This window comes from Mycobacterium sp. NGS56 (assembly GCF_059812425.1).
On record NZ_JCALCQ010000010.1, the window covers coordinates 1 to 112,158 of the forward strand.

The 112,158-nt window shown below is 67.2% G+C and carries 114 protein-coding genes and 2 pseudogenes (1 of these 116 only partly in view); 67 read left to right on the forward strand and 49 right to left on the reverse strand.

Annotated elements, in window-relative coordinates; genetic code table 11:
- Positions 1–60 precede the first annotated feature (60 nt).
- Positions 61–1,878 (reverse strand): hypothetical protein, encoded by a 1,818-nt coding sequence (locus AC5Y4F_RS20250; RefSeq protein WP_499998097.1) that lies wholly within the window; start codon positions 1,876–1,878, stop codon positions 61–63.
- Between AC5Y4F_RS20250 and AC5Y4F_RS20255 the strand changes: the two genes are divergently transcribed.
- Positions 1,844–2,788, forward strand: a complete 945-nt coding sequence (locus tag AC5Y4F_RS20255) for an NAD-dependent epimerase/dehydratase family protein (protein WP_197520601.1) — start codon at positions 1,844–1,846, stop codon at positions 2,786–2,788. The genes AC5Y4F_RS20250 and AC5Y4F_RS20255 overlap by 35 nt on opposite strands.
- Before the next feature lie 6 nt (positions 2,789–2,794).
- Here AC5Y4F_RS20255 and AC5Y4F_RS20260 read toward each other — a convergent pair whose 3' ends face one another.
- From AC5Y4F_RS20260 to AC5Y4F_RS20270, 3 genes are read right to left on the reverse strand one after another with little or no spacing between them, the layout of a single operon-like run.
- Entirely contained in the window at positions 2,795–3,136 is a 342-nt protein-coding gene (locus AC5Y4F_RS20260; protein ID WP_067936382.1) for a DUF2304 domain-containing protein, read from the reverse strand.
- Positions 3,137–3,149: 13 nt separating this feature from the next.
- Positions 3,150–3,845, reverse strand: a complete 696-nt coding sequence (gene ppgS, locus AC5Y4F_RS20265; RefSeq protein ID WP_067936379.1) for a polyprenyl-phospho-N-acetylgalactosaminyl synthase PpgS — start codon at positions 3,843–3,845, stop codon at positions 3,150–3,152.
- 35 nt (positions 3,846–3,880) lie between these two features.
- The gene (locus tag AC5Y4F_RS20270) at positions 3,881–5,161 is read right to left on the reverse strand and encodes a hypothetical protein (protein ID WP_499998102.1); all 1,281 of its coding nucleotides are present in this window, start codon (positions 5,159–5,161) and stop codon (positions 3,881–3,883) included.
- Between the two features lie 129 nt (positions 5,162–5,290).
- On the opposite strand from AC5Y4F_RS20270, the gene AC5Y4F_RS20275 reads away from it, so the two are divergent.
- Positions 5,291–6,364 (forward strand): DUF475 domain-containing protein, encoded by a 1,074-nt coding sequence (locus AC5Y4F_RS20275; protein WP_499998106.1) that lies wholly within the window; start codon positions 5,291–5,293, stop codon positions 6,362–6,364.
- A gap of 16 nt (positions 6,365–6,380) precedes the next feature.
- On the opposite strand, the gene AC5Y4F_RS20280 is transcribed toward AC5Y4F_RS20275, so the two are convergent.
- On the reverse strand, positions 6,381–6,869 hold the full coding sequence (locus tag AC5Y4F_RS20280) for an inorganic diphosphatase (protein WP_067936371.1): 489 nt from the start codon (positions 6,867–6,869) through the stop codon (positions 6,381–6,383).
- 106 nt (positions 6,870–6,975) lie between these two features.
- Here AC5Y4F_RS20280 and dacB point away from each other — a divergent pair, with 106 nt between their 5' ends.
- From dacB to hpt, 4 genes are read left to right on the forward strand one after another with little or no spacing between them, the layout of a single operon-like run.
- Positions 6,976–8,361 carry a D-alanyl-D-alanine carboxypeptidase/D-alanyl-D-alanine endopeptidase gene (dacB, locus tag AC5Y4F_RS20285; RefSeq protein ID WP_499998112.1) on the forward strand — a complete coding sequence of 462 codons (1,386 nt, stop codon included), beginning with the start codon at positions 6,976–6,978 and terminating at the stop codon, positions 8,359–8,361.
- A complete protein-coding gene (locus AC5Y4F_RS20290) occupies positions 8,358–9,419 on the forward strand; it encodes a zinc-dependent metalloprotease (RefSeq protein WP_499998114.1) in 1,062 nt (353 codons plus the stop codon). The genes dacB and AC5Y4F_RS20290 overlap by 4 nt, the downstream gene beginning before the upstream one ends.
- Positions 9,398–10,372: a tRNA lysidine(34) synthetase TilS gene (tilS, locus tag AC5Y4F_RS20295; protein WP_499998118.1), complete on the forward strand. Its 975-nt coding sequence runs from the start codon at positions 9,398–9,400 to the stop codon at positions 10,370–10,372. Before AC5Y4F_RS20290 ends, tilS begins: the two co-directional genes overlap by 22 nt.
- Before the next feature lie 50 nt (positions 10,373–10,422).
- Complete coding sequence (gene hpt / locus AC5Y4F_RS20300) at positions 10,423–11,034, forward strand: hypoxanthine phosphoribosyltransferase (RefSeq protein ID WP_067936363.1); 612 nt, start codon at positions 10,423–10,425, stop codon at positions 11,032–11,034.
- A 77-nt stretch (positions 11,035–11,111) separates the two neighbouring features.
- Here hpt and AC5Y4F_RS20305 read toward each other — a convergent pair.
- From AC5Y4F_RS20305 to AC5Y4F_RS20330, 6 genes and pseudogenes are all read right to left on the reverse strand, one after another.
- Positions 11,112–11,848 (reverse strand): annotated as a pseudogene (locus AC5Y4F_RS20305) (SIMPL domain-containing protein).
- 116 nt (positions 11,849–11,964) lie between these two features.
- Entirely contained in the window at positions 11,965–12,945 is a 981-nt protein-coding gene (locus AC5Y4F_RS20310; protein WP_499998124.1) for a hypothetical protein, read from the reverse strand.
- Between the two features lie 110 nt (positions 12,946–13,055).
- Positions 13,056–14,651: an HNH endonuclease signature motif containing protein gene (locus AC5Y4F_RS20315; protein ID WP_499998126.1), complete on the reverse strand. Its 1,596-nt coding sequence runs from the start codon at positions 14,649–14,651 to the stop codon at positions 13,056–13,058.
- Between the two features lie 32 nt (positions 14,652–14,683).
- Entirely contained in the window at positions 14,684–15,697 is a 1,014-nt protein-coding gene (locus AC5Y4F_RS20320) for a zinc-binding dehydrogenase (RefSeq protein ID WP_067936352.1), read from the reverse strand.
- Positions 15,697–16,884, reverse strand: a complete 1,188-nt coding sequence (locus AC5Y4F_RS20325; protein ID WP_067936349.1) for an LLM class flavin-dependent oxidoreductase — start codon at positions 16,882–16,884, stop codon at positions 15,697–15,699. Before AC5Y4F_RS20325 ends, AC5Y4F_RS20320 begins: the two co-directional genes overlap by 1 nt.
- A complete protein-coding gene (locus AC5Y4F_RS20330; protein ID WP_197520600.1) occupies positions 16,881–17,846 on the reverse strand; it encodes an alpha/beta fold hydrolase in 966 nt (321 codons plus the stop codon). The genes AC5Y4F_RS20325 and AC5Y4F_RS20330 overlap by 4 nt, the downstream gene beginning before the upstream one ends.
- 113 nt (positions 17,847–17,959) lie before the next feature.
- Between AC5Y4F_RS20330 and AC5Y4F_RS20335 the strand changes: the two genes are divergently transcribed.
- From AC5Y4F_RS20335 to AC5Y4F_RS20420, 18 genes are all read left to right on the forward strand, one after another.
- A complete protein-coding gene (locus tag AC5Y4F_RS20335; protein ID WP_067936344.1) occupies positions 17,960–18,373 on the forward strand; it encodes a VOC family protein in 414 nt (137 codons plus the stop codon).
- A gap of 208 nt (positions 18,374–18,581) precedes the next feature.
- Positions 18,582–21,014: an ATP-dependent zinc metalloprotease FtsH gene (ftsH, locus tag AC5Y4F_RS20340; RefSeq protein WP_067936341.1), complete on the forward strand. Its 2,433-nt coding sequence runs from the start codon at positions 18,582–18,584 to the stop codon at positions 21,012–21,014.
- Positions 21,015–21,030: 16 nt separating this feature from the next.
- On the forward strand, positions 21,031–21,633 hold the full coding sequence (folE, locus tag AC5Y4F_RS20345; RefSeq protein WP_067936338.1) for a GTP cyclohydrolase I FolE: 603 nt from the start codon (positions 21,031–21,033) through the stop codon (positions 21,631–21,633).
- Positions 21,630–22,481, forward strand: a complete 852-nt coding sequence (gene folP / locus AC5Y4F_RS20350; protein ID WP_156750107.1) for a dihydropteroate synthase — start codon at positions 21,630–21,632, stop codon at positions 22,479–22,481. Before folE ends, folP begins: the two co-directional genes overlap by 4 nt.
- The gene (folB, locus tag AC5Y4F_RS20355; protein WP_067936332.1) at positions 22,474–22,875 is read left to right on the forward strand and encodes a dihydroneopterin aldolase; all 402 of its coding nucleotides are present in this window, start codon (positions 22,474–22,476) and stop codon (positions 22,873–22,875) included. Before folP ends, folB begins: the two co-directional genes overlap by 8 nt.
- 73 nt (positions 22,876–22,948) lie before the next feature.
- On the forward strand, positions 22,949–23,500 hold the full coding sequence (gene folK, locus AC5Y4F_RS20360; protein ID WP_067936330.1) for a 2-amino-4-hydroxy-6-hydroxymethyldihydropteridine diphosphokinase: 552 nt from the start codon (positions 22,949–22,951) through the stop codon (positions 23,498–23,500).
- Entirely contained in the window at positions 23,500–23,976 is a 477-nt protein-coding gene (locus tag AC5Y4F_RS20365; RefSeq protein ID WP_499998132.1) for a DUF3180 domain-containing protein, read from the forward strand. Before folK ends, AC5Y4F_RS20365 begins: the two co-directional genes overlap by 1 nt.
- Positions 23,977–24,099: 123 nt before the next feature.
- The gene (locus AC5Y4F_RS20370) at positions 24,100–25,551 is read left to right on the forward strand and encodes a DUF6779 domain-containing protein (protein WP_499998135.1); all 1,452 of its coding nucleotides are present in this window, start codon (positions 24,100–24,102) and stop codon (positions 25,549–25,551) included.
- Positions 25,552–25,665: 114 nt separating this feature from the next.
- Positions 25,666–26,577, forward strand: coding sequence for a Rossmann-like and DUF2520 domain-containing protein (locus tag AC5Y4F_RS20375; RefSeq protein WP_067938556.1), 912 nt, complete (start codon positions 25,666–25,668; stop codon positions 26,575–26,577).
- A complete protein-coding gene (gene panC, locus AC5Y4F_RS20380; RefSeq protein ID WP_499998138.1) occupies positions 26,574–27,512 on the forward strand; it encodes a pantoate--beta-alanine ligase in 939 nt (312 codons plus the stop codon). The genes AC5Y4F_RS20375 and panC overlap by 4 nt, the downstream gene beginning before the upstream one ends.
- A complete protein-coding gene (panD, locus tag AC5Y4F_RS20385; RefSeq protein WP_067938560.1) occupies positions 27,512–27,931 on the forward strand; it encodes an aspartate 1-decarboxylase in 420 nt (139 codons plus the stop codon). The genes panC and panD overlap by 1 nt, the downstream gene beginning before the upstream one ends.
- Before the next feature lie 2 nt (positions 27,932–27,933).
- Positions 27,934–28,749, forward strand: coding sequence for a type III pantothenate kinase (locus AC5Y4F_RS20390; RefSeq protein ID WP_499998141.1), 816 nt, complete (start codon positions 27,934–27,936; stop codon positions 28,747–28,749).
- A gap of 78 nt (positions 28,750–28,827) precedes the next feature.
- Complete coding sequence (gene lysS / locus AC5Y4F_RS20395) at positions 28,828–30,324, forward strand: lysine--tRNA ligase (RefSeq protein ID WP_067938564.1); 1,497 nt, start codon at positions 28,828–28,830, stop codon at positions 30,322–30,324.
- A 128-nt stretch (positions 30,325–30,452) separates the two neighbouring features.
- Complete coding sequence (lsr2, locus tag AC5Y4F_RS20400; protein WP_066955505.1) at positions 30,453–30,791, forward strand: histone-like nucleoid-structuring protein Lsr2; 339 nt, start codon at positions 30,453–30,455, stop codon at positions 30,789–30,791.
- A gap of 328 nt (positions 30,792–31,119) precedes the next feature.
- Positions 31,120–33,666, forward strand: coding sequence for an ATP-dependent protease ATP-binding subunit ClpC (gene clpC1, locus AC5Y4F_RS20405; protein ID WP_067938566.1), 2,547 nt, complete (start codon positions 31,120–31,122; stop codon positions 33,664–33,666).
- A 240-nt stretch (positions 33,667–33,906) separates the two neighbouring features.
- Positions 33,907–34,122 (forward strand): CbtB domain-containing protein, encoded by a 216-nt coding sequence (locus AC5Y4F_RS20410; protein ID WP_067938568.1) that lies wholly within the window; start codon positions 33,907–33,909, stop codon positions 34,120–34,122.
- A gap of 9 nt (positions 34,123–34,131) precedes the next feature.
- A complete protein-coding gene (locus AC5Y4F_RS20415; RefSeq protein ID WP_067938570.1) occupies positions 34,132–34,917 on the forward strand; it encodes a CbtA family protein in 786 nt (261 codons plus the stop codon).
- Complete coding sequence (locus AC5Y4F_RS20420; protein ID WP_067938572.1) at positions 34,914–35,462, forward strand: histidine phosphatase family protein; 549 nt, start codon at positions 34,914–34,916, stop codon at positions 35,460–35,462. The genes AC5Y4F_RS20415 and AC5Y4F_RS20420 overlap by 4 nt, the downstream gene beginning before the upstream one ends.
- A gap of 3 nt (positions 35,463–35,465) precedes the next feature.
- Here the strand turns inward: AC5Y4F_RS20420 and AC5Y4F_RS20425 are convergent, their stop codons facing one another.
- Entirely contained in the window at positions 35,466–36,830 is a 1,365-nt protein-coding gene (locus tag AC5Y4F_RS20425) for a serine hydrolase (protein ID WP_499998147.1), read from the reverse strand.
- Positions 36,805–37,125 (reverse strand): mycobilin-forming heme oxygenase MhuD, encoded by a 321-nt coding sequence (gene mhuD, locus AC5Y4F_RS20430; RefSeq protein WP_007772332.1) that lies wholly within the window; start codon positions 37,123–37,125, stop codon positions 36,805–36,807. The genes AC5Y4F_RS20425 and mhuD overlap by 26 nt, the downstream gene beginning before the upstream one ends.
- Positions 37,126–37,189: 64 nt before the next feature.
- On the opposite strand from mhuD, the gene AC5Y4F_RS20435 reads away from it, so the two are divergent.
- The 8 genes from AC5Y4F_RS20435 (at position 37,190) to AC5Y4F_RS20470 (ending at position 45,412) form a co-directional block, all read left to right on the forward strand.
- Complete coding sequence (locus tag AC5Y4F_RS20435; protein WP_499998151.1) at positions 37,190–37,960, forward strand: alpha/beta fold hydrolase; 771 nt, start codon at positions 37,190–37,192, stop codon at positions 37,958–37,960.
- A gap of 99 nt (positions 37,961–38,059) precedes the next feature.
- Complete coding sequence (locus AC5Y4F_RS20440; protein ID WP_156750190.1) at positions 38,060–38,398, forward strand: lsr2/espR transcriptional regulator; 339 nt, start codon at positions 38,060–38,062, stop codon at positions 38,396–38,398.
- 5 nt (positions 38,399–38,403) lie between these two features.
- Positions 38,404–38,883, forward strand: a complete 480-nt coding sequence (locus AC5Y4F_RS20445) for an NADH-quinone oxidoreductase subunit B family protein (RefSeq protein ID WP_067938576.1) — start codon at positions 38,404–38,406, stop codon at positions 38,881–38,883.
- Between the two features lie 59 nt (positions 38,884–38,942).
- On the forward strand, positions 38,943–40,856 hold the full coding sequence (locus AC5Y4F_RS20450; protein ID WP_499998330.1) for a proton-conducting transporter transmembrane domain-containing protein: 1,914 nt from the start codon (positions 38,943–38,945) through the stop codon (positions 40,854–40,856).
- A gap of 5 nt (positions 40,857–40,861) precedes the next feature.
- Positions 40,862–41,812 carry a respiratory chain complex I subunit 1 family protein gene (locus tag AC5Y4F_RS20455; RefSeq protein WP_067938592.1) on the forward strand — a complete coding sequence of 317 codons (951 nt, stop codon included), beginning with the start codon at positions 40,862–40,864 and terminating at the stop codon, positions 41,810–41,812.
- Positions 41,809–42,471: a hypothetical protein gene (locus AC5Y4F_RS20460; RefSeq protein WP_067938578.1), complete on the forward strand. Its 663-nt coding sequence runs from the start codon at positions 41,809–41,811 to the stop codon at positions 42,469–42,471. Before AC5Y4F_RS20455 ends, AC5Y4F_RS20460 begins: the two co-directional genes overlap by 4 nt.
- Positions 42,471–43,937 (forward strand): proton-conducting transporter transmembrane domain-containing protein, encoded by a 1,467-nt coding sequence (locus AC5Y4F_RS20465; protein ID WP_067938580.1) that lies wholly within the window; start codon positions 42,471–42,473, stop codon positions 43,935–43,937. Before AC5Y4F_RS20460 ends, AC5Y4F_RS20465 begins: the two co-directional genes overlap by 1 nt.
- Positions 43,934–45,412: a hydrogenase large subunit gene (locus AC5Y4F_RS20470; protein WP_499998159.1), complete on the forward strand. Its 1,479-nt coding sequence runs from the start codon at positions 43,934–43,936 to the stop codon at positions 45,410–45,412. Before AC5Y4F_RS20465 ends, AC5Y4F_RS20470 begins: the two co-directional genes overlap by 4 nt.
- Positions 45,413–45,418: 6 nt before the next feature.
- On the opposite strand, the gene AC5Y4F_RS20475 is transcribed toward AC5Y4F_RS20470, so the two are convergent.
- Positions 45,419–46,330 carry an HhH-GPD family protein gene (locus AC5Y4F_RS20475; protein WP_067938584.1) on the reverse strand — a complete coding sequence of 304 codons (912 nt, stop codon included), beginning with the start codon at positions 46,328–46,330 and terminating at the stop codon, positions 45,419–45,421.
- Here AC5Y4F_RS20475 and AC5Y4F_RS20480 point away from each other — a divergent pair.
- Complete coding sequence (locus AC5Y4F_RS20480; RefSeq protein WP_067938594.1) at positions 46,329–46,946, forward strand: carbonic anhydrase; 618 nt, start codon at positions 46,329–46,331, stop codon at positions 46,944–46,946. The two genes, AC5Y4F_RS20475 and AC5Y4F_RS20480, sit on opposite strands and share 2 nt — an antisense overlap.
- 109 nt (positions 46,947–47,055) lie before the next feature.
- On the forward strand, positions 47,056–47,865 hold the full coding sequence (locus tag AC5Y4F_RS20485; RefSeq protein ID WP_499998166.1) for a hypothetical protein: 810 nt from the start codon (positions 47,056–47,058) through the stop codon (positions 47,863–47,865).
- 22 nt (positions 47,866–47,887) lie between these two features.
- On the opposite strand, the gene disA is transcribed toward AC5Y4F_RS20485, so the two are convergent.
- The 3 genes from disA to AC5Y4F_RS20500 are packed head-to-tail and all read right to left on the reverse strand — an operon-like array spanning position 47,888 to position 51,014.
- Positions 47,888–48,961, reverse strand: a complete 1,074-nt coding sequence (gene disA / locus AC5Y4F_RS20490) for a DNA integrity scanning diadenylate cyclase DisA (protein ID WP_067934137.1) — start codon at positions 48,959–48,961, stop codon at positions 47,888–47,890.
- A gap of 6 nt (positions 48,962–48,967) precedes the next feature.
- Entirely contained in the window at positions 48,968–50,404 is a 1,437-nt protein-coding gene (radA, locus tag AC5Y4F_RS20495) for a DNA repair protein RadA (protein ID WP_499998170.1), read from the reverse strand.
- 49 nt (positions 50,405–50,453) lie between these two features.
- A complete protein-coding gene (locus AC5Y4F_RS20500; RefSeq protein WP_067934133.1) occupies positions 50,454–51,014 on the reverse strand; it encodes a copper chaperone PCu(A)C domain-containing protein in 561 nt (186 codons plus the stop codon).
- A gap of 274 nt (positions 51,015–51,288) precedes the next feature.
- On the opposite strand from AC5Y4F_RS20500, the gene carD reads away from it, so the two are divergent.
- From carD to AC5Y4F_RS20530, 6 genes are read left to right on the forward strand one after another with little or no spacing between them, the layout of a single operon-like run.
- Complete coding sequence (gene carD / locus AC5Y4F_RS20505; protein WP_007166539.1) at positions 51,289–51,777, forward strand: RNA polymerase-binding transcription factor CarD; 489 nt, start codon at positions 51,289–51,291, stop codon at positions 51,775–51,777.
- Positions 51,778–51,793: 16 nt separating this feature from the next.
- Positions 51,794–52,498 (forward strand): 2-C-methyl-D-erythritol 4-phosphate cytidylyltransferase, encoded by a 705-nt coding sequence (ispD, locus tag AC5Y4F_RS20510; RefSeq protein ID WP_067934131.1) that lies wholly within the window; start codon positions 51,794–51,796, stop codon positions 52,496–52,498.
- Positions 52,495–52,983 (forward strand): 2-C-methyl-D-erythritol 2,4-cyclodiphosphate synthase, encoded by a 489-nt coding sequence (ispF, locus tag AC5Y4F_RS20515; protein ID WP_067934130.1) that lies wholly within the window; start codon positions 52,495–52,497, stop codon positions 52,981–52,983. The genes ispD and ispF overlap by 4 nt, the downstream gene beginning before the upstream one ends.
- Before the next feature lie 49 nt (positions 52,984–53,032).
- Positions 53,033–54,451 carry a cysteine--tRNA ligase gene (gene cysS / locus AC5Y4F_RS20520; protein WP_067934128.1) on the forward strand — a complete coding sequence of 473 codons (1,419 nt, stop codon included), beginning with the start codon at positions 53,033–53,035 and terminating at the stop codon, positions 54,449–54,451.
- Positions 54,452–55,384 carry a 23S rRNA (guanosine(2251)-2'-O)-methyltransferase RlmB gene (gene rlmB / locus AC5Y4F_RS20525; protein ID WP_067934126.1) on the forward strand — a complete coding sequence of 311 codons (933 nt, stop codon included), beginning with the start codon at positions 54,452–54,454 and terminating at the stop codon, positions 55,382–55,384.
- Positions 55,385–56,356 carry a glycerophosphodiester phosphodiesterase gene (locus AC5Y4F_RS20530; RefSeq protein WP_499998178.1) on the forward strand — a complete coding sequence of 324 codons (972 nt, stop codon included), beginning with the start codon at positions 55,385–55,387 and terminating at the stop codon, positions 56,354–56,356.
- Here AC5Y4F_RS20530 and AC5Y4F_RS20535 read toward each other — a convergent pair.
- A complete protein-coding gene (locus tag AC5Y4F_RS20535; RefSeq protein WP_499998180.1) occupies positions 56,353–57,723 on the reverse strand; it encodes an FAD-dependent oxidoreductase in 1,371 nt (456 codons plus the stop codon). The genes AC5Y4F_RS20530 and AC5Y4F_RS20535 overlap by 4 nt on opposite strands.
- A gap of 211 nt (positions 57,724–57,934) precedes the next feature.
- Here AC5Y4F_RS20535 and AC5Y4F_RS20540 point away from each other — a divergent pair, with 211 nt between their 5' ends.
- On the forward strand, positions 57,935–60,574 hold the full coding sequence (locus AC5Y4F_RS20540; RefSeq protein WP_499998182.1) for a LuxR C-terminal-related transcriptional regulator: 2,640 nt from the start codon (positions 57,935–57,937) through the stop codon (positions 60,572–60,574).
- On the opposite strand, the gene AC5Y4F_RS20545 is transcribed toward AC5Y4F_RS20540, so the two are convergent.
- The 8 genes and pseudogenes from AC5Y4F_RS20545 to AC5Y4F_RS20580 all read right to left on the reverse strand — a co-directional run bounded on the left by AC5Y4F_RS20545 (position 60,571) and on the right by AC5Y4F_RS20580 (position 66,384).
- Positions 60,571–61,812: an SLC13 family permease gene (locus AC5Y4F_RS20545; RefSeq protein WP_499998184.1), complete on the reverse strand. Its 1,242-nt coding sequence runs from the start codon at positions 61,810–61,812 to the stop codon at positions 60,571–60,573. The genes AC5Y4F_RS20540 and AC5Y4F_RS20545 overlap by 4 nt on opposite strands.
- Positions 61,813–61,825: 13 nt before the next feature.
- Entirely contained in the window at positions 61,826–62,743 is a 918-nt protein-coding gene (locus AC5Y4F_RS20550) for an MBL fold metallo-hydrolase (RefSeq protein WP_499998186.1), read from the reverse strand.
- Complete coding sequence (locus tag AC5Y4F_RS20555) at positions 62,743–63,501, reverse strand: LamB/YcsF family protein (RefSeq protein WP_499998188.1); 759 nt, start codon at positions 63,499–63,501, stop codon at positions 62,743–62,745. The genes AC5Y4F_RS20550 and AC5Y4F_RS20555 overlap by 1 nt, the downstream gene beginning before the upstream one ends.
- 62 nt (positions 63,502–63,563) lie before the next feature.
- Positions 63,564–63,686, reverse strand: coding sequence for a hypothetical protein (locus tag AC5Y4F_RS20560; RefSeq protein ID WP_499998353.1), 123 nt, complete (start codon positions 63,684–63,686; stop codon positions 63,564–63,566).
- Positions 63,686–63,757, reverse strand: a pseudogene (locus tag AC5Y4F_RS20565) (hypothetical protein); the annotation flags it as partial. The gene AC5Y4F_RS20560 and the pseudogene AC5Y4F_RS20565, both read right to left, overlap by 1 nt.
- 28 nt (positions 63,758–63,785) lie before the next feature.
- Entirely contained in the window at positions 63,786–64,646 is an 861-nt protein-coding gene (locus AC5Y4F_RS20570; protein ID WP_499998189.1) for a metal ABC transporter permease, read from the reverse strand.
- Positions 64,646–65,455: a metal ABC transporter ATP-binding protein gene (locus tag AC5Y4F_RS20575; protein WP_499998190.1), complete on the reverse strand. Its 810-nt coding sequence runs from the start codon at positions 65,453–65,455 to the stop codon at positions 64,646–64,648. Before AC5Y4F_RS20575 ends, AC5Y4F_RS20570 begins: the two co-directional genes overlap by 1 nt.
- Complete coding sequence (locus AC5Y4F_RS20580) at positions 65,452–66,384, reverse strand: metal ABC transporter solute-binding protein, Zn/Mn family (RefSeq protein WP_499998192.1); 933 nt, start codon at positions 66,382–66,384, stop codon at positions 65,452–65,454. The genes AC5Y4F_RS20575 and AC5Y4F_RS20580 overlap by 4 nt, the downstream gene beginning before the upstream one ends.
- Positions 66,385–66,510: 126 nt before the next feature.
- Between AC5Y4F_RS20580 and AC5Y4F_RS20585 the strand changes: the two genes are divergently transcribed.
- Entirely contained in the window at positions 66,511–67,590 is a 1,080-nt protein-coding gene (locus tag AC5Y4F_RS20585; protein WP_499998195.1) for an Rv3575c family transcriptional regulator, read from the forward strand.
- 6 nt (positions 67,591–67,596) lie between these two features.
- On the opposite strand, the gene kstR is transcribed toward AC5Y4F_RS20585, so the two are convergent.
- Positions 67,597–68,196 carry a cholesterol catabolism transcriptional regulator KstR gene (gene kstR / locus AC5Y4F_RS20590; RefSeq protein WP_066867395.1) on the reverse strand — a complete coding sequence of 200 codons (600 nt, stop codon included), beginning with the start codon at positions 68,194–68,196 and terminating at the stop codon, positions 67,597–67,599.
- Between the two features lie 343 nt (positions 68,197–68,539).
- Here kstR and AC5Y4F_RS20595 point away from each other — a divergent pair, with 343 nt between their 5' ends.
- The 3 genes from AC5Y4F_RS20595 to AC5Y4F_RS20605 all read left to right on the forward strand — a co-directional run bounded on the left by AC5Y4F_RS20595 (position 68,540) and on the right by AC5Y4F_RS20605 (position 71,851).
- Positions 68,540–70,663: an acyl-CoA dehydrogenase family protein gene (locus AC5Y4F_RS20595; protein WP_067934106.1), complete on the forward strand. Its 2,124-nt coding sequence runs from the start codon at positions 68,540–68,542 to the stop codon at positions 70,661–70,663.
- A 215-nt stretch (positions 70,664–70,878) separates the two neighbouring features.
- Positions 70,879–71,325: a hypothetical protein gene (locus AC5Y4F_RS20600; RefSeq protein WP_067934104.1), complete on the forward strand. Its 447-nt coding sequence runs from the start codon at positions 70,879–70,881 to the stop codon at positions 71,323–71,325.
- Between the two features lie 61 nt (positions 71,326–71,386).
- On the forward strand, positions 71,387–71,851 hold the full coding sequence (locus AC5Y4F_RS20605; protein ID WP_067934102.1) for a lipoprotein LpqH: 465 nt from the start codon (positions 71,387–71,389) through the stop codon (positions 71,849–71,851).
- Positions 71,852–72,059: 208 nt separating this feature from the next.
- Here AC5Y4F_RS20605 and AC5Y4F_RS20610 read toward each other — a convergent pair whose 3' ends face one another.
- Positions 72,060–72,371, reverse strand: coding sequence for a hypothetical protein (locus AC5Y4F_RS20610; protein ID WP_499998199.1), 312 nt, complete (start codon positions 72,369–72,371; stop codon positions 72,060–72,062).
- Between AC5Y4F_RS20610 and AC5Y4F_RS20615 the strand changes: the two genes are divergently transcribed.
- The 3 genes from AC5Y4F_RS20615 to AC5Y4F_RS20625 all read left to right on the forward strand — a co-directional run bounded on the left by AC5Y4F_RS20615 (position 72,334) and on the right by AC5Y4F_RS20625 (position 76,828).
- The gene (locus AC5Y4F_RS20615) at positions 72,334–73,137 is read left to right on the forward strand and encodes an MAP_0585 family protein (RefSeq protein WP_499998201.1); all 804 of its coding nucleotides are present in this window, start codon (positions 72,334–72,336) and stop codon (positions 73,135–73,137) included. The two genes, AC5Y4F_RS20610 and AC5Y4F_RS20615, sit on opposite strands and share 38 nt — an antisense overlap.
- Before the next feature lie 470 nt (positions 73,138–73,607).
- Positions 73,608–73,790, forward strand: a complete 183-nt coding sequence (locus tag AC5Y4F_RS20620) for a hypothetical protein (RefSeq protein ID WP_499998204.1) — start codon at positions 73,608–73,610, stop codon at positions 73,788–73,790.
- Positions 73,791–74,077: 287 nt separating this feature from the next.
- Complete coding sequence (locus tag AC5Y4F_RS20625; RefSeq protein WP_499998206.1) at positions 74,078–76,828, forward strand: AAA family ATPase; 2,751 nt, start codon at positions 74,078–74,080, stop codon at positions 76,826–76,828.
- 30 nt (positions 76,829–76,858) lie between these two features.
- On the opposite strand, the gene AC5Y4F_RS20630 is transcribed toward AC5Y4F_RS20625, so the two are convergent.
- Together AC5Y4F_RS20630 and AC5Y4F_RS20635 are read right to left on the reverse strand one after the other, a co-directional pair.
- Complete coding sequence (locus AC5Y4F_RS20630) at positions 76,859–77,392, reverse strand: hypothetical protein (RefSeq protein ID WP_067934099.1); 534 nt, start codon at positions 77,390–77,392, stop codon at positions 76,859–76,861.
- Between the two features lie 42 nt (positions 77,393–77,434).
- On the reverse strand, positions 77,435–78,517 hold the full coding sequence (locus AC5Y4F_RS20635) for a ferredoxin--NADP reductase (RefSeq protein WP_067934097.1): 1,083 nt from the start codon (positions 78,515–78,517) through the stop codon (positions 77,435–77,437).
- Positions 78,518–78,675: 158 nt separating this feature from the next.
- On the opposite strand from AC5Y4F_RS20635, the gene hsaA reads away from it, so the two are divergent.
- Genes hsaA through hsaB form a run of 4 tightly spaced genes read left to right on the forward strand, consistent with a single transcriptional unit; the run spans position 78,676 to position 82,214 of the window.
- Positions 78,676–79,860 carry a 3-hydroxy-9,10-secoandrosta-1,3,5(10)-triene-9,17-dione monooxygenase oxygenase subunit gene (gene hsaA / locus AC5Y4F_RS20640; protein WP_499998209.1) on the forward strand — a complete coding sequence of 395 codons (1,185 nt, stop codon included), beginning with the start codon at positions 78,676–78,678 and terminating at the stop codon, positions 79,858–79,860.
- Positions 79,860–80,738 (forward strand): 4,5:9,10-diseco-3-hydroxy-5,9,17-trioxoandrosta-1(10),2-diene-4-oate hydrolase, encoded by an 879-nt coding sequence (hsaD, locus tag AC5Y4F_RS20645; protein WP_067934093.1) that lies wholly within the window; start codon positions 79,860–79,862, stop codon positions 80,736–80,738. Before hsaA ends, hsaD begins: the two co-directional genes overlap by 1 nt.
- Entirely contained in the window at positions 80,735–81,637 is a 903-nt protein-coding gene (gene hsaC / locus AC5Y4F_RS20650; protein WP_499998211.1) for an iron-dependent extradiol dioxygenase HsaC, read from the forward strand. Before hsaD ends, hsaC begins: the two co-directional genes overlap by 4 nt.
- Before the next feature lie 10 nt (positions 81,638–81,647).
- Complete coding sequence (gene hsaB, locus AC5Y4F_RS20655; RefSeq protein WP_067934088.1) at positions 81,648–82,214, forward strand: 3-hydroxy-9,10-secoandrosta-1,3,5(10)-triene-9,17-dione monooxygenase reductase subunit; 567 nt, start codon at positions 81,648–81,650, stop codon at positions 82,212–82,214.
- A gap of 7 nt (positions 82,215–82,221) precedes the next feature.
- On the opposite strand, the gene AC5Y4F_RS20660 is transcribed toward hsaB, so the two are convergent.
- Complete coding sequence (locus AC5Y4F_RS20660) at positions 82,222–82,719, reverse strand: hypothetical protein (RefSeq protein WP_067934086.1); 498 nt, start codon at positions 82,717–82,719, stop codon at positions 82,222–82,224.
- A gap of 130 nt (positions 82,720–82,849) precedes the next feature.
- On the opposite strand from AC5Y4F_RS20660, the gene AC5Y4F_RS20665 reads away from it, so the two are divergent.
- Positions 82,850–83,680: an arylamine N-acetyltransferase family protein gene (locus AC5Y4F_RS20665; RefSeq protein ID WP_499998335.1), complete on the forward strand. Its 831-nt coding sequence runs from the start codon at positions 82,850–82,852 to the stop codon at positions 83,678–83,680.
- An 18-nt stretch (positions 83,681–83,698) separates the two neighbouring features.
- Here AC5Y4F_RS20665 and AC5Y4F_RS20670 read toward each other — a convergent pair whose 3' ends face one another.
- From AC5Y4F_RS20670 to fadD3, 5 genes are read right to left on the reverse strand one after another with little or no spacing between them, the layout of a single operon-like run.
- Positions 83,699–84,865 carry a pyridoxal phosphate-dependent aminotransferase gene (locus AC5Y4F_RS20670; RefSeq protein ID WP_499998214.1) on the reverse strand — a complete coding sequence of 389 codons (1,167 nt, stop codon included), beginning with the start codon at positions 84,863–84,865 and terminating at the stop codon, positions 83,699–83,701.
- A complete protein-coding gene (gene ipdE2 / locus AC5Y4F_RS20675; RefSeq protein ID WP_499998216.1) occupies positions 84,862–85,812 on the reverse strand; it encodes an acyl-CoA dehydrogenase IpdE2 in 951 nt (316 codons plus the stop codon). The genes AC5Y4F_RS20670 and ipdE2 overlap by 4 nt, the downstream gene beginning before the upstream one ends.
- 5 nt (positions 85,813–85,817) lie before the next feature.
- Complete coding sequence (locus AC5Y4F_RS20680) at positions 85,818–86,762, reverse strand: acyl-CoA dehydrogenase family protein (protein ID WP_067934079.1); 945 nt, start codon at positions 86,760–86,762, stop codon at positions 85,818–85,820.
- Positions 86,759–87,904, reverse strand: coding sequence for an acyl-CoA dehydrogenase family protein (locus tag AC5Y4F_RS20685; protein ID WP_499998220.1), 1,146 nt, complete (start codon positions 87,902–87,904; stop codon positions 86,759–86,761). Before AC5Y4F_RS20685 ends, AC5Y4F_RS20680 begins: the two co-directional genes overlap by 4 nt.
- Positions 87,904–89,439 (reverse strand): 3-((3aS,4S,7aS)-7a-methyl-1,5-dioxo-octahydro-1H-inden-4-yl)propanoate--CoA ligase FadD3, encoded by a 1,536-nt coding sequence (gene fadD3, locus AC5Y4F_RS20690; RefSeq protein WP_499998222.1) that lies wholly within the window; start codon positions 89,437–89,439, stop codon positions 87,904–87,906. The genes AC5Y4F_RS20685 and fadD3 overlap by 1 nt, the downstream gene beginning before the upstream one ends.
- A gap of 117 nt (positions 89,440–89,556) precedes the next feature.
- On the opposite strand from fadD3, the gene ipdE1 reads away from it, so the two are divergent.
- From ipdE1 to fadA6, 4 genes are all read left to right on the forward strand, one after another.
- The gene (gene ipdE1 / locus AC5Y4F_RS20695; RefSeq protein ID WP_067934073.1) at positions 89,557–90,705 is read left to right on the forward strand and encodes an acyl-CoA dehydrogenase IpdE1; all 1,149 of its coding nucleotides are present in this window, start codon (positions 89,557–89,559) and stop codon (positions 90,703–90,705) included.
- Entirely contained in the window at positions 90,702–91,490 is a 789-nt protein-coding gene (gene ipdF / locus AC5Y4F_RS20700; protein ID WP_499998225.1) for a (5R,7aS)-5-hydroxy-7a-methyl-1-oxo-2,3,5,6,7,7a-hexahydro-1H-indene-carboxyl-CoA reductase, read from the forward strand. The genes ipdE1 and ipdF overlap by 4 nt, the downstream gene beginning before the upstream one ends.
- A 157-nt stretch (positions 91,491–91,647) precedes the next feature.
- On the forward strand, positions 91,648–92,253 hold the full coding sequence (gene kstR2 / locus AC5Y4F_RS20705; RefSeq protein WP_156750036.1) for a TetR family transcriptional regulator KstR2: 606 nt from the start codon (positions 91,648–91,650) through the stop codon (positions 92,251–92,253).
- Positions 92,250–93,410 carry a steroid 3-ketoacyl-CoA thiolase FadA6 gene (gene fadA6 / locus AC5Y4F_RS20710; protein ID WP_499998228.1) on the forward strand — a complete coding sequence of 387 codons (1,161 nt, stop codon included), beginning with the start codon at positions 92,250–92,252 and terminating at the stop codon, positions 93,408–93,410. Before kstR2 ends, fadA6 begins: the two co-directional genes overlap by 4 nt.
- 9 nt (positions 93,411–93,419) lie before the next feature.
- On the opposite strand, the gene AC5Y4F_RS20715 is transcribed toward fadA6, so the two are convergent.
- Both AC5Y4F_RS20715 and AC5Y4F_RS20720 read right to left on the reverse strand, forming a co-directional pair.
- Positions 93,420–94,160 carry a hypothetical protein gene (locus tag AC5Y4F_RS20715; protein ID WP_499998231.1) on the reverse strand — a complete coding sequence of 247 codons (741 nt, stop codon included), beginning with the start codon at positions 94,158–94,160 and terminating at the stop codon, positions 93,420–93,422.
- Complete coding sequence (locus tag AC5Y4F_RS20720; protein ID WP_067934066.1) at positions 94,157–94,795, reverse strand: SatD family protein; 639 nt, start codon at positions 94,793–94,795, stop codon at positions 94,157–94,159. The genes AC5Y4F_RS20715 and AC5Y4F_RS20720 overlap by 4 nt, the downstream gene beginning before the upstream one ends.
- A 250-nt stretch (positions 94,796–95,045) precedes the next feature.
- Between AC5Y4F_RS20720 and AC5Y4F_RS20725 the strand changes: the two genes are divergently transcribed.
- Positions 95,046–95,285 carry a DUF2795 domain-containing protein gene (locus AC5Y4F_RS20725; RefSeq protein ID WP_082947591.1) on the forward strand — a complete coding sequence of 80 codons (240 nt, stop codon included), beginning with the start codon at positions 95,046–95,048 and terminating at the stop codon, positions 95,283–95,285.
- Between the two features lie 144 nt (positions 95,286–95,429).
- On the opposite strand, the gene AC5Y4F_RS20730 is transcribed toward AC5Y4F_RS20725, so the two are convergent.
- The 5 genes from AC5Y4F_RS20730 to echA20 all read right to left on the reverse strand — a co-directional run bounded on the left by AC5Y4F_RS20730 (position 95,430) and on the right by echA20 (position 99,262).
- Positions 95,430–95,558: a hypothetical protein gene (locus AC5Y4F_RS20730; protein WP_255405009.1), complete on the reverse strand. Its 129-nt coding sequence runs from the start codon at positions 95,556–95,558 to the stop codon at positions 95,430–95,432.
- A 191-nt stretch (positions 95,559–95,749) separates the two neighbouring features.
- Positions 95,750–96,823 carry a (3aS,4S,5R,7aS)-5-hydroxy-7a-methyl-1-oxo-octahydro-1H-indene-4-carboxyl-CoA dehydrogenase gene (gene ipdC, locus AC5Y4F_RS20735; protein ID WP_067934064.1) on the reverse strand — a complete coding sequence of 358 codons (1,074 nt, stop codon included), beginning with the start codon at positions 96,821–96,823 and terminating at the stop codon, positions 95,750–95,752.
- Positions 96,823–97,575, reverse strand: a complete 753-nt coding sequence (gene ipdB / locus AC5Y4F_RS20740; protein WP_499998235.1) for a cholesterol ring-cleaving hydrolase subunit IpdB — start codon at positions 97,573–97,575, stop codon at positions 96,823–96,825. The genes ipdC and ipdB overlap by 1 nt, the downstream gene beginning before the upstream one ends.
- Positions 97,572–98,456, reverse strand: a complete 885-nt coding sequence (gene ipdA, locus AC5Y4F_RS20745; RefSeq protein WP_067934060.1) for a cholesterol ring-cleaving hydrolase subunit IpdA — start codon at positions 98,454–98,456, stop codon at positions 97,572–97,574. The genes ipdB and ipdA overlap by 4 nt, the downstream gene beginning before the upstream one ends.
- A gap of 47 nt (positions 98,457–98,503) precedes the next feature.
- On the reverse strand, positions 98,504–99,262 hold the full coding sequence (gene echA20 / locus AC5Y4F_RS20750; RefSeq protein ID WP_067934058.1) for a (7aS)-7a-methyl-1,5-dioxo-2,3,5,6,7,7a-hexahydro-1H-indene-carboxyl-CoA hydrolase: 759 nt from the start codon (positions 99,260–99,262) through the stop codon (positions 98,504–98,506).
- Between the two features lie 96 nt (positions 99,263–99,358).
- Here echA20 and AC5Y4F_RS20755 point away from each other — a divergent pair, with 96 nt between their 5' ends.
- On the forward strand, positions 99,359–100,117 hold the full coding sequence (locus tag AC5Y4F_RS20755; protein ID WP_499998339.1) for an SDR family oxidoreductase: 759 nt from the start codon (positions 99,359–99,361) through the stop codon (positions 100,115–100,117).
- Positions 100,118–100,133: 16 nt separating this feature from the next.
- Positions 100,134–101,039, forward strand: a complete 906-nt coding sequence (locus AC5Y4F_RS20760) for an SDR family oxidoreductase (protein WP_499998239.1) — start codon at positions 100,134–100,136, stop codon at positions 101,037–101,039.
- Here the strand turns inward: AC5Y4F_RS20760 and AC5Y4F_RS20765 are convergent.
- From AC5Y4F_RS20765 to AC5Y4F_RS20780, 4 genes are read right to left on the reverse strand one after another with little or no spacing between them, the layout of a single operon-like run.
- The gene (locus AC5Y4F_RS20765) at positions 101,036–101,488 is read right to left on the reverse strand and encodes a nitroreductase family deazaflavin-dependent oxidoreductase (RefSeq protein WP_499998241.1); all 453 of its coding nucleotides are present in this window, start codon (positions 101,486–101,488) and stop codon (positions 101,036–101,038) included. The two genes, AC5Y4F_RS20760 and AC5Y4F_RS20765, sit on opposite strands and share 4 nt — an antisense overlap.
- A gap of 39 nt (positions 101,489–101,527) precedes the next feature.
- Positions 101,528–101,980 carry a nitroreductase family deazaflavin-dependent oxidoreductase gene (locus AC5Y4F_RS20770; RefSeq protein WP_067934053.1) on the reverse strand — a complete coding sequence of 151 codons (453 nt, stop codon included), beginning with the start codon at positions 101,978–101,980 and terminating at the stop codon, positions 101,528–101,530.
- Positions 101,981–101,989: 9 nt separating this feature from the next.
- A complete protein-coding gene (locus AC5Y4F_RS20775; protein ID WP_499998243.1) occupies positions 101,990–102,379 on the reverse strand; it encodes a DUF8021 domain-containing protein in 390 nt (129 codons plus the stop codon).
- Positions 102,380–102,399: 20 nt separating this feature from the next.
- Positions 102,400–103,563, reverse strand: a complete 1,164-nt coding sequence (locus tag AC5Y4F_RS20780; RefSeq protein WP_067934049.1) for a steroid 3-ketoacyl-CoA thiolase — start codon at positions 103,561–103,563, stop codon at positions 102,400–102,402.
- 132 nt (positions 103,564–103,695) lie between these two features.
- On the opposite strand from AC5Y4F_RS20780, the gene AC5Y4F_RS20785 reads away from it, so the two are divergent.
- The 7 genes from AC5Y4F_RS20785 to AC5Y4F_RS20815 all read left to right on the forward strand — a co-directional run bounded on the left by AC5Y4F_RS20785 (position 103,696) and on the right by AC5Y4F_RS20815 (position 110,653).
- Positions 103,696–104,946 (forward strand): cytochrome P450, encoded by a 1,251-nt coding sequence (locus AC5Y4F_RS20785; RefSeq protein WP_499998245.1) that lies wholly within the window; start codon positions 103,696–103,698, stop codon positions 104,944–104,946.
- Complete coding sequence (locus AC5Y4F_RS20790; RefSeq protein ID WP_499998247.1) at positions 104,946–105,989, forward strand: acyl-CoA dehydrogenase family protein; 1,044 nt, start codon at positions 104,946–104,948, stop codon at positions 105,987–105,989. Before AC5Y4F_RS20785 ends, AC5Y4F_RS20790 begins: the two co-directional genes overlap by 1 nt.
- The gene (fadE29, locus tag AC5Y4F_RS20795; protein WP_499998249.1) at positions 105,980–107,143 is read left to right on the forward strand and encodes an acyl-CoA dehydrogenase FadE29; all 1,164 of its coding nucleotides are present in this window, start codon (positions 105,980–105,982) and stop codon (positions 107,141–107,143) included. The genes AC5Y4F_RS20790 and fadE29 overlap by 10 nt, the downstream gene beginning before the upstream one ends.
- Positions 107,140–108,102 carry a bifunctional MaoC family dehydratase N-terminal/OB-fold nucleic acid binding domain-containing protein gene (locus AC5Y4F_RS20800; RefSeq protein WP_067934042.1) on the forward strand — a complete coding sequence of 321 codons (963 nt, stop codon included), beginning with the start codon at positions 107,140–107,142 and terminating at the stop codon, positions 108,100–108,102. Before fadE29 ends, AC5Y4F_RS20800 begins: the two co-directional genes overlap by 4 nt.
- The gene (locus tag AC5Y4F_RS20805; protein WP_067934040.1) at positions 108,099–108,500 is read left to right on the forward strand and encodes a MaoC family dehydratase; all 402 of its coding nucleotides are present in this window, start codon (positions 108,099–108,101) and stop codon (positions 108,498–108,500) included. Before AC5Y4F_RS20800 ends, AC5Y4F_RS20805 begins: the two co-directional genes overlap by 4 nt.
- Positions 108,500–109,669, forward strand: a complete 1,170-nt coding sequence (gene ltp2, locus AC5Y4F_RS20810; protein WP_067934039.1) for a 17-hydroxy-3-oxo-4-pregnene-20-carboxyl-CoA lyase — start codon at positions 108,500–108,502, stop codon at positions 109,667–109,669. The genes AC5Y4F_RS20805 and ltp2 overlap by 1 nt, the downstream gene beginning before the upstream one ends.
- A gap of 138 nt (positions 109,670–109,807) precedes the next feature.
- Entirely contained in the window at positions 109,808–110,653 is an 846-nt protein-coding gene (locus tag AC5Y4F_RS20815; protein WP_067934141.1) for an endonuclease domain-containing protein, read from the forward strand.
- Between the two features lie 57 nt (positions 110,654–110,710).
- Here AC5Y4F_RS20815 and chsH3 read toward each other — a convergent pair whose 3' ends face one another.
- Positions 110,711–111,583, reverse strand: a complete 873-nt coding sequence (chsH3, locus tag AC5Y4F_RS20820) for an enoyl-CoA hydratase ChsH3 (protein WP_499998256.1) — start codon at positions 111,581–111,583, stop codon at positions 110,711–110,713.
- 5 nt (positions 111,584–111,588) lie between these two features.
- Positions 111,589–112,158, reverse strand: partial view of a 3-oxosteroid 1-dehydrogenase gene (gene kstD, locus AC5Y4F_RS20825; RefSeq protein WP_067934139.1) — the 3' portion only. Its footprint extends 1,116 nt past the window's final position; the window shows 570 of its 1,686 coding nt (coding positions 1,117–1,686); its start codon lies off the right edge, out of view; its stop codon occupies positions 111,589–111,591.

Here is a 112,158-nt window from a genome sequence, read left to right on the forward strand (position 1 = left end):
TGACCCGACTCATCTGTCACCTATGTCGTGAACTCAGACACCCCAGGCGGCTCCACAGTTTCAAGCGGGCGCGACGAACCCCACCGGTCCCGACGCGATGCACAACGCCAGGGCGGCGGTGTTGGCGCGCACGGTGATCGCATCGCCGGCGCCCGGGAGCCGGGCGAAGACCCGATTGAGTCCGGGACGCACCGGCACTTTGACCTCGGGACCTTGCGTCATCGACAACGTCATCGAGCCGTCGCTGTTGGCCAGGTAGTTCAGTTCGACGGTCCAGTCGGCGGGCAGCAGCGGACCGTCGAGCACCAGCCGGGCCGGCTTGTCCGGTTGGGCGAAGTAGCCGCACCGCGGCATCGGCCCGGGCGCGATGGTCCGAACCCAGCTGACCCGTGCCTTGATCAGCCGACCCGAGCTGTCGATCATGCGCAATTGTGTTGTCGCAGGCGCGAATTCGGGCCTATTTTGCAGCAGGGCAAACAGGTGGCTGGCCAGATTCTCCGGCGCGGCCACCCGCTGCAGCACGAACGGGTCGACCTCCTGATCAAGCAGCGGCGCGTCCGAGGACGCATGCGCGGCGGCCAGAGAAGCCCGGGCGTTCTGCAGGTAGGGCTTGGCGGGGTTGTCACGCCAGCTGGTCAGGAACGTCGATGTCGAGTACAGGCTGCTGGCCGCGAACAGCATCGTCAACCCCGCGGCCGCCGCAGTGCGTTTCGGCGACGCGTCGAGCCAGCGCGGTCCGCCCTGCCGGTTGGGGGCCCTCGATGCCACGGCGGCCAGCAGTGCCAGCACCACGACCAGATCCGGCAGGTAGCGCAGCGTCTGCGCGAGTTCCAGTGCGGTCTGCTTCGACGACCGCATCAGGTAGATGGGCACCTGGCAGGCCACGGCGTAGCCGACGGCGATCAGCCACACCGGCCCGATGCGTGCCTTGCGAACCAGCGATACCCCCAGGGTTCCGGCAAGCACCAGCCAGCCCAGCGCCATCACCGACAGCGGGGGCGTGGCCCACGGCGAAGCCGGCGCCCACCGATCCCAGTGCCACGGCCCGCCGGCCAGCCCCGGCACGATGCCGTGCGTGATCGAGCGCATCAGCAGCTGCCACGTCATCGACAGGTCGGAACTCCACCGCTGCTGATCGACCACGGCCAGATACAGCGCGATCCAGGCCGCGGTGAGGGCAAGGGCACCGATCCACAATCGCCGGCCGGCCCGCCACGCCGCCCGCAGCGCCGACCCCGGGCTTGGATCGCCGGTCACCCGGCACAGCAGCGCGACGACCGCGAACGCGACGAACGGGATCACCGCGGCCTTCTCGAAGAACAGCAACCCGCCGAAGTACACCAGCACCCCGGTGACGGCGTAGCGCTGTTTGCCTGTGCGCACCAGCAGGATGGCGTCGCCGCACACCCAGGCCAGCGCGGCGAGCATCGGTAGCGAATTCAGCGCCGCCGCCCACCATGCGAATCCCGGCACGGCCAACGGCGTGAACAACGCGAACGTGAACGGGATCAGCAGCACGGGGCGCCACCCCGCGATGACGTACAGCGCACGCAACAACGCCAGCGACGCCAGCAGTTGCAGCACCACCAGGCTGACCGCCGGCCAGGTCCAGTTCAGCGGCGCCAGCCGGATGATGGTGCCCGCGACCAGAAATGCCCCCGGCATGAGATGCCCATCATGGTCATCGAACAGGTACGACGGCGCGAGCAGGTTGTGGGTACCGGCCTTGCCGATGAGGATCAGGTCGTCCCAATAGAAGTAGCCACCGAACGCCAGCACCGCGCGCACCGCCAGCTGCACCGCGACGAGCGCGACGGCCAACACCGCTATGTATGGTGGGCCGGTGCGTGCACTGGTTACCGGGGCGGCCGGATTCATCGGCTCGACGCTAGTCGACCGTCTGTTGGCCGACGGTCACGCGGTGGTGGGCCTGGACAACTTCGCCTCGGGCCGCGCGACCAACCTCGAGCATCTGGCCGACCATCCGGCATACGCCTTCGTCGAGGCGGACATCGTGACCGCCGACCTGGAGGGCATCCTCGGCGAACATCGCCCGGAAGTGGTGTTTCATCTGGCAGCTCAGATCGACGTGCGGCACTCGGTGGCCGACCCGCAATTCGACGCGTCGGTCAACGTGATCGGCACGGTGCGCCTGGCTGAGGCCGCGCGGCGCGCGCAGGTCCGCAAGGTCGTGCACACCTCCTCGGGCGGATCCATCTACGGCACCCCACCGCGCTACCCCACTCCCGAGACCGTGCCGACCGATCCAGCCTCGCCGTACGCCGCGGGCAAGGTGGCGGGCGAGATCTATCTGAACACCTTCCGCCACCTGTACGGCCTGGATTGCTCGCACATCGCGCCGGCGAATGTCTATGGCCCCCGCCAAGATCCGCACGGAGAGGCCGGCGTGGTGGCGATCTTCGCCCAGGCGCTGCTCTCGGGTAAACCGACCAAGGTTTTCGGAGACGGCAGCAACACTCGCGATTACGTTTTCGTCGACGACGTCGTGGACGCCTTCGTCAAGGCATCCGGGGACGCCGGCGGCGGGCAGCGTTTCAACGTCGGCACCGGCGTCGAAACGTCGGACCGGCAACTGCATTCGGCGGTGGCGGCCGCCGTCGGGGGGCCCGACGATCCGGAGTTCGCGCCACCGCGACTTGGCGACCTCAAGCGATCCTGCCTCGACATCGGTTCGGCTGCAGAGGTTTTGGGCTGGAAACCGAAGGTCGACCTGTCCGACGGGGTGGCCCGCACGGTGGAATTCTTCCGGCGGACTCAGGCCGGTTAACGGCCGCTAGCTCGCTTCGGGCGCCTGCGCGGACTCCATCGCCACCGCGCGGGCAAGCCGCGCGTAGCGCAGCTCCAGGTCCTTGAACCGCATGTAGGTGCTGAGTGTGGTGAAGCAGAACGCCATGATCAGCGCGTAGAGCATCAGGTCGGTGCCGCGGCGCACGCCGAACCATTGCGCCACCACCGTCGTGTCATCGGGCCGCAGCACGGCGTAGATGCCGGCCAGCACGAACACCACGTAGCCCACCTTGACCCACGCCCGGGAGCGCGCGTTGCGGCGCGAGCGCAGCAGATAGACCAACAGTGCGACAATCGATCCGATCAGCAGCACCTGAATCCAGTTCATTTTGCAACCCTTTTCATCTCGGAAGCCTGCCGCGCAGGAACCCGTCGAAAATGATGTTGACGCCGTTGAGCAGGGGCTGCCCCTTCGACATCGAGTACGCGGTGTAGAGCACCTCGATAGGTTCTTCGGCCACGCGCCAATGGTTTTCGTCGATCAGCATGATGATTTCGTTGGCGTGGCTCATGCCGCTCATCGTGATGTCCAAGCCGTCGGCGACCTTCTTGTTGAATACTCGAAGCCCATTGTTGGTGTCGGTCAGGCCAAGTCGGCGGCCGCGTCGGCTCAGCCGCGCGGCGGTCTGCAGCACGATCCGTTTCACGAACGGCGGCCGGGCGCCGTGCTGCGCGCCGAACCGGGTGCCGATGACGACGTCGACGTCGCCGGCACGCAACCGGTCGACCATCGTCGCGAGGTCTTTGACGCGGTGCTGGCCGTCGGCGTCGAAAGTGGCGAAAATCTGGGCGCCCGGCTGCTTGCGGGCGTATTCGACACCCGTCTGAATGGCGGCTCCCTGCCCGAGGTTGATCGGATGCCGCACCAGGTGAGCGCCGGCGCGCAGGGCGATCTCACCCGTTTCGTCGGCGCTGCCGTCGTCGACGCACACGACATGGTCGAACACCGAACGCACATCGGCGACCACCTCGCCGATGACAGCTGCTTCGTTGTAGGCGGGAATGACCACCCAGACGGCATCTGTTTCAGTACCCATTTAAGCCCACAAGGTACACGCTGGTGCAGGCCAAATCAGCCGGTAGAGCGCGCGACGCGCGACAGAGCCAGCAGATGAACGCCGATTCCCACCACCGGGCCGCACAGCAGCCCGATCACGGTTCGAGTCTGCAGCGACAGCGGCAGCAACAGTAGCAATCCCGACGCGACCGTGGCGCTCACCCAACCCAGCGAGTAGGCCCGGTGCAGGGCGGCCGCCACTGCCGCCGCACCCGTCAATGTCAGCATGGCGATCGCCACCGCGGCCGCGGTCAGCCACGCCAGCAGCGCGCTGCTGGCGTGGTACTGCGGCCCGAAGGCGACCCGCAGCAGCCACGGGCCCACCGCGGCCGCCGCCAGCACCCCGACCGCACCGATCGCTCCGACGATCGCCGCGGGGGCGAGCAGGGCACGAATCCGGTCGCTGCGCTCGTCGACGAAATGGGCAATCAGGTTGCCCTGCATGGCCGTCAGCGGCACCAGCAGCGGCGCGCGGGTCAGTGTGACGGCCAGGATGATCACCCCGCCCTGGGCGCCGAGCTCCGCGCTGGTCAGCTTCAGCAGCACCGGAAATCCCATCACCAGGATGGCGCTGGCACCGGCCGCGGTGATCGAATGCGCCGCGCCCCGTAGAAATGTCGCGGTGCCGCCGGGGGTCAGCAGGCGGGCGGTGTGCCTGGTCGCCGGCGAGGCGATCAGCAGGATCAGCCAGGCGACCGCGCCGGCCACCGTGGCCCACAAGAAACCGACCAGATGCCATCCGAGCGCCACGGTTGCCGCGGCCACCGTCACGCGGATGATGGCGTCGGTCACCATCAGCGCGCCGTAACGGCTCCACTGGTTGGTGCCGGCCAGCATGCCCAGCAAGGTGGCGTGCACACAGAACCCGGCCAGCCCGACGCTGAGCAGAGCTACCGACAGCAGCCGCGCGTCGATGAACACCCGTGCGCTCCACAAGGGCGAGCTGCCCGCGATCAAGACGGCCGCGGCCACCCCGACCAGCATGGCGACGCGCATCGGGTGGGTGCGGGGTTCGCCGGGCACCGGCAAGGCGGCCAGGTCGCTGACATAGGGCCCACCAACGGAGCAAGAGCGCACTTCCCGGGTGGTTTCCTGCAACAGGCCGTTGGCCGCGCCCGTAACCAATCCGAATGCACCCCAGAAGACCCCGAAAACCGAAAAGCCGCCCGGCGCCAGGTCGCGGGCGGCCAGGTAGATGACGGCGTAACCGCACAGCGCCGTGACGGCGGTGGCGGTGCCGACCCGGGCCATGCTGCCGCGCGCCACCGGCCCCTGTGATGCGCTGATTTCGGTCATCGGGGCGGCGGCGCTTTCGGCCGGGTGTCCCGATGATTCGCCACAATTTGAAAATTCTATGCGGCCCGCAGCGATCGCCCGTGGCGCGATCCGGTTCGCTAGTGTGTGGCGGGCCGTCGGAAAGGATCCATGTCCGCTTTGCGCACCTTCGGGACCTCGCTGGTGGTCACCGCGGCGGCCCTCGGCATCGGATATGTGTACGGCGGGTTCAAAGGTCTTTATCTGCTGCTGGTGCTGGCCGCCCTCGAGGTGTCGTTGTCGTTCGACAACGCCGTCATCAACGCTTCGATCCTCAAACGGATGAGCCGCTTCTGGCAGCAGATGTTCCTGACGATCGGGATTCTCGTCGCCGTATTCGGCATGCGACTCCTGTTCCCGCTGCTCATCGTGTGGACAACAGCTGGGCTCGACCCGGTGCGCGCGATGGAGCTGGCTCTGCATCCGCCGCCGCACGGCGCCCTAAAATTTCCGGACGGCTCGCCCAGCTACCAAAAACTCGTCATCGCGGCCCACCCCCAGATCGCCGCCTTCGGTGGAATCTTCCTTCTGATGCTGTTCCTGGATTTTGTTTTCTATGACCGAGAAATCAAGTGGCTCAAGTGGATTGAGATCCCATTTGCGCGCCTGGGCCGGCTGGGGCAGGCGTCGTTGGTGGTCACGGGTTTGGTGCTGGTCCTGGTCGGTACGCAACTGACGCACTCGGGTGACGAGGCGGCGACGGTGCTGACCGCCGGGCTGCTGGGCATGGTGATCTATCTGGTGGTCAACGGAGTGAGCAGGGCGTTTCGGCCATCCGACACCGAAGCGGTAGCAGCCGGCGCGGCGGCGGGCCGTGCTGGCCTCACGCTGTTCCTCTATCTCGAAGTGCTCGATGCCGCCTTTTCGTTCGACGGCGTCACCGGCGCGTTCGCCATCACCTCGGACCCCATCATCATCGCGCTGGGCCTGGGACTGGTTGGCTCGATGTTCGTCCGGTCGATCACCATCTACCTGGTCCGCCAGGGGGCGTTGGGCCGGTACGCGTACCTGGAACACGGCGCGCACTGGGCCATAGGTGCGCTGGCCGTCATCATGTTGGGCTCCATCGAGCCCAGATTCGAGGTCCCCGAAGCCGTCACGGCCTCGGTCGGCGTGGCTTTCATCGCGGCGGCGGTGGGTTGGAGCATCCTGCGCAATCGCCGGGAGGCACGCGCCGGGGACTAGTGCCCCGCGGTGGGGTTCAGTGCCCTTCGGCCTTGAACCGCTCGATCGAGCGCTGGATCTCCGCCTCCGCTTCGGCCCGGCCGACCCAGTCCGCGGCCTTGACGAACTTGCCCGGTTCCAGGTCCTTGTAGTGCACGAAGAAGTGCTTGATCACGTCCAGCTCGAACTCCGGCACGTCCCCGATGTCTTGAACGTGGTCCCAGCGGTGGTCGCCGGCCGGCACGCACAGGACCTTGTCGTCGCCGCCCTTTTCGTCGGTCATCCGGAACATGCCCACCGGACGCGCCTCGACGATCACGCCGGGAAACACCGACTGCGGCAGCAGCACCATCGCATCCAGCGGGTCGCCGTCCTCGCCGAGGGTGTCTTCGATGAAGCCGTAGTCGGTCGGGTAGGCCATCGCGGTGTACAGGTAGCGGTCCAGGCGTAGCCGTCCAGTCTCGTGGTCGACCTCGTACTTGTTCCGCTGACCCTTTTGAATCTCGATGGTCACGTCGAATTCCACCGCGTGGGCTCCTTGTCGGTTAGGCAGGCCAATTTTGCTCTGTCACACCCTAGTCGAGCGCATCCGCGCCGATTCGGCAGAATGGGTTCAGACAGTCAGGAGAGTCATGGCCCGTACTCGCTGGCAAAAATCCACCCCAGTGCTCATCGGGTTGGGCGTGCTGGCGTTTGTCGCCGCCGTAGTGGTGGCGGCAACGTTTTTCACCACGGCCGGGCACGGCGCCAACAGCACGCGTGCCCCGATACCGCCCCCGCACGCGCCGACCGTAAAGCCCGGCATGACCCCGGTGAGCGAGACCGCCGAACTACCGAGCGGTCCCGGCGTCAGCGCGATGCTGGCACCAGTGGCGAGCGACCCCAATTTGGGCCGGTTAGGCGCACGAGTCACCGACGCCATCACCGGAAAAGAGTTGTGGCAAGTGGCGGGCGACATGCCGTTGGTGCCGGCCTCGACAAACAAGGTGCTTACGGCGGCCGCGGCCTTGCTCACGCTGGACCATCAGGCCCGGATCAGCACCCGCGTGGTGGCCGGCAGCCAGAACGCCCAGGGGCCGGTCGTGCTGGTGGGTGCCGGCGATCCGGCGCTGTCGGCGGCGCCCCCCGGCGTGGACACGTGGTACCGGGGTTCGGCCCGGATCAGCGACCTCGTCGAACAGATCCGCCGCAGCGGCGTGACGCCGACCGCGGTGCAGGTGGATACCTCCGCATTCAGCGGGCCGACCATGGCGCAGGGTTGGGACGCTGCCGACGTCGACAACGGCGATATCGCGCCGATCGAGTCGGTGATGATCGACGCCGGCCGCATCCAGCCTTCGACGGTGAACTCGCGGCGGTCCCGGACCCCGGCCCTGGATGCCGGCCGGGAGCTGGCCAAGGCGCTGGGCCTGGACCCGAACGCGGTCACGATCGCGACCGCGCCGTCGGGGGCGCGCCAGCTGGCGGTCGTGCAGTCGGCGCCGCTGGTCCAGCGGCTCTCCGAAATGATGGATCACTCGGACAACGTGCTGGCCGAATGCATCGCTCGTGAGGTGGCGGCCGCGATCAACCGACCGCGTAGCTTTGCGGGCGCGTCTGACGCGGTGACCAACCGGCTGAGCACTGCTCACGTTGACACCACGGGCGCGGCGCTGCTGGATTCCAGTGGACTCTCGGTCGACGATCGGCTGACGGCCAAGACGCTCGACGGCGTCCTGCAGGCCGCGGCCGGGCCCGACCAGCCGTCGCTGCGGGCGCTGCTGGATCTGCTTCCGATCGCCGCCGGCAGCGGGACGCTGGCGGATCGCTTCACCGACGCCTCCACGGCGCAGGGCCCGGCGGGCTGGTTGAGGGCCAAAACCGGCTCGCTGACCGCCATCAATGCGCTGGCCGGGGTGCTCACCGACCGCAGTGGCCGGGTGCTCACTTTCGCGTTCATCTCCAACGATGCCGGCCCGAACGGCCGCAACGTGATGGATGCGCTGGCGACCCGGCTGTGGTCCTGCGGGTGCTCATGACGCCGTCGTCGGACCTGACCCTGGGCACCGCCGTCGACTGGACGTTCGCGGCCGCGGTCGGTCGGCGCTTGGCCAGGCCGGGTCCGCCGTCCAGCGACTACACCCGCCGCCGGGTGGTCGACGAACTCGCCACCGCGTCCACCAAAGCCGAACCGTTGGTGCGAGACGTCACCGGCCTGGTCACCAACGGCACGGTGCCGGCGGCCCGCATCGTCGACCGTCCGGATTGGATCGCCGCGGCGACCGAGTCGATGCGGGTGATGATGCACGGGGCCGAGAAGCCGCGCGGGTTTCTTACGGGTCGCGTCACCGGCGCGCAGACCGGCGCCGTTCTGGCATACGTGTCGTCGGGGATCCTCGGCCAGTATGACCCGTTCGCCACTGATAACGGGGCCAATCCAGGCTGTCTGCTGCTGGTGTATCCCAACGTCATCGCGGTCGAGCGGCAGCTTCGAGTCGATCCGTCCGATTTCCGGCTATGGGTGTGCCTGCACGAGGTCACCCATAGAGTGCAGTTCACCGCAAACCCGTGGCTGCCGGACTACATGTCGCAAGCGCTGGGTCTGCTGACCCGTGACGGTGGTGAGGACATCAGGGAGGTGATGGCCCGGCTCGCCGACTACGCCCGCAACCGCGGAGATAAAGCGTCGGAGTCCGACGCCAACTCGTCGGGGATTTTTGGGCTGGTGCGCGCGGTGCAGTCTGAACCGCAGCGCCAAGCGCTGGACCAGTTGCTGGTGCTGGGGACCCTGCTGGAGGGGCACGCCGACCACGTCATGGATGCCGTCGGACCAATGGCGGTGCCGTCGGTGGCCACCATCCGCCGCCGGTTCGACGAGCGCCGCCACCGTAAGCAGCCGCCGCTGCAGCGGCTGTTGCGCGCACTGCTGGGGCTCGACGCGAAGCTCAGCCAGTACACGCGCGGCAAGGCTTTCGTCGATCACGTCGTCGGGCAGGTGGGGATGGCGCGGTTCAACGCCATCTGGACGGGTCCCGAAACGCTGCCGCTGCCCACCGAGATCGAAGAGCCCCAGCGATGGATCGACCGGGTGCTGTAGGCGAGCTGCGCGCGGCTGTCGAGGCGTTCATCAAGACGCACCTCGCCACCGTCGAACAGTGGTGCGTGGCGCTGTCCGGCGGTCCAGATTCGCTCGCGCTGACCGCGGTCGCGGCCCAGCTGCGACCCACCACTGCGGTGGTCGTCGACCATGGCCTGCAAGCCGACTCCGCGGCGGTCGCCGAGACCGCCCGCGCGCAGGCCGTCTCGTTGGGATGCGTTGGGGCCCAAGTGGTCCGGGTGCAGGTGGGCAACCAGGGCGGTCCCGAGGCGGCGGCGCGCGCGGCGCGCTATGCCGCGTTGAGCGCCTACCGTTGCGGTCCGGTGCTGTTGGGCCACACGCTGGACGACCAGGCCGAGACGGTGTTGCTGGGGCTGGGCCGCGGGTCCGGGGTGCGCTCGATCGCCGGGATGAGTCCATACGATCCGCCGTGGTGTCGGCCGTTGCTCACGGTACGCCGGGCCGTGACGCATGGCGCGTGCCAGGAACTCGGGCTGACCCCCTGGCGGGATCCGCACAACACCGATCGCCGTTTCACCCGGGCCCGGCTGCGCACCGAGGTGCTGCCGCTGCTGGAAGACGTGCTCGGCGGTGGCGTGGCCGAGGCGCTGGCCCGCACCGCGACCTCGCTGCGGGAGGATTCTGAATTCATCGACGCGCTGGCGGTTCGGGCGCTGCCCGAGACCCAGGCCGACTCGGGCCTGCGGGTGCGGGCGTTGGCGACGCTGGACGCCCCCGTGCGGCGGCGCGTGATCCGGACCTGGCTGCTGGCCGGCGGTGCAACAAACCTGACCGATAAGCAGATTCGTGCAGTGGACGCCCTGGTCACCGGCTGGCGTGGGCAGGGTGGAGTGGCGGTAGGGTCGTCGCAGCCCGACGCGCGATTGTTCGCGGGCCGCCGCGAGGGCGTGTTGACGTTGTGGCGCGAGCCGGTCGGCAAGCCAATCCACTAGCCGCAATATCGGGGCTGCCGTTGGTTATTCGCCCGCCATCGTGGCACTCTGTGGGCGTGGCCCAGATCTCCTCGGCGATCACCCCCGCCCAACCCGCGGAGCTGTACCCCGGGGATATCAAGTCTGTCCTGCTGACGTCGGCGCAAATTCAGGCGCGAATCGCCGACCTGGGCCGCGAAATCGGGCAGAACTACCGGGACGCCGCAATCGAGACCGGACAGGACCTGCTGCTGATCACTGTGCTCAAGGGCGCTGTGATCTTTGTCACCGACCTGGCCCGCGCCATTCCGCTGCCCACGCAGTTCGAGTTCATGGCCGTCAGTTCCTACGGGTCATCGACGTCCTCCTCGGGCGTGGTGCGGATTCTCAAGGATCTGGACCGCGATATCGAGGGCCGCGACGTGCTGATCGTCGAGGACGTCGTCGACTCGGGCCTCACCCTGTCCTGGCTGCTGCGCAACCTCAAAACGCGCCGTCCGCGTTCGCTGCGGGTGTGCACCTTGCTGCGCAAGCCCGACGCGCAGGGCGCCCATGTCGATATCGCCTACGTGGGCTTCGACATCCCCAACGACTTCGTCGTCGGCTATGGCCTCGATTACGACGAGCGCTACCGCGACCTGTCCTACATCGGGACCCTGGATCCCAGGGTCTACCAGCAGTAGACGCCGCTCCGATTCGCCGGGCTCAGTCCGATGGCGGCGACCCGCTGCGCCCGGCTACGCCGCGGTTGCGATCGCCGTTAGTCCAACTCCCATAACGCTGTCACCGAGAAGTTCACCGTCTGCTGGCCGGGTTCCAGCGGAACCATCGACGGCATGGCCCGCGGCGCCCCGACCGGCGGCGGGGTGTTTCCGAGGTCTCCGAAATCGACAGCACCCGGCCCAACCGGAGCCCGGACAGGTGCGCGTACTGCTCGGCGCGGTCCTTGGCGTCGTTGAACGCCCGCGAGCGAGCGTCCTTCACCAACTGCGAATCGTCGGCGATGGAATAGCGGACGGACTTGATCCGGGTGGCGTCACCGCCCGTGCCGACGATGAGGGCAAGCAAGCGCGACGCGGCATCCGTCGGGTGAATCTTGACCGCGACGGCGTTGGTCGCGCGGTACGCGGTGATGGCGGCAGTACCGCTGGGCCCGGGGTTGTTGTATTCGGGCGACAGCGTGACCTCGGTGGTGCTGATGTCCTTGTGGTCGAGGCCGGCGCCCGTGAGTGCGTTGATGACCGCCTGTTGCCGATCGTTGGTTTGGTTCATCGCCGTGGTGACGTCGGGCGCGGTGGATTCGATGCCGACATCGGCGGTCAGGGTGTCCGGGACGCCTTGCACCTGGCCGGTGCCCACAACCGTCACCTGACGGGGGTTGGCCCCGGGCTGCGGCGGGTTGTGCTTGTCGCAGGCCGGGATTGCCGCGATTGCCAGACCGGCCGCGGCCACGGCGATCGATCGGCGGACAAGTCTTTCACTCCTGGGTATCGGCATGACTGGACCCTAGCGCCTAGGTTGCGTCAGCAGGCGTCACCGACGCAATGGCGATCCCGATTATCATTGCGTGAGTGGGCGATTGGGGCACTGACTTGTCACGGTGGGCCGCCGCCCTACAGAAGCGGCAGTATCCTTCCGCCCGGACCCTCGTCGGGTGGTCCGGTCCGATCGGACCTGAATCCACGAATTCCGCGGTCCTTCGTCCGTTTATCCGCGAGTCGACTCTGGACGTCGTCGGGGAGGCGCCCAATGCGGTCAGGCGAATTCCACAGTTCCCAGGTTTGAACCGCCCAGTACACCGCGAACTCGAGGATCACCGCAGATTCCAACCAAATGACCCATGGCTCCCATCCGGGATGCTTGAGATGCACTGCGACAACTGCGATTAACGTCACCGCCATCACAAGAGCAATGATCCGGTAGAACCATTTATAGCGGTCCTTGTGCGGCGCCTTCTCAGAGTCCTCTTGCCCCACGACGTATGCGGCGCAGAACACGGTGATGATGAAGGACAAGAGCATCAAGACACCGGAGACGCCGTGGATATGCGCATAGAACTGGTTCGGGAAAAAGATAAGGACAATGAGGCCGACCGCCATAATCACCCAGAAAATCAACAGCGCTACGGCTCCCAACGGGCTTCTCTTATGCCGAGTGTGGTTGCGCCAGTGCAGCACGGCCATCACCGACCAGCCTACAATCAGTGCAGCAACGACCGTCCAGACGTTAGGCTGAATTGCGGGCACGAAGTCAGACGGCAGACCATATGGCCCACACCGTTCCTGGGACGTGAGCGGACCCTGTGGCACCATCGCGATCATCAACGCGGACACACCAGCCAGAGTCAACAACGCATCCTCGGTGTCGTTGCTGCCCTTGTACATGATGAAAAGCGCGCCGAGCGCCAGAAGCGCGGCGATCAGGATGCTGTGCGCGGAGGTGTAATAGTAAGCACTGAGAGTGAATTGCCAGCAGGTTGCCGCTAGCTGCTCAAAGACAATGGCCAGAAAAACCATCAGCGTTACGATGACCATGCCGACGCGTAGGTCACGGTAGATGGCAAGTGTGATGGGCGTTGGTTTCTGGTTGTTCATGCTGCCCACTTCAGGCTGTCCGGTATTTGTTCGGGGACAATAGCCGGTGATATGGCGCTTCGTAGCGGATTTAGCGGAAGCTCCTTGATTTCAGAGCTTGAGCCAACGCCTTAAAAAGGTGGGTCTTCCGGCAAGGGTTGCAGGACCGGCTCATCGGGCATCCAATCCGGCGGCAGCTCTTCGGCTTCTCGCGGTTCATTCACCCAGGTGCAATACGGGCTGGTGCTCGGCGTGCCCTTGAATAGGAAAAGCATGTCGCGCATATGGTTTCGGAACTTACGCGACTCGATTTCCTGTTTTCGCGCCTGCTCCAGTTGTGCTCGCGCCGCGTTGATCGGCCGTTGCTCACGATTGTGCCTGCGCGCTTGGGCGATTCGTGCGCCGCGACGCTGTGATCTGGTTCGCCGTTGCGGGGCGGGCGTCACGCAAGCCGGACGGTGCGGCTGGGGGAACAGGTCGGCGCCGGCCGGCGAGGTCCGATAGGTCCGTCCGCTCGGCGACGTCCACACCACGGTGCCGTCGGCGAGTTGCCTGTCGCGCCAGCCGCCGAAGGTCTTGAGTCGATGATGTTGCCGGCACAGGCATTTGAGGTTCTCCGCCGTAGTCCGCCCGCCTGCCGCCGGATCCCGATGATTGAACGGAATCGTGTGATCGAGGTCGCAGACCTTTGCTGGCCGGCTGCATCCGGGGAATCGGCAGGTGAGGTCCCGAAATCGAATGGCCCGTTCCAGCGCGGCGGGCGGTTGATAGCGCAGCGCCTCGACCGGGCTGGTCACCGGATTGGCGATGAGCACGGATGCGGCGGCGGCCAATTGGCGCACCTGCTCGGCATCGATGACGCCATAGCCTTCCAGATAACCGGGCTCCGCTCCGTTGGCGTAGACGGTTTGTTCGCTAGCCACCACGTTGATGACGACGCGCGCCCCGGTGCGATCGCTCTCGAAACCGGCGCAGGCGCCGGGAACGTCGGCGCGGGCGGGACACTGCGCTTGCCCGCAGGTACAGGCCAATCCACGGCCTTCAGCGAGCGCGGCCAACGCGTCGGCTCGGCGCTGATCCATGGTTCGCGGGTCCGCCGTGCACACCTGCTTGGCCAGCTCGGAAAGCCGTCGATCGAAGGCGACGGCAGCCGAGGCCGCCACCGAGCCGTGGATCTCGGCCATGCCATTGTCCGCAGCACTGACTCCGATGCAACGATCGTCCTCGGCGGCAAGCCGGCGCTCACGGGCCGCGTCGGGATCGGCGGCTCGCACGGCGGCGTCGACCGCGTTCACGATGCGCTGCCTGGACCAGCCGTGCCAGTTGCCAATGCGCTCGGCTAGCGAATGGTCGAGCTTGGCGATCAGCTTCTCATCGGTGACCAGATCGGTACGGCCGATGATCAACCGCACTGTGCGCCAATCCGTTCGGCCCTCGGCCAGCAGAGCCGCGACCTTGGGCAACCTGGTGTCGAGCGCCTCGGCGTAGGACACCACGTAGCTGGCGCCCATGGGGGAGAGGTTCATCGCGGCGGCGATTTCGGCGGCGGTCTGCTCGAAGCCGTCGATTTCGGCGTGGTCGCGTTCTGGCCGCTCGGAGGTCGCCACCCGGTGCCGAAGTAACGCGGCCACTGCCGCGAGCCGGCGTGCTATCAGCCTCGACTCCTCGCGGTGGGCGGACTCGATGACCCCCACTAGCGATGCGGGGCCTGAGGGTAACTCGAACATAGGTTCGATTCTAGGACGACCCGGTGACAACCTCAGGGGGTGACGAGGATCTTGCAATGCCGCTCGGGGTCGGCGAGGTCGTCGAACGCCGCACCGACCTCGTCGAGGCCGACCTCGCCGGTGATCAGCGGGCTGACGTCGATGTCGCCCTCGGCCAGGGCGCGCAGCGAGTCACCGAACTCCTCGGGCGTGTAGGCGAGTACGAATTGCACGTTGATCTCTTTGGCGATCGCAAAGAACGGGTGCATCGTGTCGGGCTGCATGCACACGCCGGCGACCACCAGGCGGGTGCCGGGCCGCGCCCGAAGCAGCACGTCATCGATGATGCCCGGCACGCCGACCGCCTCGAAGACCACCGCGGGCTTGGCGGTGTCGAAGGGCGAGCCCTGTGCAGGATCCAGCGTCTGGTGGGCTCCCATCGCGTTGGCCAGCTCACGGCGTGTAGGCGAAAAATCAGAAGCCACAATGGTTTCAACGCCACGGAGTCGAAGGGCGGCGATGATGGCGATTCCGATCGGGCCGCAGCCGAGCACCAGGGCCGGCTCGCCGCGGGCGATGTTGGACTTGTTGACGGCGTGCAGGCCCACCGCCATCGGCTCGGTCAGGGCGGCGTGTTTGAAGTCCAGGCCGTTGGGGATGGCCAACAGCAGCGGCGCCGAAAGCAGCATCCGCTCGGCGTAGCCGCCGATGGTGTTGTTGCTGTAGACGATCGGCTCGACGCCTTTGGCGGACAACAGCACCGGCAGCGACGTGACCAGGGTGCCCGGCGGATGGGTCTCGGTCTCTGGCCCGGCTTCGAGTATCTCGGCGCTGAACTCGTGCCCCATGAAGATGTCGTGGTCCAGGTCGACGTGCATGGCGCCCGAGTCGCCGGCCACCCGGTCACTCATTTCCAGCACCTGCGCACCGTGGGCGGCGAAATGCAGGTCGGAGCCGCAGATCCCGCACGCCCGCACGCCCACCAGCACCTGGCCGGCTTCCGGTATCGGCTCGGGTACGTCGTCGCGGTAGGCCATGCGGCCGTCTCGCAGCACCGCCGCGCGCATCAGTGCACCGCGTCCTTCTGCTCGTCGACGTGTTCGGTGATGGCCTTCACGACCGCCTCGCCGGCCCGGCCGATCAACTGGTCGCGCTTGCTCTTCGCCCAGTCATGTGACGAGCGGGATGCCTCGAGTTGTCGTTTGAAGTGCGGAATCACCTTGCGCGCCATCAGGTCATAGCTGTGGTACGTCGCTTGGGGCGAGGCCCAGTCGTGGCCGAGCATCAGCAAGGTGCCGAACCCGCCAGAGCGGTCGAGCAGGTCCTCGATGTGGGCGATGGCGTCCTCGGGAGTGCCGATGCAGCAATTTCCCTTCGCGGCATAGTCGGCGACGAATTCATGTGGCGTCTGGGCGTCTTCCACGCTGTTGGCCAACGGCACAAATCCGGCGGCGCCAAAGTAATTCGCGAAGTCCTGCAGCCCGTACGTGCAGTCGTCGATGGCCTGCTCACGGCTGTCGGCGATGTGCATGATGCTCAGCACGCGCCAGCCGGCCCGGTCGGGCTCATCCCGGCCGACCTTGGCGGCCTGTTCGCGGACCACGTCCCAGGTGGTTTCCAGTGCCGCGTAGCCGCCGGGGACCGACATCGACAACGACAGCAATGAGGTGCCGAGCGCTCCGGCCAGCCGCGGGCCCGACGGCGAAATCATTGCTGCCGTGGAGATTTCGGGGTAGGGCCAGGTATAGGGCCGGATGTGCAGCTGCGCGTCTCGCAGGGTGAACCAGTCGGAGTGACGGTCGATGCGTTCGGTGGGTGCGGCGCGGAACAGCGCCAGGATCGCTTCGAGAGATTCCTGCATCATCCTGCGCTGCTCGATGGGGTCGATGCCCATCATGTATGCGTCCGAGGGCAGCGCACCGGGACCGGTGCCGAACATCACCCGCCCGCGGGTCAAGTGGTCCAGCAGCACCCAGCGGTCGGCCACCATGAGCGGATGGTGGTAGGGCAGCGATACGACGCCGGTGCCCAGCCGGATGTGTTTGGTCCGCTCGGCCGCCGCCGCGATGAACACCTCTGGGCACGCGATCAGCTCGTAGCCACCGGAGTGGTGTTCGCCGAACCACGCCTCGTCGAATCCGAGCCGATCCAGGGCGACGACGCGTTCCATGTCGTATTCCAGTGCCACGGTCGGGGATTGGCCCACGGGATGAAACGGGGTGATAAAGACACCGAAACGCAGGGGCGCGCTCATCGCAGCTCCAATCCATTGAGGAATTCCAGTAAGGCCGCATTCACCTCGTCGGGACGCTCTTGCTGCAGCCAATGCCCTGCGCCGTCGAGCATCACTTGTCGGTACGGGCCCGAGATCGCATCCGCAGCGCGATCGGCGCGGATGAAAGTCAGGACGGGATCGGCCGTCCCGCCGATGAACAAGCACGGGACCGAGATCTTCGCGCCGTCGAGTTCGGCGGTGGTCTCCCAGTTGCGGTCGAAATTGCGATACCAGTTCAGGCCGCCGGTGAAACCCGTGCGAGTGAACTCGGCGATGTAGTAGTCCAGCTCGTCCTGGCTTATCCAGTCCGGCAGCCCGTCGGGTTCGGGCAGCCGGTCGATCAAACCTTCCGGACCGGGGGCGACCATCCGTAGCGCCGCGGTTTCGTCATCTGATATCCGCAGGCCGCCCATCATTCGCCGCATCACCCGAGCGGGATCGGCGTTCAATTCGGCATCGGCGACGCCGGGCACTTGGAAGTACAGGATGTAGAAGAAATTCTCGCCGAACGTCTCGCGCCACGCCGTCGTCGGCGCCACCTGCGAGCGTGGGGTCACCGGCACGCTCATCGCGGCGACGGCGGCGACCCGGTCCGGGTGCAGCAGCGGGGCGTTCCAGACCACGGCTGCACCCCAGTCGTGCCCCACCCACACGGCGCGCTCCGCGCCCACGTCGTCGAGCAGACCGACCAGGTCGGCGGTCAGCTGATGGATGTCGTAGGCGTCGACGGCGTCGGGGCGATCCGAACCCCCGTAGCCGCGCTGATCGGGCGCCAACACGTGGTAGCCGGCCTCGGCGAGGATGGGTATCTGGTGACGCCAGGAGTAGGCAAGTTCGGGGAAACCATGCGACAGGAGCACCACAGGTGCGCCTCGCTCGCCCGCTTCGGTCACTCGCAGCCGCACACCATTGGTATCTACTAACCGCTCGGTTGGGGGCACCGTCCCACAAAAGCACAATGGTTGCTGGCTGAGAAGACCCCGAACGATCGTGGCTTACCCGAATAGCGCTCGGTCGGCGACCAAGAGGGCGGGAGGCGGGAATAATCGGTTCGATGCGACTGGACCATGTGGTGCTTTGGACGAAAAATCCGCGGGTGTCGATGGACTTCTACACCCGGGTCGTAGGGCTGGAACCGGTGCGCTTCGCCGAGTTCGAAGCCGGAGACGCGCCGTTTCCCAGCGTGCGGGTATGTGCGGACTCCATCATCGACTTGATGCCCGCCGAAAGCGTTTCCGCGACAGAGTCATTGACCCGCATCGAGGGCAGCGCCGGCCACCCGGTCAATCACGTTTGTCTGGCGCTGTCGAAGGCCGAATACGATGCGCTGGACCGGCGGTTGCAGGCCGAAGGTGTGGACACCAGCGCGCGCCTGAACCGGAGCTTCGGTGCGCGGGGATGGGCGCCGCAGGGGTACTACTTCGTCGATCCGGACGACAATGTGGTCGAGGCCCGGTATTACGACTAGCCGGGAACCGCCCGTCGTTAACTGAGAAGGACCGTGTCGACCCGCTGCGCCCCGGCTCTGCCGGAGCTGGCGATCGCCACCGGAGACGATGGTGTCGACCCGCTGCGCCCCGGCTCTGCCGGAGCTGGCGATCGCCACTAGCGGTAGCCTGGACTTTTTCAGCTGCGTGTATATCGGGGAAGGACCTGGCCGGCAAGGCCGATGATTGATGAACCGGAAAAACGTGATTCGCACCATCACGGCGATTGCTGTCGTGGTGCTGCTCGGTTGGTCGTTCTTCTATTTCAGCGACGACACCCGCGGCTATAAGCCCGTCGACACGTCGGTGGCGATGTCTCAGATCAACGGTGACAACGTCAAAAGCGCACAAATCGATGACCGCGAACAGCAACTTCGCCTGACCCTGAAGAAGGGCAACAGCGACACCGACAATGCCGACAAGGTCATCACCAAGTTTCCCAGCGGCTACGCGGTCAACCTTTTCAACGCGCTGAGCGCCAAGAACGCCAAGGTCAGCACCGTCGTCAACCAGGGCAGCATCCTGGGTGAGCTGCTGGTCTACGTCCTGCCGCTGCTGCTACTGGTCGGCCTGTTCGTGATGTTCTCCCGCATGCAGGGCGGCGCCCGCATGGGCTTCGGATTCGGCAAGTCGCGCGCCAAACAGCTCTCCAAGGACATGCCCAAGACCACGTTCGCCGACGTCGCCGGCGTCGACGAGGCGGTCGAGGAACTCTACGAGATCAAGGACTTCCTGCAGAACCCCGGCCGCTACCAGGCGCTGGGCGCCAAGATCCCGAAAGGCGTGCTGCTATACGGCCCGCCGGGAACCGGAAAGACGCTGCTGGCCCGCGCGGTCGCCGGCGAAGCCGGGGTCCCGTTCTTCACGATTTCGGGCTCCGACTTCGTCGAGATGTTCGTCGGCGTCGGTGCGTCCCGGGTCCGCGATCTGTTCGACCAGGCAAAACAGAACAACCCGTGCATCATCTTCGTCGACGAGATCGACGCGGTGGGCCGCCAGCGTGGCGCGGGCCTTGGTGGCGGTCACGACGAGCGCGAGCAGACGCTCAACCAGTTGCTGGTCGAAATGGACGGGTTCGACCCGCGGGCCGGCGTCATCCTCATCGCGGCCACCAACCGACCGGACATCCTGGACCCGGCGCTGCTGCGGCCCGGCCGCTTCGACCGGCAGATCCCCGTGTCCAACCCGGACCTGGCGGGGCGCCGGGCGGTGCTGGAGGTGCATTCCAAGGGCAAGCCGATCGGCCCGGACGCCGACCTCGCCGGGCTGGCCAAACGCACCGTCGGCATGACCGGCGCCGACTTGGCCAACGTCATCAACGAGGCCGCGCTGCTCACCGCTCGCGAGAACGGCACCGTCATCACCAGCGCCGCCCTGGAGGAAGCGGTGGACCGGGTGATCGGTGGGCCGCGCCGCAAGGGACGGATCATCAGCGAGCAGGAAAAGAAGATCACCGCTTATCACGAGGGTGGGCACACGCTGGCCGCCTGGGCGATGCCCGACATCGAGCCGATCTACAAGGTGACGATTCTGGCGCGTGGGCGCACGGGCGGGCATGCGGTGGCGGTACCGGAAGAGGACAAGGGCCTGCGGACCCGCTCGGAGATGATCGCGCAATTGGTTTTTGCGATGGGTGGGCGCGCCGCCGAGGAGCTGGTCTTCCGGGAGCCGACGACGGGCGCGGTGTCCGACATCGAGCAGGCGACCAAGATCGCGCGCGCGATGGTCACCGAATTCGGGATGAGCTCCAAACTTGGTGCCGTCAAGTACGGTTCGGAGCACGGCGACCCGTTCCTGGGCCGCACCATGGGCACACAGCCCGACTATTCGCACGAGGTCGCTCGCGACATCGACGACGAGATCCGCAAACTGATCGAGGCCGCCCACACCGAGGCGTGGGAGATCCTCACCGAATATCGAGACATTCTCGACACTTTGGCCGGCCAGCTGCTGGAAAAGGAGACCCTGCACCGGGCCGAGCTGGAGGGCATCTTCTCCGGTGTCGAAAAACGCCCACGGCTGACCATGTTCGACGATTTCGGTGGCCGCATCCCGTCGGACAAACCGCCGATCAAGACGCCCGGCGAGCTGGCCATCGAGCGCGGCGAGCCCTGGCCCCCGCCGGTTCAAGAGCCCGCCTTCAAGGCGGCCATCGCCCGGGCCAGCCAAGCCGCCGCGGCCGCGCAGGCCGAGGCAGAGCGAAACGCCAACGGCAGCAATGGTTCTCACGGCGCTCAAGGCGGGAATCGTCAGGGGGAGCCGCAGGGGCCCACGCAACCCGACTACGGCGCCCCAGCCGGGTGGCGCGCGCCGGGGTGGCCGCCGCAGCAACAACAGCCGAATTACTGGTATCCGCCAGCCCAGCCTGGTCAGCAGCCCTACTGGCAGCAGCCGGCACGCGGTTACGCCGGCCCGCAGGGCTATCCCGGACAGCAGGGCCACCCGGGCGGTCAGCAAAGTTATCCCGGTCAGCAGGGCGGCGCTGGTCATCCCGGTCAGCCGCATCCCACCTATCCGCCGTATCCGCCGTATCCGCCGCCGGGTCAACCCGCGCCGGAGGGCGGGTCGCCCGACCGGCAGGATGACGACGTAAGCCGGTCCAACCCGCCGGCCCACGGCTGAGCAAACGGAGGATTCGATGGCGCTGCCGCATACCGCGATGCCCACGGCGCGGGTGTTCGATCGGGAACGCGCCGAGGCCGCGGTCCGCGAGTTGCTGCACGCGATAGGCGAAGATCCCGACCGAGATGGCCTGCGGGAAACGCCGGCCCGGGTCGCCCGCGCCTACCGCGAGATGTTCGCGGGGCTCTACACCGATCCCGACAGCGTGCTGAACACGATGTTCGACGAGGATCATGACGAGCTGGTGCTGGTCAAGGAAATCCCGCTGTACTCCACGTGCGAGCACCACCTGGTGTCGTTCCACGGCGTCGCCCATGTCGGCTACATCCCGGGCACCGACGGCAGGGTCACCGGCCTGTCGAAGATCGCGCGCCTGGTCGATCTGTACTCCAAGCGGCCCCAGGTTCAGGAGCGGCTCACCAGCCAGATCGCCGACGCATTGGTGAAAAAGCTGAATCCGCGCGGCGTGATCGTCGTGGTGGAGGCCGAGCACCTATGCATGGCGATGCGCGGGGTCCGCAAGCCCGGAGCGATCACCACCACATCGGCGGTACGCGGGCTGTTCAAAACCAACGCCGCTTCTCGAGCCGAAGCGCTCGACCTGATCTTGCGTAAGTGAGTCTGGCGCCTGTGCAGGTAATGGGAGTTTTGAACGTCACTGACGATTCATTCTCCGACGGCGGCCGCTATCTCGACCCCGACAAGGCCGTCGCGCAGGGTCTGTCCCTAATCGCCGACGGCGCAGACATCATCGACGTCGGAGGAGAGTCGACCCGGCCCGGCGCCACGCGGATCGACCCGCACGTCGAGACGACTCGGGTCGTTCCCGTCATCAAAGAGCTTGCAGCACAGGGCATCACCGTCAGCATCGACACCATGCACGCCGACGTCGCGCGGGCGGCGCTGTGTGCCGGAGCGCGGATAGTCAACGACGTGTCCGGCGGCCGCGCCGATCCCGCCATGGCGCCGCTGCTGGCGGAAGCGAAAGTGCCCTGGGTGCTGATGCATTGGCGCTCGGTCTCGGCCGCGCGGCCGCACGCGACGCCGGATTACCGCGACGTGGTCGAAGAGGTGCGCGACGAATTACTGGCCAGCGTCGATGCAGCCGTGTCTGCCGGTGTCGACCCCGGCCAGCTGATGATCGATCCGGGACTGGGATTCGCAAAGACGGGACAACACAATTGGGCGTTACTACATGCCCTTCCGCGATTGGTCGCCACCGGCATCCCGGTGCTCCTTGGTGCATCGCGCAAACGCTTCCTCGGTACGTTGTTAGCCGGGGCCGACGGTGTGCCACGACCGCCCGATGGGCGTGAGACGGCCACCGCGGTGATTTCGGCGCTGGCCACCTTGCATGGGGCGTGGGGGGTGCGTGTGCACGACGTCCGGGCCACGGTCGATGCCCTCAAGGTCCTAGCGGCTTGGACCGACGGAGCGCACCCGGAACTGGCTGGAGACAATGGCTGATCGAATCGAGTTGCGCGGCTTGATGGTTCGCGGACAACACGGGGTTTTCGACCACGAGCGCGCCAATGGTCAGGACTTCGTCGTCGACATCACGGTGTGGATCGACCTCATCGGCGCCGCGGCCAGTGACCAACTGGCCGACACCTACGACTACTCGGCGCTGGCCCAGTTGGCCGCCGATGTGGTCGCCGGTCCCGCCTGCAATCTGATCGAGACCGTCGGAGCCCAGATCGCCGATCAGGTGATGGACGACGAACGCGTGCAGGCCGTCGAGGTGGTGGTGCACAAGCCGCAGGCTCCGATCCCGCAACAGTTCGCCGATGTCGCGGTCGTGGTCCGGCGGTCGCGCCGCGGCGGGCGCGGTTCGGTGGTCCCGGCGGGCGGGACACTATGACGCGCGGCGACCATGATGCCGGCGTCACCGGGATCGTGGGGGCGCCGCCCGCATGCGGGGGAGAGCGGCGCCCATGACCAAAGTGGTGCTGTCCATCGGCTCGAATTTGGGTGATCGGCTGGCCCGGTTGCAGTCCGTTGTCGACGGGCTGGGGGAGACGGTGCATGCCGTGTCGCCGGTGTACGAGACCGACCCCTGGGGCCGGGTCGATCAGGCGCCGTTTCTCAACGCGGTGCTGATCGCTGACGACCCGTCCTGCGACGCGCAGGACTGGCTACGCCGGGGACAGGAGTTCGAGCGCGCGGCGGGCCGGGTGCGCGGTGAGCGTTGGGGCCCGCGCACTCTCGATGTCGACTTGATCGCCTGCTACGGCCCAACCGAGGTGATCTCGCGGGAGAACAACCTGACGTTGCCACATCCGCTAGCCCACCTTCGGGCGTTCGTGCTCATCCCCTGGCTGGACGTCGACCCGGACGCTCGGCTCACGCTGGTCGACGGGCCGCAGCCGGTCGCCGGTCTGCTCGCTCAGCTGGAAGCGGCCGACCGGGACGGCGTGCGACCGACCGGCCTGACACTTGGGCTGCCGAACGGGAAGCGGTCGGCCGACCGCGGGCCGACGCGCTGATGGTGCCCACCCGCAAGCGTGACTTGACCGCCGCGGTGGTCGGCGCCGCCATCGTAGGGTATTTGCTGGTCAAGGGGCTTTACCGGTGGTTTCCGCCGATCACGGTGTGGACCGGCCTGTCGCTATTGGCTGTGGCCATCGTCGAGGCGCTGTGGGCGCGCTACGTGCGAACCAGGATCAACGAGGGCGAGATCGGGTCCGGTCCGGGTTGGCTGCACCCGCTTGCGGTGGCGCGCAGCCTGATGGTCGCCAAGGCCTCGGCCTGGGTCGGTGCGTTGATGCTCGGCTTCTGGGTCGGCATCTTGGTGTACTTTTTGCCCCGCAAATCCTGGTTGCGGGCGGCCGCCGAGGACACCTCAGGCACCGTGGTGGCGGCCGTCAGCGCGTTGGCCCTGCTGATCGCCGCGCTGTGGCTGCAACATTGCTGCAAATCCCCGCCGGATTCGACGGAGCACGGCGAGGGTGCGGAAAGCTAGTTCGGCGCCGGGATTGCCGGGAACAGGCTGGCGGTTGACCGGCGCGCGGCCGACGACAACCCGCGCGAGAATCGCCGACGCCGCCCGACACGCGGATTGACCTCGCACAGGTAGTCTCAGGCCATGACCGTTCTGTCCCGCGGCGCCCGAGTCCGGCGCGGCGGCCGCAGGCCGGGGTGGGTGCTCTTGACGGCGTTGCTGGTCCTCGCGATGGGGGCCAGTTCGGCGTTGGTTTTCACCAATCGGGTGGAACTTCTCAAGCTCGCTGTAATCCTGGCGCTGTGGGCCGCAGTCGCCGGCGCCTTCGTCTCCGTGCTCTATCGCCGCCAGAGTGACGCCGATCAGTCCCGGGTCCGCGACCTCAAGCTGGTTTACGACCTGCAGCTGGACCGGGAGATCTCGGCCCGGCGTGAATACGAGCTGACCGTCGAGTCGCAGCTGCGTCGCGAACTGGCCTCCGAGCTGCGCGCTCAGGCCGCCGACGATCTGGCCGAGTTGCGCGCGGAGCTCTCGGCCTTGCGAACCAGCCTGGAGATCCTCTTCGACACCGACCTCGCGCACCGGCCCGCCCTCGGTGGCACTGCCGACGGGGAGCCGCAACCGGAGCGCGCGTACAGCGAGTGGGATCGCAACGGCGAGAACCCGCGAGACACCCCGGTCGACTGGGTTTCCAGCGACCGCGTGACGGCGGCGCCGCAGGACACCTCCGGCCGCACCGACGACGCGATCATCGACGTGCCCGAGGAACCGCTGATCCCGCCTCGGCAACAGCCATCGCCCCGGCGGGAGCGGGTCCGTCAGCAGTACGAAACCGCCCATGAGCCGGCGTACGCCGAACAGCCTTCGTACGCCGAACAGCCTTCGTATGCCGAGCAGTCCCCGTATGCGAGGCCGGCGGAGCCGCAATTCGAGCCTCGCCACCAACCGCCCCCGGCCGAGCCGGAGCCGCAGTTCCAATCGGAGCCGCCCCCGGAGCCCCAACCGGAACCGACGCCGGAACCACCACCACAGGCACAGTGGCCGGGGCAGGGTTGGCAGCCGGTCGCCGCCGACGGCCAGTGGTTGCCGCCGGGCGCCCCGGGCAGCAATTGGGCCGGCGCCGACTCCCCTACGGACGCAACCGGTGGGCGGCGGCGTGCCCGGCATTCGGGCATCGACGAGGCTTGGGATGGCCTACCCGTCGAGCCGGTACCGCCACCGCCGTACGGCGACTCCGGCCGTCGGGCACGCTCTCGCCACTCGGCGGAGTACCGCGACTTCGGGGGGAGCAATTTCTCGGACCGCAACGAGCCGTCGCCCGGACCCTCCGCCGCGCCGCCGCCCGCCGCCACGACGCCGCCACCCCCGCCACCGGCTCCCCCGATACACCAGGACCCATCCGCGCCCCCACCACCTCGCCTGGCGCCGCCGCCGCCAGCGGAGCAAGCGCCGCGGCACGGTGGTGACCCGCAGCAAGAGGACCCCTCCCGCGCGGGAGAAGGCACCTCCACGGGCGGCCAGTCGGTGGCCGATCTGCTGGCCCGCCTGCAGGTGCAGCCCTCCCAAGGCGGCCGTCGACGTCGCCGCGAAGGCTGAGCTGGGAGCTTCCTCACATTGGGTAACGCCTGGTAATCGACTACAGTCGTAGTGACCGAACGGTACCCACCAGGTGGGACCGGAACGAACAAGATATCTGTGAGGTCGTCTGCGATGGTGCAGTTCGACGGTTTGCGCCCGGCTCGGCTGAAGGTGGGAATCATCTCGGCCGGCCGCGTCGGCACCGCTCTCGGGGTCGCGCTGGAGCGCGCGGACCATGTCGTGGTGGCGTGCAGCGCCATCTCCCGTGCGTCGCGGCAGCGCGCACAACGCCGGTTGCCCGACACGCCGGTGGCAACGCCGCCGGACGTGGCCGCCGGCGCCGAGCTGTTGCTGCTTGCGGTCCCGGACAGCGAACTCGCCGGCCTGGTATCCGGATTGGCCGTGACGTCGGCGGTGCGGCCCGGAACCATCGTGGTCCACACGTCCGGCGCCAACGGGATCGCCATTCTCGAGCCGCTGGCCCAGGACGGCTGCATCCCGCTGGCAGTTCACCCGGCCATGACGTTCACCGGCTCCGACGAAGACATCAGCCGGCTGGCGGATTCCTGCTTCGGCGTCACCGCGGCCGACGAAATCGGATACGCGATCGGACAATCGCTGGTCCTGGAGATGGGCGGCGAACCATTCTGCGTGGCCGAGGACGCCCGCGTCCTGTACCACGCCGCCCTGGCCCACGCCGGCAACCACATCGTGACCGTGCTCGCCGACGCGCTCGACGCGCTGCGCGCCGCACTGCGCGGCAGCGAACTGCTCGGCCAACAGACCGTCGACGACCAGCCGGGCGGCATCGCCGAGCGCATCATCGGACCGCTGGCCAGGGCGGCGCTGGAGAACACCTTGCAGCGCGGGCAGGCAGCGCTCACCGGTCCGGTCGCGCGTGGTGATGCTGCCGCGGTCGCCGGGCATCTGGCCGCGCTGCGTGAGGTCACGCCGGAGTTGGCGCAGGCGTACCGGGTGAATGCCCTACGGACCGCACAGCGCGCGCATGCCCCCGAAGACGTCGTGGAGGTGCTGGCCCCATGAGACCCGGCAAACCCCCTGCCTTCACGGCGGGCGAACTCAACGTCTACGCCGCCCCGCGCGACGTTGCCGATGTCAGCCGCGCGCTGCGCCACACCGGGCGCCGAGTGATGTTGGTGCCCACCATGGGTGCACTGCACGACGGGCACCTGGCGTTGGTGCGCGCCGCCAGGCGGGTGCCCGGCGCGGTGGTGGTGGTGTCGATCTTCGTCAACCCCCTGCAATTCGGCGCCGGCGAGGACCTCGACGCCTATCCGCGAACCCTGGACGACGACGTCGCACTCCTGCGCGCCGAGGGCGTCGAAATTGTTTTCACCCCAACGGCCACCGCGATGTACCCGGAGGGTCTGCGCACCATCGTTCAGCCGGGTGCCCTGGCCGCCGAGCTCGAGGGTGCCGTCCGGCCGACCCATTTCGCCGGCATGCTCACCGTCGTGTGCAAGCTGCTGCAGATCGTGCGTCCGGACCGGATCTTCTTCGGGGAGAAGGACTACCAGCAGCTGGTGATGGTCCGTCAGATGGTCGTCGACCTCAACATCGACGTTCAGGTCGTCGGCGTGCCGACCGTCCGGGAATCCGACGGCCTGGCGATGTCGTCGCGCAACCGCTACCTGAACCCCGCGCAACGCGAACTGGCCGTGACGCTCTCGGCCGCCTTGACGGCGGGTGCGCACGCCGGGCACCAGGGCGGTGCGGCCGCGCTGACCGCGGCGCGCGCGGTGCTCGACGCCGTGCCCGACCTCACCGTCGACTACCTCGAGCTGCGCGACGCCGGGCTGGGCCCGGCTCCCGCCCACGGTTCGGCCCGGCTGCTGGTTGCGGCCCGGCTGGGCACCACCAGGCTGCTGGACAACATCGAGATGCAGATCGAAACACCCGCCGGCACCGCTGGGCCGGACGGACACCCCGAATACGCCCAATCACCTTGGAGGAATTGATGCACAGGACGATGCTCAAGTCGAAGATCCATCGGGCCACCGTCACGCAGGCCGACCTGCACTACGTCGGCTCGGTGACCATCGACGCGGACCTGATGGAGGCGGCCGACCTGCTCGAGGGCGAACAGGTCACGATCGTCGACATCGACAACGGCGCCCGGCTGGTCACCTACGCGATCACCGGCGAACGCGGCAGCGGCGTGATCGGAATCAACGGTGCGGCGGCTCATCTCGTCCACCCGGGCGACCTGGTGATCCTGATCGCCTACGGGACCATGGAAGATGCGGAGGCGCGGACGTATCAGCCGCGGATCGTCTTCGTCGACGCCGACAACAAGCAGATCGACCTGGGCAGCGATCCGGCGTTCGTGCCCGACGATGCTGCCGAACTGCTCAATCCCCGGATCGTTGCGCGGTAGCCGTGCTGCTGGCGATCGACGTCCGTAACACCCACACCGTCGTCGGGCTGATATCGGGCTCCAAAGAGCACGCAAACGTCGTGCAGCAATGGCGGATTCGCACCGAGGCGGAAATCACCGCCGATGAACTCGCGCTGACCATCGACGGGCTCATCGGCGACGATTCAGATCGGCTCACCGGCGCGGCGGCGCTGTCGACCGTCCCCTCGGTGCTGCACGAGGTGCGGCTCATGCTCGACCAGTACTGGCCATCGGTGCCGCACGTTCTCATCGAACCCGGGGTGCGCACCGGCATCCCGCTGCTCGTGGACAACCCCAAGGAAGTCGGCGCCGACCGAATCGTCAACTGCCTGGCCGCTTTCCACCGGTTCAACGGGCCCGCCATCGTCATCGACTTCGGTTCTTCGATCTGTGTGGACGTCGTGTCGGCAAAAGGTGAATTCCTCGGTGGCGCGATCGCGCCCGGACTGCAGGTGTCCTCCGACGCCGCCGCGGCCCGCTCGGCCGCCCTGCGGCGGGTGGAATTGACCCGTCCCCGTTCGGTGGTCGGCAAGAACACCGTCGAGTGCATGCAGGCGGGGGCCGTATTCGGTTTCGCCGGGCTGGTCGACGGCCTGGTCGGCCGCATCCGCGAGGACGTGGACGGATTTGCCGGCGACGACGTCGCGATCATCGCCACCGGCCACACCGCGCCGCTGCTGCTGCCCGAGTTGCAGACCGTCAGCCAATACGACCAGCACCTGACTCTGCACGGCCTGCGGCTGATATTCGAGCGCAACCGCGACGCCCAGCGCGGCCGGCTGAAGACGGCACGCTGACCCACCGGCTTCGCACCGCAGCGCATACACAAAGCCGTCGGCACAAGCTCAAAGCGCAGTCCTTTAAGCTGGCACGTCGTGAGTGCCGACGACCTAGACATTCCCGAGCAATACCGAATTCGGCGCGACAAGCGCGCTCGGTTGCTCGCCGAGGGGCACGACCCCTACCCGGTCGCCGTCGAACGCACCCGCACGTTGGCTCAGGTCCGTGCCGCATACCCCGACCTGCCGGTCGACACGGCGACCGATGACGTCGTCGGCGTCGCCGGGCGGGTGATCTTCGCCCGCAACTCCGGCAAACTCTGCTTCGCCACGCTACAAGAGGGCGACGGCACCAGCCTGCAGGTGATGATCAGCTTCGACAGGGTCGGCCAGCAGTCCCTGGACGCCTGGAAGACGGACGTCGACCTCGGTGACATCGTCTACGTGCGCGGCAACGTGATCAGCTCACGGCGCGGCGAATTATCCGTGCTTGCCGACGAGTGGCAGATGGCGTCCAAGGCGCTGCGTCCGCTGCCCGTCGCGCACAAGGACATGAGCGAAGAGGCGCGGGTACGGCAGCGCTACGTCGACCTGATCGTGCGCCCCCAGGCGCGCACGGTCGCACGGCAGCGGATCGCGGTCGTCCGCGCGATACGCAACTCTTTGGAACGCCGTGGGTTTCTGGAAGTCGAAACTCCAATGTTGCAGACGCTGGCCGGTGGCGCGGCCGCGCGGCCGTTCATCACGCATTCGAATGCACTAGACATCGATCTCTACTTGAGGATCGCGCCGGAACTGTTCCTGAAGCGCTGCGTCGTCGGTGGTTTCGACCGGGTTTTCGAACTAAATCGAGTGTTCCGAAACGAAGGTGCGGATTCCACTCATTCTCCGGAATTCTCCATGCTGGAGACCTACCAGGCGTACGGAACCTATGACGATTCGGCAGTAGTGACACGTGAGCTTATTCAAGAGGTGGCCGATGAGGCGATCGGAACCCGACAACTCCCGCTTCCCGACGGCAGTGTCTACGACATAGACGGAGAATGGGCTTCCATCCAAATGTACCCGTCATTGTCTGAGGCACTCGGTGACGAGATCACGCCCGCGACGTCGGTCGAACAGTTGCTGTCCATCGCCGATCGGCTCGGCGTCGAGATCCCCGCCGGCCGGGGCTACGGACACGGAAAAATCGTCGAGGAACTGTGGGAGCACACCGTGGGCAACGCGCTCACCGCTCCGACGTTCGTGAAGGATTTCCCGGTCGAGACAACGCCTTTGACGCGCCAGCACCGAAGCATCGCGGGCGTCACCGAGAAGTGGGACCTCTACGTGCGCGGAGTAGAACTGGCCACCGGGTATTCCGAATTGAACGATCCCGTCGTGCAGCGTGAGAGGTTCGCCGCGCAGGCGCGCGCGGCGGCCGCGGGCGACGACGAGGCCATGGTGCTCGACGAAGATTTCCTCGCCGCGCTCGAGTATGCGATGCCCCCATGCACCGGAACGGGAATGGGCATCGACCGGTTGTTGATGACTTTGACCGGCCTGTCAATTCGAGAGACAGTTTTGTTCCCGATTGTTCGGCCCCACTCGTAGTTGTTAGTTGCAATGTGCGGCTTCCGTACAGATTGAGTATGCTTCAGTCCTATGGCACATTGGTGAGCCAGGGAAGTTTGATCCGATCTGCTCAGTAACTGTTCAGGACGAAATGCGAGGATAAGTCAATGGCAAAAAAAGTGACCGTCACCTTGGTCGATGATTTCGACGGTGCCGGCGCAGCCGATGAAACGGTGGAATTCGGGCTTGACGGAGTGACCTACGAGATTGATCTTTCGTCCAAGAATGCCGCGAAACTGCGCAGCGATCTGAAGCAGTGGGTGGAAGCCGGTCGCCGTGTCGGGGGCCGTCGGCGCGGGCGCTCCGGCTCGGGACGCGGCCGTGGCGCGATCGACCGCGAGCAGAGCGCGGCCATCCGGGAATGGGCCCGTCGAAACGGGCACAACGTGTCAACGCGGGGCCGCATCCCCGCCGACGTGATCGACGCATTCCACGCAGCGACCTAGCAGTTCTCAAACCGGCGCCCGGGCTCGATGCCGGGCGCCGGTTTTGTCATTTCGCTGGACGCGAAACAATCGTCGGACGGCTCGGGGAAACGAATCAGCGCGTCGCAACGTTTCTTGGGTTATGGCGTGCAACACGCAGGCAGCTATGGGTGAGAGTGGCCCCGAAAGCCGAGCGGCTGCGCAGCCGAAGAACGCGCGGCAAGGTTAGGTCCGCTGGCAAGCCGACCACTACAGTGGAGACAGGTACGCGATTCCGGCCACAGGGACCGGCTTGGTTAGTGGGGCCGCCAACAGGTTTGTACCGATGTGAGGGAGAGCAGGTAACCCGATGTTTGAAAGATTTACCGACCGAGCACGGCGGGTCGTCGTCCTGGCGCAAGAAGAGGCCCGGATGCTCAACCACAACTACATCGGCACCGAGCACATCCTGTTGGGTTTGATTCACGAAGGTGAAGGCGTCGCGGCGAAGTCGCTGGAGTCGCTGGGCATCTCGCTCGAGGGCGTCCGCAGCCAGGTCGAGGAAATCATCGGCCAGGGCCAGCAGGCCCCGTCGGGGCACATCCCGTTCACGCCCCGCGCCAAGAAGGTCCTCGAGCTGAGCCTGCGTGAGGCGCTGCAACTCGGCCACAACTACATCGGCACCGAGCACATTCTGCTGGGACTGATCCGCGAGGGTGAGGGCGTTGCCGCGCAGGTGCTGGTCAAGCTGGGCGCCGAACTGACCCGGGTGCGCCAGCAGGTGATCCAGTTGCTGAGTGGCTACCAGGGCAAGGAAGCCGCCGAGGCCGGTACCGGTGGCCGTGGTGGCGAATCCGGCAGCCCTTCCACGTCGCTGGTGCTCGACCAGTTCGGCCGCAACCTGACGGCCGCCGCGATGGAAGGCAAGCTGGACCCGGTCATCGGCCGCGAGAAAGAAATCGAGCGGGTGATGCAGGTGTTGAGCCGGCGCACCAAGAACAACCCGGTGTTGATCGGCGAGCCCGGTGTCGGTAAGACCGCAGTCGTCGAGGGCCTGGCGCAGGCTATCGTGCACGGCCAGGTTCCCGAGACGCTGAAGGATAAGCAGCTCTACACGTTGGACCTGGGTTCGCTGGTGGCGGGCAGCCGGTACCGCGGTGACTTCGAGGAACGCCTGAAGAAGGTGCTCAAGGAGATCAACACCCGCGGCGACATCATCCTGTTCATCGACGAGCTGCACACCCTGGTCGGTGCCGGCGCCGCCGAGGGCGCGATCGATGCCGCGAGCATCCTCAAGCCCAAGCTGGCCCGCGGCGAGCTGCAGACCATCGGTGCCACGACGCTCGACGAGTACCGCAAGTACATCGAGAAGGACGCCGCGCTGGAGCGCCGCTTCCAGCCGGTACAGGTGGGCGAGCCGACCGTGGAGCACACCATCGAGATCCTCAAGGGTCTGCGCGACCGCTACGAGGCGCACCACCGGGTGTCGATCACCGACGGAGCGATGGTGGCCGCCGCCACGCTGGCCGACCGCTACATCAACGACCGATTCCTGCCCGACAAGGCGATCGACCTGATCGACGAGGCCGGCGCGCGGATGCGAATCCGCCGGATGACCGCTCCGCCAGACCTGCGCGAGTTCGACGAGAAGATCGCCGAGGCGCGCCGGGAGAAGGAATCGGCCATCGACGCCCAGGACTTCGAGAAGGCAGCCAGCCTCCGGGATCGGGAGAAGCAACTGGTCGCTCAGCGCGCCGAGCGTGAAAAGCAATGGCGCTCAGGTGATCTCGACGTGGTCGCCGAGGTGGATGACAACGAGATCGCCGAGGTGCTGGGTAACTGGACCGGCATCCCGGTGTTCAAGCTCACCGAGGCCGAGACGACCCGGCTGCTGCGCATGGAGGACGAGCTGCACAAGCGGATCATCGGTCAGGAGGACGCCGTCAAGGCCGTCTCCAAGGCGATCCGCCGCACCCGGGCCGGGCTGAAAGACCCCAAGCGCCCGTCGGGTTCGTTCATCTTCGCCGGCCCGTCCGGCGTGGGTAAGACCGAGCTGTCCAAGGCGCTGGCCAACTTCCTGTTCGGCGACGACGACGCGCTCATTCAGATCGACATGGGCGAGTTCCACGACCGGTTCACCGCGTCGCGGCTGTTCGGAGCGCCCCCGGGATACGTCGGGTACGAGGAGGGCGGCCAGCTCACCGAGAAGGTGCGGCGCAAGCCGTTCTCGGTGGTGCTGTTCGACGAGATCGAGAAGGCCCACCAGGAGATCTACAACAGCCTGTTGCAGGTCCTCGAGGACGGCCGGCTCACCGACGGTCAGGGCCGCACGGTGGACTTCAAGAACACCGTGCTGATTTTCACCTCGAACCTCGGCACCTCCGACATCTCGAAGCCGGTCGGGCTGGGCTTCACCCAGGGCGGCGGTGACAACAACTACGAGCGGATGAAGCAGAAGGTCAACGACGAGCTGAAGAAGCACTTCCGCCCGGAGTTCCTCAACCGCATCGACGACATCATCGTCTTCCACCAGCTGACCCGCGACGAGATCATCCGGATGGTCGACCTGATGATCGAGCGCGTCGGCAAGCAGCTCAAGACCAAGGACATGTCGATGGAGCTGACCGACAAGGCCAAGGCGTTGTTGGCAAAGCGTGGTTTCGACCCGGTGCTGGGTGCCCGCCCGCTGCGCCGGACGATCCAGCGCGAGATCGAGGACCAGCTCTCCGAGAAGATCCTCTTCGAAGAGGTCGGTCCGGGCCAGGTCGTCACGGTCGACGTGGACAACTGGGACGGCGAAAGTGCCGGCGAGGACGCGACATTCACCTTCACCGGTACCCGCAAGCCGCCGGCCGAGCCCGACCTGGCGAAGGCCGGGGCACACAGCGCCGCGGACCCGGGGCCCGAGGCGCAGTAGCGAGCCAAGGAAATCGGGCGGTAGTTCTCCGGAGCTACCGCCCGATTTTCGCTGCGCCGCACGTTAGCGGCCCTGGTCTGATCGCCGTTTGCCCGGCTAACCGCGGGGTTTACACTGACCGTTGTCATCGACGTGTAACGGAATCTGGTGAAAGTCCAGAACGGTCGCGCCACTGTTTATAGTCAGACCCGAGGCTCGTCATACCCAGCGGGGACGCGTTATCCCCAGAAGGAGTCGATTGTGTCCCACCCGCAGCTAACTGGCAGCCGCACCCGATCGGTTGATCTGTCCGCGGCGCGAACCGCGCTTTGGTTGGCGGCGACCGTCTTCCTCGCGTTGCTGGCGCTGTACTTCGTCGGCGTCGACCAGGGGGCGGTTTCGCTGTTCGGTAGCGATTCGCACGTGCACGAGTTCGTGCACGACGCACGGCACCTGCTCGGCTTCCCCTGCCACTGACCGCGTCTCGTGGAGAAACGCCTGATCGGCGGCGGTCTTCTGGCGGGTGCGATCGGAGCGGTGCTGGCGTTCGTTTTCGCCCGCCTGTGCGCCGAGCCCGTCATTGGTCGCGCGATCGCTTTTGAAGACGGCCGCACCGACACCGAGAATGCGCACGGCGTGCACGAGCATGGCGCGGAGTTGTTCACCCGCAGCGTGCAATCTGGGCCCGGACTGGGATTCGGTGTGCTGATCTTCGGGTTGGCTATGGGCGCACTGTTCGCAGTGCTGTTCAGCGTCATCTATGCGCGGGCGGAAGTAGCCGAGCCGCATAGACTTTCGGTGCTCTTGGCGGCCGGCGCATTCGGGGCGGTCTACGTGGTGCCGTTCGTGAAATATCCGCCGAACCCACCGGCGGTCGGACAGGCCGACACGATCGCAGCGCGCACCGGCTGGTACCTGATGATGGTGCTGGTGTCGGTGGTGCTGGCGATCGGGGCGGTATGGCTGGCGCGGCACCTCGCCGCCCGGTTCGGAGCGTGGAACGCCGGACTGCTGGCGGCCGGGGCGTATCTGGTGGCGGTCGCGGTGGTGGCGGTGGTGCTGCCAAGTGTGGACGAGACACCCGGACCGCTGCGCGACGCCGCTGGGACGATCATCTATCCGGGTTTTCCGGCCGACGTCCTCTACGAGTTCAGGTTGCTGTCGCTGGCCACACAACTGGTGCTGTGGGCGGGCATCGGTCTGGTGTTCGCGACGATCAGTGGACGCCTGCTTTCGGTGCGGACGCGGCAGGCGGCGAACATCGCGGCGTGACCAGTGTGGTCCGGCTGACCCTGATCTCGCATGGCATGACGGAGGCCATGGCGGAGGGACGCTTTCCGGCCGACGAACCGCTGAACGCGATCGGCCGACGTCAGGTTGCGGCGACGGACGGTGTCGCCCGCGACGGGCAGCGCCAGCTGTCCGGACCCGAGCAGCGCACCCGGCAAACCGCGAGACTGCTTGGCCTGCAGGCCGAAACCGAGCCAGTTTTGGCCGACCTGGACTGTGGACGGTGGCGCGGCGAGACGCTTGCGGCGCTGCCGCCCGATGAAGTCGAGGCGTGGCTGAAGCGACCGGGCGTGGCGCCGCACGGCGGCGAGTCGATCGTCGACCTGATTTTCCGGGTTGCGCAGTGGCTGGCGTCGTTGACGGCCAGCCCACTACGCACGGTGGCGGTGACGCACCCGGCGGTGATCCGGGCGGCGATCGTGGCGGGGCTCGACATCACGCCGGAATCATTTTGGCGGATCGATGTCGGGCCGGTCGGCCGCGTCGTCATGCACTTCCGGGGTGGCCGTTGGACGCTGCGCTTGTAAGCTTCAGCGCGGGGCGATCAGCGCGAAGGTCTGCTTGGCGATCTTCAGCATCCAGCCGGTCACCGTCGGCCCGTGATCGCGCGGCCAGTGCAGCTGATAGCTGACCACCCACGGTTGCTGTGTCTTGTCGACGGCATACCAGCTGAATGTCAGATCACCCGGCAGGCCACCGGCTTTCGCGCCGATATACGGCCAGATGTTGTGGTCCAGCTGGATTCCCGCAACCGCGGAAAGGATTTCGCGCACCGGCGCGGCCTTGCCGACCGCGTCGGCCTGCAGCGCGGCATGGACCCGGCAGATGTCCTCGGCGTTGCCGTACCACTCCGCGCCGTAAGAGGACGCCGGCGAGTGGGCCCGCATCGGATCCGGGTCATACGGCGTGGAGTTCGCCTGCTCCAGCAGCTGTGCCCGAACCTGCGGTGACCCGTGCTCCCATTGGGTGCGCAGGTCGGGCCTGCCCCAGCCGACGGAGAACAACTCGTACATGGTGGGGAACGGGGTCATGCTGGCCGGGTCGTGATGGCCGGCCGTGGCCAGCGCGTCCTCGACGGCGTGCGTGCCCATCCTCTCGATGAGCAGGTCCGTCGCCATGTTGTCACTGGTCGCGATCATCTTCTCGGCGGCGGTGCGAACCGAAACCTGCGCTCCGGCAGGCAAAGCCAACCCCGACGAGCCGACCGCCCGGCTCTTGTCGGTGACCGTCAGCTGGTCATCCCAGGACACCGTTCCGTTCTTGATCGCACCCGCCAAAGCGTGCAGAACGTAAAGCTTGAAAATGGATGCCAGCGGCAAAGATTCGTGTGTATTGGTGCCCGCCACGGCCTCGCAACGCCCGTCGCTGACCTTGGCGACCTGATAGGAGTAGCGCGCACCCGTCTTGCCCAGCACCGCGTCGATGTCGTGCCACGAGTTGATGGTGGGCGCCCGGGTCTCGAGATCGAAGTGATCCACCGAACCGGCGTCGTCGGTGTGAATCCGGATGTCCTGACGGGCACCGTAGGACGAGGTCAGGTGCAGGGTCGCCACGCTCGCGCCGAGGTCGACGCCGTCGAGCGTGAAGGGACGGTCCCACCACAGCGCCTCCATGGTGGTTTCCACCGACTCGACCTTGTCGGGCGCGGCGAGCGTCCGCACCCCCACGGGACCGATGGGCCAGTCCGAGTTGAGCATGTCCAGCGTCTGCTGGGCCCGGATCCCGGGCGGGGTCCGGGTGTCGATCTGCCGTCCCGGATTCGCCGCGTTCGCCTGCGGGGAGGGGTTGGGGGCACAACCGGGCGCCAATGTCACTACCAGTGCGGCGGCCGCGCTCAGCACCCACGCGCGGCGCCTGGCCGATAGCCTGCTAGCCAGCCTGCTTGTTGCCGGCAACGTCCATCACAACCTCGAATTCCAGCAGCGAGGCCCCGGTCGCCACCGGCTTCGCACGTTCACCGGAGTGCGCTTCGATGGCGGGCCCCTGCGCCCACGCCTGGAAAGCCTCTTCGGACTCCCACTGGGTCACCACGAAGTAGCGGTTCTCGCCCTTGATCGGGCGGAGCAGCTGAAAGCCGAGGAAGCCGGGCTGGTTGTCGACGGCGTGCGCCCGGTGCGCGAACCGCTTCTCCAGCTCCGGGCCGGCGTCGGCGGGTACTTCGATTGCGTTGATCTTCACCACTGGCGACATGCCGCTAGGCTACCTCGCCTATCCCGATGCCGGGGTCCAGGGCGGTGCTCGCAAGATTGGTGCTATGCCCAGCCAACTGTTGACGTGCCACGGAGGCGACGGCGAGCCGCTGGTGCTGGTGCATGGCCTGATGGGACGCGGGACCACCTGGCCGCGACAACTGCCCTGGCTGAACCGGCTGGGTACCGTCTACACCTATGACGCGCCGTGGCATCGGGGTCGCGACGTCGAAGATCCGTACCCGATCAGCACCGAACGGTTCGTGGCCGACCTGGCCGACGTGGTGAGCACGCTGGACGTGCCGGTCCGGATGGTCGGGCATTCGATGGGCGCCCTGCACTCCTGGTGCTTGGCCGCCGAGCGCCCCGAACTGGTTTCCGCCCTGGTGCTCGAGGACATGGCACCGGACTTCCGTGGCCGCACCACCGGACCCTGGGAACCGTGGCTGCACGCCCTGCCGGTCGAATTCGACTCCGCCGAGCAAGTTTTCGCCGAATTCGGGCCTGTCGCCGGCCGGTATTTTCTGGAGGCCTTCGACCGCACCGAAACCGGTTGGCGGCTGCACGGTCACACCGCGCGGTGGATCGAGATCGCCGCCGAATGGGGCACTCGGGACTACTGGGCGCAGTGGCGGGCGGTGCGTTCCCCCGCGCTGCTGATCGAGGCCGGCAATTCGGTGACCCCGCCGGGGCAGATGCGAGCGATGGCCGAAACCGGGTTCGCGGCAACGTATTTGAAGGCCCCGCAAGCCGGTCACCTGATTCACGACGAGGCGCCCCAGCTGTACCGCACGGCCGTCGAGTCGTTTCTGGCGACGCCGCCTGCAGCTGACTGAGCCTTTGAGGACCCCCCCGCCGATGCGCCGCACCGCAGCAACTTATGATAAATTCTTCAATTGTTAGAACATAGAAAGCTTGTAATCTTCAGGAGATTTGTGTTGACGGAACCGCTGTACAAGCTCAAAGCGGAGTTCTTCAAGACGTTGGGCCATCCGGCGCGGATCAGGATCCTGGAGCTGCTCGTGGCCGGCGACAAGTCGGTCGCCGAACTGTTGCCAGAGGTGGGGCTCGAGGCATCGAATCTGTCGCAGCAGCTCGGCGTCCTGCGCCGAGCCGGTGTCGTTGACGCGCTGCGGGACGGCAACACGATGATCTACTCGGTCGCCTCCCCGGACATCGCCGAACTGCTGATGGTGGCACGCAAGGTTCTCAGCCGGGTGCTCAGCGACCGCGTGGCGATGCTGGAAGACCTGCGCGCCGGCGGTGCGGAGTAGCGCCCGTGGGTTGGATCAGCAAGGCCTTGCGCGTCGGTCGGATCGCCGAACCGGCACCGCCCGAACCGGGGCAGACGGCCAAGCCGCCCGCCGGAGTGCGTGGCTCGCTCCAGATCCGCCACGTCGACGCGGGCTCGTGCAATGGCTGCGAGGTGGAGATCGCGGGCGCGTTCGGGCCGGTCTATGACGCCGAGCGGTTCGGTGCCCGCCTGGTGGCCTCGCCGCGGCACGCGGACGCGCTGCTGGTGACCGGCGTCGTGACACACAATATGATCGGCCCGTTGCGCACCACGATCGAGGCCACTCCGCGGCCACGGCGGGTGATCGCCTGTGGGGACTGCGCCATCAATCGAGGCGTCTTCACCGACGCCTACGGTGTGGTGGGCGCGGTCGGCGAAGTGGTGCCCGTGGATGTGGAAATCCCGGGCTGCCCGCCGACTCCGAGCCAGATCGTCGCGGCTCTGCGGTCGGTGACCGGCAAGTGACCGCGGATCTGGCGACCAAGGTCGTCTCTGAACCAAACCTGTTGTCCCGCAATGACTCCTTGGCTATCTGCGCGGGTGTGCTGACCTCGCTGCTGGGTGCCGGTGGGGTGTGGGCGGGCGCGCTCGGAATGTTCGGTTCGGTGCGCGCCGTCCGCATCGGATGGTTGCTTCCGCTGGCGGGTGTCCAGCTGCGTCTCGATCCGCTGGGCGGATTCTTCATGACCCTCACGGGCGCGGTCGCGGTGGTGGTGGGGCTGTACACGATCGGGTACGCCAGGCGCGAGCAACTGGGACCCCTCACCCTCGCCGTCTTGCCGGCGTTTGTCGCTGCGATGCTGCTGGTGCCGGCCGCGGGGTCGGTCACCACCTTCCTGCTGGCGTGGGAATTGATGGCGGTCGCGTCGTTGGTGTTGGTGCTGACCCACCACACCGAACCGCAGGTTCGCTCGGCCGCGTTGGTGTATGCCGTCATGACCCAGTTGGGGTTCGTGGCGATATTGGTCGGACTGATGGTGTTGTCTGCGGCCGGCGGCGCGGATCGGTTCGCCGACCTGCACCGGATATCGCAAGGTGCGCGCACCGTCGTGTTCTTGTCGACGCTGGTGGGATTCGGTTCCAAGGCCGGACTGGTACCGCTGCACGCGTGGTTGCCGCGCGCCCACCCGGAGGCACCGAGCCCCGTATCGGCGCTGATGAGCGCGGCGATGATCAACCTTGGGGTGTATGGCATTTGCCGCGTCGATCTGCAGGTGCTCGGGCCGGGGCCGCGTTGGTGGGGACTCACCCTGATGGCCGTCGGCGCGGTGTCGGCGCTCTACGGCGTGGTGCAGGCCTCGGTGGCCACGGATCTCAAACGGCTACTTGCCTATTCGTCGACCGAGAACCTCGGGCTGATCACCTTGGCATTGGGGGCCACCACGCTGTTCGCGGCGGCCGGCGCGCACGGCCCGGCGACGATCGCGGCCGCCGCAGCTATGCTGCACCTCGTCGCGCACGCCGCATTCAAGAGCCTCGGATTCCTCGGGGCGGGATCGGTCCTCGCCGCGACCGGGCTGCGTGACCTCGACCGGCTGGGCGGTCTGGCCCGCCGCATGCCGGCGACGACAACCCTGTTCGGGGTGGCCGCCCTCGGGGCGTCCGGGCTGCCGCTGGGCGCCGGGTTCGTCAGCGAGTGGCTGCTCGTGCAGTCGCTGATCCACACGGCGCGAGAGCATTCCGTCGTGTTGGCATTGACCACGCCGCTGGCGGTGGGCGCAGTCGCGCTCACCACCGGTCTGGGTGTGGCGGCTATGGTCAAGGCGTTCGGGATCGGCTTTTTGGCGCGGCCGCGTTCCGAGCGGGCCGCCCTTGCTCGAGAGGCGCCTGGTACGATGCTGGCCGCGATGGCGATCGCCGCGGCGGCCTGCCTGATGCTGGCCGTGACACCCGCGTTTCTCGCACCCGTGCTTCGCTCGGCAATCTCCGCGCTTCCGGCCGCCCGGGCAGTGCAATTCACCGATTTCGGGGCCGTGGTGGGCCTGCCGGGGCTACGGGGATCGATTGCCCCCGGCGCGATCGCCGCCGGCATTGTCGTGGCCACGCTGGCCGCTGCGACGCTGGCGCGCTGGCGCCGGAGCCGACGTCCGGCACCCGCAACGTTGCCCCTGTGGGCCTGTGGCGCAGACGATCTCACCGCGCGGATGCAGTACACCGCCACGTCCTTCGCCGAGCCGTTGCAACGGGTCTTCGACGATGTCCTGCGTCCCGACACCGACATCGAAGTCACCCACACCGCCGAGTCGCGTTACCTGGCCGACAAAATCACCTATCACGCCAGAATCGCCGATGCGATCGAGGAACGCTGCTACGCGCCGGTGATCCGGGCGGTCGCCGCCGCTGCGGGTTTGATGCGGCGCGCCCACAGCGGCAGCGTGCACCTGTACCTGGCCTACGGTGCGCTAGGCGTGCTGATCGTGTTGGTGGTCGCCCGATGAACGTTTTGTCCCACGTCGCGGGCGCCGTCCAGATCGGCGGCGCGATGGTCGGAGCACCGCTGGTGGTCGGCCTGACGCGGCAGGTGCGCGCTCGTTGGGAAGGCCGGGCCGGCGGCGGCATCTTGCAGCCGTGGCGCGACATCGTCAAACAGCTTGGCAAACAACAGATCACCCCACATGGGACGACGGTGGTGTTCGCGGTTGCACCCGCGATCGTCGCCGGAACCACGCTGCTGATCGCCGCGATCGCACCACTGGTCGCCACCGGATCGCCCCTCGATGCCAGCGCCGACCTGTTCGCCGTGGTCGGCCTGCTGTTCGTGGGCACCGTCGCGTTGACCCTGGCCGGCATCGATACCGGCACCTCGTTCGGGGGCATGGGCGCCAGCCGCGAGATCACTATTGCCGCACTGGTCGAACCGACCATCTTGCTCGCGGTCTTCGCCCTGTCCATGCCGGCGGGCTCGGCCAATCTCGGTGCCCTGGTGGCCCATACGATCGCCCATCCCGGGCAGGTGGTGTCGCTGGCCGCAGTGCTGGCGTTCGCCGCGTTGGTGATAGTGATCGTCGCCGAGACCGGACGACTGCCGGTGGACAACCCGGCCACCCATCTCGAACTGACGATGGTTCACGAGGCGATGATCCTCGAATACGCCGGCCCTCGGCTGGCCCTGGTGGAGTGGGCGGCCGGTATGCGACTGACCGTGCTGTTGGCGCTACTGGCAAATCTGTTCGCGCCCTGGGGTATTGCGGGGGCCCGGCCCGGCGTCCTCGACATCGTCATCGGCGTTGTGGCGGTGGTGGCCAAGGTCGCGTTGTTGGCGGGACTGCTGGCCACCGTCGAGGTGTTCGTAGCCAAGCTGCGGCTATTCCGGGTACCCGAGTTGCTGGCCGGATCGTTCCTGTTGGCGTTGCTCGCGGTGGTCGCCGCCAACTTCTTCGTGGTGCCGGCATGACGTACAGCACGTTTTCGGTCCTCGTCGACCTCGCCGCCGGCGGGCTGCTCTTGGCCGCGGTGCTGATCGTGTGGCGCCGCGACCTGGTCGCCATCATCCGCCTGCTGGCATGGCAGGGCGTCGCTCTGGCGGCCATCCCCATCCTGCGCGGGGTGTACGACGGTGACGGTGCGCTGATCGGTGTCGGCGTGGCCGTGCTGGCCTTGCGGGTCGCGGTGCTGCCGCGGCTACTGGCGCGCGCGGTCGGTGCCGAGGCGCAATCGCGCCGGGAAGCCACCCCACTGGTGAACACCGCCACGTCGCTACTCATCACCGCGGCGTTGACGCTGGCCGCGTTTGCCGCGACCGGGCCCCTGGTGAATCTGCAGCCCGCCGCGACCACCACCGCGGTGCCGGCCGCCACCGCCGTGGTGCTCATCGCGCTGCTCGTGATGGTCACGCGACGGCATGCGGTGTCGCAGGCGGCGGGATTTCTCATGCTGGACAACGGAATCAGCGCCACCGCATTTTTGCTCACCGCAGGAGTGCCGCTGATCGTCGAACTCGGCGCCTCGCTGGACGTGTTGTTCGCGATCATCGTGATCGGCGTCCTGACGGGCCGGCTCTCTCGTGCCTTCGGCGGCGCCGACCTGGACGTGCTACAGGAGCTGCACGACTGATGACCGGTTTATTGCTCGCCGTGATCCTCATCCCGGTTGGCGCCTCGATGGCCGTCCTCATTGCCGGCTGGCGCCGGACGACCGCGACGTTGATCGTGCTCTCGGCGGTGACGGTCCTCGCATGCGCCGCGGGACTCGCATTCCGGGTCGGATCGGGTACCCGGTTCGCATTCGGCGGGCTGCTGCGAGTCGACGCGCTCACCGTGACCATACTGATCGTCATCGGAACAGTTGCCACACTGGCCACCTGGGCCAGCATCGGCTATCTGGACGCCGAACTCGCGCACGGTCACACCGACCAGCGCGGTGCCCGGGTATACGGCGCGCTGACTGCGGCCTTCCTGGCGGCGATGGTTGTCGCAGTGTGCGCCAACAACATCGGCGTGACCTGGATCGCGATCGAAGCGACCACCGTGATCACCGCCTTCTTGGTCGGCCACCGCAGAACCCGCACCGCGCTCGAAGCGACCTGGAAGTACGTCGTGATCTGCTCGGTCGGCATCGCGATCGCCTTCCTCGGCACCGTGCTGCTCTACTACGCCGCCCAGCATGCCGGCGCGCCGGCCGCCGCGGCCCTGAACCTCGACGTGCTGACGGCACATGCCCGCGTGCTGAACCCCGATATCGCCCGGCTGGCGGGCGGGCTGTTGCTGATCGGCTACGGCGCGAAGGTCGGGTTGTTTCCGTTCCACACCTGGCTGGCCGACGCCCACAGCCAGGCTCCCGCACCGGTTTCGGCGTTGATGAGCGGCGTGCTGCTGTCGGTGGCCTTCTCGGTACTGATTCGCCTCAAGCCGATCGTCGACGCGGCCGCCGGGCCTAGGTTCATGCGATCGGGCCTGCTTGTGATCGGGCTTGCGACGCTGGTGGTCTCGGCCCTGATGCTGACGGTGACACCGGACCTCAAACGCATGCTCGCCTATTCCTCGATGGAGAACATGGCTCTGATCGCGATCGCCGCGGCGGCCGGAACCACGCTCGCCATCGCCGCGCTGCTGCTGCACGTCCTCGCCCACGGCATCGGCAAGACGATCCTCTTTCTGGCGAGCGGCCAACTGCAGGCCGCCCACAACTCCACCGCTTTCGCTGACATCAGCGCGGTGCTGCGGCGCTCACGCCTGATCGGGGTGTCGCTGGCCGTGGGCGTGATCGTGCTACTCGGCCTGCCGCCGTTCGCGATGTTCGCCAGCGAGCTGGCCATGGTCCGGTCGCTGGCCGACGCCCGGCTCACCTGGGCGCTCGGCGCGGGCATGCTGTTGGTCGCGGTCGCCTTCGCGGCGCTGGCCCGCAACTCGGGCCACATCCTGTTGGGCGGCGCGGCCGCCGCGCCCGAAATCCCCGTCCCGCGAACGGTCGCGGCCGCGCTGCTCGTCGGCATTGCCGCATCGATCGCCCTCGGTGTCACCGCCGGCCCCCTCACCGACTTGTTCACCGCCGCGGCCGGCGAAGTCCGGGGACCGCGGTGAGGCCGCAATGGCAGTGCCACCGGCTTTCTCAGGAGAGGCTGGCCGAGATGGCGGAGGACCTGCTGGACAACGGTTTTCGTCTGGGTTTGGTGGCCGGGCACGACGACGGTGACGCCTTGCGCGTCGTTTACCTGTTTCTTGCCGGCCGGCCAGATCGGCGTGTCGAGCTCGAATGCGTTGTGCCGAAGGGCGATCCGGTAATTCGGTCGCTGTCGTATGTGTCGTTCGCGGCCAGCCGGTTCGAGCGAGAAATGGCCGACCTGTACGGGATCCGGTGCGCCGGGCATCCCAAAGCGCGCCGACTGGTGCGCCATGCCCACTGGCCCGAGGACTGGTACCCCATGCGCGGCGACGCGCCACCTATACCCCGATTCGATGGTGACGGTCATTTCCCGTTCGTCACCGTCGAGGGGCCAGGGGTATACGAAATCCCGGTGGGCCCGGTGCACGCGGGGTTGATCGAACCCGGACATTTCCGCTTCTCCGTCGCCGGCGAAACCGTGCTGCGACTCAAGGCCAGACTGTGGTTCGTTCACCGAGGGCTGGAGAAGCTGTTCGAGGGCCGGAATCCCGGCGGCGCAGTCGATTTGGCCGAACGCGTCAGCGGTGACACATCCGTTGCCCACGCGCTCGCCCACTGCCTCGCCATCGAAGACGCGCTCGGGATGGAACTCCCCGACGAGGTGCACCGGTTGCGGGCGCTGCTGGTCGAACTCGAACGGCTCTACAACCACGCCGCCGATCTGGGCGCGCTGGCCAACGACGTCGGCTTCGGGATCGCCCACGCGCACGCCCAACGCATTCGCGAACAACTACTCCGGCTCAACGCCGCCGTCACCGGGCATCGCCTGCTGCGGGGCGCGACGCGCCCGGGCGGGGTCGCGCTGCAGGCGCTGCCGGACGTCACCGCGCTGCGACGTATCGCCGCCGACGTCGCCGAGGTCGCCGAACTGACCCTGCAGAACACCGTGGTGTACGACCGGTTCGCCGGGACGGCCGTCCTGCAGCAGGACGACGCTCACGCACTCGGGTGCCTGGGCTATGTCGCGCGGGCCAGCGGCGTGCGCACGGATGCCCGGCTCGAACACCCCACCACCGCACTGCCCGTCACGGAGATCGAGTCCGCCGCGGGCGACGTGCTGGCCCGCTATACCGTGCGGCGCGACGAATTCGCCGCGTCGATCGAGCTGTCCTGCCATCTGATCGAATCACACGGCGGTCCAACCGAACACGCCTCGAGCGTGCCGATGCCGCGTGCAACCCGCAGCGGCATCGGCATCGTCGAAGGCTGGCGCGGCACCATCGTCCACCGCGTGGAAATCGACCCCGCCAATCGGATCACCCGCGCGAAGATCGTCGACCCGTCATGGTTCAACTGGCCCGCACTACCCGTCGCGATGGCCGATACCATCGTCCCCGACTTCCCATTGGCCAACAAGAGCTTCAACCAGTCCTACGCCGGCAACGATCTTTGATACCGGCTACCCCTCCCCGGCGAGGGCGAACCGGCCGTCGTGCGTCTGCGTCACCAGGCCGTCGGCCAGCAGCGAATACAGCGCCCGGTCGCGCTGGGCGGTGTCGGTCAGCCACGCTACGTCCAGCTCGGCTCGGGTGACGGGAGAATCGTTGGCGCGCAACACATCCAGCAGTCGTCCGCGGACCTGACGGTCCGTCCCGGCGTAAGTCTGAACGCGGCGGGCCGGGCCCTGCGGGGGCGGATAGCCGGCATGCCGCCACGCGCAGCTGTCCAGCGGGCACAGCCCACAGCGCGGCGCGCGCGCCGTACACACCGTCGCGCCCAGCTCCATCAGCGCGACGGAGAACCTGGGTGCCGTTCGGTCCCCGGGCAGCAGCGCCGACACGTCGGCGTGGTCGCGCGTCGCGGATGGTGCGCCCGCGTCGGCCAGGCCATGCACCGCGCGCGCCACCACCCGGCGCACGTTGGTGTCCACCACCGGCACCGACTGGCCATAGGCGAAGCAAGCGATCGCGCGGGCGGTGTAGCCGCCGACACCGGGCAACGTGAGCAGGGTGTCGACGTCCTCGGGCACGGTATCGCCGTAATCGCGCGCGATCACGACGGCGCACTCGTGTAGCCGCTTGGCCCGCCGCGGATAGCCCAGCTTGCCCCAGGCGCGCAGCACGTCCGCGGCGCTGGCGGCGGTCGTGGCCGACGCGGTCGGCCAGCGCCGCACCCAATCCGTCCAGACCGGCAACACCCGGGATACCGGTGTCTGCTGCAGCATGAACTCGCTGACCAGGATCTGCCAGGCGCTCACGCCGGGCTCTCGCCACGGGAGGTCGCGGCGGGATCGGTCGTACCAGTCGAGAAGATTTGTGGCCGATATGCGTTCCGGGCGAGGCGCCCGCGGCTCCGGCATGATGTGTGCCATGCCCACTACCAGTCCGGCAACAGCGTGGAAAACACTCAAAGAGGGTAACGAGCGATTCGTCGCGGGCAAGCCCATCCACCCCAGCCAGAGCGTCGAGCATCGGGCCAGCCTGGCCGCCGGCCAGCAGCCGATCGCGGTGATTTTCGGCTGCTCGGACAGCCGGGTGGCGGCCGAGCTCATCTTCGATCTGGGGCTGGGCGACACGTTCGTCGTGCGCACGGCCGGGCAGGCCATCGGTTCGGCGGTGCTGGGATCCATCGAGTACGCGGTGAGCATCCTCGATGTGCCGCTGGTCGTGATCCTCGGCCACGACAGCTGCGGGGCGGTCCAGGCCGCCCTGAGCGCGCTCGACGACGGCGCCATTCCCGGCGGGTTCGTGCGCGACGTGGTTGAGCGGGTGGCGCCGTCCATCCTGATGGGCCGCCGCGAGGGCCTCAGCCGCGTGGACGAATTCGAGGCGCGACACGTGAAGGCGACGGCCGCCCAGCTGATGGCGCGTTCGTCGGCCATTTCCGAACGGGTGGCGGCGGGGACCTTGGGAATCGCGGGTGTCACCTACCACTTGGCCGACGGGAAGGCGGTACTGGTCGACCACCTCGGTGATATCGGCGAGTAAACCCGTTCGACGGCTCCGCGAGCCCCCTACACGGCGTCCGACCAGCTAACTCGGCGACACGCCGGGGTGGATCGGACAAATCCGCGCTACCTGGGCCTACGCTGCGAACGTGCTCGATCTGGAACCGCGTGGCCCGCTACCCACCGAGATTTATTGGCGGCGCAGAGGCCTGGCCATTGGTGTCGCGGTTGTCGTGATCGGGATGGTGGCCGCCATCGTCATCGCTTTCATGGGGCATAACGCGGGAGCCAAGCCCGCCAACGCCGATAAGGCCACTGCCGCTCAGAACAAGCCGGCAGCGCCTGCGCCGCAGGCGCCCCCACCGGCGGGACCCGAGGGCCCCGCTCCGGCGGTGCCGCCGGCGCAGGGACAGAACCCCGAGACCCCCACGCCCACCGCCGCGGTGCAGCCACCGCCGATTCTTAAAGAGGGCGACGACTGCCCCGACTCAACGCTGGCGGTCAAGGGCCTGACCAACGCGCCGCAGTACTTCATCGGTGATCAGCCGAAATTCACCATGGTCGTCACCAATATCGGGTTGGTGGCCTGCAAGCGCGACGTCGGCGCCGCGGTGCTGGCCGCCTACGTCTACTCGCTGGACAACAAGCGGCTGTGGTCGAACCTGGACTGCGCCCCGTCCAACGAGACGTTGATCAAAACCTTTACGCCGGGAGAGCAGGTCACCACCGCCGTGACGTGGACCGGAATGGGTTCGGCGCCGCACTGCCCGCTGCCGCGGCCGGCGATCGGGCCGGGCACCTACAACCTCGTGGTGCAACTGGGCAATCTGCGCTCGATGCCGGTTCCGTTCATCATGAACCAGCCGCCACCGCCGCCGGGTCCGGTGCCCGGACCGGGGCAGCCGGGCGCGGTGCCGCCACCCGAGGCGCCGCCGATGCCACCGTCGCCGGCCGGGTGAGCCACCACTCGCCAGCGCGCACTTAGTTCAATGAGTCGGTGATCGTCGACTCGGCCAGCTGCGACAGTCCTTCCCGCACATGGCGGGCCCACATCGCGCCGATGCCGTCGACCGACTGCAGGTCGTTCGCGCTGGCCGCCAGCACGTTCTGCAGCGTCCCGAATGAGCGAACCAGTAGGTCGGCGTGGGCGAACTGCAGCCGGGGAATGCCGGCCAGCGCACGGTAGCCGCGGGGGCTGACCGCCGAATCCTGCGCCTCGGCGGTGGTCGGATACCCGAAAACCTTTGCCAGAATGGTGAAGTCGAGCAGCTCGGTATCCGACAGCGCGTCCAGCTCGTCGAGCGTGGCCGTCACCGGCGCCTCGGACAGCGGCTCCGGGCTGGCGTGATAGTCGCGCACGATCAGTTCGCGGGCATCCTCGTTGCCGCCCAGCAGCTCGTCGAGCTGCAGCCGCAGTTGGCGGCCGTCGGTGCCGAGTTCCACCACGTCGTTGTCGATCACCTCACCGATCCTGCGGACCAGCTCGAGCCGCTGCACCACGGTCAACACGTCACGCAACGTGACGAAGTCCTCGATCTCGGCGCGCGACAGCTGCCTGCTGACCTCGTCGAGCCGGATCTTGTAGCGCTCCAGGGTGGCGATGGCCTGGTTGGCCCGCGACAGGATGGTCGCCGAGTCGGCGACCACGTGGCGCTCGCCGCCTACGTAAACCGTCACGATGTTCATCGAGTGGCTAACCGAGATCACCGGGTAGCCGGTCTGGATCGCGGCCCGCTCCGCGGAGCGGTGCCGGGTTCCCGACTCGTCGGTAGCGATCGATGGATCCGGTACCAGCTGCACGTTGGCCCGCACGATGCGGCTGCCGTCGGTGGACAGCACCACGGCGCCGTCCATCTTCGCCAGCTCACGCAGCCGGGTGGGGGCGTAGCGCACGTCCAGCGCGAATCCGCCGTCGCAGATTGCCTCGACGGCCTCATCGTTGCCAAGTACGATCAGCGCGCCGGTACGCCCGCGCAGGATGCGTTCCAGGCCGTCACGCAGTCCGGTGCCCGGAGCCAGGCGGGCTACAGTTTCACGCAGCGTCGGACGGGTCACAGAAGGTCATTCTTGCGGCCCAACGCGCCATGCGTCCAGAAATCGCAGGTTTGCGGGCGCGCCACCGCGGTGGTCGGCGATGTCGATCATGTGCGCCAGTGCGGCCACGATGGTGGGCGCGCGCAGCGCTCGCATCCCGGTCGGAACGATCTCGCGCCGGGGATCGTCCCCGTCCGGGATGAGCGCGACGGTGAAACCCTGTCGCGCGGCTTCGGACAGGCGCCGCTGCATTCCGCTGACGCGCCGGAGGTCTCCGGCCAATCCCACTTCGCCGATCATCACGGCCGTGGTGGGCAGCGGCAGGCCCGCGTACGCCGAAGCCAGCGCGACCGCGACCGCCAGGTCCGACGACGGATCGGTCAGCCGCATGCCACCGACCGTGGACAAGTAGATGTCGTTGGCGGCGACGGGCAACTTGGCGTGCTTTTCCAGGACCGCGGTGATCATCGCGGCCCGGGAGTGGTCGATGCCGCTGACGGCGCGCCGCGGTGAGCCCCCGGCCGGCGTGGCAAGCAGCGCCTGCACCTCGCCGATGAGCGGCCGCTTGCCGTCCAGTGTCACGGTGATCGCGGTGCCGGGAACCGGGGCGGGGCGCTGATCCAGGAACAGGTTCGACGGGTCGGCGACGCCCTCTATCCCGTTGTCGTGCAACAGGAAACACCCGACCTCATCGGCCGCCCCGAACCTGTTCTTGATCCCTCGGACCATGCGCAGCGAGCCGTTACGGTCACCTTCGAAGTGCAGCACCACATCAACCAGGTGCTCCAGGGAACGCGGCCCGGCGATCGCCCCGTCCTTGGTGACGTGTCCGACCAGGATCAGCGCCACCCCATTGGTTTTGGCCGCCGCGGTCAACGCCGCCGTCACCGCGCGCACCTGCGTGACGCCGCCGGCTACGCCGTCCGCCTCCGCGGTGGACATGGTCTGCACCGAGTCCACGATCACCAGCGCGGGCTTGACCGTCGCGATGTGCTCGAGCACGGCGTGCAAATCCGATTCGGCTGCCAAATAGAGTTCGTCGCCGCCGCAGCCGATGCGGTCGGCGCGCAGCCGGATCTGGCCCGCGGACTCCTCGCCGGAGACGTACAGCGCGCGGCGGCCCGACTGCGCGCAGCGATGCGCGACCTCGAGCAGCAGCGTCGACTTACCCACCCCGGGATCACCGGCCAGCAGGGTGACCGAGCCGGGCACCACGCCGCCGCCGAGCACCCGGTCGAGTTCGTCTACGCCCGTCGTACGGTGCCGGCTGGTGCTGGGCTCGATGGAAGTGATGGGCACGGCCTGCGAGGCCACCACCTGGCCGCTGCGACGGCCGGCGACCGCGGTGAGAACCGGGACCTCGTCAACGGTGCCCCAAGTGCCGCATTCCAGGCAGCGGCCGACCCATTTCGCGGTGACGTGCCGGCATTCCGAACACCGGTATTGGGAGCGCGCAGTTGCCACGCCATGACGGTATCGAGCCGGTACGACAAGCCCGCGTCACGACAGGCGCTTACCCCGCTTGGTTTTGCTGCGGAGGCATCAGCCCGGCCGAAATCGGCACGGCGACGGTGGCCTGACCGGCCTTCTCGAAATTGAAGGTGAAGTTGTAGGTGAGGCCGTTGGAGATCGGCTTCGCCAGATTGATGGTCGCTTTGGCCGCGGCGGTGTTGGAACCGACCGGTCCTGGCGCTACCTTCTGCCCCTCCGGCGTGCCGACGAACAGCGATCCGCCGGCCGGCAGTCGAGCGTCGCCGCTGACAGTCACCGTGCCGATGTCGCTGGTGATGCCGAGCAGCCTGTCGGGCGTAGTCGCGGACTGGTTGACAGCCACCAGCACCAGGTCCACGGTGCGTCCCGGCTGCAGATAGTCACCGGCCTGGCTGGCCTGGATCCGGATGTTGCGCAGCGCCACGTTGTTGAACGTGACCTTGTTGCCGTTGATGGCGGGCTCCTGGACCGCCATCTGCGAGACCTGACCGGCTCCGCAACCGCTCAGCAGGGCGGCCAGAACGGCCATCGCGCCGGCCATGGCGAGCGCGGGGAGGCCGAGTCGGATCTTGAAGCGGTTCACTCTGCCTCCTGCTGAGCCGGTTCGACTAAATGCAACTATGCACAGTAGTAGCTAGGTCTCGCGGGCGATACCGCGGGGCGCCAGACCAGCGCAGGAGCTGTTTGTAAGGCCGCCGCGGGGTGGGTCCGGGGGCGTTGGTAATGTGCAGCACTGCACGACTTGATCCGCATGTCAACCCCTAATCTGCGCGTGTTGTGCCCCTGACCTGCATCGTTGCTTCGCGCGTAGTTAGGTGGCCGTGTTAGGATGAAGTAACGAAAGGGGCTCGAATCAGATGATCTTCAAGGTCGGCGACACCGTTGTTTACCCGCATCACGGTGCTGCGTTAGTCGAGGCGATCGAAACCCGGACGATCAAAGGGGAGCAAAAAGAGTATCTCGTCTTGAAGGTGGCGCAGGGAGACCTCACAGTCCGAGTTCCCGCCGACAACGCTGAGTACGTGGGTGTCCGTGACGTCGTCGGACAAGAAGGTCTCGACAAGGTCTTCCAGGTGCTGCGCGCTCCGCACACCGAAGAGCCGACGAACTGGTCCCGCCGCTACAAGGCCAACCTCGAAAAGCTTGCCTCCGGCGATGTCAACAAGGTCGCCGAGGTAGTCCGCGATCTCTGGCGTCGCGACCAGGAGCGTGGTCTGTCGGCCGGCGAGAAGCGGATGCTGGCCAAGGCCCGCCAGATCCTGGTCGGTGAATTGGCGCTGGCCGAGAGCACCGACGACGCCAAGGCGGAGACCATCCTCGACGAGGTTCTGGCCGCCGCTTCCTGAAGGCCCTGACACTTCGGTGGCCCTGGAGACGGGCGCCTCAGGCAAAGTAGTCGCAGTCGTCCCCGCCGCAGGGTCGGGCGAACGACTGGCCGCAGGAATTCCCAAGGCATTTTGTTTGGTTGACGGCCGCACGTTGTTGCAGCGCGCCGTCAACGGTTTGCTGGAATCCGGGGTTGTCGATCACGTCGTGGTGGCGGTACCCGCCGACCGAATCGATGAGGCCAACCAGCTTTTGGATGAGCACGCCGGCGTCGGACGGGTCAGCGTCGTCGCTGGTGGACCCGATCGGACCGGGTCCGTCAACCTGGCCCTGGCGGCCCTGCCCGCGGCGTCTGAGTTCGTGCTGGTACACGACGCCGCGCGGGCGCTGACGCCCCCGGCCCTGATTACCCGCGTGGTGGAGGCGCTGCGGGCCGGTCACGACGCCGTGGTGCCCGCGCTACGCCTGCATGACACCATCAAGGCCGTGGACGCCAACGGGGTGGTCCTGGGGACTCCGGAGCGCGCCGGGCTACGCGCCGTGCAGACCCCGCAGGGCTTTGCGACCCAGTTGCTGTCGCGTGCCTACCGGGCCGGGGCCGGTATGCCCGGTTTCACCGACGACGCGTCGCTGGTCGAGCATGTCGGCGGCCAGGTTCAAGTCGTCGAGGGCGACCCGCTGGCATTCAAGATCACCACCCAGCTCGATTTGTTGCTGGCCGAGACCGTGGTGCGCGGGTGAACGCGCCAGATCCTTTTCCGCGGGTCGGACTGGGCGTCGACGTGCACCCGATCGAACCCGGACGGCCGTGCTGGCTGGTGGGTCTGCTTTTCGCCGACGCGGACGGTTGTGCGGGACATTCCGACGGCGACGTCGGGGCGCACGCGCTATGCGACGCGGTGTTGTCGGCGGCCGGGCTGGGCGACGTGGGCGCGGTGTTCGGGGTCGACGATCCGCGCTGGAAGGGTGTCAGTGGCGCTGACATGCTGCGCCATGTCGCGGATCTGGCGTCGCACCAAGGGTTTCGGATCGGCAACGCCGCGGTGCAGGTCATCGGCGACCGGCCGAAGGTGGGTCCACGCCGCGACGAGGCGCAACGGGTGCTGTCGGAATTGCTGGGCGCGCCGGTCTCGGTGTCGGCGACGACGACCGACGGGCTCGGGCTGACCGGACGTGGCGAGGGTCTCGCCGCCATCGCCACCGCGCTGGTAATCGCCGCCGGGTAAGCACGCGCAGCGCCGGACGCTGGGGAACTACCCGGTAAGCTGGCACGTCGTGACCGATCACGCCCGCTTGCGGCTACACGACACGGCAGCAGGTGCCGTGCGTGATTTCGTTCCGCTGCGCGAGGGGCACGTCTCCATCTACCTGTGTGGCGCCACCGTCCAGGGACTGCCGCACATCGGCCACGTCCGCAGCGGGGTGGCCTTCGACATCCTGCGCCGCTGGCTGATCGCCCGCGGCTGCGACGTCGCGTTCATCCGCAACGTGACCGACATCGAGGACAAGATCCTGGCCAAGGCCGCCGCGGCCGGCCGACCGTGGTGGGAGTGGGCGGCCACCTACGAGCGCGCATTTTCGGCCGCCTATGACGCCCTGGACGTCATGCCGCCGTCGGCCGAGCCGCGAGCCACCGGGCACATCACCCAAATGGTCGAGTTGATGGAACGCCTGATCGAAACCGGCCACGCGTACGCCTCGGCCGGCGACGTCTACTTCGACGTGCTCAGCTACCCGCAATACGGCCAACTGTCCGGGCACAAGATCGACGACGTCCATCAGGGCGAGGGCGCGGCGACCGGCAAGCGCGACCAGCGCGACTTCACCCTGTGGAAGGGTGAAAAGCCCGGCGAGCCGTCGTGGCCCTCACCGTGGGGCCGCGGACGCCCGGGTTGGCACCTGGAATGCTCGGCGATGGCGCGGACCTACCTGGGTCCGGAATTCGACATCCATTGCGGCGGAATGGACCTGGTCTTCCCGCATCACGAGAACGAGATCGCGCAGAGCCGCGCCGCGGGCGATCGATTCGCCCGCTACTGGCTGCATAACGGCTGGGTGACGATGGGCGGCGAGAAGATGAGCAAATCGCTGGGCAACGTGCTGGCGATACCGGCGTTGTTGCAGCGCGTGCGCCCCGCCGAACTGCGCTACTACCTGGGCAGCGCCCACTACCGGTCGATGCTGGAATTCTCCGACAATGCCCTGCAGGACGCGGTGAAAGCCTATGTCGGCCTTGAGGAGTTCCTGCACCGCGTGCGGGTGCGGGTGGGCGGCGTCGAGCCGGGCCAGTGGACGCGAAAGTTCGCCGACGCCCTCAACGACGACCTCGCCGTGCCGGCCGCGCTGGCCGAAGTGCACCAGGCCCGCGCGGAAGGCAACCGCGCGCTGGATTCCGGCGACCACGAAGGCGCACTGCAACACGCGCGCGCGATCCGCGCGATGCTGGGCATCTTGGGTTGCGACCCCCTCGACGAGCGCTGGGAGACCCGCGACGAAACGTCGGCGGCGCTGGCCGCGGTCGACGTGCTCGTCCAGGGGGAGCTGGAGAATCGGCAGAAAGCACGCGAGGAACGCAACTGGGCGCTCGCCGACCAGATCCGCGATCGGCTCAAGCAGGCCGGCATCGAGGTCACCGATACCGCCGACGGGCCGCAGTGGGAGCTTTTGGCCCACGAGGAAAAGCGCGACAAGTAGATGGCGGGGAACTCGCGCCGCCGTGGGGCTATACGCAAACAGGGCACCAAGAAGGGCCCAACCGTGGGTTCGGGAGGCCAGCGTCGCCGCGGTCTGGAGGGACGCGGCCCCACCCCGCCGGCGCATATGCGCCCCAACCATCCGGCCGCCAAGCGCGCAAAGGCCCAAGCGCGCCGGCCGGCACGGGGCCGAACCGACGAATCCGAGACCGTGCTCGGCCGCAACCCGGTGCTCGAATGCCTGCGGGCCGGGGTGCCGGCAACCGCGCTGTACGTGGCGCTGGGCACCGAAGCGGATGAACGCGTGACCGAATCCGTCACCCGCGCAGCAGATTCGGGCATTTCCATCCTCGAGGTTCCGCGCACCGATCTGGATCGGATGACGAGCAATCACCTGCATCAGGGGATCGCGTTGCAGGTGCCGCCATACGACTACGCCCACCCCGACGATCTGGTCGCCGCCGCGATCGCCTCGCCGCCGGCGCTGCTGGTCGCGCTGGACAACATCTCCGACCCCCGTAACCTGGGTGCCATCGTGCGTTCGGTGGCGGCATTCGGGGGCCACGGGGTGCTGATCCCGCAACGGCGATCCGCGTCGGTGACGGCCGTTGCCTGGCGCACCAGCGCCGGGGCGGCGGCCCGCATCCCGGTGGCGCGCGCCACGAATTTAAATAGGACACTGGCGGATTGGGCCGAGCGCGGGCTGCGGGTGGTCGGCCTGGACGCCGGCGGCGACACCGCGCTCGACGATCTCGACGGCACCGACCCGCTGGTGGTCGTCGTTGGCTCGGAAGGCAAGGGACTGTCCCGTTTGGTGCGGCAGAACTGCGACGAAGTCGTCTCCATTCCGATGGCTGGAAACACCGAATCGCTGAACGCGTCCGTGGCCGCCGGGGTGGTGCTCGCCGAAATCACGCGCCAGCGAAGGGGGTAGGTGATCGCCCGCCTCGCCGCAGCCCTGCTGGCGCTGGCGCTGCTACTCGCATCGCCGGCATTCGCGCAGGCGCCGGATTTCGATCTTCAGGCACACCGCGGGGGACGCGGTGAAACCACCGAGGAGTCGTTGCGCGCGTCCGGCAAGTCGATCGAATTGGGCATCAGCACACTCGAACTCGACATCAACATCACCCGGGACGGGCAACCGCTCGTGTGGCACGATCCGACCATTGACGCCGAAAAGTGCGCCGACACCGGACCGGCATTCCCTGGCGACCCGGCATATCCCTACGTCGGCAAGCTGGTACACGAACTGATCATGGCGCAGATTCGCACCCTCGACTGCGGAAAGCGGCTCGATGCGTTTCCCGACGCCGAAGTGGTGCGGGGCAACAAGATAGCAACGCTGCCGCAGGTGTTCGCGCTCGCCGACTCCTATCGCGCCGAGGCGATCCGCTACAACATCGAAACCAAGGTGGAGGCCGGTCAACCGGGCACGTCCGCCGAACCGCAGGAGTTCGTCGACGTGATACTGGCCGCGGTCCGATCCGCGGGCAAGGTCGACCGCGTGGAGATCCAGAGCTTCGACTGGCGGACCCTGCCGTTGGTGCGCGGCGTCGAACCGTCGATTCCGTTGGTGGCCCTGTACGACGGACGGACCTGGGCGGCGGGCTCCCCGTGGCTCGCCGGCGAGAACCCCGCCCTCATCGGTGATCCCCTGCTCGGCGCGCGCATGGTGGGTGCCAGCGTCGCCGCACCGGACTACCGGCTCGTCACTGACAAGCCCTACGTCGACCACGCACATGCCTTGGGGCTCAAGGTGATTCCTTGGACAGTGAACGACGACGCCGCCATGCGTCAGCAAATCGGTTACGGCGTCGACGGCATCATCACCGACTTCCCGGCCCGGTTGCGCGGCGTGCTCGCCGAACTCGGGATGCCGTTGCCGCCCGCCTACAGGCGAGGCTAACGGGCTACGCTACCGGCCAGGTCTTCGTCCGTGCGCACCTGATGGTCGTCGCCGCCGCGCGGTCGGCGGCGGTTGGCCAGGGCGGCCCGCCACATCATGCCCGGACGCAGCAACCGGGTAGCGGGATCGATGAGCGCGGTGACTTTGACGAAGCGATCGACCGCGACGGTGTCGTATTCGATTGCGGTGAATATGCGGTCGATGTACCTGTTGAGCAGCCGGGTGAAAAGCGGTGGCGTGCCCTCGATTTCGGGTAGACATAGGTCCGGGTTGGCCGACAGCTCCCACGCCTGCCGAATCGGCACCGCGGCGGCCCGGAAGAATCGCCGCGCCAAATCCCGTGTGCCGGCGGCCAAGCAGTCACGCAGCGCCACTCCCTCCAGCGCGGCAACCGTCATGCCCTGACCGTAGATCGGGTTGAAGCTGCAGATCGCGTCGCCCATGACCAGCAGGCCTTCGGGGAAGCGTCGGATCTTGTCGTAGCGGCGCCATTGGCTGGACGGCTGACCGTGCCGGGTGGGCTCCCCGACGGGTTCGGCGGCCAGCACCGCGGCCAGCAGCGGGGGCGGCACGCAGTCCCACACGAATTCGCACATCGATATCAGGTCTATCGACGCCGGAGCGTGGTTCGCGACGCCGAAAACGGTGAACATCCAGGTGTCGTTCTCCGCGCGCAGCATGCCCAGCCCGCGCGGCCGGCCCGGCACCGGCCCGACGACGAAACCTAATTCGTGCAGCGCATCCGGTGCCATGCGCAGGCATTGGCTCGCATAAGTCAGGTGCACCGGCACATGGACCTCGGGCGGGCGCTCGTAGCCCAGGGCGGTCAGCCACGCCGGCGTCCGGGCGCTTCGCCCGGTGGCGTCGAGCACCAGGTCCGCGCTCAGCGTGATGTCTTCGCGGGTCCGGCGGCTGGCAACCCGGACGCCGGTGACGCGGTGGCGGTCCGCCGTCGTGGTCGGCTCCACGATGTCGTGCTCATCGAGCAGCGTGACGTTGGCGATGCGGCGCAGGCGCGAGCGGACGTGTTCCTCGAGGAATGGCCGCGTTGCGAGATACGCAGAGAACGAGGGGGCGCCGCCGGTGCGCACCATAAGGTGCCCGCCCAAGTTGTAGTACAGCCGCGAGAGGTCGCGGCCATCCAGGTAATTCGCGCCGTTGCCCGCCATCTCGTCTAGGAGGCCGGGGAACAACTGCTCGAGCACCTGACCGCCGCGTGGCAGCAGGGCGTGGAGGTGGCGACCCTGCGGCACGCCCCGGCGAGCGGCGGCGGTCTCGGGAGAAATGTCGGGCAGCGGATCGCGCTCCACCACCGTGACCGTGTGGAAGAACTCGGAGAGCGTTCGCGCGGCCACCAGACCGGCCATGCTCGCTCCCAGTACCACTGCGTGATTTCCGACCTTTGCCATAGCCCACCGCCTATCTCGAGCGCCTATCTGACAAAAGCCATGCTCACGGTCCGAAAACGGGTTCGACAGCGTAGTGGACTACGTAATTGCTACGGGGCGGCTACACATGAGGCCGCCGAAACACGGCAAAGCCTCGCGTTCGACGCTCGCGCGCCGTTATAGTCGCCGAGTGATCGGCGCCGAGCCGCTGACCGGGCGTGAGAGCGAATGGGGGATTATTCGCCGCGCCCTGAGTCCGGGCGGCAACCATAGGGGCGTGGTGATCGCCGGAGCCGCCGGAGTGGGCAAGACCTGGCTCGCCCACGAAGCGCTGCGGCGCGCCGAGGCGGCCGGCGAGCGGACCAGGTGGATCGTCGGCACCGACTCGGCGCAGGCGCTGCCCCTCGGGGCGTTCATCGGCGTGATGACGGAGGCGATGAACGAGGCGCAACCGGATCCGCTGACCGATGTGCGACGAGTGATCAATTCATTTGTCGCCCAGCAGCGTCAGCGTCGCGTGGTGGTGGGGATCGATGATGCGCACCTGCTGGACGGATTGTCCGCGCTCGTCGTGCACCAGCTGGCGCAGTCCGGTGGGGTCCGGCTGGTGGTCACCGTCCGCAGCGGCAGCGACGAGCCCGACGCGGTGACGGCGCTGTGGAAAGACGGGCTGTTGGAAAGGCTTGACCTCAAACCCTTTTCGGCCATTCAGACGCGCGAAGTCATCGAAAGCAAGCTGGACGGTCCGGTCGATGCGCGCAGCGCGACCCGGTTCCAGAAGTTGACCGGGGGTAACGCGCTATTCCTGCGGCAGCTGGTGGCCGACCAGGTGGCCGCAGGCCGGATGCGCAAAACGGCCGGGGTATGGATGTGGGACGGCGACGTTGCGGTCTCGGCGAGCCTGTCCGACACGGTAGGCCGCCAGATGGGTCGGCTCAGCCCGGAGATGGCGATGGTGATCGACACGTTGTCGCAGTGCGAGCCGCTGGCCGTGGAGGTGCTGTGCGATTTGGCCCGGCGCAGCGACGTGGCGGCCGCCGAGCGGATGGGGTTGGTGAACATCGAACGTACCGGCGCCGGGTTGACCGCAAGGCTCGCCCATCCGCTGTTCGGCGAGCTGCGCCGCGCGGGCGCCGGCGAACTGTACCTGTCGGAAATCCGGGGCAGGTTGGCGACGCGGCTGGGCAAGGACCCCGACGCCGACGTGCAGGCCACCGTGCGGCGCGCATTGCTGCGTCTCGAGTCCGACCTCGATCCCGACCCCGCGCTGTACCTGGAAGCGGCACAGCATGCGATGACCCTGTTGGATCTCGATCTGGCCGACCGGTTCGCCACCGCCGCCGCTCAGGCCGGTGCGCCCGGGGCGGCCGGAGTGCGGGCCATGAACCTGGCGCTACTTGGGCGGGGGGAGCAGGCCGAGGCGGCGCTGCGCGAGATGGCCGACGCTGACCTGCCCGACGGCCGGCATTGGGCGACGGTGCGGGCGGCCAACCTGATCTGGCATCTCTTCAACCCCAAAGCCGCGGCCGAGATCCTCGACGGCCTAGCGGCGCTCGACGAGACCCCGGCCCAGCGAGCGCAGCGGTTGGCGGTTCAGGCGTGCCTTGATGCGGTGGCGGCGCGCTGTGCGGCCGCGGCCGCGAATGCCCGGGCGGCCCTGGCTTTTCCCGAACTGCCCGGTTTCCACGCGATGATGGCGTCGCTGGCGCTGATCATGGCCATGGGCGCGCTGGGTCAGGTCGATGAGCTCGCCGACTTGGCCGAGCAGACGCTGCGGCGGGCGATGACCTCGTTTCAGGCATCCCATATGCGGTTCTGGTTCGGCGCCGTCTATGGGCGTGCCTGCCGGTTGACCGGTCGGATCGACGAATTTGTCAGCACGGCGCGGCAACTGGCCGATTCGTCCCGTGACATTCCGGGCCTGGCGTATGCGAACCTCGCCCTACTGACGGGCAACGCCGAGCTGGCTCGCGGCTCCGTCGCCGAGGCGGCCCGCCTGGTGCACGAGGCGGTGGCCGGGGTGCAGATTCACTACGTGACGACGGGTTTGCGCCCGGCGAGCTACTTCGCCTTGGCCGAGGCGCACGCCAAGCTCGGGCAGGCCGGCGATGCGAATGAGGCGGTCGCCGCGGCGCGCTCGTGCGTGCCGGCCGACTTTCTGTTCATGCACACCGGCCTGTCATTGGCCGACGGGTGGGCGATGGCGGCCAGCGGGCGGTTGGTCGAGGCCGTGGCATGCGTGACGGGGGCGGCGCGGCTTGCCCGCGATCGCGGCCAGCCCACGCATGAACTGGCCTGCATCCAGGCGGCGGCGCAGTGGGGTGACGGCTCACAGGCGGTGCGGGCGCGGGAGCTGGCCGACGCGTTGGCGTTGCCACTTTCCGCTGCCGTCGCATCGCACGCGGAAGCGTTATCGGCCGGGGACGGTGAGGGCCTGCTGGCGGCCTCGGCGGCCTATCGGGGGATCGGTGATCGGGTCGCGGCCGCCGATGCGGCGGCGCAGGCGTCGGTGGTGTTCCAGGAACGTCAACACCGGCGCCGCGGGTTGTACGCCGCGGCATTGGCTCGGGAATTGGCCGACGATTGCGGTGGCTTGCACACGCCCGCGCTGCACACCCCGACGGGCCTGAAGTTGTCCGGCAGGCAGCGCGATGTCGTCGAACTCGTGGTGGCCGGCCTGTCCAACCGCGAGATCGCCGAGAAGCTGGTGATGTCAGTACGCACCGTGGAGGGCCACGTGTACCGGGCCTGCCAGCGGGTGGGGGCGCAGTCGCGCGAGGAGTTGGCGTCGATCATCCGTTCGGGCCCCTGCGGCCCGCCTGCGCCCTAGAGACCTAACAGCCACGCCGACGCCCACAACGCGAGCACCGCAACCACCAGCGAGGCGGGCACGGTGCACACGCCGAGGCGGGTGTATTCCCCGACGCCGGCTTCGACGGCATGCTGCCGCAACACCCGCCGCCACAACAGGTTCGACAGCGAACCGACGTAGGTCAGGTTAGGGCCGATGTTCACTCCGACCAGCACCGCCAAGACCGCCACCGGCCCGCTCGGCGCAACCAACGGCAGCAGCACCAGTGTCGCGGGCAGGTTGTTGATGATGTTGGCCAGCACGGCGGCTGTCACGGCGATGGCGAGCAAAGCGGGCAGGCCCGAGCCCGACGGCAGCACCGCCGACATCGCCCGCTCCATCCCGTTGATCATGACCGCACGCACCACGACACCCAGCGCCGGCACGAACACCAGGAACGACACATTCGCCGAGCGCACGATGTCGCGGACGGAGGTGTGCCGGTGCCGCAGGCTACGCACGGCGAGCACCGCCGCGCCACAGAACGCCACCCAGGCCGGGGCGACCCCCACGGACTGGGCGACCCCGAACCCGGCGAGCGTCAGCGCCACGACCGCCAACACGAACACCGGTGGGCGTGGCGGAGCACCCGCCCGCTCCGGGTCCGGCTGCACCCGCAGGTCCTCGGCGAAAAACCACCGGAAGATCAGGTAGAGGACAGCCACCGCGCCCACCCACGGCGCCGCCATCGCCAGCGTGAACCGGGTGAACGAGATGTGGGCCGTGTGAAAGGCCAGCAGGTTGGTCAGGTTCGACACCGGCAGCAGCAGCGAGGCGCCGTTGGCCAGATGCGCGGTGGCGTAGGCGTACGGTCGCACCCGGGCGCGTTCTCGCCGAGCGGCCGCCAGTACCACCGGGGTCAGCAACACCACGGCCGCGTCCAGGCTCAGCACCGCGGTGATCACCGAGGCGATGACGAACACCCGCCGCAGCAGGGCGCCCGACCCGACTCGCCCCCGCGTGATCACCGCGCCGGCAGCTTCGAACAAGCCCTCGTCGTCGCACAGCTTGGCCAGCACCAGCACCGCGCCCAGGAATGCCACAACGCCGGACAGCTCGGCGATCTGTTTCGACGCCTGGTTGATCGAGATCGCGCCGGTCGCGATCAGGATCAGGGCCGCCGGGACCGCCGCCAGCGCCTCGGGCCAGCCGCGGGGGCGCGCCACGGCGAACGCCAGGACAACAGCAAGCAGCAACAGCGCGAGCGTCAGGGCCAACGTGTGAACCGCTTCACTTCCAAGGGTTTTCGCGCCGCCACACCGTGGGCAGGTGAACGGCGACACTGTCGCGGGCGGCAAGCTCGTCGAGGATGCCGATGGATACATCCAAGTCGTCACCGGCATAGGGCAAGGTGCGCAACGGTTTTGTCAACGGGCGGAAGAAGTCGTCCCAGTGAATGAGGATCACCCGGCGAGCCCCCACAGCGCGCACGGTCTCGTTCCAGTAGTCGACCAGGTACGGCCGCGGCTGCAGCCCTAGCTGCCCGACCGACAGGTAGACAGCGTCGGTGTGCTGGCCGGTCAGGGCGCCCTTGACGAAGCCGGCACTGCCCTGGATCAGCAGTCGGTGGCCCGTCGGACGGTGGCACACCAGCGTCGACCAGGACTCCCCGCAGCGATACGCCGACGCCTTTACCGGCGGGGTCACCGGTTCGTCGATGACGCCGGGAAACCTGTCGGGCGGGCAGTGGTGCGATTCGATCAGGGTGACGTCGTAGGCGCCCAACCGAATCGGCTCGCCGTTGACCGCGACGACGATCCGGTTCTCGGCCAACCCGTACCCGCGCCCGACATTGGCCGCCGACTGCCCGCCGACCAGCTGCGCGCCGGTGCGGTCGGCGACCAGCGCGGAGTCCAGAACGTGATCGACGTGGGTGTGCACCGGTATGACCGCCGCGAGCCGCGAGACCTTCGCCCGCGCAAGGCATCCGTCGACACGTGCGGGCGAGGGCGCCACCTTGCCGGCCGCGACTTTGGCCAGGCTCGGCCGGGAGAAGTAGCCGTCGGTCATCAATGCCGACGAGCCGTCATCGATCAGCAGGGTGGCCACACCCATCCAGGTCACCGAGAGCGCGCCGGGCTCGGCGGCGGGCGCGTCGAACCGGTCCGCGAATCGGGCGATATCGGGGCGACCGAGTTTGAGCCGCATCAGCAGAAGGCCGCGATCTCGACGCCGGCTGCCACGAGGCTGTCGCGAACGGCGGTGGCGATCTGTACCGCTCCCGGCGAATCGCCATGCACACAAAGTGATTCCGCTTTCAAAGTGAGCCGGGTCCCGTCGATCGCGGCGACCTGTCCCGAGGTGACCAGGGTTGTCACCCGGGCGGCGATCGCCGCGGGGTCGTGCAGGACCGCGCCCTGCTCACGACGGGACACCAGCCGGCCGTCCGGCCGGTACGCGCGGTCGGCGAAAGCCTCTGCGACGGTGCGTAATTCGCGGCGGCTGGCTTCTTCGAAAAATGCCGAGCCCGCCATGCCCAGCACCGGAAGCCCGGCATCCACCAGGCGCACCGCCTCGGCCACGGCGGCCGCCTGTTCGGTGTGGGTGACGATCGCGTTGTACAGCGCGCCATGCGGTTTGACGTAGGACACGGCGGTACCGGCCGCGTGGGCTATCGCCTGAAGCGCGCCGATCTGATACACCACTTCGGCCATGAGTTCCCCGGCGGCGACGTCAATGAAGCGCCTGCCGAACCCGGCCAGATCGCGGTAGCTCACCTGCGCTCCGATCCGGACCCCACGCCGGGCAGCCGACCGGCAGACCTGCAGCAGGCCCGCAGGGTCGCCGGCATGAAAACCGCACGCGACGTTGGCGCTCGTGACGATGCCGAGCATGGCATCGTCGTCACCCAGGCGCCAGACGCCGAAGCTTTCGCCCAAGTCGGCGTTGAGGTCGATCACGGCCACCCGCCCAGCTTATGGGGGCGCCCGTGCGGCGACCTAGGCCAGGACGGGGTGCGGGCGTCCGGCTACTGCCGGGCGACCTTGGCGGCGATCTGGTCGGTGAGGTCGACCGCAGCGCCGCCGGGCAAGAGCCGCACGTGGCGACGTCGACGACGACGTTGTTGCGCACCGTCAGTGCCCGCTGGCATGCCCAGCCGTTGCTGGCTTCCTGTACTTCGGACGTGCTCAAAGTGCCGCCGACCTTGTGGGTATCGCCCACCGTCCACGCGATTTCGGGCTTGTCCGGCTTAGGCCGCAGCCTCTCGTCGGCGTCCGATCGACCAGCAGACCAGATAGATCAGAAACGAGATGCCGGCGACGAAGACCGACACCGGCACGCCGGGCGCCAGCGACAGCACCAGCCCGCCCACGGCGGACACCTCGGCAAACACCACAGAGGTCACCATCGCCGCCGCGGGCGAGGCGACCACCCGGGCCGCCGCGGCCGCCGGAGTGATCAACAACGACATCACCAGCAGCGCCCCGACGATCTGCACCGCCTGGGCCGCCACCACGCCGACCAGGGCGGCGAACACGATGCCCAGCGGATAGACGGGCACACCGCGCGCCGCGGCGACGTCGGGATCGACGGTGGCGAACAGCAGCGGGCGGTAACACGTCGCCAGCACGGCGATGACGAGCAGGCAGACCAGCGCCAGCATGGTCAGGCCGGTGTAGCCGACCCCGACGATCTGGCCGGTCAGCAGGGCGAAGCTGGTGGAGGTGCGGCCCGGGTAGAGATGAATGAACAACACCGCCAGGCCCAACCCGAACGCCAGGACCACGCCGATCACCGCATCGCGCTCCCGGTCGCGGCGCCCCAGCACGCCGAACAGCGCCGCGGCAAGGGCGCTACCGACGAGCGCGCCCACCCCCACGCCGAAGCCGACCAACAGCGCGAAAGCGGCGCCGGTCAGCGACAATTCGCTCGAACCGTGCACGGCGAACGACATCTGCCGCATGACGATGAACGGCCCGATCAACCCGGCCACCAGCCCCAGCAGGGCGGCCGCCACCAGCGCCCGCTGCACGAAGTCATGGCCGAGTAGGTGGGCGGTGATGTCGAAGGTGAGCAGATTGCCCAGCAAGCCCTCGAGCCGATGCTCCATCAGCAATGCCCGTCGTCGCGGGCGCCGGCAACCACGTAGCCGTCCTTGACCTTCACCACTTGGATGTCCGATTGATACAGCGCCGAGAGTGTCTGGCTGGTCATCACCTGCTCGACGGTGCCGATCTCGAACCGGCCGTCGACCAGATACAGCAGACGGTCCACGTACGGCAGGATCGGGTTGATCTCGTGGGTGACGACGATGACCGTGGTCGCGGTGTCCTGTCGGTGCCGTTCGATCAGCGCCGACACCAGCTTGGCATTGGCGGGGTCCAGCGTCAGCAGCGGCTCGTCGCACAGCAACAGCAGTGGGTCGCCGACCAACGCCTGGGCGATGCGCACCCGCTGCAACTCCCCGCCAGACATCATTCCGACCCGGACGTCGGCCAGGTGTTCGCCGTTGACCTGGCGCAGCGCCTTCCGGACGGCCGCGCGGCGGCGTGCCCGTTCGGCGGACCGCAGCGGGAAGGCACCCCAGCGAGGCCCGTCGATGCCCAGTCGAACCAGGTCGCGCCCGCGCAGCATCACGTCGGCGTCCATCGGATGGTGTTGGGGCACATAGCCGATGCGCCCGCTGCCCGAGGTGATCGGCTTGCCGTCCACCAGCCCGGCCCCGGCGCTCAGTCTCAGCTGCCCGAGCAGCACCTTGAGCAGCGACGTCTTGCCGCTACCGTTCGGTCCGAGCACCGCGATGAACTCGCCGCGCGCCACCGACAGATCCAGGTGATCCCACAGCACGCGGTCGCCGAACGACAGTCGCGCGTCGCGCAGCGACACGGTCTCGAGGGCCGGGACGGGTTCGAGGGTCATGACCGTACGGGCCGTCCCGATTGCAGCGCGGACTGTAACTGGGTGACCGTATTGCGTTGCCAGGCCAGGTAATCCGTGCCCTGGGCCAAAGTTTCGGGTACGTCGGCGACCGGCACACCGGCGCGCCGGGCGGCGTCACGCAGGCCGTTGATCGCGGTCGTGGCGGTCTGCGGATTTACCAGCACCGCCGACACCTGACGCCGGCTGATCAGGTCAAGAACCATGGCCATATCCGCGGGCGCGGGATCGGTCTCGTTCTCGATGGCCGCCTCGAACGCGGGCGGGGCACGGTTGATCAAGCCCGCCGCCTTCAGCAGGTAGAACGCGACCGGTTCGGTCGCGACCACCGAGGCGTTGGGGTACCTGGCCGCGATTGCGTGTTCGGCGCCGGCGATGGAGTCGGCACCACGGCCGAACATGGCGGCGTTGGCCCGATAGTCGGCGGCGTTGCCCGGGTCGATCGTCGCGAGGCGGTCGGCGATAGTGGCGGCAACCGATTTGGCGACGGTCAGGTCGTAGAAGACGTGCTCGTTGCGGGGTTGGCCATTGGTCTCAAAGGAGTAGGCGATCACCGGCTCGGCGTCGCGGTGATGGGCCAGCACGTCGTCGACCCAGCCGTCATAACCGCCGCCGTTGTAGACCACCAGTGGGGCGTCGGCGATCGCGGCGACGTCGGCCGGGCTGACCTCGTAGGAATGCGGGTCGATGTCCGCCCCGCTGAGAATGGATTTGACGGCGGCATGGCGGCCGGTGACGGCACGCGCCACGCTGCCCCACACGTCGGTGGAGGCGACGACGGACATCGCGCGGGAGTGCGCCGTAGCGCCGCAGCCGGAAAGCAGCGCGCCGGTCAGAACCAGGGCGGCCGCCAGCCATCGTGTCGCATCGGCGGTCCCGGCCGTAGCCGTTCGCTGCCGCGTCAGTGCCATGCGCGTCCGAATTCCTCCCGCCGGCCAGTCAGCCGATCCACCATACTAATGAAAACCGTTTCCATTACAAAGCCGCAAGCTGAAGCGCATACCCGGGGCCGCCGGTCCGCTGTAACCTCACCGAACGTGAGCCCCCCACCGCGCCGGCGCGCGACTCTGGCGTCGCTGGCCGAAGAGCTCAACGTTTCGCGCACGACGATTTCGAACGCCTTCAACCGGCCCGATCAGCTCTCCGGGGACCTGCGTGAGCGGGTGCTCGCGACGGCCAAGCGGCTGGGCTACGCCGGCCCCGACCCGGTTGCACGGTCGTTGCGGACCCGCAAGGCCGGCGCCGTCGCTCTAGTGATGGCCGAGCCGCTGACCTACTTCTTCAGTGACCCCGCCGCGCGGGACTTCGTCACCGGGGTGGCGCAGTCCTGCGAAGCGCTGGGGCAGGGGCTGCTGCTGGTGGCCGTCGGGCCCAGCCGCAGCCTCAAAGACGGGACCGCGGCTGTGCTTTCGGCCGGCGTGGACGGCTTCGTGGTGTATTCGGTGTGCGACGAAGACCCCTACCTGCAGGTGGTGCTGCAACGGCGACTGCCGGTGGTGGTGGTCGACCAACCCAAGGGGTTGGCAGGCGCTTCGCGGGTGGGCATCGACGACCGCGCCGCGATGCGCGAGCTTGCCGACTACGTTCTGGGCCTCGGACATCGCGAGATCGGGCTGCTGACCATGCGACTGGGCCGGGACCGACGCCAGGGCCTGGTGGACCCCGACCGCTTGCGTTCGCCCGCCTTCGACGTGCAACGCGAGCGCATCATCGGCGTGTGGGAGGCGATGACGGCCGCCCGCATCGACCCGGATTCTTTGACCGTGGTGGAAAGCTACGAGCACCTGCCCGAATCGGGCGGCGCGGCCGCCAAGGCGGCCCTGGAAACCAACCCGCGGATCACCGCGCTGATGTGCACCGCCGACATCCTGGCCTTGTCCGCGATGGATTATCTGCGGGCGCATGGCATCTACGTGCCCGGGCAGATGACCGTCACCGGTTTCGACGGCGTACCCGACGCCATCAGCCGGGGCCTGACCACGGTGTCGCAACCCAGCCTGCAGAAGGGCTGCCGGGCGGCGGAGCTGTTGTTGAAACCGCCGCGATCGGGTCTGCCGGCCGTCGAACTCTTGGACACCGAGCTGATCCGCGGGCGCACCGCCGGTGCGCCGGCGTGAGCCGGACTACTTGGAGTCTTGGTCGCCGATCAGCAACCGCACGGCCAGGTCCAGCCGCTTGCTGACGTCGGTGGCCGAGGCCCGGCGGGTGAGCCACGCCAACAGGTTCGACAGCCACACGTCCGAGATCACCCGGGCGATGTGGTACTGGTCCTCGGTCGGCTCGCCGTCGGCCATCGCGCGCGCGAACATCGAATCGATGAGCTTTTCGACCTGGTCGACCTCACTGGCCGCGGACGCGTCGGCGAACACGTAGGCGCGCGTCATCGCCTCCGTCAGCAGGGGATTGCGCTGCATCGCCCGGTTCAGCTTGCCCACCATGAAGTTGAGTCGCTGAAACGGTGTGCCGCCCGTCATGGCAGAGCGGTCCGTCTTGGCGTCGATGCGACTGAACTCGCGGCCCAGCGCCGACACCAACAGGTGCACCTTCGACGGGAAATACCGATACAGCGTCCCCACGGCGACATCGGCGCGATCGGCCACCGCCCGCATTTGAACCGCCTCGTAGCCCCCCTTGGAAGCGATGGCCATGGTGGCATCGAGGATGCGCTTGCGGCGTTCCCGCTGTGCCTCCGACCCCAGTTCGGACTCCGCCAATACCGCCACGTTCATGACCTCGCGCGGCTGCGAGTCAGAAACGCGGCTCGGATTTGCGTTGGCTGGCATGTGACGGTTTGCTCCTGTTCCTGGCGGTTCGCTTGCAAACGATACGCATTCTGCGTGTGAATTTCCCACCTCCATACCGCCGCGGACAAGCGCTGTGCTGCTGTGATGGCGTTCGACTTGACGGTCGATCACTGGCACTATTAGAACACGTTCTAGTCTCCGAAGAGCGGGTTGCGTGCCAACACGTGATGGGGAGGTACCCGCTTGGCGGGCAGATCGCACAATCAGGACAGGGGTCCAACCCTTGTCACGTCGAGACTCATGGACGCGGAGGTCCTCTCAGGTGGTAGCGACCGTCACCGACGAGCAGTTTGCCGCGCGAGCCCTGGTGCGCGACTGGGCCCGCAATTCGACGGCCGGGCCCGGCGGAACCGCGGCGATCCGCGACGTGGAGCAGGGCAAGTCCGACGCGTGGCGGCCGGTGTTCGCCCGGCTGGCGGAACTGGGGATCTTCGGCGTCGCGATCCCGGAGGAGTTCGGCGGGGCGGACGGCAGCATCGAAGACCTGTGCGCGATGGTCGAGGAAGCGGCGAAAGCGCTGATCCCCGGGCCGGTCGCGACGACGGCGCTGGCCACGTTGGTTGTCTGCGATCCCGAGTTGTTGGGTGCCCTGGCCTCCGGTGAACGCTTCGCCGGCCTGGCGCTGGAAGGTGACATCGAGTTCGACCAGGCGACGTCCAAAGCTTCGGGCACCGTGGCGTTCGCTTTGGGTGTGGCCGACGGCGCCGTGCTGTTGGCGCCGGCCGGCGAGAAGTGGCTGCTGATCGACACCGGCGGCCCGGGGGTACAGATCGAGCCCCTGCGAGCGAGCGACTTTTCCCGGCCGTTGGCCCGGGTGGCGCTGAACTCGGCTCCGGCCACCGTGGTATCGGACACCGGCGAACGCGTCGAGCGGCTGGCCGCCACGGTGCTGGCGTTCGAGGCGGCCGGCATCACCCGGTGGTCACTGGAGACCGCCGTCGACTACGCCAAGGTCCGCGAGCAGTTCGGCAAGCCGATCGGCAGCTTCCAGGCCATCAAGCACATGTGCGCCGAGATGCTGTGCCGCGCCGAGCAGGCCGAGGTGGCCGCCGCCGATGCCGCACGCGCCGCCGCGGAGGGCGACGAATCCCAGTTCGCCATCGCCGCGGCCCTGGCCGCGAGCACCGGCATCGCTTCGGTGAAGGCGAATGTCAAGGATTGCATCCAGGTGCTTGGCGGCATCGGCTGCACCTGGGAGCACGATGCCCATCTCTACCTGCGTCGCGCGCACGCCATCGCGCGCTTCCTGGGCGGGGCCGAGCCCTGGCTGCGCCGCATCACCGCGCTGACCCAAGCGGGCGTGCGCCGCCGGCTGGGTATCGACCTGAGCGAGGTCGAGGACCAACGCCCGAACATCGCCGCCGCCGCCGCCCAGATCGGCGGCCTGCCCGAGGAGAAGCGGCAGGCGGCGCTGGCCGACGCGGGCCTGCAGGCGCCGCACTGGCCGGCGCCCTACGGGCGCGGCGCGGGACCGGCCGAGCAGTTGTTGATCGATCAGGAGCTGGCGGCGGCCGGCGTGGTACGCCCCGACCTGGTGATCGGGTGGTGGGCCGCACCCACGATCCTCGAGCACGGCACGCCGGAACAGGTCGAGCGTTTCGTGCCTGGCACCATGCGCGGCGAATTCCTCTGGTGTCAGCTGTTTTCCGAGCCCGGGGCCGGCTCGGACCTGGCGTCGCTGCGCACCAAGGCGGTCCGGACCGACGGCGGCTGGCACCTGACGGGACAGAAGGTGTGGACGTCGGCGGCGCAGAAGGCGAAGTGGGGAGTGTGCCTGGCGCGCACAGATCCGGATGCGCCGAAACACAAAGGCATTACCTACTTCCTGGTGGACATGGGCTCGCCGGGAATCGAGATCCGCCCGCTGCGCGAAATCACCGGCGACTCGTTGTTCAACGAGGTGTTCCTGGACAACGTGTTCGTTCCCGACGAACTGGTCGTCGGCCAGGTGAACGACGGCTGGCGGCTGGCCCGCACCACGCTGGCCAACGAGCGGGTCGCAATGGCGAATGGAACCGCGCTCGGCAACCCGATGGAGGAGCTGCTCGAGCTGCTGACCGAGCGGGACCTCGACGCGGCGGAGCAAGATCGGCTGGGACGGTTGATCGTCGCCGCGCAGACCGGCGCGTTGCTGGATCAGCGGATCGCTCAGCTGGCCGTCGGCGGACAAGACCCGGGGGCGCAGTCCAGTGTGCGCAAGCTCATCGGTGTCCGCTACCGCCAGGCGCTGGCCGAGTACACGATGGACGTGTCCGAGGGCGGCGGCTTGGTGCACAACCAGGCCGTGTTCGATTTCCTTAACACCCGCTGCCTGACCATCGCGGGTGGCACTGAGCAGATCCTGCTGACCGTCGCCGCCGAGCGCCTTCTTGGCCTGCCCCGCTAGCACGGCATTCGGCCACCCGTTGCCCGATCGCCGTCCTCGACGGCCGATAGCGGGTTGCGCCGAACCCGTTAGGCGAAAAGTGTAGGGAAATCCCTAATTGAGACGGTTCGGCGCGCGGCCTTAGCTTATAGCGACCGCTACGGCGATGGTTGCTTCATCGGAAGACTGCGGGCACGCCCGCATGTCGCAGCGGGCTGCGCATCGAAAGGGGCGTCATGCCAACGGATTCGGCTTACCGCAACATGAATGCTGACTCTCGCCGGTGGCGACACGTCAGCGCGACGCCACGGCCCAGCGCCCTGGCCGGCTTGCTGGCGGCCATTGCCGTAGCGATGAGCGCTGCCCCGCCGGCCATGTTGCCCGCCGCCAAGGCCGACCCGGCGCAACATACCGTCGTGTACCGGATCCTCGGCGGCGGCGACGTCTTCTCCGTCATTCCGGACCCGGGCACCCCGGTGTATCCGGCGAGCACCACAACCTGGGTTTCGGTCCCGTGGTCCCAGACCGTGCAGGTGACCGGAAGCCCATACCTGGCATTGAACTACACCGACAAAACCGGCGGCCCGCACGACTGCTCGATCCAGGTGGACGGCCAGCCCGTCGCGCTCACCGAACACACGACCGGTAGGTGCGCTTACCAAATCCCCGGCCCGACGCAGTAATTCATCGGGTTGCCGAGCGGGGTCGCGAACGGTGGACATCCCCACATGAAGGAGATCAGCGGTGAAGCGTCAGATCATCGTCGGTGTAGCCGGCCTGGCCATCGTAATCGCCAGTGGCGCCGGCTGTTCGGGCAATAAGTCGAACCCGCAAGCGTCGAACCCGGCGGCGCAGGCCGCCGGACCGCAGGTGATTGTGGACGGCAAGAACCAGAACGTCAGCGGTCCGGTCACCTGCAAACCGGTCGGCGACAACATCAGCATCGGCATTGGCGACCCCACCAAAGGCGTCGGGGCAGTCGTCAGCAAGGACAACCCGCCGATCGTTCACGCGGTCGGACTAGGCAACGTCGACGGCATCACGCTCGGCTTCTCTGATGCCGCAAAGGGGCAGGGCGGCAACGCCGGAGCCGCGGTGGGCGACAACGCTATTCAGATCAAGGGCACGGCAACCGGTGCCGATGTGAGCGACCCCCACAATCCGAAGCCGGTAACCAAACCATTCGAGATGGACGTGACCTGTCCATAGCGCAGGCCGGCGGAATCGTTCGGACCAAATCCCGAGAGGGGACGCAACCGATGTCTATCAAACGTCTCGCCGCGGCGGCGGCAGTCGCGAGCGGCCTGGGCATCTCCGTAACGGCTGTCAACGGGGGCTTCGCGAACTCCGCGCCGCTGGACCCGCCATGCCCCAGCTGGCAACAGGGCTGCTCCGGGAACCCCGGCCCCAATCCCGGTTACGGGGGCACCGGCACGGTGCCGACCGCCCCCGCGCCGCACACCACTGCGGCGCCGCACACCACGGCGCCGCCGCAGAACACGTGGCAGTCGACGCCGCCGCCCACCACGGCGCCGCCGCAGAGCACGTGGCAGTCGACGCCGCCGCCCACCACGGCGCCGCCGCAGAGCACATGGCAGTCGACGCCGCCGCCGCGCACGACGCAAGCGCCCAGCACGCCGCCACCGGCCTCGAGCACGTGGCAGCAGCCGCCGAACAGTACGACGGCCCCGATGCCGACGCAATGCCCCAATTGGGACAAAAACTGCACGCCGGCGCCCGGCCCCAGCCCGAGTTCCGGTTATGGGGGCTCGGGTACGACGCCGCCGAACAACACCTCGCCCAGCTCCTGGCAGCAGGCGCCGAACAACACGCCGCCGAGTTCCTGGCAGGCACCGGCGAACGGCTCGACGTCACCGATGCCGACGGTGTGTCCCGCCTGGTACAAGAACTGCACCCCGGCCCCCAACCCCGGACCCGGTTACGGGGGCTCGGGCTCCACGCCGCCGAACGGCGCACCGTGGGGCGGCGCGACCCCGACCACGGGGGCACCGTGGGGCGGTACTACCAACCAGCCGGGCGAGCACAATTCATACCCGCCCAGGCCGCCGCGCCCAATCCTCAACGCGCCCTGGACCCAGCCTCCTCACCCGCCGTACTACCCGCCGCCCCCGCCCATCCAACGACCCACTGGAGAGATTGGCGGCCCCACCAACGTGCCGGGTGGTGGTTACTGGGTCCCGGGCCAGGGAGCGCCACCACCGCCGCCACCGAATGGCTACGGGTGGAGCAATGGCCCGGCCCCTGGCGCGCCCCCGCCCAACTGGGAAGGCCCGCCGCCCGCGGGTGGCTGGAACGGGCCGCCGCCTGCCGGTGGCTGGAACCAACCCTGGCAGGGGGCACCGGTTGATGCGTCCTACGGGCAGAACTATTTCTCACCGTTCACGTACAACACCTATACCGTCGTTCCGGTTTTCAACCCGGACTACGGGGGTTTCGGTTACTGGTTCTTCGGCACTTGGATACCGCTGTACTAACGGCGCAGACGGCCGAGCCGGGGGCACCAATTCGGGTGTCCCCGCGCCCAGCTTTAATTGTTCAGAATCAATAATCCGCAAAGATAATCGCAGTTTGCCCCGACCGCGTGCGAGCTTCCAGAAATTGATGGAACGGGTGCCGATGGGCGAAATCAACTTCGCATTCGGGACACCCGCGGGGGTCACGTCGCGCACAGGATCTTGCCGAATCGCGTTGCGCGGTGGAAGATTTCAGAGACCTCAACCGATCAGGCATACCCCTGCGCTCTGACAACCGACTCGGAGATCCCGCAGAGCTATATACGGTAGGGAAAACCCTGATGCCGACCATTGCCGACATGAATATCGTGAACACAATGGCGATCACGGGGCCTCAACCACAACGGTTCCTCGTCGAGTGGTACGGACCACGAACATCCGCCCACTCGATAGACGATATCGTCGACCGATTGAATTGCCGTGCTGAATTCATGTCGACTCGCGGCACTCCGGTGCAGCTTTTGACGGCGATGACGGTGCCGGACGACGATTACATGTTCGGTGTCTTTGCTGCCGAGTCAACCGAGATAGTTGCGCAGATCTGCGCCGACGTCGGCGCACCCGCGGAACGGATCAGCGCCGGCGTCGGTTGGATGCGGCCCTTGGATTGCTGACGGGCCGGCTCGCTGGTGGCGACCACTTTTCGCGTCCGACAACCGGTGCCGTAGAGCAAAGTGGCATGGCTGCGCGTACATAGTTGCCGACCGCCGATGTCAGCGAAATCAGCCCGGCTCAGGAAAGTTCTGCGAGAATCCCTGCAGTAGCCACCGATCGGGACGGGCTCTGGGGCTGGCAAACAAAGGAGCCAACGGTATGGGTGTCGTGCCGTGAAAGACAGGCCGTCAACGCGACGTCATTGCCGGGGTGGCGGCCCAGCCCCCTGATCGTGTGAGGGTTTGATGTGACGGAGCGATTGGTCGGTCGACAGGCCGAAGAGCGCGCCGTCACCGATTTTCTCGCCTCTTTGCCGCGTAGATCGTGCGCTCTGGTCATCGAGGGCGAGGCGGGGATCGGCAAGACGGCGGTCTGGGCGGACGCGGTCCGCCGGGCCGGTGAATGCGGATATCGCGTGCTGAGTTGCCGCGCTGCCGCGGCCGAGTCGGTACTGGCCTATACGGTGCTGGCCGATCTGCTCGATGATGTCGACGACACGATCTGGGCGGATCTGCCGGCTCCGCAGCAGCAGGCCTTGGACGGTGCGCTGCTGAGAGACCTCGTCGCGGCTTCCGATATCGATCCCAGGGCCGTGGCGGCGGCTTTCGTGGCAATCATCGGTCGACTGGCCGCTGAGCGGCCCGTCGTGATTGCCATCGATGACCTGCAGTGGTCGGATGCGTCGAGTGCCAGTGTGGTGGCGTTTGCCGCGCGCCGCCTTCGGGCCGGTGCGGCCCTGCTGTGCACTACGCGTACCGAAGAGGCCGCCCCACGATTGCAGCTGCCCAGCCCCGACGACATGCGTCGCATCCGAATGCAGCCTTTGACCGTAGGCGAGTTGCATCAGGTTCTGCTGATGCGCCTGGGGCAGTCGGTGGCGCGCCCTACGCTATTACGCATTCACGAGATAGCCGGGGGTAACCCGTTTTTCGCGCTGGAGTTGGCCCGAGAACTGGGCACGCAGGGACGCACTTTCGAAATGCGCCTGCCGGGCAGCCTCAGCGAGTTGGTCCGCGCGAGGATCAGTCGCGTTGGCGCCGAAGACGTTCTGCTTGCCATCGCCAGCCTGCCCGATCCGACGGTGGTGATGGTGGCACAGGCCGTCGATTCGCCGCCGGACCAAGTGATGCAATCGCTCAGGGAGGCCGAAAACCAAGCGGTGGTGGCCATCGACGGGAGCCGGCTCCGGTTCACCCATCCCCTTCTGGCGCACGGCGTCTACAGCGCCGCGGCGCCCGGTCGCCGCCGCGAAATGCACCGACGGCTCGCCGAAATCACCGACCAGCCCGAGTTGCATGCGCGCCACCTCGCACTCGCCGACACATCCGGAAAGCCGGAGACCCTGGCAGCGCTGGACAGGGCCGCCGAGATTGCCCGTGGCAGGGGCGCACCGGCCGCCGCTGCCGAGCTGATCGAACTGGCCGTCGGCCTGGCCGGTGACACCGATCCGCGGCGCGAAATACGGTGTGCCACTTGCTATTTTGTCGCAGGCGACACCGCCCGAGCCCGGCGAATACTCGACACGGTCGTTGCGACATTGCCACCCTGCCCGACCCGTGCCGAAGCGTTGCATCAGCTGGGGCTGATCGTCCTGTCTGACGACAGCTTCCTGGAAGCGGCGGGTGTGCTAGAGCAGGCGGTGGACGAAAGCGGCGCAGACGCCGGCCTACGCGTCCGCATCCTGATCAGCCTGGCGTTCGCTCTGCTCAACGCGGGCCGACATGAGCACGCCTATGCACGTGTCGAGCAGGCCGTGACCGACGCCGAGCGCCTTGGCGCCGCCGCACTGCTCGGGCCGGCGCTGGGCATGCGCGTGATGATCGACTTCATGGGCGGCAAGGGGTTTGACGAGCTCGCCATGAAACGCGCGGTCGGAATGGAAGGGCCGGGCTCGTCGGTCCCGTTGCCGTTGCGGCCTCGCGCGCAGATGAGCCTGCTGCGCGCTTGGACGGGCGAGTTGCAAACGGCCCGTGACGAACTGGCGGAAATGGAACGGCAATGTCTCGCCCTCGGCGAGGAAGCTGAGCTGATCTTCATCGGTTTTCACCTCACGCTCATCGACATCTGGCTCGGCAACCTCGCCAGTGCGGCCGTCATCGCCGACGCCACGATGGAACGGGCAACTCAGCTAGGCGGCGACTTCCCGATCTTCATCGGGCTGACCCTTCGGGCCGCGGTCGCCGCGCACGGTGGCCGCCTCGGTGCCGCTCGAGGCGATCTCAGCCAGGCGATAGCAGCTGCCCAACGTTGCGGCTCAAGACGTTTGGCCGAGTGGCCGGCGACGATAGCCGGATTCGTCGAGGTGTCAGCCGGTGACTACCAAGCGGCCATTGACGCGCTCGAACCGCTGTTGCCGATGGTGGCCCTCTTCCCAGAGGCAAGTGAGATCATCTCGTCGTCCTTCGTTCCCGAGGCCGTCGAGGCCATGGTCGGTCTTGGTCGATTGGATGACGCCGAGCCGCTGGTGGCATCCCTGGAGCGCAATGGCCGCCGGCTCAACCGCGCATGGACCTTGGCGGTCGGCATGCGCTGTCGCGCCCTGCTCGCGGCGGCGCGCGGTGATGTCACCGGCGCGATGACAAGCGTGGAACTGGCGTTAGTCGAGCACCAACGCCTGGCAATGCCGTTCGAACGCGCCCGCACTCTGCTGTTGGCCGGCCAGCTGCAGCGCCGCCACCGCCGGCGCGACGCGGCTGGTGCAGCGCTGCGCGAGGCGCGGGACACTTTTTTCCAACTCGGCACTACGGCGTGGGCCGAGCGCGCCGAAACCGAATTGGCGCGTCTCTCAATCCGAGGCCGCGAACCCGGATTGACCGCCACCGAAGAACGCGTCGCCGACCTGGCCGTGTCGGGCTTGACCAATCGTGACATCGCGGCCGCGATGTTCGTGAGCCCGAAGACCGTGGAAGTCACCCTCAGCCACGTCTACCGCAAACTGAGCATCCGATCCCGCGCCGAGCTCCACCGGGCGCTACAAGCCTGGAAAGAAAAGTCCTGACCCGATACGCAGGAACCGTGACCGGGCGTTTCAGGAGAACGTGGTCTGCGCGCAGGTGCTCGGGGACGTGATGTTGACCCCGGGATAGACCACCTGGACGTGGGTGCAGGCGATGACGTTGTTGTCGGTCTTGGGCTGGCCCGTCTGCCAGTCGGTGGAGTCGATGCGCCCGTTCGTCTGATACTTCTCCGGCGGTCCCTCACCCATGTAGATGGTGGTGATCTCGTCGGAACCCATCGACTTGTGCACCCGCTCGTACTGGCCGTCGGCGTGCGCGTCCAGATAGGCCAGCCGGTTCGAGGACCGGATCTCGGTGGTCTGCCGGGCCCACAGGCCGGGCGGGAAGCCGGTCACCCCGTTGGGTGTCAACATGTCCGCCCCGGCGGTGAAATCGCAGTGGCCATCGGCTTTGAAGCAGTTGAGAATGGCGCGCGTCTCCAGCTGATTGGGCCCATCCAGCGGGAACAGCGTGGTGGCGGTGTTGCTCGCCGCCGCGCACACCCCGGCGGGCAGAAACACCGGCATCACCGCGACGACCGCGAGTCCCGAAACCAGCCGCATCATCGATGCTTCCCTTTCTCCCCAGGGTGAAACTTAACCCGGCGACTACTCGTCGTAGGTGACTTCCACCGAATCAGATTCAGGGTGAGACTGACAGGCCAGGATCAGGCCCTCGTCCAGATCCTGCTGCTCGAGCACGTCGTTGACCTCCATGCTCACGTTGCCGCTACGCAACGTGCACGCACACGCGCCGCAATGGCCCTCGCGGCAGGAGAAGGGCGCGTCGAGACCCTTGGCCAGCAGCACGTCGAGCAGCTTGGCGTTGCGCGGCCACGAGACGGTGTGGGTCTCGCCGTCCAGCTCGACCACAGCGGTCGCCGGCGGCTGGTCGCCTTCGGCCGTGTCCTCGATTTTCACCGCCGCGAACGGATCCGAGTCCAGCGACTTGAAGACTTCGATATGTATCTGCGCCGCAGGCACTTTCAGCGTTTCCAGGGCCTGTCTCGCCGAATCCATGAAGGCGCCCGGGCCGCAGATGAACACCGGCCGGTCCGTGTAGGGCGCGGCCAGCCTGGCCAGTGCGGCAACACTGGGCAGGCCCTGCAGAGTTTCCAGCCAGTGCAACACCGTGAGCCGATCGGGATATTTGGCCGACAGCTCGCGCAGGGCGTCGGAGAAGATCACCGAACGGTCGTCGCGGTTTGCGTAGACCAGCGTCACCTGTCCGCTGCCCTCGGCCAGCGCCGACTTACAGATCGACATGATCGGGGTGATTCCGCTGCCCGCGGCCATCAGTAGGAAGTCATCGTCGAGCGTTTTGGGCACGAAGTTGCCCGACGGCGCCAGCACGTGGATCCGCATGCCCTTGTGCGCGTGGTCGCAAAGCCAGTTGGACGCGTAGCCGTCCGTGGTGCGTTTGACCGTGACGGTCAGCGCATCGTCGGTGAACGGCGAACTGCACAACGAATAGCAACGGGCCACCGACCCGGTGCGCTCGCTGGGAACGCGCAGCGTCAAGAACTGACCCGGCGCGTATCGCAGCCGCTCGGGCGGGATGTCGGGGTCGCCCGCATCGTCCGGCACCGCGAACACCAGCGACCGCGCATCGTCGGTCTCGGCGACGACCTCGGCGACCTGCAGCTCAAGGACGTGGTCACCGAGTGGCTCGTCGGGAATCGCCTCGGTCAAGGCCCGTCCCTTCCTTTCGTTACAACTAGAACATGTTACAGAAAAGCGGATTCGTATCGCTACCAGCCGCAGGAATACCCTGCTCGACACAAATCGGAACGTGTTCTAGTCTCTGGTGTAAGTCCGCTGACCAAGTCTGGCGCAGGAGGCAAACGTAAGTGACGTCCATTCAACAGCGTGATGCGCAGTCGGTTCTGGCTGGCATCGATGATCTGCTCCCGCGGATACGCGAACGCGCCCAGGCGACGGAGGATTTGCGGCGGCTGCCCGACGAGACCGTTCAGGACCTGCAGGATGTCGGCTTCTTCACCCTGTTGCAGCCCGAGCAGTGGGGTGGGTTGCAGTGCGATCCGACGCTGTTCTACGAGGCGGTGCGGCGGCTGGCCAGCGCGTGTGGTTCCACCGGCTGGGTGGGCTCGATCATCGGCGTGCACAACTGGCACCTGGCGCTGTTCGATCAGCGGGCGCAGGAGGAGGTCTGGGGCGACGACCCCAAGACCCGGGTCTCGTCGTCGTATGCCCCCATGGGCGCCGGCGTGGTGACCGACGGCGGTTACCTGGTCAACGGGTCCTGGAACTGGTCCTCGGGTTGTGACCACGCCACGTGGGCGTTCCTCGGCGGCCCGGTGATCAAGGACGGGCGCCCGGTCGACTTCGGTTCTTTCCTGATCCCGCGCAGCGAGTACCGCATTGATGACGTGTGGCATGTCGTCGGCCTGCGCGGCACGGGGAGCAACACCATCGTCGTCAAGGACGTTTTCGTGCCGCGGCACCGGTTCCTGTCCTACAAAGCGATGAACGACGGCACCGCGGGCGGCTATGAGACCAACACCGCCGCCGTCTACAAAATGCCTTGGGGCACAATGCACCCCACCACCATCTCGGCGCCGATCGTCGGCATGGCCTACGGGGCATACGACGCGCACGTCGAGCACCAGGGCAAGCGGGTGCGCGCGGCGTTCGCCGGTGAGAAGGCCAAGGACGACCCGTTCGCCAAGGTCCGCATAGCCGAAGCGGCCAGCGACATCGACGCGGCGTGGCGCCAGCTGAGCGGCAATGTTGCGGACGAGTACGCGCTGCTGTCGGCGGGCAAGGAGATCCCGTTCGACCTGCGTGCCCGCGCTCGCCGCGACCAGGTCCGCGCCACCGGACGGGCGATCGCCTCCATCGACCGGCTGTTCGAGGCCTCCGGGGCCACCGCCCTGGGCAATGACCAACCGGTGCAACGGTTCTGGCGTGATGCGCATGCCGGCCGGGTGCACGCGGCCAACGACCCCGAGCGGGCCTATCAGATCTTCGGGAACAACGAGTTCGGGTTGCCGCCCGGCGACACCATGGTCTGATGACCTCGACAACCGAAGGAATGACCTTCGAGTCCACTTCGCGGTTCGCAGAGGTTGACGTCGACGGTCCGCTGAAACTGCACTACCACGAGGCGGGCGTAGGCAACGAGCAGACGGTGGTGTTGCTGCACGGCGGCGGTCCGGGCGCTGCGAGTTGGACGAACTTCTCGCGCAACATCCCGGTGCTGGCGAGACAGTTCCACGTGCTGGCCGTCGACCAGCCCGGGTACGGCCATTCCGACAAGCGCGCCGAGCACGGACAGTTCAATCATTACGCGGCGCGGGCACTCAAGGGTCTGTTCGACCAGCTAGGTCTCCGACGTGTTCCGCTGGTTGGGAATTCGTTGGGTGGTGGCACCGCGGTCCGCTTCGCTCTGGACTACCCGGACCTGGCCGGCCGTCTGGTGCTGATGGGGCCGGGCGGGGTGAGTGTGAACCTGTTCGCACCCGACCCGACCGAGGGCGTCAAACGGCTGGGCAAATTCTCCGCCGAGCCCACCCGTGAAAACCTCGAGGCGTTTCTGCGGGTGATGGTCTACGACCAGAAACTGATCACCCCCGAATTGATCGAGCAGCGTTTCGAGTTAGCCAGCACGCCCGAATCGCTGACCGCGACCCGCGCGATGGGAATGTCTTTCGCCGGAGCCGATTTCGAGCTCGGGATGATGTGGCGCGAGGTGCACCGGCTGCGTCAGCCGGTGCTGTTGATCTGGGGCCGCGAGGATCGGGTCAACCCGCTGGACGGTGCACTGGTCGCACTGAAAACCATTCCGCGCGCACAGCTTCACGTTTTCGGGCAATGTGGGCACTGGGCGCAGGTAGAGAAGTTCGACGAGTTCAACAAGCTCACCATCGATTTCCTGGGAGGTGCGCGATGAGCATTCGTTCTCTGGGCTATCTGCGTATCGAAGCCACCGACATGGCGGCCTGGCGCGACTACGGCTTGAAGGTTCTCGGCATGGTCGAGGGCAAGGGTGCCACCGAGGGTGCGCTGTATCTGCGGATGGACGATTTCCCCGCCAGGTTGGTGATCGTGCCCGGCGAGCAGGACCGGCTCAGCGAGGCCGGCTGGGAATGCGCGAACGCCGCGGGCCTGCAAGAGATCCGGAAGCGCCTCGACCTCGAGGGCACGCCCTACAAGGAGGCGACCGCCGTCGAACTGGCCGACCGCCGCGTCGACGAGATGATCCGCTTCTTTGATCCGTCCGGCAACTGCCTTGAGGTTTTCCACGGCGCCGCCCTCGAGCATCGCCGGGTGGTCAGCCCGTACGGGCACAAGTTCGTCACCGCCGAGCAGGGCCTCGGGCACGTGGTGCTGACCACCCGCGACGACGAAGAGACACTGCACTTCTACCGGGATGTGTTGGGCTTCAAGCTGCGTGACTCGATGCGGTTGCCGCCGCAGGCGGTGGGCCGTCCCGCCGACGGGCCGCCGGCCTGGCTGCGCTTTTTGGGCTGCAACCCGCGTCACCACAGCCTGGCCTTCATGCCCGGGCAGACCCCGAGCGGCATCGTGCACCTGATGGTGGAGGTCGAAGAAGCCGACGACGTGGGTCTGTGCCTGGATCGGGCGCTACGCCGCAAGGTGCCGATGTCGGCGACGCTGGGCCGCCACGTCAACGACCTGATGCTGTCCTTCTACATGAAGACGCCCAGCGGATTCGACGTCGAATTCGGCTGCGAGGGAAGACAGGTCGAAGACGATGACTGGATCGCCCGGGAGAGCACCGCGATCAGCCTGTGGGGCCACGACTTCAGCGTCGGCTTCAAGGGATAAATTCGAGCTCATGAAGGCCGCGCCGATCGACCCGCGCACGTTCCGCAGCGTGCTCGGCCAGTTCTGCACCGGGATCACCATCATCACCACCGTGCACGACGAGGTGCCCGTCGGCTTCGCCTGCCAGTCCTTCGCGGCGCTGTCACTGGATCCGCCGCTGGTGCTGTTCTGCCCCACCAAGGTGTCGCGGTCGTGGAAGGCCATCGAGGCCAGCGGCCGGTTCTGCGTCAACATGCTGACCGAGCAGCAGAAGCACGTCTCGGCCCGCTTCGGCTCCAAGGAGCCGGACAAATTCGCCGGGATCGACTGGCACCCGTCCGAACTCGGTTCGCCGATCATCGACAATTCGCTGGCCTACATAGACTGCACCGTGGCCTCCGCGCACGACGGCGGCGATCACTTCGTTGTCTTCGGTGCGGTGCAGTCGCTTTCGGAGGCGCCAAAGATCAAACCGCGGCCGCTGCTCTTCTACCGCGGTGAATACACCGGCATCGAACCGGACAAGACGACGCCGGCGCAGTGGCGCGACGACCTGGAGGCGTTTTTGACCACCACCACCCAAGACACCTGGCTGTAGCCGTTCTTTAGGTGGGCCCGCCGCGATGGGTGCCGGCGTCGCGCTCGCTTTCCGCCATGTTCACCGTTGGCGAGTTGTCCGCGATCGGCTGTTCCTGGCTCCACGCGGCGTCGCGGTCGGCGCCGGCCTTGTCAGCAGCCGAGTCCTTTTCGGTCTTCACCCTCGGATCGAGGCTGTCGGCCCGCTGCAACTGGTCGTTCAGTTGTTCGCGTGAGGACGCCACTTCGGTCTGATGCGCTGCCGCCCGATCCTGCAGCCGGGCGGCTTCGGCCGCCTTGGCCTCGGCTTCGGCCTGCGCGGCACGGGCTTTCGCGGCAGTCTCCGCGGCCAGCGCCTCGCGGCGCTCGACCTTGGCGCCCTCTACCTTGGCCTGTTCGCGAATGCGCTCGGCCTCCCGCTCGCGGCGGCGCAAGCTCGCTCTGCGGGCAAGCATGACGAGAACGATGATTATGAAGACGGCCACGACTGCGGCGACGACGATCCAGACGGTGTTGCTGGTGTTCATGATGGACTCCGTTGTCAGTGTTGGGAAGCGCTCAGGCCCCTGTTGGCGGGTTGCCGTATTCGACATGAATGAAACAATCGATGCCGACGCCCGCTGCTTCGGCGGAAAGCCGCGGGGCCAGAATGGTGCCATGACGCTGGATCTGGGCGCGTACTTCGACCGCATCAACTACCGCGGTCCCGCCGAGCCGACGCTCGAGGTGCTGCAGGACTTGATGACTGCGCACACCGGCTCGATCCCGTTCGAGAATCTCGATCCGCTGATGGGCGTGCCGGTCGACGACCTGAGCCCGGAAGCGCTGACCGACAAGCTGGTCTACCGTCACCGCGGGGGCTACTGCTACGAGCAGAACGGGCTGATGGGGTACGCGCTGACCGAAATCGGGTTCCGGGTGCGGCGGCTGGCCGGGCGGGTGGTCTGGATGCTGCCACCCGACGCGCCGCCGGGGGCCCAGACACACACGGTGCTGGCGGTGACTTTCCCCGGCTCGCAGGGTTCCTTCCTGGTCGACGTCGGCTTCGGCGGCCAGACCCTGACCTCGCCCATCCGCTTGCAGACCGGGAACGCGCAGCCGACCACACACGAGCCGTACCGGCTGAACGATCGCGGCGACGGCCTGGTCCTGCAGGCCCTGGTCCGGGACGAGTGGCAACCGCTGTACATATTCGGTACCCAGACCGTGCCGCAGGTCGATCTGACGGTGGGCAGCTGGTACGTGTCCACGCACCCTTCGTCGATCTTCGTGACCGGCCTGATGGTTGCGCTGACCACCGACGACGCCCGCTACAACCTGGCCGGAAGGAACCTGAGCATCCACCGTGGCGACGGCAGCGAGAAAATCCGTCTCGACGACGCTGCGGCGGTTGTCGACGTGCTCGGTGAGCGGTTCGGCATCGACGTGGCGGGTGTCGGCGATCGCGCTGCGCTCGAGGCGCGCATCGGGCAGGTACTCGGAACTTAGGTGCCGCGCCGGATTTACCTAGCGGGCCGAAAGCCAGGGGCCGAGCCGTCGCACCGCTTCTTCGATGTCGTTCGTCGGCCCCGCAAAAGACAGTCGCACGAACGAGTTTCCGCGCGCGGTGTCGAAGTCGATGCCCGGCGCGATCGCAATTCCAGTGTCCTCCAACAGATTCGAACAAAATGCAAGAGAGTTGTCGGTGAACTCCGAGACGTCGGCGTAGACGTAGAACGCGCCGTCGGTCGGGGCCAGACGCTCGACGCCGATGCTGCGCAGCCCATCGAGCAGCAACGAGCGATTGCTCGCGTAGTGATGCAGGTGGCCGTCGGCTTCGGCGGTGGCCTCCGGCGTGAAGGCCGCGACCGCGGCGAGCTGTGACAGCACGGGCGGGCAGATGGTGAAGTTCCCGGTGAGGCAATCCACGGCGCGGCGCAGCTCGGGCGGCACCAGCAGCCAGCCCAGCCGCCAGCCCGTCATCGCGTAATACTTCGAAAAGCTGTTGACCACTACGGCATTTCGCGATGTCTGCCACGCGCAGCTGGTCTGCGGTGCCCCCTCGTAAACCAGACCGTGGTAGACCTCATCGCTGATCAGCCGCGCTCCCGATGCATCACACCACGAAGCGATCGCTGCCAGCTCCGTCGGCTCGATGACCGTGCCCGTGGGATTGGCGGGGCTTGCCACGACGACACCTTGCACCGGGGGGTCGAGTTCGGCGAGCATCTGCGCGGTCGGCTGGAAGCGGGTCTGCGGTCCGCAGGGTAGCTCCACCACCTCGCATCCCAACGCAGACAAGATGTTTCGGTAGCACGGGTAGCCGGGGCTGGCCAGCGCCACCCGGTCACCGACGTCAAAGCAGGCCAGGAAGGTGAGCAAGAAGCCGCCCGAGGAACCCGTCGTGATCACCACCGCGTCGGCTTCGACGTCGAGGCTGTGCTGACGTTGATAGTCAGCGGCGATCGCGGCGCGCAGCTCGGGAATTCCCAGTGACACCGAGTAACCCAGTTCGTTGGAATGCACGGCGGCGGCCGCCGCCGCCCGCACCGGCTCGGGTGCCCCCACGCTGGGCTGGCCCGCCGACAGGTTGACCAAGTCGCCGTGGCTGCGCTGGCGTTCCGCGGCCGCCAGCCAGACATCCATCACGTAAAACGGTGGGATGCCGGCTCGTAGCGAGACTCGGTGGGTCACGGTGTCTTCAGTACCTCGGATTCCAGTCGCTTGAGCAGCTGTTGCGGCGAATCCAGCAGATGCGCGCTGCCGTGGGCACGTTTGAAGTACAGGTGCATGTCGTGCTCCCAGGTGATCGCGATGCCGCCATGCAGTTGGATGCCCTCGGCGGCCACCGTGTTCAGCGCCTCGGTTGCGGCCAGGCGGGCGGTGGCTGCGTTGGTGGGAGTGGGGTCATCGCACCCGTCGGTGACGACGGCCTTCGCGGCTGCGACGGTGACATACAGATCGGCCATCCGATGCTTGAGTGCCTGGAAGCTGCCGATCGGCCGGCCGAATTGCACTCGGTCCTTGGCGTATTCGACGGTCAGTTCCAAACAGCGTTCGGCGGCGCCGATCTGCTCGGCCGCCAGCAGGATCGCCGCCGTGTCCGCCAGCCCCGGGTCGGGGCCGATCGAGATGGTCTCCTCGGCTTTCACCCGGGCCAGGCGCCGGGTCGGGTCCATGGTGGCGACCGGCTCCGCACCGAATCGTGTCCACCTGTTCAGTCGGCCGTCCGCGACGGCGAGCACGACGTCGGCGACATCACCGTTGATCACATAGTCGGCGTCGAGCACCAGCGCGCCGATCGAGGTGCCCTCGGCAAGCCGTTCCAGCGTGGCGGTGTCCGGCTCGGTCGCGCTCAGCAGCGCCAGCTCGGCCAGCGTGGTACCCAGCAGCGGGGAGGGCACCAGGGCGCGGCCCAGTTCCCGCAAAACGGCTGCGGCGTCGGCTAATTCGCCACCCGCGCCGCCCAACTCCTCGGGTATCACCAGCGCGGCGGCGCCGACCTGCTCGCACAGCAGTTGCCACAGCGATTCGTCGTAGCCCCGGTCGGACTCCATGGCCGCGCGCACGGCCGCGGGACCCGCGTGCTTGGCCACCAGGGCGGCGACGGTCTCGGCCAGCATCCGCCGTTCTTCATTCATCACTGTCACAGCGCCTCCAGTACTCGCCGCCGATGTTGCGCCGGCGTACCCCACGCGGACCGCAACGCCTGCACGCGCAGCAGCAACAGCGACAAATCGTGTTCCTGGGTGAAACCGATGGCGCCGTGGGTCTGCAACGCCGATTGTGCGGCCAGCAGCCCCGCCTCGGACGCGGCGGCTTTGGCCGCGCTGACATCGCGGGAATCCATGGTCAGCGCCGCGCCGTATACCAGCGGCCGGGCCAGTTCGATGGCGATGTGTACGTCGGCGAGCTTGTGCTTGATCGCCTGATACGAGCCGATCACCCGGCCGAACTGGGTGCGTTGCTTGGCGTAATCGACCGCGCCGTCGCGCAGCGCCTCGGCCGCACCGATCAGCTGGGCGGCGGTCGCCAGCGCGCCGAACTCGTAGGCCCGCTTGATGTCTGCTTGCCACGCCACACCGGTCGCGGTCACGTCGGAGAGCCTGCGGCTGGGATCGACGGATTCGTGGACGTCGCCCGGTGTCGCCTCGGTGACGCCGCCCTCGCCGGCCAACAGCACCAGTCCGGCGACGCCGGCGTCGACGGCGCGCGGTGTCTGCGGTGGCAGCGCGACGGTGGCGATCAGTTCCCCGGACGCCAATTCGGCGCAGCGGTCGGCCTTATCGCCAGAGGCGAGCAAGACCGGTGCCACCGCGATGGATTCGGCCACCGGGCCCGGCACGCACCAACGCCCGAGACGTTCGATAGCGACGACGAGGTCGACCGGATGGGCCTCGATGCCATCGAATTTCTCCGGCACGGCCAGGGCGGTGATGCCCAGGTTGGCCAGCTGCTCCCACACCTTGCGGCCCGGAGCGGTATCGCCCGCGGACCACGCGCGCACTGCGGCGGGCAGGTCTGCCGCGCCGAGCGCGGCGTCGATGCTGGCCGCGAAGTCGCGCTGCTGTTCGTCTAGCGCAAATTTCACTTCTTGCCCCCGGACTGCTCACGCGGCAGGCCCAGCAACCGCTCGGAGATGATGTTGCGCTGAATCTCGTTGGTGCCGGCGTAGATCGGCCCACCCAACGCGAACAGTAGCCCTTCGGTCCACGGGCCGGCGAGCTCTGCGTCGGCGCCGAGCAGGTCGAGCGCGGTCTGGTGCAATTCGACATCGAGGTCAGACCAGAACACCTTGGTCACCGACGATTCCGCGCCCAACTCACCGCCGAGGGCCAGCCGGGTCACCGTGCCGAAGGTCTGCAGCCGGTAGGCCTGCGCCTTGATCCAGCCGTTGGCGACCCGGTCGGCGAACGTATCTGGTGAGCCAAGGTCCTTCCACAGCTGCACCAGCCGCTCAGCGGTGGCCAGGAAGCGCGCCGGACTGCGCAGCGACATGCCGCGTTCGTTGCTCGACGTGCTCATGGCCGCCCGCCAGCCCTCGTGCGGGGTACCGATCACGTCGGTGTCGGGAACGAAGACGTTGTCGAGGAAGATCTCACCGAAACCGGTGTCGCCACCCAACTGGACGATGGGCCGCACAGTGACACCCGGTGCCTTCAGGTCGAACATGAAGTACGTCAGCCCGTTGTGGCGCTCGGCGCCGGGATCGGAACGGAACAGCCCGAAAGCCCGCTCGGCGAACGGTGCTCGCGAGCTCCAGATCTTCTGCCCGTTGAGCAGCCAGCCGCCGCCGGTCTGGGTAGCGGTGGACCGCAGTGACGCCAGGTCGCTGCCGGACTCGGGCTCGGACCACGCCTGGGCCCAGATCTCCTCGCCGCTGGCCATTTTCGGCAGGATCCGGTCACGCTGCTCGTCGGTGCCGTGTGCGAAGAGGGTCGGCGCCAGCATCGAGGTGCCGTTGGCGCTGGCGCGGCCCGGGGCACCGGCCCGGAAGTACTCCTCCTCGAACACCACCCAGTGCAGCAGCGGTGCGTCGCGGCCGCCGTACTTCCTCGGCCAGTTGATCACCGACAGGCCCGCATCGAACAGCACGCGGTCCCAATGCCGGTGCTGTTCAAAGCCTTCGGCGTTGTCGTACGACTTCGTCGGGATCGAATCGGCGTTGGTCGCCAAGAATTCCCGCACCTCCGCCGCAAACGCCAAGGTCTCTTCGTCGAGTTCCAGATCCATCAGCCCTGCTCTCGCAGTTGTGGTTTGAGCACCTTGCCGCCCGCATTGCGCGGCAACGCGTCGACGAACCGCACCGAGCGCGGTGCCTTGAAGTTCGCCAAATGCTCACGGGTGTAAGCGATCACAGATTGCTCGTCGAGGTGGGCGCCGGGCCGGGTCACCAGATACGCCCGGCCCACTTCGCCGAGCCGCTCGTCGGGAACTCCGATCACGGCGGCGTCGGCCACGCCGTCCATCCGGGCCAGCACCTGCTCGACCTCGGCGGGGTAGACGTTGAATCCACCGCAGATGTACATGTCTTTGAGCCGATCGGTGATGCGCAGGTTGCCGGCGGCGTCGACGGCGCCGATGTCACCGGTGTGCAGCCAGCCGTCGGCGTCGATGGCGGCCGCGGTGGCGTCCGGGTCTTCGAGGTAGCCCAGCATCACGTTCGGCCCGCGCAGCAACACCTCGCCCGGGTCCTCGGGTGAGGGGGCGTCGATGCGCAATTCGAAATCGGCGAATGGGCGTCCGCAGGTGGTGGCCACGGTGACCGCATCGTCGTCGGCGCGGCACATCGTGCCCATGCCGTTGGCCTCGGTCAGCCCGTAGGCGGTCAGCACGATGTCGATGTCCAGTTCGGATTGCATGCGCTCGACGAGCACGACCGGCACGGTCGCGGCGCCGGTCACCGCGAACCGCAGTGAGCTCAGGTCGTAATCCTTGCGTGCCGGGTGGTCCAGCAGGGTCTGGTAGATGGTCGGTGGGCCGGGCAGCACGGTGATGCGGTGCTGCTCGATGGCTTGCAGCGCGCGCAGCGGGTCGAAAATCAGGTGGGGGATCAGCGTCGCGCCGGTCTGCAGACAGGCCAGGATGCCGGCCTTGTAGCCGAAGTTGTGAAAGAACGGGTTGATGCACAGGTAGCGGTCGTCACTGGTGATCTTGCCGTTGGCCGCCCAGGCCGCCGAGGCCGAAAGCGACTGTCGGTGCGCGCACAGTACGCCTTTGCTGCGGCCGGTGGTACCGGACGTGAAGAGGATGTCGCTGACGTCATCGGGTGCGACTGCGGACGCGCGAGTGGTAACGGCGTCGAGATCGCTGCCGCGGGCCATGAAGTCGTCCCACGTCCCGTCGTCCGCCTCGATCGGTATCCGCACGATGTGGCGCAGCGCCGGCAGGGCGTCGCGGTTCAGGTCGGCGACGCGATCGGTGCCGAGGAATCGGCCCATGCCGAACAACACCGGAGCGCCGGTGCGCGCCAGGATGTCGGCGGCCTCGGTGGCGGTGTAGCGGGTGTTCAGCGGCACCATCGCGGCTGCGGCGTGGTGAATCGCCAGGCACGCCACCACCCAATGCCAGGTGTTCGGCGACCAGATGGCCACCCGGTCTCCCGCTTGCACCCCGAGGTCGATGAGGGCGGCGGCGGCCCGGCGTACCTCGTCACGCAGCGCGGCGGCGGTGAAGCATCGTTCATCGGTGACCAACGCGTCGTGATCGGGGAGCTGAGCCGCGAAACGATCCAGCGCCGCGGGCACCGTGCGCGGATCGTTGGTCATCGAATGCTCCTGTAGCGACTAGCGCGATTTGACCGCTCGATTCCTCCTCGCGCCGCTCCGCGTCGCGCATCGTCACCGAGCTACAAAGCAAGTGCTTGGTAGGTTAGCCTACAGGGCATGCAGGACGTCGAGGAGTTCCGGGCCGAGGTCCGTCAGTGGCTCGCCGACAATCTGGTCGGCGAATTCGCAGCTCTCAAGGGTCTCGGCGGGCCCGGACGCGAGCACGAGGCGTTCGAAGAGCGCCGGGCATGGAATCAGCATCTGGCCAAGGCCGGGCTGACCTGCCTGGGCTGGCCGGTCGAGCACGGCGGCCGGGGCCTGTCCACCGCGCACCGGGTGGCCTTCTACGAGGAGTACGCCAAGGCCGACGCCCCAGACAAGGTCAATCACTTCGGCGAGGAGCTGCTCGGCCCCACGCTGATCGCGTTCGGCACACCCGAGCAACAGCAGCGTTTCTTGCCGAAGATCCTCGACGTGACCGAGCTGTGGTGCCAGGGGTATTCGGAGCCCGGCGCCGGCAGCGACCTGGCCAACGTGGCCACCACCGCCGAGCTCGACGGCGACGAGTGGGTGATCAACGGCCAGAAGGTGTGGACGTCGCTGGCGCACCTGTCGCAATGGTGCTTCGTGGTCGCGCGCACCGAAAAGGGCTCCAAGCGCCATGCCGGCCTGTCGTATCTGCTGGTACCGCTGGATCAACCGGGCGTTCAAGTCCGTCCGATCGTCCAGATCACCGGCACCGCGGAATTCAACGAGGTGTTCTTCGACGACGCCCGGACCGAGGCCTCTCTGGTGGTCGGTGAGCCCGGCGACGGTTGGCGCGTCGCTATGGGGACACTGACCTTCGAGCGGGGCGTGTCGACGCTGGGCCAGCAAATTCGTTATGCCCGTGAGCTTTCCAATCTGGCCGAGCTTGCCCAGCGCACCGGCGCCGCCGAAGATCCGTTCATCCGCGAGCGCCTGACCCGCGCGTGGACCGGGTTGCGCGCGATGCGCAGCTACGCGCTGGCCACTATGGATGTCGAGCAACCCGGGCAGGACAACGTGTCGAAGTTGTTGTGGGCCAATTGGCATCGCGATCTGGGCGAGTTGGCCATGGACGTCATCGGTAAGCCGGGCCTGGTAATGGCCGACGGCGAGTTCGACGAATGGCAGCGGCTGTTCCTGTTCACCCGTGCCGACACCATCTACGGCGGATCCAACGAGATCCAGCGCAACATCATCGCCGAGCGGGTGCTCGGCCTACCTCGAGAGGTCAAAGGATGAGTCTGTCCGAAGTTCCGAAAGAGATTGCCGGACACGGACTTCTGCAAGGCAAGGTGGTGGTCGTGACCGCGGCCGCGGGCACCGGCATCGGCGCGGCGACCGCACGGCGGGCACTGGCCGAGGGGGCCGACGTGGTGATCTCGGACCACCACGAACGCCGGCTGGGGGAGACCGCCGACGAGCTCACCGCGCTCGGGCAGGGCCGGGTCGAAAGCGTGCTGTGCGACGTGACGTCCACCGCGCAGATCGATGCGTTGTTCGCGTCGGCCACGGCCCGGATGGGCCGCATCGATGTCCTGATCAACAACGCCGGGCTGGGCGGACAGACGCCGGTGGTCGACATGACCGACGAGGAGTGGGACCGCGTCCTGGATGTGACCCTGACGTCGGTGTTTCGCGCCACCCGCGCGGCGTTGCGGTACTTCCGGGACGCGCCGCACGGCGGGGTTATCGTCAACAACGCCAGCGTGCTCGGCTGGCGCGCGCAGCACTCGCAGTCGCACTACGCCGCCGCCAAGGCCGGGGTGATGGCGCTGACCCGTTGCAGCGCAATCGAAGCCGCCGAGTACGACGTGCGGATCAATGCAGTGTCGCCTAGCATCGCGCGGCACAAATTCCTGGAGAAGACGTCGTCGTCGGAGTTGCTCGACCGGCTGTCGGCCGGCGAGGCCTTCGGGCGGGCCGCCGAGCCGTGGGAGGTGGCGGCCACCATCGCGTTCCTCGCCAGCGACTACTCGAGCTACCTCACCGGCGAGGTCATCTCGGTTTCCAGTCAGCACCCGTGAGCTGCGATATCGCTGACTGGCGCGCGCCCGCGACGTGTTTACAGTTGTGGAGTCTCAGATCCCGCCGGCGGTCTCGCCGCGCTGATTCCACACGGCCGGTGAAGTGAAAAGCCACACCTCGGTGGCCAAGCAAGCGCTTGGTTGATACTCTGATCCGGTGGACCGAGTGCCCGGTCAGGCCAACAGCCGGCGAGACGAGCTACTGGAGCTTGCCGCGACCATGTTCGCCGAGCGCGGATTGCGTGCCACCACCGTCCGCGACATCGCCGACAGCGCAGGGATCCTATCCGGCAGTCTGTATCACCACTTCTCCTCCAAAGAGGAGATGGTCGACGAGCTGTTGCGGAGTTTCCTGGACTGGTTGTTCGCGCGCTACCGCGAAATCGTGGACAGCGAGGCCAACCCCCTGGAGCGGTTCAAGGGGTTGTTCATGGCGTCGTTCGAGGCGATCGAGCACCGGCACGCGCAGGTCGTCATCTACCAGGACGAGGCCCAACGGCTGCTGTCCCAGCCCCGGTTCTCCTACATCGAGGACATGAACCGGCAACAGCGCAAGATGTGGCTCGAGCTGCTCAATCAGGGCGTCGAGGAGGGCTACTTCCGGCCCGACCTCGACGTCGACCTGGTCTACCGCTTCATCCGGGACACCACTTGGGTGTCGGTGCGCTGGTATCAGCCGGGCGGGCCGCTCACCGCGGAGCAAGTCGGTCAGCAATACCTCGCCATCGTTCTTGGCGGAATCACGAAGGAGTCGCAAACATGACAGAGGCGTATGTAATCGATGCCGTGCGTACCGCGGTCGGCAAGCGCGGCGGATCGCTGTCCGGGATTCACCCGGTGGACCTGGGCGCCCTGGGATGGCGCGGACTGCTCGACCGGGTCGACGTCGATCCCGCCGCGGTTGACGACGTGATCGCCGGCTGCGTCGATGCCATCGGCGCACAGGCGGGCAACATCGCGCGGCTCTCCTGGCTGGCCGCCGGCTATCCCGAAGAGGTCCCCGGCGTCACCGTCGACCGCCAGTGCGGTTCCAGCCAGCAGGCGATTTCCTTTGGCGCACAGGCGGTTCTATCCGGCACGGCCGACCTCATCGTGGCCGGCGGCGTGCAGAACATGAGCCAGATCCCGATCTCGTCGGCCATGACGGTGGGCGAGCAATTCGGATTCACTTCTCCGACCAACGAATCCAAACAGTGGCTGCACCGCTACGGCGACCAGGAGATCTCACAGTTTCGCGGTTCTGAACTGATTGCCGAGAAGTGGAACCTGTCACGCGAGGAGATGGAACGCTACGCGCTGACCAGTCACGAGCGCGCCTTCGCGGCCATCCGCGGCGGGCACTTCGACAACGAGATCATCACCGTCGAAACGGAATCCGGGCCGTTCCGGCTCGACGAGGGCCCGCGCGAATCGTCGCTGGAGAAGATGGCCGGGCTCAAGCCGCTGGTCGAGGGTGGCCGGCTGACGGCGGCCATGGCCAGTCAGATTTCCGACGGTGCCAGTGCAGTGCTGCTGGCGTCCGAAAAGGCCGTCAAGGAGCACAACCTGACGCCGCGGGCCCGCATCCATCACATCAGCGCCCGCGCGGCCGACCCGGTCTTCATGCTGACCGGGCCCATCCCGGCGACGCGCTATGCACTGGACAAGGCCGGGCTGTCCATCGATGACATCGACACCGTCGAGATCAACGAGGCTTTCGCGCCGGTGGTGTTGGCTTGGCTCAAAGAGATCAAGGCGGACCCGGAAAAGGTCAACCCCAACGGCGGCGCGATCGCGCTCGGCCACCCATTGGGTGCCACCGGCGCCAAACTGTTCACCACCATGCTCAACGAGCTGGAACGCATCGGCGGTCGCTACGGCCTGCAGACGATGTGTGAAGGCGGCGGCACGGCGAACGTCACCATCATCGAGCGCCTGTAGCCCGGCCGCTCAGCGGATAGCCGCAACCAGACCGATGCCGCCCAGGGCGAGCAACCAACTGGTGAAGCTGCCGACGAGGAAGTACTCGGTCACCTCGTCGATACCGACGCCGCCGTTGCGGTTCGTTTGAGCGTTCAACTCCGGAAACCTGATGATGCCCTTGGCGGCGACGACGGCGCTGGCGGCGGCCACCTGCCCCCCGACGCCGAGGCTCAGGATTAGCAGGCGCTCCATCGGTCCCAGCAGTCTGCCGCCCTTGAGCCGGTCCGACGGCTGCGGCTCACCGGCCGGCCGCACCGCGCCCACCGAGCCAAGCACCAAGCGCACCAATTGATTTGCGGTGGCGAATTGAACCAGGACCACGCCGACGAGCATCAGCAGGCGGGTGGGCGCGACGTGGCTCAGAGGCAGGTGAACCCAGGCCGACCACCGCGCCACGGCGCCATCGGCCGGTGACGACCACCCCGACATCACCGCCAGCAGCCCAATGGCGGAGCCGAAAACGGCCAAGGGCGCGCCTTGCGCGGTGCCAGTGCGTTCGCTTAGCGCACATAGCCATTCCCACGCAATGACCGCGACGGCCGCCAGCACGAGTAAAGCGATGTCGCCCGCATGCCACAACGCGCCCAGCGCCGCGCACGCCAGTACCACGACCGGCCCGATCAACAGCGCCGGCCAGACCGCGCGGGTCGCTCGCCGGCAGAGATCGGCGACGCCGAACGCGATGAACAAGACCGCGATGGCGCTCACGGCAGGCTCCGAAGGTATCGGCTGGCAAGGACAATCAGATCCAAGCCGTCGCGGCTGGCGCGCTGGGAAACCGCCGACGGGCTGATCCCCTCGTCCGCGGCGAGCTCCTTTTTGGTCCGGCCGGTCATCAACCCCCTCACAATCCGCAACGATCTCTCATCGAGCGATCCAAGCAGATGGTCCCGACAAAGCAGGGCCGCGTTGACCGCGCCGGCGTCGCCGCGTGTGTCGCCGTCCGCCCGGAACGTGGTGCGTACCAGCGCGAAGCCGGGCTGCCGCTGAGCGTCCGCGGTCTGCTGAATGGCACTCCGGGCGGACCACCAGCCCGGTCCGTCCTGGATGCCCGTATCGGCATCGAGGATGGTGATCGCGCCCCAGCCGACGCCGAACCGGACATCGACTTCGGGCCCGACGGCCAGTCGCAGCGTCAGGGCGGCATCGATTGCGGTGCCGACGGTCGGGTAGCTGCCCTGAAATTCGTCGCCGACGGTGAATGCCGGCGGGTCGATCGCATCGTCTGCGACCTGCCGCAGGGCGCGCGCCACGACCCGGTGCAACTCCGAGCGGTCGGCGGCGTGCCGGGAACCGACGACGTCACCAATCAGGGTCGCCCGGGGTGAAGAATGTTGCTTCATCCCACGCATTTGAAGAGTATAGCTTAAATATCTGCAAATTTAGCTATAGACTTTACCATCCGCCCATAAAGCAGAGAGTCCCACGACCGCGCGAGGATCCCCGGCGGCGCGGAGAAAGCGACGGCGAATACGGCAGGTGAAACACAGCGCGGACCACCCCTTGCAGTGACGCGACCAACACAGCACTCGTCGTTTAGTCGGCATTGCACCGGGCATCCGGCCCCCGAACACGGAAGGAACCCCTACAGCGATGGTTTTACCAACAGAAGAAAAACCCGAAGCGATAACCGAATCGACTACCGAGCGCCAGCTTCGCAGGTGCCTCGAAGGTGTCCGATTTCCAGCCAGCAAGGATGATCTACTGGTTGCCGCGCTCAGCGACCGGTGTGATGAGCAAGCCGCCGACTCCCTGCGCACCATTCCGTCGATAACCTACGCCAACGCCTCTCAAGTCCTCGCACAAACCAGCGTTCGAATAACACAGTGCTGAGGAATGAAAACTGAAGAGTAACGGCACTCATTAATGGGCATTTCGAGTCGGCAACAAAGATCTCCAGCCGTTTTACGCAATATTCCACACGTGTCAAAAGACGGCGATAGCATCGGTTAGCCGGCGACAGTTAGCCTGCCGCCGTCAGTTCACCATCAGAAAGGTGTGACCGATGAGGACGAAGAGCACCAAGAAGATACTGAAAGCTATTGCAGCGGCCGCAGTGCTGACGGGTGTGGCGATGGGGTCGTCGGGCTGCATAACGATCGACATTCCCCGGGCTCCTGTCTTCGCAAATTAGTGGCGCGCCAAATCGCACTTGACCACCAATCACACGGAATCCGCCGCGGTTGATTGACTGTCGGCTGATCAGGGCGTTGCCGCTGGTTGGTCACCGCTCTGACCACGACAGGTTTCCGCGGCGCTGAGGTCGCCGAAGATTGGCCGCCGACGCGATCCGGCGGCTACGCCCCCTCGATCAGTCCGGATGCCGCCTGCAGGTGCTTGACCGCGTCGCGCACGACGGTCTCGATCAGCTCGGCGCACGACGGCAGGTCCTCGAGAATGCCGGCTACCTGTCCGGAAGCCAGCACGCCGGCCTCGGTGTTGCCGTCAACCAAGCCGGCCTTCAACAGCATTGGCGTGTTGGCCGCCATGACCACCTGCGACCACGTCAGTTCTTTGCCGCGGCGCATCGCCAGGCCGTCGCTGATCATCGACCGCCAGGTCATCTGCGACATGTGCTTGAACTTGGCGGCATTGCGCACGGCCGCGGTGAGGCCACGCACCGGCGAACCGCCTTCCAGCTTCTCGACCAGGCCGGTGCGCAGCACCCGGTGCGGCATGCCGTCCACACGGGTCGTGACGACCGTGCCGTCCAACGCCGACTCGAGGTAGCGGCGTTTCACCGCATCGGGCACGGTCGAATCCGAGGTGAGCAGGAAGCGAGTGCCCATCGCCACGCCGGCGGCACCGTAACTCAATGCGGCCGCAAGGCCGCGACCATCGAAGAAACCACCGGCGGCGATCACCGGAATCCCGCTGCCCTGCACGGCATCCAGGACCGAGGGCAAAAGCAAGGTCGTGGCGACGGGGCCGGTGTGGCCACCGCCCTCGCCGCCCTGCACAATCATCGCGTCGGCGCCCCAGCCGACCACCTTGCGGGCGTGCTTGGCCGCGCCGATCGACGGAATCACCACTGCACCAGCATCTTTCAGCTGGGCGATGAGTTCCTGCTTAGGGGCCAGGGCGAAGGACGCCACCTTGACGCCTTCGCGGATCATCAGGTCGACGCGGTCGCCGGCGTCGGCGGCATCGGCGCGGATGTTCACACCGAACGGTTTGTCGGTGGCGGACTTGACCTTGCCGATGGCCGTCGCCAGTTCGTCCAGCGTCATGGTGGCCGAGGCCAGGATGCCCAGTCCACCGGCGTTGGCGGTGGCCGACACCAGCCGAGCGCCGGCCACCCAGCCCATGCCGGTTTGAACCACCGGGTGCTCGACACCGACCAGCTCGGTCAGCGGCGTGCGCAGCTTCATCAACGGATCTCTCTGTCGCGCAGCGCCTTCGGGTCGATGACCTCGCGGATCAGGCGCAGCTCGTCGTCGGTCGGGAGTCTGGTTTCCGCGGCGCCGTCCAGGCCGTGGACCTCGAACGAGGTGTTCTCGGCGACCTCGCCGGCAGTGACGCCGGGATGCAGGGACACCGCCCGCATGGTGTGCCCGGGCCCGCCGAAGTCGAACACGCCGAGGTTGGACACCACCCGATACGTGTTGGCGAAGCGGAACGCCGGGTTGTCGGGGTCGACGTTGTCCCAGCCTACCCCGCAGACGATGTCGACCTTTTCGCAGAACACCCGCTTGGAATGGTTGCCCACCCAGTAGCTGGTCGCGTGGTTGATGGCATTGCCGGGCGCGCCGCGGACACCGAACATCTGGCGTTTGGGCTGCCGCAACGGACCCAGAGCCGAGATGTTCTGATTGCCAAAGCGGTCAACCTGATTGGCGCCCATCACCACGTGCCGCCGGCCCCAGGCCAGGGTTTCGAAGACCCGGCCGAACGGCATCCAGCCCTCGACGGGTGCGGACACGCCCAGGGCGGGGGTCTCGGCCAGCAGCTGGGCCTCGCCGTCGGTCAGCAGGATGTCCGGCGAGAAGGTCAAGCGGGCCAATCGAGCCCCGACCGAGGCCATGTTCGTCATCGGGCTGACCATGATCTCGCCGGCGTCCCTGAACAATTCGGCGCAGGCGACCGCGCAGATTTCGGGTCGCGTGATCGCGTCGCCGCTCATGACGAGGCCTCCTCTTTGAAAGCGCGCACGGCCGCCTGATAGTCCTCTTCGCTGCCCGACAGGTAGGTTTGCGCGAACTTCCGCCAACCCTCGTCCGTCGAGGCGGCCTCGGCGTAGTGCCGCTGGAACTTCTCGTCGCGGCCGTAATCCGGTGCGGCGGTGGTGAAGTGGGCACCGCCCGGTGCCTCAACCACGTGGTCGACCATCATGCGGTTCACCAGCAGCGCCTGCGGGGGAACCGCCTTGACCAGCTCTTGGGTGGACACGACGCGTTCCACCGACAAAAAGCGGTCTTCGGCGGCCATCAGGAACAGATCGTCGAAGTACGGGTCGATTCCGGTGTAGGCCGCATTGCCCTGCGCATCACCGAGATTGAGGTGAGCGAATGCGGCGTCCAGGCGCAGTGCCGGCATTGCGATCAGGGTCTCGTGCCCGCCGCCGGGTGCCGGATACGGGCTGGTCACCGTCTGCAGTTCGCCCTCCCAGAAGTCCGGTACCGAGCTGCCCAGCCCGGCCCGGATCGGCAGGAACGGCAGGCGCTGCGCGGCGGCCTGCAGTCCGCAGCGCAGCATGCCTTCATCCATCTCCCGCGCCTCGATCGCGCCACTGGCACGGGATTTGGCGAACCAGGGGTCGTAGAAGGGCGGGGAGTCCAGCGAAACGAATCCGTAGTAGACCCGCTTGACCTTGCCGGCCGAGCACAGCAGGCCCAGGTCCGGCCCGCCGTAGGTGACGACGGTCAGGTCGGTGATGTCGGTGCGCAGCAACGCACGCACGAAAGCCATCGGCTTGCGCCGCGATCCCCATCCGCCGATACCGATCGTCATGCCGCTACGCAATTGTGCGACGGCCTCGGCGAGGGTGGTTCTTTTGTCGGCCACTATTCGCCGCTCCTCCTCATCGCTTCGCTCTGCATCGTCGTGGGCGGCTAAGCCTTCTCGCCCTTCGTCGTACCGGCGAAGGCGTCGCGGTGCTCGTCGGACACTCCGGCCAGGTTGAGTTCGAACGTAAAGCCCTGCTCCATGCGGTAACTCGAGTTGACCCGTTGCACGTCGATCAAATTCAGCGCCTCTTTGGCCGCCCGAATGACACGGGTGTCCTTGGCGGCGATGTCGCGCGCGACCCGTAGGGCGGCCTCGTCGAGCTCGTCGCGCGGCACCACCTCGTGCACCGAACCGAAGTGGTGCAGGGTGGCGGCGTCCACGGTGGCGGCGGTGAAGAACAGCCGCCGCATCATGTGCTGGGGAACCAGGCGCGACAGGTGCGTCGCCGCGCCGAGCGCCCCGCGCTCCACTTCGGGCAGCCCGAAGGTGGCGTCGTCGGACGCCACGATCACATCGGAGTTGCCGACCAGCCCGATGCCGCCGCCGACGCAGAATCCGTTCACCGCGGCGACAACGGGGACCGCGCACTCGTAGACCGCGCGGAACGCGGCGAAGCAGCCGCGATTGGCGTCGATCAGGGCGGTGAATCCCTCGGTGCGCTGCATCTCCTTGATGTCGACCCCGGCGTTGAAGCCCCGGCCCTCGGCGCGCAGGATCACCACATGGGTCTTGGGATCTTGGCCGGCGGCGGTGATGGCATCGGCGAGTTCGAACCAGCCGCGCGACGGGATGGCGTTGACGGGCGGGAAGTCGACGGTGACCGCGACGATGCCCGGTTCGGTGACGGTGGATGTGATGGGCAAGGTGCCACTTCCTTGTGGGGGTAACTACCTAAGCAAGCACTTGCTTGGTACGCTAGCACAGTGACTCGCGCCGAAGCATGCCCCCCTTTTGAAGCCATCAACTTGGGGCTGGCCGGGCGGGTGGTTCTCGTCACCGGCGGTGTTCGCGGGGTCGGTTCCGGCGTCAGCTCCGTTTTCGCCGAGCAGGGCGCCACCGTCGTAACCTGTGCGCGGCGGTCGGTCGAGGGGTTGCCGTATGAGTTCCACTCCTGCGACGTCCGCGACGACGACGCTGTCAAGGGGTTGATCGACACCATCATCGAGCGGCACGGTCGGCTCGACATCGTCGTCAACAACGCCGGGGGGTCACCCTACGTGCTGACCGCGGAGTCCAGCGCCAAGTTCAACCGCAAGATCATCGAACTCAATCTGATTGGCGCGCTGTCGGTTTCGCAGCACGCAAATGCTCACATGCAAAGCCAGCAGCAGGGCGGATCGATCATCAACATCTGCAGCCTGTCCGGCCGCCGGCCCTCCCCGGGCACTGGCGCCTATGGGGCGGCCAAGGCCGGCCTGGAAAGCCTCACGCAGACGCTTGCCGTGGAGTGGGGCCCGAAGGTCCGGGTGAACTCTTGTGTGGTCGGCATGGTGGAGACCGAGCAGTCCGAACTGTTCTACGGCGACGCCGACTCCATCGCCGCGATCTCGAAGAACGTGCCTCTCGGCCGGCTGGCGAAGCCCGAAGATATCGGTTGGGCCGCAGCGTTTTTGGCGTCCGACTTGGCGTCCTACATCAGCGGGGCCTCGCTCGAGGTACACGGCGGCGGCGAGCCCCCGCACTATCTGTCCACCACGACCGCAAGCGCGGTCAAATAGAGGAGACAAGAAAACTATGGGAGTGGTTGACGGCCGCGTCGTCATCGTCACCGGAGCGGGCGGCGGTATCGGTCGCGCGCATGCGCTGGCCTTCGCCGAAGAAGGCGCGCGCGTGGTGGTCAACGACATCGGGGTGGGCCTGGACGGTTCACCGGCCGGCGGTGGCAGCGCCGCCCAGAGCGTGGTCGACGAAATCACCGCCGCCGGTGGCGAAGCCGTCGCCGACGGATCCGACGTCGCGGATTGGGGCCAGGCGGCGAGCCTGATCCAGACCGCGGTCGAGACCTTCGGCGGTCTGGACGTTTTGGTGAACAACGCCGGCATCGTGCGGGACCGGATGATGGCGAACACCAGCGAGGAGGAGTTCGACGCCGTGATCGCCGTGCATCTGAAGGGGCACTTCGCCATGATGCGCCACGCCGCGTCGTACTGGCGTGGGCTGTCCAAAGAGGGCAAAACCGTAGACGCCCGGCTCATCAACACCAGTTCGGGTGCCGGCCTGCAGGGCAGCGTGGGCCAGGGTAACTACAGCGCCGCCAAGGCCGGCATCGCGGCACTGACACTGGTCGCCGCGGCCGAGATGGGTCGCTACGGCGTCACCGTCAACGCCATCGCGCCTTCGGCCCGGACCCGTATGACCGAGACGGTGTTCGCCGAGATGATGGCGACGCAGGACCAAGACTTCGACGCCATGGCCCCGGAAAACGTTTCACCGCTGGTGGTTTGGCTGGGCAGCGCCGAATCTCGCGACGTCACCGGCAAGGTGTTCGAGGTCGAGGGAGGCAAGATCCGGGTCGCCGAGGGCTGGGCGCACGGCCCCGAGATCGACAAGGGCGCGCGGTGGGATCCCGCGGAGCTGGGGCGCGTCGTCGCCGATCTGCTTGCCAAGGCGCGCCGGCCGGTCCCCGTCTACGGCGCCTAGCGCGGTTCGCACACCACCAGCGGGATGACCCGGTCTGCGGCCTCGCGGTACTTGCGATAGGGCGGGTACATTCGCGTTAATCGGGGCCAATATCGTTCGCGCTCAGCGTCGGTCGCGTCGCGGGCGACCAAGTCCAGACGCTGGGCTCGGATCTGCAGCCGCACCTCGGGATTCTTTTTGAGGTTGAGATACCACAACGGGTGTTCGTCGCGCCCGCCGAAGGTCGCGGGCAGGATCACCCGTTCGCCGTCACGCAGGTAGAGCGTCGCGGTGGTTCGCGGCTCGCCGGACTTGCGTCCGGTGGTGGTGAGCAGGGCCGCCGGGAACCGCAGCAGCTTCGCCCCGACCTTGCCGTCGGTTCGTCGGTACACCCAGATATGGGCGCGCGCGAAATATCTGAGCAGCAGGGCAATCGGGCGTGAGTTGCGAATCCAGCGGCGGTCGGACATGGTGCCCAGATGATTCCCCCACCTGGACGAGTTGAAAACTCAGGGGTCGCAGATCACGATCGGGATGACGCGATCTGTCCAGGCCCGGTAGTCGTCGAAGGAGGGATACATGGCGTCCAACTTGGGCCAGTACTCGGCGCGTTCCGCCTCGGTGGCATCGCGGGCCTGCAGCTGCAGGACCTCATCCTTGATCTGCACGGAGACTTTGGGATTGGCCTTGAGGTTGAGGTACCAGAGCGGGTGTTTGTCGCTGCCTCCCCTGGATGCGACCAGGACCACCCGGTTTCCCTCGCGCAGGTAGAGCAACGGGCTCACCCGCGGTTCACCGGTCTTGCGGCCCGTGGTGGTGAGCAGAGCTACCGGAGCCTTCTGGAAGGTGCCTCCGAACTTTCCGTTGCTGCGCTTATAGATCCACGTGTTGCCCTTGGCCATCCATTTTATGAAGAAGCCTACCCAGGGGGCATTGAGTGAACGTGGCTTGGCCTTGGGCATGAGAGTTCCTTAGCGCTGAATGTACGGTTGGAAGCGAACTTCGATGTGGTGGATTTCGGCTCTCCCGCTTGAACTTTCGGCGGGGATCATGAAGGTCTCGTTGATACGTGCGGCGAGTTGCCGGCCGCCGAGCGCCGCCTTGGTCAGCACCTGGTACGCCGCGTGGACCTCATCACCGTCGATGCGGTAGTCCGGCGGTGTCGTGGCCGCGAGCAACCGATACTGGATTCCACGATTAAGGCTGCGTCGCAGGTGATTTCCGGAGAAACCGTTCTTGATTCCCTGCTCGGTGCGGGTGCAGTGCGCCGCGAACGGAACGGCATCACCGTCATGGCTGACCAACGCGTCGATGTAGGACTGCGCCGCGGCGATGCGGCTGTCGTCAGAGACGCTCACCAACAGGCCGAAACGATCGAACGCTAGATGCGTTCGATGATGGTGCCGGTCGACAGGGCGCCGCCCGCGCACATGGTGATCAGTGCGGTGGTCTGGTCGGTGCGTTCCAGCTCGTGCAGGGCGGTGGTGATCAGCCGGCTGCCGGTGCAGCCGACCGGGTGCCCCAGCGCGATGGCCCCGCCGTTGACGTTGACCTTGGCCATGTCCGGATCGTGCACACGTGCCCAGGACAGCACTACCGAGGCGAACGCCTCGTTGATCTCGGTGATGTCGATGTCGCCCATCTTCATCCCGGCCTTCTCCAGCACCTTGGCCGTCGACTGCACCGGCCCGTCCAGGTGGTAATACGGCTCGGCCCCGACCAGTGCCTGGCTGACGATGCGGGCCCGCGGCCGCAGGCCCAGCGCCTTGGCCTTGTCCTCGTCCATCCACAGCACGGCCGCCGCGCCGTCGGAGATCTGCGACGAGGTTCCCGCCGTGTGGATTCCGCCCTCGAGGACCGGCTTCAGCGCGGAGAGGCCCGACAGCGTGGTCTCGCGCAGGCCCTGGTCGCGGCTGATGGTGACGCGCTCGGCCGTGGGTTGCTTGTTCTCGTCGAGCGCCGGCGCCTCGATCGGGGAGATCTCACGATCGAAGCGGCCCTCTTCCCAGGCCTGCTTGGCCCTGGTCTGGGACGCCAAACCGAACTCGTCGATCTCCTCACGAGTGATGCCGCGCCGCTTGGCGATCCGCTCGGCCGCGGTGAACTGGTCAGGCAGGTCGATGTCCCACGACGCGGGACGCAGGATGCTGCGGTCCGGACCTGCGTTCGCGCCGAGCCCGACACGGCTCATCGCCTCGATTCCGCACGCGATGCCGACGTCGATGGCGCCTGCCGCGATCAGACCGGCGACCAGGCCGTTGGCCTGTTGGCCGCTGCCGCATTGGCAATCCACGGTCATGGCGCCGACGTGCTCCGGCAGCCCGGCCACCAGCCAGCTGACCCGGCTGATGTTGTTGGACTGCTCGCCGTACTGTGTCACGCAGCCGCCGATGACCTGTTCGACGTCACCGGCGTCGATTCCGGCCTTTTCGACCAGCGCCTTCTGGACCGCACCCAACAGCTCGGTGGCGTGCAGACCGGACAACCATCCGTTCCGCTTGCCGATGGGGCTACGAGTGGCTTCAACGATGACAGGGTTACCCATCCCGTCAGGCTAGAACACGTTTCATTACTCTGACAAGCGAGGATGGCGACCTGCCTTTTATCTGCGCAGGAGGCATGTTTTACTGGCACTAGAACACGTTGCAATTAGTGTTGTAAAAGGAGCGCACCCTACATGGCACCCCCCAACATTCCCGCCGACTTCGACTTCCTTGACCCCGACGTCAATCTTGCCGGGTTGCCCGTCGAGGAGCTGGCACAGCTGCGCAAGGCAGAGCCGATCCACTGGGTTGACATCCCGAACGGCGCGGGCGGGTTCGAGGACCACGGATATTGGATCGTCACCAAGCACGCTGACGTCAAGGAGGTGTCGAAGCGCAGCGACATCTTCTCGAGCTGGATGAACGGCGCCATCCCGACCTGGCCGCCGGAGATGAAGCGGGAGCAGGTCGAGCTGCAGCGCAGCGTCATGCTCAACATGGACGCGCCGCACCACACCCGGCTGCGCAAGATCATCTCGCGCGGGTTCACGCCGCGGGCAATCGGACGGCTGGAAGCCGAACTGGCCCAACGTGCCCAGAACATCGCCGAGACCGCCGCGAAAGAGGGCAGCGGTGACTTCGTCGAGCAGGTGTCGTGCGAGCTGCCCCTGCAAGCCATCGCGGGCCTGCTCGGCGTTCCCCAGGAGGACCGCGACAAGCTCTTCCGCTGGTCCAACGAGATGACCGGTGGCACCGACCCCGAGTACGCCACCGTCGATCCCGCGCAGTCGTCGATGGAACTGATCACGTACGCCATGGCCATGGCCGAGGAGCGTGGCAAGAACCCCACCGACGACATCGTCACCACCCTGATCCAGGCCGACATCGACGGCGAGAAGCTCTCCGATGACGAGTTCGGTTTCTTCGTAGTCATGCTGGCCGTGGCGGGCAACGAGACGACACGAAACTCGATCACGCACGGCATGATCGCCTTCGCCGACAACCCCGATCAATGGGAGCTCTTCAAGAGGGAACGCCCGGCGACCGCCGCGGACGAGATCATCCGGTGGGCCACTCCGGTTTCGGCCTTCCAGCGCACCGCCAACGAGGACACCGAGTTGGGCGGCGTGCAGATCAAAAAGGGTCAGCGGGTGGTGATGTCGTATAGGTCGGCCAACTTCGACGAAGAGGTCTTCGAAGACCCGCACACCTTCAACATCCTGCGCGACCCGAACCCGCACGTCGGGTTCGGCGGCACCGGCGCCCACTATTGCATCGGTGCGAACCTGGCCCGCATGACGATCAACCTGATCTTCAACGCGGTCGCCGATCACATGCCGAATCTCAAGCCGACTGGCGAACCCGAGCGGTTACGTTCGGGCTGGCTCAACGGCATCAAGCACTGGCAGGTCGACTACGCCGGCAATGCCGCGGTGACGTCCTGATGGACTTCGATCTCACTGCGACGCAACGGGCCGTCGCCGATGTGGTGACGTCGGTTTCCGAGCGTGAATTGAGCTGGGACGCATTGGTCGACGGCGGCGTGACGGCGCTACCCGTGCCCGAACGCCTTGGTGGCGACGGCGTGGGTCTGCTCGAGGTCGCCACCGTGCTGACCGAGATCGGCCGCCACGGCGCGATCACGCCGGCCCTGGCCACTCTGGGTTTCGGCGTGCTGCCACTGCTTGATTTTGCCTCCGGCGAGCAGCAGGACCGGTTCCTGGCAGGCGTCGCCAAGGGCGCCGTGCTGACCGCCGCCCTCAACGAGCCGGGCGCTGCGCTGCCGGACCGACCCTCGACCAGCTTCGCCAACGGCCGGCTGTCGGGCACCAAGGTCGGCGTCGGCTATGCCGGACAAGCGGATTGGATCATCGTCACGGCCGACAGCGCGGTTGTCGTCGTATCGCCGAAAGCCAACGGTGTCGACGTGGTTCGAACCCCGACCTCCAACGGCTCCGAGGAATACACGGTCACGTTCGCCGACGTCGCGGTAGCAGACCACGACGTTTTGCCGGGCACGACGGCTCCCCAAGTCAACCAGTTGGCGCTGGCCACCATCGGCGCCTACGCCGACGGGCTGGTGGCCGGAGCGCTGCGGCTGACCGCCGACTACGTGGCCAACCGCAAGCAGTTCGGCAAGCCTCTGTCGACATTCCAGACCGTGGCCGCCCAGCTCGCCGAGGTCTACATCGCCTCGCGCACCATCGATTTGGTGGCGAAATCGGTTGCCTGGGGACTGTTCGAAAGGGGTGGATCGGCCCCTCAAGTGCAAGACGACCTGGATATCCTCGGCTACTGGATCACATCGCAGGCGCCGCCGGCCATGCAGATCTGCCATCACCTGCACGGCGGGATGGGAATGGACATCACCTATCCGATGCACCGGTACTACTCCACGATCAAGGACCTGTCCCGGCTACTAGGCGGTTCTTCGCTACGCCTTGACCTCCTCGCAGGCCTCGATCTGGTGGGAGCGCAATGTTCATAGACCTGACTCCGGAGCAGCGTCAGCTGCAAGCGGAACTGCGGGAATACTTTTCGAACCTGATCTCGTCAGACGAGATGAAGGCCATGGAGGCCGACCGGCACAACGAGGCCTACCGCGCGGTGATCCGGCGAATGGGCCGGGACGGCAAGCTCGGCGTCGGATGGCCAAAGGAGTTCGGCGGGTTGGGGTTCGGCCCCATCGAGCAGTCGATCTTCGTCAACGAAGCGCACCGGGCCGACGTGCCGCTGCCCGCGGTGACATTGCAGACGGTCGGTCCGACCCTGCAGCAGTTCGGCAGCGATCTGCAGAAGAAGAAATTCTTGCCGGCCATCCTCGCCGGCGAGGTTCACTTCGCGATCGGCTACACCGAGCCCGAGGCCGGAACCGATCTCGCCTCCCTGCGCACGACTGCCGTGCGCCACGGCGACGAGTACATCGTCAACGGGCAGAAGATCTTCACCACCGGCGCCCACGACGCGGACTACATCTGGCTGGCCTGCCGTACCGACCCGGAAGCCGTGAAGCACAAGGGCATTTCGATCCTGATTGTCGACACGAAGGATCCCGGTTACTCCTGGACGCCGATCATCCTGTCCGACGGTGCCCACCACACCAACGCCACCTACTACAACGACGTACGGGTGCCCGCCGAGATGTTGGTCGGCGAGGAGAACGGCGGGTGGCGGCTGATCACCACCCAACTCAACAACGAGCGGGTCATGCTGGGCCCTGCCGGCCGCACCGCAGGCATCTACGACCGCGTGCAAGCGTGGGCCTCTAAACCGGGCAGTGACGGTGTCACGCCGATCGACCACCAGGACGTCAAGCGGGCGCTCGGTGAGATCCATGCGATGTGGCGAATCAACGAGCTGCTCAACTGGCAAGTAGCGGCCGCGGGTGAGGACATCAACGTGGCCGATGCCGCGTCGACGAAAGTCTTTGGCACGGAGCGCGTCCAGTACATCGGACGACTCGCCGAAGAGATCGTCGGCAGGTACGGCAACCCCGCCGATGCGGACACCGCCGACCTGCTCAACTGGCTGGATTCGCAGACCAAGCGCAACCTGGTCATCACTTTCGGTGGGGGCGTGAACGAGGTGATGCGCGAGATGATCGCCGCATCGGGTCTCAAGGTGCCGAGGGTGCCTCGATGACCGACATTCAGGACGCCATCGCAGAAATCACGGCCACCGTCGTCGCAAAGCCGCGGGACGCCCGGGATCCGGTGAACCAGCCGACGATCAACAACTGGGTCGAGGCGCTCGGCGACCGTAACCCGATCTACGTCGATGAGGCCGCCGCCAAGGCCGCCGGTCACCCCGGAATTGTCGCCCCGCCGGCGATGATTCAGGTGTGGACGATGTTCGGCCTGGCGGGCGAACGCCCGACCGACGACCCCATGGGCCCGATCATGCAGCTGTTCGACGAGGCCGGGTACATCGGGGTGGTCGCTACCAACTGCGAGCAGACTTACCACCGATACCTACGTCCGGGCGAGCAGGTCACCGTCACCTCCGAGATGCGCGACGTGGTCGGTCCCAAGCAGACCGGGCTCGGTGAGGGCTGGTTCATCAACCAGCACATCACATGGCGCGTCGGTGACGAGGTCGTCGCCGAGATGGCCTGGCGCATTTTGAAATTCAGGCCCCGAGAGGATTCCGGCGTCGTCGGATCCGTCCCGGATGACCTGGACGCCGAGGCCATGATGCGGCCCGCGGTGTCGCGCGACACGGCTTTCTTCTGGGAGGGTGTCAAAGCGCACGAGTTGCGCATCCAGCGTCTCGCCGACGGCACCCTGCAACACCCGCCGGTGCCGGCGGTGTGGCAGGACAAGGCCGCGCCCATCGACTACGCGGTGGCCAGCGGTCGGGGCACGGTGTTCAGCTTCGTGGTGCACCACGCGCCGAAGGTGCCCGGGCGCACGCTGCCGTTCGTGATCGCACTGGTCGAACTGGAAGAGGGCGTTCGTATGCTCGGCGAGCTACGCAACGTCGACCACGCCGAGATCAAGATCGGAATGCCGGTTCGCGCAACGTATATCGACTTCCCGGCCGGTGATTCCGGCCCGGAGTGGAGTCTGTACGCTTGGACACCCTTGGGGGACCAAGCATGAGCGCACCCGTCGTCGAAGTGGGCACCACCCTGCCCGAACTCAAGCTGCATGGCTCGCCCACGTTCATCATCTCAACAGCTTTGGCCACCAGGGACTTTCAGGATGTGCACCACGACCGGGACCTGGCTCAGGCCAAGGGGTCCAAGGACATCTTCGTCAACATCCTCACCGACACCGGCCTGGTGCAGCGCTACATCACCGACTGGGCGGGTCCGACGGCGCTGATCAAATCGATCGGGCTGCGGCTCGGTGTGCCGTGGTACGCCTATGACACCGTCACGTTCTCCGGCGAGGTGACCGCCGTCAAAGATGGTTTGATCACGGTGAAGGTGTTCGGCCGCAACAGCCTTGGCGACCACGTCATCGCGAACGTTACGCTGACGATCGGGGGCGTCTGATGTTGTCGGGTAAGGCCGCGATCGTCGGCATCGGCGCCACCGACTTCTCCAAGGACTCCGGCCGCAGCGAGCTGCGTCTGGCCGCCGAGGCGGTTCTTGATGCGTTGGGCGACGCCGGGCTCTCGCCGTCGGATGTGGACGGCCTGACGACGTTCACGATGGACACCAACAACGAGACCGCCGTCGCGCGTGCGGTCGGCATCGGTGACCTGAAGTTCTTCTCGCAGATCGGATACGGTGGCGGCGCCGCGTGCGCGACCGTCCAGCAGGCGGCGATCGCCGTGGCCACCGGTGTGGCCGACGTCGTCGTCGCATACCGGGCATTCAACGAGCGCTCGGGCATGCGGTTCGGTCAGGTGCAGACCCGGCTGGTGGGAAACGCCGGCGTGCAGGCTGATTCGACGGCGGCGGATAACTCCTTCTCTTACCCGCACGGGCTGTCCACGCCGGCCGCCCAAGTCGCGATGATTGCCCAGCGCTACATGCATCTGTCCGGTGCGACCAGCCGGGACTTCGGTGCGATTTCGGTGGCCGACCGCAAGCACGCGGCCAAGAATCCGAAGGCGTATTTCTACGAGAAGCCGATAACCATTGAGGATCACCAGAATTCGCGGTGGATCGCCGAGCCGCTGCGGCTGCTGGACTGCTGCCAGGAGACCGATGGGGCGGTCGCGATCGTGGTGACCTCGACGGAGCGCGCGAAGGACCTCAAGCAGCGTCCGGCGGTCATCGAGGCGGCCGCGCAGGGCTCCAGCCCCGACCAGTACACGATGGTCAGCTACTACCGGCCCGAGCTAGGCCTACCCGAGATGGGCGTGGTGGGCCAGCAGCTCTGGTCTCAATCCGGCCTCAAGCCGACCGACATCCAGACCGCCGTGCTCTACGACCACTTCACTCCCTTCACGTTGATTCAGCTGGAGGAGTTGGGATTCTGCGGCAAGGGCGAGGCGAAGGACTTCATCGCCGATGGCGCCATCGAGATTGGCGGGCGACTGCCCATCAACACCCACGGTGGTCAGCTCGGCGAGGCCTACATCCACGGCATGAACGGCATCGCCGAGGGTGTGCGCCAACTGCGGGGCACCTCGGTGAACCCGGTGCCCGACGTCGAGCACGTCCTCGTCACCGCTGGAACCGGCGTGCCGACCTCGGGCCTGATCCTGGGCTAGGGCTGCGCTCAGGGCAGCCCTTTTCGCCGAGTGTGCGGCCAGCCGCCCTTTCACGTTCGAGTGTGCGGCCAGCCGCACACTCGGTAGCGTGTGGACAGCCGAAGTGACGGCGGTGGCAGCGTCTGGGACGCTGCTCTGGTGCAAGAGCCGTTCATCGGCAGTGAGGCCATCGCTGCGGGGGCTTTGACGAAGACCCAACTCGATACGCGATGTCGACGACTGTTTCCCGACGTCTATGTGCAACGTGCTACTCAGGTTGGTACCGAGCTTCGAGCGAAGGCGGGGTGGCTATGGACGGGACGATTAGGCGTTGTCGCAGGGTTCGCCGCGGCTTGTTTACACGGCAGTAAGTGGGCCGATGATTTAGCTGTAGTCGAGTTGCTTCACGACAATCGGCGTACTCCCCCCGGGATACAGACTCACCGGGACCGCATCGAAGCGGACGAGATCGACGTGCTGGCGAGCATGCCAGTTACATCGCCGACGAGGACAGCGCTGGACCTCGGCTGCTGGTATCCGATTAAAACTGCCGTGGCAGGCATCGATTCATTGGCGGCGGCGACGGAAATTAAGGCCGCTGATGTCGAGCTGCTCGCCCGCCGGTACGCGGGACGACGCGGAATCGCGCGAGCACGACAAGCATTCGACTTGTTCGATGCAGGCGCGCAGTCCCCGAAAGAGTCGTGGCTCCGCGTCGTTTTGATCCAAGCAGGCCTGCCGCGACCGCAAACACAGATTCCGGTGTTCAACGAATTCGACAGTGCGATCGCTTATCTGGACATGGGTTGGGAGGACGTCAAGGTAGCCGTTGAGTACGACGGCGAACAGCACCGCAGGGATCGCCGGCAGTACACCTGGGACGTCCGTCGCCTGGAGAGGCTTGAGCGTCTCGGCTGGATCATCATCCGGGTGGTGGCAGGCGACCGGCCCGTAGAGATCGTCGAACGTGTTCGGACGGCGTTGGCCCGGCGAGTGTGCGCCTAGCCGCACAGTCGAGAGTGAGTGTGCGGCTAAGCGCACACTCGGCAGAAGGGAAACCCGCTAGGCGGGCACCAGTTCGACACCCGACAGCACGACCGCGTTGTCGCGCGACGGCGCAACAACGGTCGCCAGGAAGCGGCCTTCCGAAGACGCCGAGTCCTTCCAGATGCCGACCTTGAGCGTTTCGCCGGGGAACGCCACCCCGGCGAAACGCGCGCCGTAGGCCGCCACCGCGCCGGCATCACCGTCGAGCAGTGCATCGGTGATCGCCTTGCAGGTCATGCCATATGTGCACAGGCCGTGCAGAATGGGCTGGGAAAAACCTGCGGCAGCAGCGAATTCGGGATCGGAGTGCAGCGGATTGCGGTCGCCGCACAGCCGGTAGAGCAGCGCCTGCTGCGGCAGAATCGGCACGTCGACCTCGAGATCGGGTGCACGGTCCGGCGCGCCGTCGGACGTCGACGCACCGCGCTCGCCGCCGAACCCGCCTTCGCCGCGGGCGAAGATGGACCGGCGCTGCGTCCACAGCAGCGTGCCATCCGGCGCGGTCACCGTCGTCTCGCTCCAGATCACCGCGGCCTTGCCTTTGTCCCAGATGTCCGTGAACCGGGTGACGGCCTTGGCCGAGCCGGACGGCGGCAGCGGAGCGGGCGCCTCCACCCGCTCGCTGGCGTGCAGCACCTTGCCCAGCTCGATGTCGATGCCGGGGAACTTGACCGCCGGCGGCTTTGTGGCGTGGAAGGTGGCGGCCACGTTGCCGAATGTCGGTAGTACTTGCGGGGAGTCGTCGATCAGATAGCGCAGCTCGCGTGGGTCCATCGGATCGGCGCCCGCGCCCAGTCCGAGGTGGTAGAGCTGCACATCGCTACTGGCCCACGAGAATTCGATGGGATCCAGCTCGGCGTTCAGCGCGACTTCTACGTCGATTGGCATCGCGGTTACCTTTCTCCGCCGGCGATGTGCAACGCCGCCAGGTAGCCGAACGTCATGGCTGGACCGATGGTGCCACCCGGGCCGGGGTACGTGTGGCCCATCACCGGAGCACTGACATTGCCCGCGGCGTAGAGGCCTTCGATGATACTGCCGTCGTCGCGCAGCGCCCGGCCGTGGATGTCGGTGCGGATGCCGCCTTTGGTCCCCAGGTCACCGGGCACCATCTTGGCCGCGTAGTACGGTGCGTGACTGATCTCGCCGAGGTTGGGGTTCGGCTTGTTGGTCGGGTCGCCGTAGTACCTGTCGTAGGCGCTCTCGCCGCGCCGGTAGTCCTCGTCGACGCCGGAGCGCGCGAAGTCGTTGAATCGTTCCACCGTGGCGGTGAGTTCGCTCGGCGGAAGGCCGGCCTGCTGGGCCAGCTCCGCCAGCGTGTCGGCCTGGATGATGACGCCGGACTCCAGCCATTTGCGCGGAATACGTTGTCCGGGCTGCAAACCCGCGAAAATGTAGCGGTCGCGGTACTGCTGGTCGAATACCAGCCAGGCGGGAATGTTCTCGCCCGGCCCGGGTCCCTG

Bases quoted from the DNA above. Each gene is read 5' to 3' on its own strand.
- AC5Y4F_RS20575 (WP_499998190.1), bottom strand. From the start codon at position 65,455: ATGACCCTCGAACCCGTCCCGGCCCTCGAGACCGTGTCGCTGCGCGAC.
- carD (WP_007166539.1), top strand. From the start codon at position 51,289: ATGATCTTCAAGGTCGGCGACACCGTTGTTTACCCGCATCACGGTGCT.
- AC5Y4F_RS20320 (WP_067936352.1), bottom strand. From the start codon at position 15,697: ATGCGCGCGGCGGTGCTGCGAGACGGCCGCATGGCCTACCGCGACGAC.
- AC5Y4F_RS20620 (WP_499998204.1), top strand. From the start codon at position 73,608: ATGTCGACTCGCGGCACTCCGGTGCAGCTTTTGACGGCGATGACGGTG.
- AC5Y4F_RS20290 (WP_499998114.1), top strand. From the start codon at position 8,358: ATGACGCCGTCGTCGGACCTGACCCTGGGCACCGCCGTCGACTGGACG.
- lsr2 (WP_066955505.1), top strand. From the start codon at position 30,453: ATGGCAAAAAAAGTGACCGTCACCTTGGTCGATGATTTCGACGGTGCC.
- AC5Y4F_RS20760 (WP_499998239.1), top strand. From the start codon at position 100,134: ATGGGAGTGGTTGACGGCCGCGTCGTCATCGTCACCGGAGCGGGCGGC.
- AC5Y4F_RS20535 (WP_499998180.1), bottom strand. From the start codon at position 57,723: ATGGCCGGTCTGGTGGCCGCGCGAACGCTCTCCGAGTTCTTCCACACG.
- folK (WP_067936330.1), top strand. From the start codon at position 22,949: ATGACCAAAGTGGTGCTGTCCATCGGCTCGAATTTGGGTGATCGGCTG.
- fadD3 (WP_499998222.1), bottom strand. From the start codon at position 89,439: ATGACCAACGATCCGCGCACGGTGCCCGCGGCGCTGGATCGTTTCGCG.
- AC5Y4F_RS20375 (WP_067938556.1), top strand. From the start codon at position 25,666: ATGGTGCAGTTCGACGGTTTGCGCCCGGCTCGGCTGAAGGTGGGAATC.
- ppgS (WP_067936379.1), bottom strand. From the start codon at position 3,845: ATGGGTACTGAAACAGATGCCGTCTGGGTGGTCATTCCCGCCTACAAC.
- ipdE1 (WP_067934073.1), top strand. From the start codon at position 89,557: ATGCAGGACGTCGAGGAGTTCCGGGCCGAGGTCCGTCAGTGGCTCGCC.
- clpC1 (WP_067938566.1), top strand. From the start codon at position 31,120: ATGTTTGAAAGATTTACCGACCGAGCACGGCGGGTCGTCGTCCTGGCG.
- AC5Y4F_RS20800 (WP_067934042.1), top strand. From the start codon at position 107,140: ATGACCGACATTCAGGACGCCATCGCAGAAATCACGGCCACCGTCGTC.
- hsaB (WP_067934088.1), top strand. From the start codon at position 81,648: ATGAAGGCCGCGCCGATCGACCCGCGCACGTTCCGCAGCGTGCTCGGC.
- ipdC (WP_067934064.1), bottom strand. From the start codon at position 96,823: ATGAAGCTGCGCACGCCGCTGACCGAGCTGGTCGGTGTCGAGCACCCG.
- panD (WP_067938560.1), top strand. From the start codon at position 27,512: ATGCACAGGACGATGCTCAAGTCGAAGATCCATCGGGCCACCGTCACG.
- tilS (WP_499998118.1), top strand. From the start codon at position 9,398: ATGGATCGACCGGGTGCTGTAGGCGAGCTGCGCGCGGCTGTCGAGGCG.
- rlmB (WP_067934126.1), top strand. From the start codon at position 54,452: ATGGCGGGGAACTCGCGCCGCCGTGGGGCTATACGCAAACAGGGCACC.
- AC5Y4F_RS20365 (WP_499998132.1), top strand. From the start codon at position 23,500: ATGGTGCCCACCCGCAAGCGTGACTTGACCGCCGCGGTGGTCGGCGCC.
- AC5Y4F_RS20460 (WP_067938578.1), top strand. From the start codon at position 41,809: ATGACGTACAGCACGTTTTCGGTCCTCGTCGACCTCGCCGCCGGCGGG.
- AC5Y4F_RS20720 (WP_067934066.1), bottom strand. From the start codon at position 94,795: ATGAAGCAACATTCTTCACCCCGGGCGACCCTGATTGGTGACGTCGTC.
- AC5Y4F_RS20275 (WP_499998106.1), top strand. From the start codon at position 5,291: ATGTCCGCTTTGCGCACCTTCGGGACCTCGCTGGTGGTCACCGCGGCG.
- AC5Y4F_RS20370 (WP_499998135.1), top strand. From the start codon at position 24,100: ATGACCGTTCTGTCCCGCGGCGCCCGAGTCCGGCGCGGCGGCCGCAGG.
- AC5Y4F_RS20765 (WP_499998241.1), bottom strand. From the start codon at position 101,488: ATGTCCGACCGCCGCTGGATTCGCAACTCACGCCCGATTGCCCTGCTG.
- AC5Y4F_RS20480 (WP_067938594.1), top strand. From the start codon at position 46,329: ATGCCCACTACCAGTCCGGCAACAGCGTGGAAAACACTCAAAGAGGGT.
- ltp2 (WP_067934039.1), top strand. From the start codon at position 108,500: ATGTTGTCGGGTAAGGCCGCGATCGTCGGCATCGGCGCCACCGACTTC.
- AC5Y4F_RS20615 (WP_499998201.1), top strand. From the start codon at position 72,334: ATGCCGACGCAATGCCCCAATTGGGACAAAAACTGCACGCCGGCGCCC.
- AC5Y4F_RS20270 (WP_499998102.1), bottom strand. From the start codon at position 5,161: ATGACCGAAATCAGCGCATCACAGGGGCCGGTGGCGCGCGGCAGCATG.
- ipdE2 (WP_499998216.1), bottom strand. From the start codon at position 85,812: ATGAATGAAGAACGGCGGATGCTGGCCGAGACCGTCGCCGCCCTGGTG.
- hsaC (WP_499998211.1), top strand. From the start codon at position 80,735: ATGAGCATTCGTTCTCTGGGCTATCTGCGTATCGAAGCCACCGACATG.
- ipdB (WP_499998235.1), bottom strand. From the start codon at position 97,575: ATGAGCGGCGACGCGATCACGCGACCCGAAATCTGCGCGGTCGCCTGC.
- AC5Y4F_RS20325 (WP_067936349.1), bottom strand. From the start codon at position 16,884: ATGAGCGCGCCCCTGCGTTTCGGTGTCTTTATCACCCCGTTTCATCCC.
- ipdF (WP_499998225.1), top strand. From the start codon at position 90,702: ATGAGTCTGTCCGAAGTTCCGAAAGAGATTGCCGGACACGGACTTCTG.
- AC5Y4F_RS20570 (WP_499998189.1), bottom strand. From the start codon at position 64,646: ATGGAGCATCGGCTCGAGGGCTTGCTGGGCAATCTGCTCACCTTCGAC.
- AC5Y4F_RS20260 (WP_067936382.1), bottom strand. From the start codon at position 3,136: ATGAACTGGATTCAGGTGCTGCTGATCGGATCGATTGTCGCACTGTTG.
- AC5Y4F_RS20665 (WP_499998335.1), top strand. From the start codon at position 82,850: ATGACGCTGGATCTGGGCGCGTACTTCGACCGCATCAACTACCGCGGT.
- AC5Y4F_RS20785 (WP_499998245.1), top strand. From the start codon at position 103,696: ATGGCACCCCCCAACATTCCCGCCGACTTCGACTTCCTTGACCCCGAC.
- AC5Y4F_RS20770 (WP_067934053.1), bottom strand. From the start codon at position 101,980: ATGCCCAAGGCCAAGCCACGTTCACTCAATGCCCCCTGGGTAGGCTTC.
- AC5Y4F_RS20790 (WP_499998247.1), top strand. From the start codon at position 104,946: ATGGACTTCGATCTCACTGCGACGCAACGGGCCGTCGCCGATGTGGTG.
- fadE29 (WP_499998249.1), top strand. From the start codon at position 105,980: ATGTTCATAGACCTGACTCCGGAGCAGCGTCAGCTGCAAGCGGAACTG.
- AC5Y4F_RS20580 (WP_499998192.1), bottom strand. From the start codon at position 66,384: ATGGCACTGACGCGGCAGCGAACGGCTACGGCCGGGACCGCCGATGCG.
- AC5Y4F_RS20560 (WP_499998353.1), bottom strand. From the start codon at position 63,686: ATGCCAGCGGGCACTGACGGTGCGCAACAACGTCGTCGTCGACGTCGC.
- AC5Y4F_RS20685 (WP_499998220.1), bottom strand. From the start codon at position 87,904: ATGGATCTGGAACTCGACGAAGAGACCTTGGCGTTTGCGGCGGAGGTG.
- folB (WP_067936332.1), top strand. From the start codon at position 22,474: ATGGCTGATCGAATCGAGTTGCGCGGCTTGATGGTTCGCGGACAACAC.
- AC5Y4F_RS20310 (WP_499998124.1), bottom strand. From the start codon at position 12,945: ATGAACAACCAGAAACCAACGCCCATCACACTTGCCATCTACCGTGAC.
- AC5Y4F_RS20660 (WP_067934086.1), bottom strand. From the start codon at position 82,719: ATGAACACCAGCAACACCGTCTGGATCGTCGTCGCCGCAGTCGTGGCC.
- AC5Y4F_RS20780 (WP_067934049.1), bottom strand. From the start codon at position 103,563: ATGGGTAACCCTGTCATCGTTGAAGCCACTCGTAGCCCCATCGGCAAG.
- AC5Y4F_RS20335 (WP_067936344.1), top strand. From the start codon at position 17,960: ATGCGACTGGACCATGTGGTGCTTTGGACGAAAAATCCGCGGGTGTCG.
- fadA6 (WP_499998228.1), top strand. From the start codon at position 92,250: ATGACAGAGGCGTATGTAATCGATGCCGTGCGTACCGCGGTCGGCAAG.
- AC5Y4F_RS20725 (WP_082947591.1), top strand. From the start codon at position 95,046: ATGGTTTTACCAACAGAAGAAAAACCCGAAGCGATAACCGAATCGACT.
- AC5Y4F_RS20475 (WP_067938584.1), bottom strand. From the start codon at position 46,330: ATGGCACACATCATGCCGGAGCCGCGGGCGCCTCGCCCGGAACGCATA.
- AC5Y4F_RS20550 (WP_499998186.1), bottom strand. From the start codon at position 62,743: ATGCGGCTCAAACTCGGTCGCCCCGATATCGCCCGATTCGCGGACCGG.
- panC (WP_499998138.1), top strand. From the start codon at position 26,574: ATGAGACCCGGCAAACCCCCTGCCTTCACGGCGGGCGAACTCAACGTC.
- AC5Y4F_RS20730 (WP_255405009.1), bottom strand. From the start codon at position 95,558: ATGTCGATCGTTATGCAGCCCGACGACCCCATCGCCACACCCGTCAGC.
- AC5Y4F_RS20805 (WP_067934040.1), top strand. From the start codon at position 108,099: ATGAGCGCACCCGTCGTCGAAGTGGGCACCACCCTGCCCGAACTCAAG.
- folE (WP_067936338.1), top strand. From the start codon at position 21,031: ATGGCGCTGCCGCATACCGCGATGCCCACGGCGCGGGTGTTCGATCGG.
- AC5Y4F_RS20250 (WP_499998097.1), bottom strand. From the start codon at position 1,878: ATGAATCCGGCCGCCCCGGTAACCAGTGCACGCACCGGCCCACCATAC.
- AC5Y4F_RS20630 (WP_067934099.1), bottom strand. From the start codon at position 77,392: ATGATGCGGCTGGTTTCGGGACTCGCGGTCGTCGCGGTGATGCCGGTG.
- AC5Y4F_RS20465 (WP_067938580.1), top strand. From the start codon at position 42,471: ATGACCGGTTTATTGCTCGCCGTGATCCTCATCCCGGTTGGCGCCTCG.
- AC5Y4F_RS20315 (WP_499998126.1), bottom strand. From the start codon at position 14,651: ATGTTCGAGTTACCCTCAGGCCCCGCATCGCTAGTGGGGGTCATCGAG.
- hsaD (WP_067934093.1), top strand. From the start codon at position 79,860: ATGACCTCGACAACCGAAGGAATGACCTTCGAGTCCACTTCGCGGTTC.
- ftsH (WP_067936341.1), top strand. From the start codon at position 18,582: ATGAACCGGAAAAACGTGATTCGCACCATCACGGCGATTGCTGTCGTG.
- AC5Y4F_RS20435 (WP_499998151.1), top strand. From the start codon at position 37,190: ATGCCCAGCCAACTGTTGACGTGCCACGGAGGCGACGGCGAGCCGCTG.
- mhuD (WP_007772332.1), bottom strand. From the start codon at position 37,125: ATGTCGCCAGTGGTGAAGATCAACGCAATCGAAGTACCCGCCGACGCC.
- chsH3 (WP_499998256.1), bottom strand. From the start codon at position 111,583: ATGCCAATCGACGTAGAAGTCGCGCTGAACGCCGAGCTGGATCCCATC.
- AC5Y4F_RS20600 (WP_067934104.1), top strand. From the start codon at position 70,879: ATGCCAACGGATTCGGCTTACCGCAACATGAATGCTGACTCTCGCCGG.
- dacB (WP_499998112.1), top strand. From the start codon at position 6,976: ATGGCCCGTACTCGCTGGCAAAAATCCACCCCAGTGCTCATCGGGTTG.